Annotated in this window: 77 protein-coding genes (2 of these 77 running past the window's edge); 41 read left to right on the top strand and 36 right to left on the bottom strand. The window is 67.1% G+C overall.

Features of this window, described 5'->3' with window-relative positions:
• A protein-coding gene (locus tag ACIA8C_RS08060; RefSeq protein ID WP_397132188.1) for an MFS transporter crosses the window boundary here: on the bottom strand, window positions 1-1,201 show its 5' portion. The gene continues 38 nt to the left of window position 1, outside the view; only the first 1,201 of its 1,239 coding nucleotides appear in the window; it begins with the start codon at window positions 1,199-1,201; its stop codon lies beyond the left edge, outside the window.
• A 297-nt stretch (window positions 1,202-1,498) separates the two neighbouring features.
• Between ACIA8C_RS08060 and ACIA8C_RS08055 the strand changes: the two genes are divergently transcribed.
• Window positions 1,499-1,744 carry a CsbD family protein gene (locus ACIA8C_RS08055; protein ID WP_397132186.1) on the top strand — a complete coding sequence of 82 codons (246 nt, stop codon included), beginning with the start codon at window positions 1,499-1,501 and terminating at the stop codon, window positions 1,742-1,744.
• 132 nt (window positions 1,745-1,876) lie between these two features.
• Window positions 1,877-2,209 carry a plasmid stabilization protein gene (locus ACIA8C_RS08050; protein WP_397132184.1) on the top strand — a complete coding sequence of 111 codons (333 nt, stop codon included), beginning with the start codon at window positions 1,877-1,879 and terminating at the stop codon, window positions 2,207-2,209.
• Between the two features lie 69 nt (window positions 2,210-2,278).
• On the opposite strand, the gene ACIA8C_RS08045 is transcribed toward ACIA8C_RS08050, so the two are convergent.
• Entirely contained in the window at window positions 2,279-2,479 is a 201-nt protein-coding gene (locus ACIA8C_RS08045; protein ID WP_397132182.1) for a hypothetical protein, read from the bottom strand.
• 185 nt (window positions 2,480-2,664) lie between these two features.
• Here ACIA8C_RS08045 and ACIA8C_RS08040 point away from each other — a divergent pair, with 185 nt between their 5' ends.
• The 6 genes from ACIA8C_RS08040 to ACIA8C_RS08015 all read left to right on the top strand — a co-directional run bounded on the left by ACIA8C_RS08040 (window position 2,665) and on the right by ACIA8C_RS08015 (window position 8,433).
• On the top strand, window positions 2,665-3,126 hold the full coding sequence (locus ACIA8C_RS08040) for an SRPBCC family protein (RefSeq protein WP_397132180.1): 462 nt from the start codon (window positions 2,665-2,667) through the stop codon (window positions 3,124-3,126).
• Between the two features lie 46 nt (window positions 3,127-3,172).
• Window positions 3,173-4,510 (top strand): NAD(P)/FAD-dependent oxidoreductase, encoded by a 1,338-nt coding sequence (locus tag ACIA8C_RS08035; protein WP_397132178.1) that lies wholly within the window; start codon window positions 3,173-3,175, stop codon window positions 4,508-4,510.
• Between the two features lie 10 nt (window positions 4,511-4,520).
• Window positions 4,521-5,165, top strand: coding sequence for an endonuclease (locus ACIA8C_RS08030; protein WP_397132176.1), 645 nt, complete (start codon window positions 4,521-4,523; stop codon window positions 5,163-5,165).
• Window positions 5,166-5,217: 52 nt separating this feature from the next.
• Complete coding sequence (locus ACIA8C_RS08025) at window positions 5,218-6,654, top strand: CHAD domain-containing protein (protein WP_397132174.1); 1,437 nt, start codon at window positions 5,218-5,220, stop codon at window positions 6,652-6,654.
• 264 nt (window positions 6,655-6,918) lie between these two features.
• Entirely contained in the window at window positions 6,919-7,425 is a 507-nt protein-coding gene (locus ACIA8C_RS08020) for a hypothetical protein (RefSeq protein WP_397132172.1), read from the top strand.
• Between the two features lie 120 nt (window positions 7,426-7,545).
• On the top strand, window positions 7,546-8,433 hold the full coding sequence (locus tag ACIA8C_RS08015; RefSeq protein WP_397132170.1) for an aromatic prenyltransferase: 888 nt from the start codon (window positions 7,546-7,548) through the stop codon (window positions 8,431-8,433).
• 3 nt (window positions 8,434-8,436) lie between these two features.
• On the opposite strand, the gene ACIA8C_RS08010 is transcribed toward ACIA8C_RS08015, so the two are convergent.
• On the bottom strand, window positions 8,437-9,186 hold the full coding sequence (locus ACIA8C_RS08010; RefSeq protein WP_397132815.1) for a MerR family transcriptional regulator: 750 nt from the start codon (window positions 9,184-9,186) through the stop codon (window positions 8,437-8,439).
• A gap of 351 nt (window positions 9,187-9,537) precedes the next feature.
• Between ACIA8C_RS08010 and ACIA8C_RS08005 the strand changes: the two genes are divergently transcribed.
• Window positions 9,538-9,918: a PLDc N-terminal domain-containing protein gene (locus tag ACIA8C_RS08005; RefSeq protein ID WP_397132168.1), complete on the top strand. Its 381-nt coding sequence runs from the start codon at window positions 9,538-9,540 to the stop codon at window positions 9,916-9,918.
• A gap of 4 nt (window positions 9,919-9,922) precedes the next feature.
• On the opposite strand, the gene ACIA8C_RS08000 is transcribed toward ACIA8C_RS08005, so the two are convergent.
• From ACIA8C_RS08000 to ACIA8C_RS07990, 3 genes are all read right to left on the bottom strand, one after another.
• A complete protein-coding gene (locus ACIA8C_RS08000; protein ID WP_397132166.1) occupies window positions 9,923-10,933 on the bottom strand; it encodes a hypothetical protein in 1,011 nt (336 codons plus the stop codon).
• A gap of 72 nt (window positions 10,934-11,005) precedes the next feature.
• On the bottom strand, window positions 11,006-11,359 hold the full coding sequence (locus ACIA8C_RS07995) for a hypothetical protein (protein WP_397132164.1): 354 nt from the start codon (window positions 11,357-11,359) through the stop codon (window positions 11,006-11,008).
• Window positions 11,360-11,380: 21 nt separating this feature from the next.
• Window positions 11,381-11,827, bottom strand: coding sequence for an ester cyclase (locus ACIA8C_RS07990; protein ID WP_397132162.1), 447 nt, complete (start codon window positions 11,825-11,827; stop codon window positions 11,381-11,383).
• 286 nt (window positions 11,828-12,113) lie between these two features.
• Here ACIA8C_RS07990 and ACIA8C_RS07985 point away from each other — a divergent pair, with 286 nt between their 5' ends.
• A complete protein-coding gene (locus ACIA8C_RS07985; RefSeq protein ID WP_397132160.1) occupies window positions 12,114-14,729 on the top strand; it encodes an AAA family ATPase in 2,616 nt (871 codons plus the stop codon).
• 30 nt (window positions 14,730-14,759) lie between these two features.
• Window positions 14,760-15,554, top strand: coding sequence for an adenylate/guanylate cyclase domain-containing protein (locus ACIA8C_RS07980; RefSeq protein ID WP_397132158.1), 795 nt, complete (start codon window positions 14,760-14,762; stop codon window positions 15,552-15,554).
• Between the two features lie 51 nt (window positions 15,555-15,605).
• Here the strand turns inward: ACIA8C_RS07980 and ACIA8C_RS07975 are convergent, their stop codons facing one another.
• On the bottom strand, window positions 15,606-16,187 hold the full coding sequence (locus tag ACIA8C_RS07975) for a helix-turn-helix domain-containing protein (protein WP_397132156.1): 582 nt from the start codon (window positions 16,185-16,187) through the stop codon (window positions 15,606-15,608).
• An 86-nt stretch (window positions 16,188-16,273) separates the two neighbouring features.
• Between ACIA8C_RS07975 and ACIA8C_RS07970 the strand changes: the two genes are divergently transcribed.
• The 6 genes from ACIA8C_RS07970 to ACIA8C_RS07945 all read left to right on the top strand — a co-directional run bounded on the left by ACIA8C_RS07970 (window position 16,274) and on the right by ACIA8C_RS07945 (window position 21,638).
• Window positions 16,274-16,612 (top strand): class I SAM-dependent methyltransferase, encoded by a 339-nt coding sequence (locus tag ACIA8C_RS07970; protein WP_397132154.1) that lies wholly within the window; start codon window positions 16,274-16,276, stop codon window positions 16,610-16,612.
• Between the two features lie 124 nt (window positions 16,613-16,736).
• Window positions 16,737-17,231, top strand: a complete 495-nt coding sequence (locus ACIA8C_RS07965; protein ID WP_397132152.1) for a DinB family protein — start codon at window positions 16,737-16,739, stop codon at window positions 17,229-17,231.
• A gap of 30 nt (window positions 17,232-17,261) precedes the next feature.
• A complete protein-coding gene (locus ACIA8C_RS07960) occupies window positions 17,262-18,287 on the top strand; it encodes an alpha/beta fold hydrolase (protein ID WP_397132150.1) in 1,026 nt (341 codons plus the stop codon).
• A 170-nt stretch (window positions 18,288-18,457) separates the two neighbouring features.
• A complete protein-coding gene (locus ACIA8C_RS07955; protein WP_397132148.1) occupies window positions 18,458-19,831 on the top strand; it encodes a hypothetical protein in 1,374 nt (457 codons plus the stop codon).
• Window positions 19,831-21,219, top strand: coding sequence for a PQQ-binding-like beta-propeller repeat protein (locus ACIA8C_RS07950; protein WP_397132146.1), 1,389 nt, complete (start codon window positions 19,831-19,833; stop codon window positions 21,217-21,219). Before ACIA8C_RS07955 ends, ACIA8C_RS07950 begins: the two co-directional genes overlap by 1 nt.
• 20 nt (window positions 21,220-21,239) lie before the next feature.
• A complete protein-coding gene (locus ACIA8C_RS07945; protein WP_397132144.1) occupies window positions 21,240-21,638 on the top strand; it encodes a VanZ family protein in 399 nt (132 codons plus the stop codon).
• On the opposite strand, the gene ACIA8C_RS07940 is transcribed toward ACIA8C_RS07945, so the two are convergent.
• Window positions 21,531-24,845, bottom strand: a complete 3,315-nt coding sequence (locus ACIA8C_RS07940) for an AfsR/SARP family transcriptional regulator (protein ID WP_397132142.1) — start codon at window positions 24,843-24,845, stop codon at window positions 21,531-21,533. The two genes, ACIA8C_RS07945 and ACIA8C_RS07940, sit on opposite strands and share 108 nt — an antisense overlap.
• Before the next feature lie 479 nt (window positions 24,846-25,324).
• On the opposite strand from ACIA8C_RS07940, the gene ACIA8C_RS07935 reads away from it, so the two are divergent.
• Window positions 25,325-40,570 (top strand): amino acid adenylation domain-containing protein, encoded by a 15,246-nt coding sequence (locus ACIA8C_RS07935; protein ID WP_397132140.1) that lies wholly within the window; start codon window positions 25,325-25,327, stop codon window positions 40,568-40,570.
• Window positions 40,570-61,353 carry a non-ribosomal peptide synthase/polyketide synthase gene (locus ACIA8C_RS07930; protein ID WP_397132813.1) on the top strand — a complete coding sequence of 6,928 codons (20,784 nt, stop codon included), beginning with the start codon at window positions 40,570-40,572 and terminating at the stop codon, window positions 61,351-61,353. The genes ACIA8C_RS07935 and ACIA8C_RS07930 overlap by 1 nt, the downstream gene beginning before the upstream one ends.
• 76 nt (window positions 61,354-61,429) lie before the next feature.
• Here the strand turns inward: ACIA8C_RS07930 and ACIA8C_RS07925 are convergent, their stop codons facing one another.
• From ACIA8C_RS07925 to ACIA8C_RS07895, 7 genes are read right to left on the bottom strand one after another with little or no spacing between them, the layout of a single operon-like run.
• The gene (locus ACIA8C_RS07925; RefSeq protein WP_397132138.1) at window positions 61,430-62,149 is read right to left on the bottom strand and encodes an aspartate/glutamate racemase family protein; all 720 of its coding nucleotides are present in this window, start codon (window positions 62,147-62,149) and stop codon (window positions 61,430-61,432) included.
• 10 nt (window positions 62,150-62,159) lie between these two features.
• Window positions 62,160-63,443: an NAD(P)/FAD-dependent oxidoreductase gene (locus ACIA8C_RS07920; RefSeq protein WP_397132136.1), complete on the bottom strand. Its 1,284-nt coding sequence runs from the start codon at window positions 63,441-63,443 to the stop codon at window positions 62,160-62,162.
• Window positions 63,444-63,475: 32 nt separating this feature from the next.
• Window positions 63,476-64,351 (bottom strand): family 3 encapsulin nanocompartment shell protein, encoded by an 876-nt coding sequence (locus tag ACIA8C_RS07915; RefSeq protein ID WP_397132134.1) that lies wholly within the window; start codon window positions 64,349-64,351, stop codon window positions 63,476-63,478.
• 44 nt (window positions 64,352-64,395) lie between these two features.
• Window positions 64,396-65,235: an SDR family NAD(P)-dependent oxidoreductase gene (locus tag ACIA8C_RS07910; RefSeq protein ID WP_397132132.1), complete on the bottom strand. Its 840-nt coding sequence runs from the start codon at window positions 65,233-65,235 to the stop codon at window positions 64,396-64,398.
• 4 nt (window positions 65,236-65,239) lie between these two features.
• Window positions 65,240-66,184: a sulfotransferase gene (locus ACIA8C_RS07905; RefSeq protein ID WP_397132130.1), complete on the bottom strand. Its 945-nt coding sequence runs from the start codon at window positions 66,182-66,184 to the stop codon at window positions 65,240-65,242.
• Window positions 66,181-67,350, bottom strand: a complete 1,170-nt coding sequence (locus ACIA8C_RS07900; protein ID WP_397132128.1) for an MFS transporter — start codon at window positions 67,348-67,350, stop codon at window positions 66,181-66,183. The genes ACIA8C_RS07905 and ACIA8C_RS07900 overlap by 4 nt, the downstream gene beginning before the upstream one ends.
• The gene (locus ACIA8C_RS07895; protein WP_397132126.1) at window positions 67,347-68,690 is read right to left on the bottom strand and encodes a DegT/DnrJ/EryC1/StrS family aminotransferase; all 1,344 of its coding nucleotides are present in this window, start codon (window positions 68,688-68,690) and stop codon (window positions 67,347-67,349) included. Before ACIA8C_RS07895 ends, ACIA8C_RS07900 begins: the two co-directional genes overlap by 4 nt.
• Before the next feature lie 448 nt (window positions 68,691-69,138).
• On the opposite strand from ACIA8C_RS07895, the gene ACIA8C_RS07890 reads away from it, so the two are divergent.
• Window positions 69,139-70,278, top strand: a complete 1,140-nt coding sequence (locus ACIA8C_RS07890; protein ID WP_397132124.1) for a beta-mannosidase — start codon at window positions 69,139-69,141, stop codon at window positions 70,276-70,278.
• On the opposite strand, the gene ACIA8C_RS07885 is transcribed toward ACIA8C_RS07890, so the two are convergent.
• From ACIA8C_RS07885 to ACIA8C_RS07870, 4 genes are read right to left on the bottom strand one after another with little or no spacing between them, the layout of a single operon-like run.
• A complete protein-coding gene (locus ACIA8C_RS07885; RefSeq protein ID WP_397132122.1) occupies window positions 70,279-71,955 on the bottom strand; it encodes an ArnT family glycosyltransferase in 1,677 nt (558 codons plus the stop codon).
• Window positions 71,952-73,421: a glycosyltransferase gene (locus tag ACIA8C_RS07880; RefSeq protein ID WP_397132120.1), complete on the bottom strand. Its 1,470-nt coding sequence runs from the start codon at window positions 73,419-73,421 to the stop codon at window positions 71,952-71,954. The genes ACIA8C_RS07885 and ACIA8C_RS07880 overlap by 4 nt, the downstream gene beginning before the upstream one ends.
• Entirely contained in the window at window positions 73,418-74,917 is a 1,500-nt protein-coding gene (locus ACIA8C_RS07875) for a hypothetical protein (RefSeq protein WP_397132118.1), read from the bottom strand. Before ACIA8C_RS07875 ends, ACIA8C_RS07880 begins: the two co-directional genes overlap by 4 nt.
• Window positions 74,918-76,867: a hypothetical protein gene (locus ACIA8C_RS07870; RefSeq protein WP_397132116.1), complete on the bottom strand. Its 1,950-nt coding sequence runs from the start codon at window positions 76,865-76,867 to the stop codon at window positions 74,918-74,920.
• Between the two features lie 224 nt (window positions 76,868-77,091).
• Between ACIA8C_RS07870 and ACIA8C_RS07865 the strand changes: the two genes are divergently transcribed.
• Window positions 77,092-79,020 carry a M3 family metallopeptidase gene (locus ACIA8C_RS07865; RefSeq protein ID WP_397132114.1) on the top strand — a complete coding sequence of 643 codons (1,929 nt, stop codon included), beginning with the start codon at window positions 77,092-77,094 and terminating at the stop codon, window positions 79,018-79,020.
• A gap of 6 nt (window positions 79,021-79,026) precedes the next feature.
• On the opposite strand, the gene ACIA8C_RS07860 is transcribed toward ACIA8C_RS07865, so the two are convergent.
• A complete protein-coding gene (locus ACIA8C_RS07860) occupies window positions 79,027-79,482 on the bottom strand; it encodes a MarR family winged helix-turn-helix transcriptional regulator (RefSeq protein ID WP_397132112.1) in 456 nt (151 codons plus the stop codon).
• A gap of 133 nt (window positions 79,483-79,615) precedes the next feature.
• Here ACIA8C_RS07860 and ACIA8C_RS07855 point away from each other — a divergent pair, with 133 nt between their 5' ends.
• The 3 genes from ACIA8C_RS07855 (at window position 79,616) to ACIA8C_RS07845 (ending at window position 82,596) form a co-directional block, all read left to right on the top strand.
• On the top strand, window positions 79,616-80,176 hold the full coding sequence (locus ACIA8C_RS07855) for a DoxX family protein (RefSeq protein WP_397132110.1): 561 nt from the start codon (window positions 79,616-79,618) through the stop codon (window positions 80,174-80,176).
• 174 nt (window positions 80,177-80,350) lie between these two features.
• Window positions 80,351-81,670 (top strand): preprotein translocase subunit SecY, encoded by a 1,320-nt coding sequence (secY, locus tag ACIA8C_RS07850; protein ID WP_397132108.1) that lies wholly within the window; start codon window positions 80,351-80,353, stop codon window positions 81,668-81,670.
• Between the two features lie 41 nt (window positions 81,671-81,711).
• Window positions 81,712-82,596: a response regulator gene (locus ACIA8C_RS07845; RefSeq protein ID WP_397132106.1), complete on the top strand. Its 885-nt coding sequence runs from the start codon at window positions 81,712-81,714 to the stop codon at window positions 82,594-82,596.
• On the opposite strand, the gene ACIA8C_RS07840 is transcribed toward ACIA8C_RS07845, so the two are convergent.
• Entirely contained in the window at window positions 82,563-84,002 is a 1,440-nt protein-coding gene (locus ACIA8C_RS07840) for a short-chain fatty acid transporter (RefSeq protein ID WP_397132104.1), read from the bottom strand. The two genes, ACIA8C_RS07845 and ACIA8C_RS07840, sit on opposite strands and share 34 nt — an antisense overlap.
• Before the next feature lie 283 nt (window positions 84,003-84,285).
• Between ACIA8C_RS07840 and ACIA8C_RS07835 the strand changes: the two genes are divergently transcribed.
• From ACIA8C_RS07835 to ACIA8C_RS07825, 3 genes are all read left to right on the top strand, one after another.
• Window positions 84,286-85,470, top strand: a complete 1,185-nt coding sequence (locus tag ACIA8C_RS07835; protein ID WP_397132102.1) for a glycoside hydrolase family 76 protein — start codon at window positions 84,286-84,288, stop codon at window positions 85,468-85,470.
• A 29-nt stretch (window positions 85,471-85,499) separates the two neighbouring features.
• Window positions 85,500-86,372: a LysR family transcriptional regulator gene (locus tag ACIA8C_RS07830; protein ID WP_397132100.1), complete on the top strand. Its 873-nt coding sequence runs from the start codon at window positions 85,500-85,502 to the stop codon at window positions 86,370-86,372.
• 100 nt (window positions 86,373-86,472) lie between these two features.
• On the top strand, window positions 86,473-86,655 hold the full coding sequence (locus tag ACIA8C_RS07825; RefSeq protein WP_040738949.1) for a 2-hydroxymuconate tautomerase family protein: 183 nt from the start codon (window positions 86,473-86,475) through the stop codon (window positions 86,653-86,655).
• An 89-nt stretch (window positions 86,656-86,744) separates the two neighbouring features.
• Here ACIA8C_RS07825 and ACIA8C_RS07820 read toward each other — a convergent pair whose 3' ends face one another.
• Window positions 86,745-87,323 carry a hypothetical protein gene (locus ACIA8C_RS07820; protein WP_397132098.1) on the bottom strand — a complete coding sequence of 193 codons (579 nt, stop codon included), beginning with the start codon at window positions 87,321-87,323 and terminating at the stop codon, window positions 86,745-86,747.
• A 165-nt stretch (window positions 87,324-87,488) separates the two neighbouring features.
• Between ACIA8C_RS07820 and ACIA8C_RS07815 the strand changes: the two genes are divergently transcribed.
• Together ACIA8C_RS07815 and ACIA8C_RS07810 are read left to right on the top strand one after the other, a co-directional pair.
• Window positions 87,489-88,727, top strand: coding sequence for a sensor histidine kinase (locus ACIA8C_RS07815; RefSeq protein WP_397132096.1), 1,239 nt, complete (start codon window positions 87,489-87,491; stop codon window positions 88,725-88,727).
• The gene (locus ACIA8C_RS07810) at window positions 88,717-89,415 is read left to right on the top strand and encodes a response regulator (RefSeq protein ID WP_396996576.1); all 699 of its coding nucleotides are present in this window, start codon (window positions 88,717-88,719) and stop codon (window positions 89,413-89,415) included. The genes ACIA8C_RS07815 and ACIA8C_RS07810 overlap by 11 nt, the downstream gene beginning before the upstream one ends.
• Here the strand turns inward: ACIA8C_RS07810 and ACIA8C_RS07805 are convergent, their stop codons facing one another.
• Window positions 89,416-90,069: a hypothetical protein gene (locus tag ACIA8C_RS07805; protein ID WP_397132094.1), complete on the bottom strand. Its 654-nt coding sequence runs from the start codon at window positions 90,067-90,069 to the stop codon at window positions 89,416-89,418.
• Between the two features lie 19 nt (window positions 90,070-90,088).
• Between ACIA8C_RS07805 and ACIA8C_RS07800 the strand changes: the two genes are divergently transcribed.
• The 5 genes from ACIA8C_RS07800 to ACIA8C_RS07780 all read left to right on the top strand — a co-directional run bounded on the left by ACIA8C_RS07800 (window position 90,089) and on the right by ACIA8C_RS07780 (window position 93,766).
• Window positions 90,089-90,322, top strand: a complete 234-nt coding sequence (locus tag ACIA8C_RS07800) for a hypothetical protein (RefSeq protein ID WP_397132092.1) — start codon at window positions 90,089-90,091, stop codon at window positions 90,320-90,322.
• Between the two features lie 96 nt (window positions 90,323-90,418).
• On the top strand, window positions 90,419-91,432 hold the full coding sequence (locus ACIA8C_RS07795) for an NAD(P)-dependent alcohol dehydrogenase (protein ID WP_397132090.1): 1,014 nt from the start codon (window positions 90,419-90,421) through the stop codon (window positions 91,430-91,432).
• A 278-nt stretch (window positions 91,433-91,710) separates the two neighbouring features.
• The gene (locus ACIA8C_RS07790; RefSeq protein ID WP_397132088.1) at window positions 91,711-92,106 is read left to right on the top strand and encodes a hypothetical protein; all 396 of its coding nucleotides are present in this window, start codon (window positions 91,711-91,713) and stop codon (window positions 92,104-92,106) included.
• 127 nt (window positions 92,107-92,233) lie between these two features.
• Window positions 92,234-93,379: an alpha/beta hydrolase family protein gene (locus ACIA8C_RS07785; protein ID WP_397132086.1), complete on the top strand. Its 1,146-nt coding sequence runs from the start codon at window positions 92,234-92,236 to the stop codon at window positions 93,377-93,379.
• A gap of 60 nt (window positions 93,380-93,439) precedes the next feature.
• Complete coding sequence (locus ACIA8C_RS07780) at window positions 93,440-93,766, top strand: hypothetical protein (protein ID WP_396996583.1); 327 nt, start codon at window positions 93,440-93,442, stop codon at window positions 93,764-93,766.
• A 44-nt stretch (window positions 93,767-93,810) separates the two neighbouring features.
• Here ACIA8C_RS07780 and ACIA8C_RS07775 read toward each other — a convergent pair whose 3' ends face one another.
• On the bottom strand, window positions 93,811-94,404 hold the full coding sequence (locus ACIA8C_RS07775) for a GNAT family N-acetyltransferase (protein WP_397132084.1): 594 nt from the start codon (window positions 94,402-94,404) through the stop codon (window positions 93,811-93,813).
• 68 nt (window positions 94,405-94,472) lie between these two features.
• On the bottom strand, window positions 94,473-94,673 hold the full coding sequence (locus ACIA8C_RS07770; RefSeq protein WP_397132082.1) for a DUF5988 family protein: 201 nt from the start codon (window positions 94,671-94,673) through the stop codon (window positions 94,473-94,475).
• A 308-nt stretch (window positions 94,674-94,981) separates the two neighbouring features.
• Here ACIA8C_RS07770 and ACIA8C_RS07765 point away from each other — a divergent pair, with 308 nt between their 5' ends.
• The 3 genes from ACIA8C_RS07765 (at window position 94,982) to ACIA8C_RS07755 (ending at window position 98,329) form a co-directional block, all read left to right on the top strand.
• Entirely contained in the window at window positions 94,982-95,788 is an 807-nt protein-coding gene (locus tag ACIA8C_RS07765) for an IclR family transcriptional regulator (protein ID WP_397132080.1), read from the top strand.
• Between the two features lie 290 nt (window positions 95,789-96,078).
• A complete protein-coding gene (locus ACIA8C_RS07760) occupies window positions 96,079-97,167 on the top strand; it encodes a fatty acid desaturase family protein (RefSeq protein ID WP_397132078.1) in 1,089 nt (362 codons plus the stop codon).
• A gap of 256 nt (window positions 97,168-97,423) precedes the next feature.
• Window positions 97,424-98,329 carry a cutinase family protein gene (locus ACIA8C_RS07755; RefSeq protein ID WP_397132076.1) on the top strand — a complete coding sequence of 302 codons (906 nt, stop codon included), beginning with the start codon at window positions 97,424-97,426 and terminating at the stop codon, window positions 98,327-98,329.
• 45 nt (window positions 98,330-98,374) lie between these two features.
• Here ACIA8C_RS07755 and ACIA8C_RS07750 read toward each other — a convergent pair whose 3' ends face one another.
• Window positions 98,375-99,106, bottom strand: a complete 732-nt coding sequence (locus ACIA8C_RS07750; RefSeq protein WP_397132074.1) for a copper homeostasis protein CutC — start codon at window positions 99,104-99,106, stop codon at window positions 98,375-98,377.
• Window positions 99,107-99,321: 215 nt separating this feature from the next.
• On the opposite strand from ACIA8C_RS07750, the gene ACIA8C_RS07745 reads away from it, so the two are divergent.
• Window positions 99,322-99,984, top strand: a complete 663-nt coding sequence (locus ACIA8C_RS07745) for a hypothetical protein (protein ID WP_397132072.1) — start codon at window positions 99,322-99,324, stop codon at window positions 99,982-99,984.
• Here the strand turns inward: ACIA8C_RS07745 and ACIA8C_RS07740 are convergent.
• The 6 genes from ACIA8C_RS07740 to ACIA8C_RS07715 form a co-directional block, all read right to left on the bottom strand.
• Window positions 99,981-100,580, bottom strand: coding sequence for a class I SAM-dependent methyltransferase (locus ACIA8C_RS07740; protein ID WP_397132811.1), 600 nt, complete (start codon window positions 100,578-100,580; stop codon window positions 99,981-99,983). The genes ACIA8C_RS07745 and ACIA8C_RS07740 overlap by 4 nt on opposite strands.
• A 260-nt stretch (window positions 100,581-100,840) precedes the next feature.
• Window positions 100,841-102,580 (bottom strand): ABC transporter ATP-binding protein, encoded by a 1,740-nt coding sequence (locus ACIA8C_RS07735; protein ID WP_397132070.1) that lies wholly within the window; start codon window positions 102,578-102,580, stop codon window positions 100,841-100,843.
• Complete coding sequence (locus ACIA8C_RS07730) at window positions 102,577-104,286, bottom strand: ABC transporter ATP-binding protein (protein WP_397132067.1); 1,710 nt, start codon at window positions 104,284-104,286, stop codon at window positions 102,577-102,579. The genes ACIA8C_RS07735 and ACIA8C_RS07730 overlap by 4 nt, the downstream gene beginning before the upstream one ends.
• A 4-nt stretch (window positions 104,287-104,290) precedes the next feature.
• On the bottom strand, window positions 104,291-105,439 hold the full coding sequence (locus tag ACIA8C_RS07725) for a diguanylate cyclase domain-containing protein (RefSeq protein ID WP_397132065.1): 1,149 nt from the start codon (window positions 105,437-105,439) through the stop codon (window positions 104,291-104,293).
• Window positions 105,440-105,554: 115 nt separating this feature from the next.
• Window positions 105,555-107,036, bottom strand: coding sequence for an FAD-dependent oxidoreductase (locus ACIA8C_RS07720; protein WP_397132063.1), 1,482 nt, complete (start codon window positions 107,034-107,036; stop codon window positions 105,555-105,557).
• 140 nt (window positions 107,037-107,176) lie between these two features.
• On the bottom strand, window positions 107,177-108,349 hold the full coding sequence (locus ACIA8C_RS07715; RefSeq protein WP_397132061.1) for an aminotransferase class V-fold PLP-dependent enzyme: 1,173 nt from the start codon (window positions 108,347-108,349) through the stop codon (window positions 107,177-107,179).
• 229 nt (window positions 108,350-108,578) lie between these two features.
• Here ACIA8C_RS07715 and ACIA8C_RS07710 point away from each other — a divergent pair, with 229 nt between their 5' ends.
• Window positions 108,579-109,469 (top strand): hypothetical protein, encoded by an 891-nt coding sequence (locus tag ACIA8C_RS07710; RefSeq protein ID WP_397132059.1) that lies wholly within the window; start codon window positions 108,579-108,581, stop codon window positions 109,467-109,469.
• 39 nt (window positions 109,470-109,508) lie between these two features.
• Here the strand turns inward: ACIA8C_RS07710 and ACIA8C_RS07705 are convergent, their stop codons facing one another.
• Window positions 109,509-110,447: a LysR family transcriptional regulator gene (locus ACIA8C_RS07705; protein WP_397132057.1), complete on the bottom strand. Its 939-nt coding sequence runs from the start codon at window positions 110,445-110,447 to the stop codon at window positions 109,509-109,511.
• A gap of 74 nt (window positions 110,448-110,521) precedes the next feature.
• Between ACIA8C_RS07705 and ACIA8C_RS07700 the strand changes: the two genes are divergently transcribed.
• Together ACIA8C_RS07700 and ACIA8C_RS07695 are read left to right on the top strand one after the other, a co-directional pair.
• Window positions 110,522-112,033: an MFS transporter gene (locus tag ACIA8C_RS07700; RefSeq protein WP_397132055.1), complete on the top strand. Its 1,512-nt coding sequence runs from the start codon at window positions 110,522-110,524 to the stop codon at window positions 112,031-112,033.
• Window positions 112,034-112,229: 196 nt separating this feature from the next.
• Window positions 112,230-112,895 (top strand): TetR/AcrR family transcriptional regulator, encoded by a 666-nt coding sequence (locus ACIA8C_RS07695; RefSeq protein WP_397132053.1) that lies wholly within the window; start codon window positions 112,230-112,232, stop codon window positions 112,893-112,895.
• Window positions 112,896-112,899: 4 nt separating this feature from the next.
• Here ACIA8C_RS07695 and ACIA8C_RS07690 read toward each other — a convergent pair whose 3' ends face one another.
• From ACIA8C_RS07690 to ACIA8C_RS07680, 3 genes are all read right to left on the bottom strand, one after another.
• On the bottom strand, window positions 112,900-113,985 hold the full coding sequence (locus ACIA8C_RS07690; RefSeq protein WP_397132051.1) for an S-(hydroxymethyl)mycothiol dehydrogenase: 1,086 nt from the start codon (window positions 113,983-113,985) through the stop codon (window positions 112,900-112,902).
• Between the two features lie 8 nt (window positions 113,986-113,993).
• Window positions 113,994-115,154, bottom strand: a complete 1,161-nt coding sequence (locus ACIA8C_RS07685) for an NAD(P)/FAD-dependent oxidoreductase (protein WP_397132049.1) — start codon at window positions 115,152-115,154, stop codon at window positions 113,994-113,996.
• 138 nt (window positions 115,155-115,292) lie between these two features.
• Window positions 115,293-115,343, bottom strand: partial view of a bifunctional 3-phenylpropionate/cinnamic acid dioxygenase ferredoxin subunit gene (locus ACIA8C_RS07680; protein ID WP_397132047.1) — the 3' portion only. 297 nt of this gene lie beyond the right edge of the window; the window shows 51 of its 348 coding nt (coding positions 298-348); its start codon lies beyond the right edge, outside the window; the stop codon is at window positions 115,293-115,295.

Below are 115,343 nucleotides of genomic sequence, written 5' to 3'. Positions count from 1 at the left end.
CCCGTCGGCGCGGGCGGACCAATACTGTTGCCGCCACCACGATCGACAGTACGGCGAACATGAATTGGATATCGAACAAGTCGACGAGGACACCGAAGGCCGCTGGCCCCGAGGCCGAGCCCGCGGCGAGGGCGATGACCGCCACGCTGAATCCGGCGGTGGGCCGATCCGGAAAGAGCCGGGCACTCCACAACGGCACCACCGCGCCCGCCACCATGAAACCCGCGCCGTAGAGCGCACCGGCCGCGACGAACAGCACGACCGACGGTCGGCCCATGGCGAGGATGACGCAGGACAACAAGATGCAGACCTGGGCGGCACCGAAAACCGTTGGCATACCCCACTTGGCGACGAGCGCGCCGGTGCCGATTCCGGCCAGCCCGGTGACGCCGATCACCGTCCACAACAACGGTGCGCCGACGCCACCCCGCACCAGAATGCCCGCGTAGGACCAAAAGACCGCGCCGACAAGACCACCGGAGAATGCCACGGCGAGCAGTCGGCGGTGGCGTGCCTCGCGCAGCAGCGCGGACCATCGCGGGCCGCCCGCATGGTTGTCCGGGGGAGTCGGGTGCGCGGACTTGGGCAGCACATAAAAGTTCCACGCCGTGACCGCCAACGCGCAGCACGCCGCGGTGAACCAGATGGTCCGCCAGCCCGAGCCGCTGACCAGCAGCGCGGCCGGCCCGGCGACCAGGACACCGAAGGTCGTACCGGTGCTGATCATCGAGAGCGCGTTCCCGCGTGCGTCGGGTCGAGTCGACGCCGCCACGGCGTCGGAGTACGGCGCCCACACCCAGCCCGGCGCGGTTCCGGCAAGGGCGACGCCGATCGCCAGCGCGGCGGTGTTGTGCGCGGCGGCCATCAACCCCATTCCGGCGGCCGCGCACAAGCCGCCGATCACCACCGGTACGCGAGCACCACAACGGCCGGACAGTCGCGCGACGACGAGGAGAACAACAAGCTCGGCGAGATAGCCGACGCTGGTAACAGCCCCGAGAATGCCTGCGCTGCCGCCGAATTCGCGCCGCAGCTGCGGCAGGAAGAGTCCATAGCCGTAACGGCCGTAACCGTAGACGATGGCAAGGGTCAGCAGTCCAGGCACGCCGATGCGGAGCGCTCCGTGCCGCTGCGCGGTGTTCGGCGTTTCGCTCTCGCGCGGAGATGCTGCCACAGGCCCGCTGAGCTCGCAGTAAACCATGCCCCTCCTATAGCCTCGATCGGTTCATACCGGCTAAATACCTTTCAGCGGTATGAACGCCTAACGTCACCTCGCATACCCGTAGGTCTCCTGCGCGAAACTCGAATCTCTGTGTATACCGCTGAAAGCAGATAGACGGTGGCTCGGCCTGCGCATTCGATCACCTGTCGCAGGTGTGCCAGTTATGTTGCGCAGGAACGCTTTCAGCTCCGTGACCGGCAGCGGTCGGATTGGTGCCACGGATAGCGGGTAAGCGCCCCCATGTCAGTTGTTCGTCGGATATGTCGGAGGTTTTCAGTGTCGGAACATGAGAGTGGTCCCCGCGAGGGTGTCGAAGGCGTCGTCGAAGGCGTGAAGGGCAAGGTCAAGGAGGCCGCTGGCGTCGTCACCGGTGACGAGAACCTCAAAGGCGAGGGTCACGCTCAGCAGGACAAGGCCGAGTCCGAACGCGAAGCCGCGCAGAAGGAAGCGGCAGCGGAGAAGGCGCGCGCGGAGGCCAACGTGGACGAGGCGAAGCAGGCCGGCTATCAGCACGACCAATAGCCGGCAGGGTCACGTGCAGGGCTGATCGGGCGGTGCGTTCGGCCGCTCGTCAGCCCTGTTCGTTTGCCGCGAATGATCGTGCGTGGTTTGCCGTCGGCCGCGCGGGTTATTCGCCGCAAAGGAGGTGTGATCATGCCAAAGGAATGGACCGACAAACAGGAACGTCAGTACGAGCACGTCCGGGATTCGGAGAAGTCGCAAGGTGCGAGCACCCGCCGGGCCAAGGAGATCGCGGCGCGCGTGGTCAACAAGAATCGCGCGCAGGCCGGTCAGACCAAGACCGCCAGCCGCACGTCGCTGCAGGACAAGTCGCCGCAGCAACGGGGCGGCGAGCGATCCGGCCGTCGTGGCCCGAAGGGTCCGACCCGCGACCAGCTCTACAACGAGGCCCGCCAGCGTGGCATCAAGGGCCGCTCGAAGATGACCAAAGGTCAGCTGGCACAAGCGCTCGGCGGCAAGAAGTAGCCGAACACGGTGATGGTCCCGCTCGGGTGAGCGGGACCATCACGTGTCGCGCGGTCCTCGTCGTCGCTGTTACCCATCGACGGCTAGCACGCCCGGCTCCACCCGGAATTCCCGCTCCACCTCGGCCAACAGGACGGTGCTTCGCCGACCGCCACCGGCGGGCTCGACCTCGGCATAGGGGATCGGCGCGTATCGAACCGCCTTGACCCGCAACATCGCCGGATCCTTGTCATCGAGCCGAACCAGAAGAGCACCGCGCGTGACCTGCATGGGAGTCAACCTTTCGAGCCGGGGGATATGGTCGCCTGCGTTCTACCCGCGGCACCGCCCGGCAAACCCGGCCCGGCGGCGGCTGTTTCTGCACGGACTGCCCGGGTATGCGACCTCTGACCGAGTCGCCGGAAGCGACTGTCTCGACCCAGCGACTGCGGGGTCCAGCGAGGAAAGGGGTACATATGAGCACCTTGGCCGCCACCGTAGACGTTGAGGTACCGGTCCGCACCGCCTACAACCAGTGGACGCAGTTCGAGTCGTTCCCGCAGTTCATGGAGGGCGTCGAAGAGGTGCGGCAGCTCGATGACCGGCACACGCACTGGCGCATCCACGTCGGTCCGTCGACGCGCGAGTTCGACGCGACCATCACCGAGCAGCACCCCGACGAACGAGTCGCGTGGAAATCCGACTCGGGCCCGCAGCACGCGGGCGTGATCACCTTCCATCGCCTGAACGACACGCAAACCAGGATCACCGCCCAGATGGACGTCGACCCAGAGGGTTTCGTGGAAAACGCCGCTGACCTGCTCGGCGTATTGCAGCACCGGGTGCACGGCGATATGCAGCGCTTCAAGAAGTTCATCGAGAGCCAGGGCCAGGAAACGGGTGCGTGGCGCGGTGATATCGCGCGCCCCGACGCCTGACCAGCCGCGCGTCGCGTCCAGACGCCCCCGATGCAAGGAGGTGCCGGTGGTGCCGGCAGATAACACCGCAAGCCCGGAGCGCGTCGTGATCGTCGGCAGCGGATTCGCCGGGTTCACCTGCGCCAGGAAACTGTGCCGCACGTTCGCGAAAGCGGGCCGCGACGTCGAAGTCGTGCTCGTCACACCCAACGACTACATGCTGTACACGCCGCTATTGCCGGACGTGGCAGGCGGTTTGATCGATCCGAGGTTCGTGGTCATCTCCCTGGCCGACGCCTTGCCCCGAGTGCGTCTCGTGGTCGCGAAGGCGGAATCGGTTGACCTGCAACACAAGACGATCACGGTGGCCGGCGAGGATCGCCCACCGCGGGAACTGTCCTGGGATCGGCTCGTGCTCACGCCGGGTTCGGTGACCAGGCTGTTCGACGTGCCAGGCCTGGCCGAGCACGCGCGGGGCTTGAAGACTGTCGCCGAGGCGCTGTACCTGCGCGAGCAGCTGCTGCGCCAGCTCGAATTGGCCGACGGCGAAGACGATCCGGAGGTGCGATCCGCGCGCCGCACCGTCGTTGTCGTCGGAGCGTCTTACGCGGGTACCGAATTGGTCGCGCAGTTGCGCGCGCTGGCCGACGCGTACGCGCACCGCCGTGGCTTCGACCCCTCCGAGATCCGTTTCGTCCTCTTGGACACGGCGGATCGGGTGATGCCCGAGGTCGGCGAGCGGCTCGGCGACAAGGCCTTGAATGTGTTGCGGGACCGCGGCATTGATATCCGGTTGAAAACATCGTTGCGGGAGTTGACCGACCATCAGGTGGTGCTCACCGACGATACTGTGGTCCCGACCTACACCGTGGCCTGGGTGACCGGCGTGACCGGCGCTCCGCTACTGGAAACCCTCGACCTGCCAATGGAACGCGGGCGGTTGGTGGTCGACACGAGCCTCAGCGTGCCCGGCCATCCCGACGTCTTCGCGGGCGGCGACGCGGCTGCGGTGCCGGACCTCGCGGCACCGGGCAAGATCACCCCGCCGACCGCGCAGCACGCCACCCGTCAGGGCAAGGCGCTTGCCCGAAATGTGGCCGCCAGCTTGGGTATCGGCCGTGCCGTGCCGTACAAGCACCGCGACATGGGTCTCGTCGTCGACCTCGGCCCGGGTTTCGCGGTCGCGAACCCGCTGGGCGTGCACCTCTCCGGACGCCTGGCCAAACTGGTGACGCGCGCCTATCACACCTACGCTCTGCCCAGGGGAGTCAACCGCTGGGCCATCTCGCTGACCTACGCCACCAACGTGGTGACACCGCGTCCACTTACCCGGCTCGGTCTCGTCAGCCCGGAGGAATCCAGTTTCGTTGGCAGCGAAGGGATTCCGAACAAACGCGGAGCCTGAAGGAGGCCCGATGAGCAAACAAGATGTCGTGCGCGTTTTGCTCGAACGGGCAGGCACCAGCTACGCCGCGCAGGCGGGCATCACCCTGGCCGACGAACCCGCGCCGCTGTTCCAGCTGCTCATGCTTACCGAATTGCTGAGTACCCGCATCGCCGCCGATATCGCCGTCGCCGCCGCCGAAGAGCTGATCAGCAGCGGATACCGCACCCCGCAGCGCATCGCGGACGCGGAATGGCAAGAACTCGTCGACGCGCTCGGTCGCGCCCACTACAAACGCTATGACGAAAGTACCGCGACTCGCCTCGGCGCGAACGCCTGCGCGGTTATCGACAAATACGACGGTGACCTGCGCAACCTGGCTGAAGAAGCGGGAAAGGACCGCAAGCGGACGGCGTCGCTGCTCCAGGAATTCCAAGGCATCGGACCGACCGGTAGCGACATTTTCCTGCGTGAGGTCCAAGACGTATGGACCTGGGCCCAGCCTTATTTCGATGAGCGAGCCGTTCGAGGCGCCGAGCGTATCCACCTTCCCGCCGATGCTCGAGCTCTCGGCGAACTGGTGCCCGGCAATCGCGCTGCGGAGTTGGCCGCCGCGCTGGTCCGCGTGGCATTGGACGACGAGATCGCCGAGCAGGTCCTCGCCGAGGCTCGCTGAAGGCGGTGCCCGCGGGCTGTTTCGGGTATTGCGAGCCGGGAAGGCTATATAGATGAAGGACGTACTAGAACGCGAAACAAAATGGGAGGTCGACCGCGAATTCACCCTTCCGCCGATCGATGATCTCGTCCCCGGCGGCCACGTCGAAGCGACTTCGGTCGAACTCACCAGCACCTATTTCGACACGACGGCGCGCGACCTGCTCACCCACAATCTGACGTTGCGGCGCCGGGCCGGCGCGGACGAATCGGGGTGGCAGCTGAAGGTTCCGCAAGCCGACGGGCGCGTCGAGGTGACCGCCGCTTGGTCCGAGGAATTGCCGAGCGAACTCGCGGAGGTCGTCAGCGGCGCCGCGCTGGGTCGGCAGCTCCGGGCGATCACGACGATTCACACACTGCGGCACCGACACCGGGTACTCGGGCCTGATGGCGAACTGGTTATCGAGATCGATGACGACATCGTCCGCACGACACCCGAGGATGGTAGCGCGGACGCATTGGCCTGGCGCGAAATCGAGGTCGAGCTCGGCCCGCACACCGACGCCGTCCCGACCGCATTGGCGGATCGGCTCGCCGAGGCGGGTGCGCACCGGGCGAGCTATCCCTCCAAGCTCTCGCGCGCCTTGCCGCAGCGGAGCGAGCGAAAAGTCACCGGCTCCAAGGCAGAACGGGCAATTCACGCATACCTGACCGCACAAATCGACGCCATCTTCACCGGGGACGTCGCGCTGCGCCGCGGCGAAGACCCGATCCACGACACCCGCGTCGCTACCCGCCGACTCCGCAGCACGCTACGCGTCTTCGGCAAGCTGCTGGACCGCTCGGCGATCGATGGCATCGCGGACGAGCTGAAGTGGTACGCGGGCCTGCTCGGCGAGGTACGCGACTGCCAGGTGCAGCGCGCTCGCCTCGCGGGCAAGATCGATGAACTACCACCCGAACTCGTGCTCGGCCCGGTGGCGGCCCGCGTCGACGCGACACTGCTGAAACGGCAGCTGACGGCAAGGGCGGTGGTTGCCGAGGCGATGGACTCGCCCCGCTACCTGGCACTACTCGCCACACTGCAGGCATGGCAGACGCAGCCGCCGTTCCTGATCCGGATTCGCAAGGGCGAACTCGTGCGGCGGGCGGGTCGTGCCGCGCATAAAGCAGACAAGCGGCTCACGAAGGCGAGGCGGGACCGGCGCGACGAGTCGCTGCACCGCGCGCGCAAGGCCGCCAAGCGCGCTCGCTACGCGGCGGAACTGTACAAACCGGTCAAACATCGGACGCAGGCGAAGGCGAACATCAAGTACTACAAGCAACTACAGAGCGTGCTCGGCGACCACAATGATGGCGTCGTATCGGCCGAGTTCCTCTGGCGAACCGCGACCGCGGCGGGCACGGCCGGTGCCGAGAACGGGTTCACCTACGGGCTGCTCTATGCGAACGAAAAGCATGCGGCCGAACGGGCGCGAGACGCGATTGCCGCAATCGCCGGACATCGGTAGTTTCCGGCTCGGTGTCCGGAATAGTACTGACCAAACGGAAGTATGCGTAGTTCCGCATAGCAATTCTCCTGGGCGCACCGATGAATCGAGTTGCTGTTCAACCGGTTTCGTGGCAATTCGGCAGCACTGCGGGCGGACGGTTTAGTAATACCCACCTGCTATTGATGCGCCATTGACAACAGGCGAATGGTGCTGAATTCTTGCCGGGTGACGGGGAACGGGCCGAGTCGGCGAAAACCGCCATCGCATGTGTTAGGAGAATTGATGACGTTGCCGCAGTGGCCGGACCATGACATCACGCAGCTACGTGAGGTCGCGGACCGGATCGCGACCCTCATTCAGCGCAACACCGAAGGCAGCGGCGGACTGCCGCGCTTCGTCGACGCGCTGCGCCAGAGCGGGCCGATCGCGGAACTGCTGATCGAGTATTCGGTCCGCTGGTTCAACGACAGCAACGGCGAATCCGTCCTGCTCGGACCGGAACTGTATTGGTTGCTCACCGAGACCGTCCCGGTCGAGGACCGCGCACCGGCCGGCGAAGGCTTCGGCCAGTCGGGCATGAACTGCCACCCGGTCACCCGCACCAGGCAGATGCTGCTGATCTGCGTGCTGGAAAAGCTGTCGACCCGACCGTGGCGCCCGGAAACCCCGGAGCAGGCCGCGGCGATGGTCAAGCGTCGCTACAGCGACAACGCGACACCAGTGCTGCCCAATCGCGCGACCCAAACGGCGGGCGTCGAAGGTGTGATCACGACCGCGCAGTTCCCGTAGCGGGTTCGCGCGGTGCGTTTGCCGGATTGATTGCTGGTCCGTGTCCGCCCGGCCGCGGTGAGCGCTATCGTGGAGAGGTCCCACACCTGCACTGCCTGTTGCATTTTGAGGTGATGGTCTATGAGCGTGACAGCGGAGAACCTGCGGCAGGATTTGCGTGAGTTCGCGAGGCTGGCCGAAACCCGTTACGACCCCGTGGTTGTTGACGCGGTGCTGGACGCGCTGACCGGCGTGTGGGCCGACGGCTGGCTGGCCGTGCGCACAACCACGCATCCACTACCGGTTCGGCAGGTCAGTGCGCGGTTCATGAATCTACCCACGGCCGCCGATCCGGTCGGCAGGCTGCGCGAGGCCGGGCTGCTCAGCTTCGTCGGGCACCCGATGGAGGAACTGCTCGCGCGGGTGTCGGCCGCGGTGCCGGTGGGCGTTGGCGTCGACCTCGCCGTCGACACCGGAGTGCAGAAGATCTGGACCGCCTTCCCGGAATTGATCAGTGTGGACCGGATACTGGACTTTCCGGGCATCCCGGAATCGGCACGCGGCCACGCCGAACAGCTCAACCGATGGGGTGGCGGCGAAATAGCCTTGATGGCACTAGATTTCGTCAACCGGACACTGAACTTGTACACACAGATCCTGCGGCCGGGCCAGCTCACCGCCACAGATATCGCCGCCATTCTGCGTGAGCTCGATTTCGTCGCCGCCGACCCGGACGAATTGGCCGCTCTCGCTTGGCCTTACACGGTGTACGCGACCTTCAGCTGGAACTCGCCGAGCATCAAGCGGATCTGTTTCCCCGCCCGCTACTCCGCCGAGACGTTTCCCGCGATCGATCCGGTGTTGAGCCGCTTCGTCGATGGGGCGCCGTTCGCCGGACCCGGTCCGCGCGGATTCGCCTTCTATGCCGCCTACGGCCCCACCGAGCGTTACTACAAGGTGCAGGCCGACTACACCTCGGCGGCCATGCACACAATGCCGGGCGGCGTCGAAGTTCCCCAAAGTCGTTAGGGGTCAAGGCTGCTGCGTCTCCAGGAGTATGCCCATCCGGCGTAGGACGTCGAGCTGGGCGGGGTTGTAGAGGTCGTTGAGCGCCTCGGTGATCGTGCGGCTGGCGAAGTGCATGCCGCGGGGGGTGTCGACATCGGGCCGCTGGAGTTGCGGGTGCTCGGTGAGCAGCGTCCGTACCGGGCCCATCAGGCGTGCGGCCAGCTCGCCGCGGGTCCGCTCGTCGGCATCCGCGGGGAGCTTGTCGAACTCGACGACCCCGGGGTCCGCGTAATAGTCCCGCATCGCCTCGGCGTAGCCGCGCAATGTCGATGGCCCCAGCACGCGGCTCAACACGACAAGCAGCGCGCGATCGGAATCGGGGACGGCCGCGTCGGCCGCGGCCGCCGCCAACTCGTGCGGCAAATCGGTAGGGGTCTGTTTACCCATGATCAGCGCGAGCTCGGCCCGAACCCGTTGCAGCCGCGTGATTGTCGCATCGAGCTCGGCGTCAAGCACGCGCAATGCTTCCGCCGGATGCGCATCGGCTGTTCCCATCTCGCGGATCTGAGCCAGCGAGAACCCCAAATCACTCAGCCGCTTGATCCGCAACAACCGCACCAGATGCGCCACCCCATAACACTTGTACCCGTTGGCCTTCCGCTCCGGCTCATCGAGCAACCCCACCGCATGGTAATGCCGCACCGTCCGCAAGCTGGTCCCCGCGAGCTCGGCAACCTGCCGCGTACTCCACGCCACAACCACCCTCCTCGGCATCGATCCAGCCAGCCCAACTTCACCGGCATCTCCCTCAGTCAAAACCATGCCCCAACGGCACAGTCAACCGCGGCATCACTGAATGCAGGTAGCGATGCTGGGATGACCCGCGCCACGTGGGGCGGGTGTGGCGATGAGCACGTCGGGGGTGAGACGCGCGTCGCACTCGGTACGCGCGATGTTCGGCGGTCCGATAGGGTATGCGTGGCGCGGCCGCGGGGGTTGATCGGGGTCGCTGAATACTTAAGGTTTGCCAGTTTCGGGCAGGGAGTCCGGGCCCGGTTGGGGGAGATTCGCCGCGAATCGCCACACGGTCAGGTCGTTGGCTGGCACGTGTACTAGGAGATACCGATGCCATTCGCGATGGTGGGTCTGCTGACCCTTGCGCTGTGGGTTTACTGTTTGATCGACATCATCACCTGCCCTGACGTGGGCATTCGGCACCTGCCCAAGGGCGGCTGGCTGATCATCGTCATCTTGGTGCCCACGATCGGCGCGCTGCTCTGGCTCTTCATCGGCCGCCCGATCAACGAGACCGGCCCACGCTCGACCACCAGCTACGCCGAGTACGACCGGCCCGGTCGCTATGTCGCCCAGGATCCGGAGGCCGACGCGGCGTTCCTGCGCGGCCTGCGCGAACGGGCCGAACAGCAACGGGCCGAAGCTCGCCGCCAGGAAGCCGCTCGGCAGAGCGACCTGGACCGGCGGCGCGAGCAGGGCGAGCAGCTCTGACCGGTTAGGAAGACGGCGGGTTCCAGCGCCGCGCCAGCTCGTCGAGCCGATCGCGGATGCGCCGAATCCTTTTGTCGGGGGCGGTTTTCGGCGCGAACAGCGACACCGACAGCCGGTTCGGTGGCTGCGCGGGCCGCGGCACGTCGACCTGCTGTAGCACACCACCGAGTTCCGGCCCGTATCCCAGATCGACCACGATCCGGTCGCTGCGATACTCGCAGCGGTCGACGATCGGCCGCACCGCCAACGCCGCGATCTCGGGCGTCAGCCGCAGCAGCAGCGCGGGCGCGAGGCCGATGATCACCGTGGCCGCCGCGACCGCGGGACAGGCGACGAGGATCCTGCTGAGCCCGGTCCAGCCGATGACGAAAACCCGGGAGCTCCGCGCGGGCAGCCGCCGCGCGATCGCCTCGCCGACGGCGATCAGCCCCAACCCCGAGAGCAACGCCCGCTCGATCCAGACGACGGGCAAGTTGTAGTGACGAAACACTAACTGCCAGAACGTGGCTCGCCCCTGCACCCGTTGCGCGAGTTGGTGCGCGAGCACGGCCTGTAGCTCTGGTGGCGGCAGCCGGTGCAGCGACTCCGGTGTCGTGGTGATCATCCGGTCCGGCACCACGAATTGCCGGTCCGTCGCCTGCACCCACAGGGTGTATGACGCGGCGGGCACTCCTGCCTTGTGCGCAACCTTTTCCCACGCGGAGTTCAACACGGGCTGTTCCTCGGGCGTCGGCCGCCGCAGCCGGAACATCCGCAACAACAATCGGCGCTCGCGCGCCCGGAAACTCACCACACACCAGCAGATACACACCAGAAACCAGGCCACCGGCAGCGCGGCGGGAACGCCGACGCCGAGCGCGCGGCCGAGTCCATACAGCAACACCGTTATCGACGCCGCGGACGGTATCGCAGACAACAGCAGCACGATCCACGCCCGCACTCGGTCCGCGGTCGTCCGCCGGGCAACAGCAGTTCCGCCTGGGTAATTCGCCTTGGCGATCACTTCGGAGGTCATGCCCGACCGTACAGCGGATTCTGGCCACACCGTTAAACCACCGGTGATCATCCGGTGGCCAACGACTTGCCATCAGTGCTCAGCGCGCCGCAAGAGCTGGTGGACGACCGCGACGACGGCGGCCGCGACCACGATCACTCCGGCGAGTACGGGGTTCATGTCCTTCGACAGACTCTGCGCACGATCCGGCCGGAGTATCCAGATGCCAAGTGGCACAGCGTAAGCCGCGGCGAGTGCGGCGGAAAACCAGCGGAGCGGACGGAGCCGGGCATCGCGCAGCGTGCCGATCAGCACGAGTGTGACGGGAACGACAGCCACCATGGCGAACTGGCCGATGATCAAGACGGGCACCGCCAAGGCCGAGATGAGGACCGTCCGGGCGGCCGGATAATCGGTGCGATTACGGCGCCGAATTCCAATAGCCATGATCTTCTCCTCGCCGGGTGATCAGGCGTGCACGCCGAGCGTGGCCAGCAACACATGAATATCGGAATTGATCCAGTACTCGGCGATCTTGTCCTGCTCGATGCGCACGATGTCGGTGCCGGTGAATTGGATCGCGGTCCCCACGGGGGCGGTCGCGCCGGGGAATCCGCCGCCGTAGGTGCCGACGGCGATCCAGCGCAGCGCGAGATGGTCGCGATCGACGATCGGTCCGACCTGCACGGTGAATACCAGTGCGGTAAAGGCTGCCCGGGTCTGCGCGATCCACTCGACCAGGCCGTCCGGCCCTTCGATGGTCTGCTCGCCGCCACCCATCGGTGCCGCGTGCACATGGAAGTCGGCGGCGATGATGTCGTTGACGGGGGTGTAGTCGCCGTTCCAGAGCGTCAGCCAGCCGTCGAGCAGGGTCTTGACGTTCGGCGTGGCGGTGGTCGTGCTGTTCTGCTCCATGACGAGCCTTTCGTGTTGTGGTGGTGAGGTTTTCGAGGTATGGGCGGAAGGACCAGTCCTGGTCAGCTCGACTGCGGTGCGCTCGTCGGCACTCGGAGCGGATGGCCGGTAATGTACGGCTGCGATCGCGTACCCATGCCAGTAAGTTTCGCGGCAGACGACATTGGCTCGCGTCGGTAATACCTACCTATATGCGGATGGCGCTACGGTGCTGTTGGCGCAAGATCGAGAACGTGAGTGAGCGAGTGAACCAAGGACACAGGAAGACCGGCCGCGTGGTGGGCTCGTGAGTTATCTGGTCGGGCGATCCGAGGAGACCGCGCGACTGCTCGCGCTCCTGCACGAGGCGAGAGAATCCCGTGGCGGCGCGGTGATACTGCTCGGCGAGGCGGGCATCGGCAAAAGCGCACTCCTGGAGCACTTGGCCATGGCGTCCGCCGGCTTCGTGATCATGCGGGCCACCGGTGCCGAGTTCGAGATGGAGCTGCCGTATTCGGCCCTGCATCAACTGTGTGCTCCGGTGCTGGAACACCTCGATGCGCTGCCGCCCCCACACCGCACCGCGTTGCGGATCGCATTCGGCATGGAAACCGGCACTCCCGACGCGTTCCTGGCCGGCGCGGCCACGCTCGGCCTGCTGCTCGAACACGATCGGCCGCTGCTGTGCCTCATCGACGACGCGCAGTGGCTCGATCATGCCTCGGCACGGGCACTGGCGTTCGTGGCCCGCCGGATAGGTGCCGAGCGGGTGGCAATGGTCTTCGCCGCGCGCGAAAGTGCTAGCGGGCTGGACCAGCTTCCCCAGGTGCACGTCGAGCGGCTGAGCGAATCCGAGGCCCGCGCGGTGCTGGTCCGCGAGCTGCCCGCCTCGATGGACGCCCGCGTGCGCGACCGCATCCTTGCCGAATCGCGCGGCAACCCGCTGGCCCTGGTGGAACTGCCGCGGAGCGCGGGGCTGGCGGGCATGGCAGGCGGTTTCGACCTGCCCGCACCGCGCGCCGCCGAGCGCAGCTTCCGCGCCCGCCTCGCGGTGCTGCCACCCAAGACGCGGCTGCTGCTGACCGTTGCCGCCGCGGAGCCGGTCGGCGATCCGGCGCTGCTGTGGCCCGCGGCGAAGCTGTTGGGCATCGAGGACGCCGCCGAAGCGGAGGTGCCGATGGTCGAGTTCGGCATCCGGGTGCGTTTCATTCATCCGCTGGCGCGTTCGGCGGTCTATCAGGCCGCGACCGCCGCCGAGCGGCGCAGCGCGCACGGCGCTCTTGCCCAGGTGAGCGACGCTGTCGCCGACCCCGACCGAGTCGCCTGGCATCGAGCGCTTGCCAGCGTCGGCCCTGACGAGGAAGTAGCCGTCGCGCTGACGCGGTCGGCCACCCGCGCACGGGCGCGCGGTGGTGAGGCCGCGGCCGCCGCGTTCCTGGAACGCGCGGCCGCGCTGACCCTGGATCCCGGTAGGCGATCCGAGCGGGTACTCGCCGCCGTCGAAGCCAAGCTGTCGGTCGGTGACTTCGGTGTGGCCGCCGAATTGCTGTCCACCCTCGACTCCGACGATCCGCGCCTCGACCTGCTGCGCGGCCGGATCTCCTTCGCTCGCTTCCGCGGCGGCGACCAGCCGACCGATCATCTGCTCCGCGCCGCCGCGCGGCTGTCCGACCTCGAACCCGCCCGTGCGCGCGAGTGTTACGTGGACGCGCTCGAAATGGCCATGCTCACCGGCGGCCTCGACACGGTGATCGCCGCCGCGCGCACCGCGCCACCCAACCCCGAACCGCACACCAGCGCGGACATCATCCTGGACGGCGTGCTCGCGTTGGCGATCGAGGGTCATCAGGCGGCCGCGAAGCTGCTGCGCCCGGTCGTCGCCGCCGGGACCGACGAGGCGTGGACGCGCTGGCCTACGCTCGGATTCCTACTCGCCGTGGAACTGTGGGATATCGAGGCCATGGCGGGCATCGGCAGCAGGGTCACCGCGTCCGGCCGCGAGCTCGGCTCCTTTCACATGCTGCCGATCGGGCTGGCCATGCTCGCCACCGTCACCGCGCACCAGGGCGATTTCGGCGCCGCGACGGCGATGATCTCTGAGGAGGAGGCGATCGCGGCGGCCACCGGCGCCGCACCGCTGGTCTACCCGCGCATCCACCTGGCGGGACTGCGCGGCCGCCGGACCGAGGCCGAGGAACTGTTCGCCGGGGTCGCACCGCATATGACCCTCAGCGTGCACTATGCCACCGCCCTCCTCAACAATGGCTTGGCCGACTACCCCGCCGCGTTGCGGGCCGCCGCGCAAGCCGTCGCGACCGGCGATCTCGGCTTGGCAGGCCAGGCGCTGCCGGAACTGGTCGAGGCCGCGGTGCGCTGCCATGAGCCGGAAACCGCACGCGCCGCGCTCGCCACGTTGGCCGAGCGGGCCGGTGCGGGCGGACAACCGTGGGGGCTCGGAATCGCAATGTACGCAAGGGCTTTGGTGGATGACGACGAAGACACCTACCGTCAGGCCGTGGCCCTGCTGGAGACCAGCAGCCTGGCCATCGCCGCGGGCCGTGCGCACCTGGTGTACGGCGAATGGCTCCGCCGCCAGGGCCGCCGCCGCGACGCAAGGGCCGAACTACGGCTCGCCCATGAGCAGCTGTCGGCGCTCGGTGCTGAGGCGTTCGCGGCGCGCGCGGCCGCCGAATTGCGCGGCACGGGGGAGCAGACCCGCGGTCGATCCGCGGACGTCTCCGACGCTCTCACCGTGCAAGAAGTACACATCGCCCGCCTGGTCGCCGAGGGCGCCACCTCGAAAGAGGTTGCGGCTAAACTCTTTCTCAGCCCACGTACCGTAGATGCGCACCTGCGCAACATCTTCCGAAAACTCGGCATCACCTCCCGACGGCAACTACGCGACCTTCCCGCCCTCCGATAATCCGCTCGACCACTACCTGAGACGGATCCCATGATGATCGAGCTCGCACTCGCCGCGGTTGCCGCGTTGGAGGCCATCGGCCTGGTCGTGCTGGTCGTGCTGTTGCGGCGCAGCCGCCGCGAGTTCGACGAGCTGCAACACAAGCTCGACAGCAGGCAACTACTGATGATCAGTGGTCGCGAAGCGGTGAAGACCATGTGGGATACCGCGACCCTGTTGCGCAAGAAAGGGTTCCGAGGCGCCGTCCTCACCTCGATCGAGAACCTGGCGGGTTGGGCGCAGGTCGAACGACCGGACCTGGCCGGGCTGACCCCCGACGGCCACGTCGTGCTCATGTTCTCCGATATCGAGGGCTCCACCGCTCTCAATGAACGACTGGGCGACCAGTCCTGGGTCAAACTGCTCGAACGCCATGACCGCCTGATCCGCAACCGCGTCACCAAACACGACGGACACATCGTGAAAAGCCAGGGCGACGGCTTCATGATCGCGTTCGCCGAGCCCGAGCAGGCGGTGCACTGCGGCCTCGACATTCAGGGCGCACTCGGCAACGGCGCCAAACTCAGTGGCCGCGAACATGTTCGGGTGCGCATCGGCATTCACATGGGCAAGTCCGTCCGCCGCGGCGACGACCTGTTCGGCCGCAATGTCGCCATGGCGGCCCGGGTCGCCGGACAGGCCGACGGCGGCGAGATCCTCATCAGCGAGCCGGTACGCGAGGCGGTCGTCGACGAGCCGGATGTCGCCGTCGTCGCCGAACGCGAAGTCGAACTGAAGGGTCTGCACGGCACCCATATTCTCTACACGGTCGACCGCGCGGTCTGAGCGACCTACTTCGGTCGCGGCGCGAACCGACGAACTGCGCGTCCGGCGAGGTCAGGACTTAGCCGGGGGTCGGACGTGCGAGCGCACTCCTTGCAGGCCGAAGAGGATGAGCAGCTCCACTACGCCGCCGTCGGCGCTGCCGAGCCAGTGCGGTAGGGAGGTGTCGAACTCGGCTGCCTCGCCGGCGGGCAGGGTCAGATCGCGTTCACCGACGACCAGCCGCAACCGGCCGTTGAGCACGTACAGCCACTCGAAACCCTCGTGCGTCTGCAACGTCGGTTCCAGCGGTTTCGGTTGTGCGGGTATGAGCATTTTGAATGCCTGCGTACCGCCAGGCCGCTTGGACAGCGGGATGAAGGTCATCCCGAAACGGTGGATCGGCTTCAGGTGGATTCGGGGGTCGCCGGTGCGCGGAGCGCCGACGAGATCGTCCAGCGGGACGTTGTAGGTACGGGCGAGCGGCAGCAGTAACTCCAGGGTCGCCCTGCGCTGCCCGCTCTCCAGCCGGGACAGCGTGCTTTCCGACACCCCGGTCGTCGCGGCCAGGTCGGCGAGGGTGATGCCGCGGTCGCGGCGCAGCGCGCGCAGTCGCGGTCCCACCACATCGAGTACGTCTTCGGTTTCGCGGTCCACCAGTCCATCTTGCCGGAACCGCAAGTTTGCATGCCAAAACCAGGTGGTTCTGCGGAAACTGGGGTCATCCGACAAAAGGAGCCTCGATGAGCACCACCGACGCGGTCACGTTCTGGAACGAGGTCTACGCGGCCCGACCCGCGGCGACCGACCCGCGACCGAATGACCTTCTCGCCGAGACGGTTACGGGCCTGCCGTCCGGCGACGTGCTCGACCTCGGGTGCGGCGACGGCGGCGACGCGCTCTGGCTTGCCCGCCGAGGTTGGCAGGTCACCGCCGTCGACATCTCGTCCGTAGCGGTCGAACGGCTCACCCGCCTAGCCCGGTCCGCCGGGCTGGGTGGGCTGGCCCTGGTTCCCGACCCCGCGGCAGGTCGCCGCGGGCATCGATCTGGACCCCGCGACGTGGTCGGTCGAGCGAGCTGACGCGCCGCGCCGGATCGCCACCGGCCCGGATGGGCGCCGCGCCGAGGTCACCGATCACGTCCTGGTCATCCGCCGTACCGCCTGACGCGGCACCGAAAGCCGCTCCCCGACAAAGGAAATCATCATGCCAACCGCCTTTCGCCGCAAACGCCGCGGCGACGCCCCACCGCCCCGAACCGGCAGCAGTGAGACCGCTGTGCTGCGCGGATTCCTCGATTACCTCAGGACCTCGATCGCCGCGAAGGTCGACGGTGCCCCCGAACCGCAGGTCCGCACCGCCGCAGTGCCCTCCGGCACGAACCTGCTCGGCCTGCTCGAGCATCTGACATTCGTCGAGCGCGCGACGTTCCTCGGGGAGAAGGTCACCGACTGGCAGGCGACATTCCATGCCGCGCCGGAAGACAGCGTGGCCGACGTCGTCGCCCGCTACCGCGAGGCGGTCGAGCGTGCGAACAAAGTACTCGACGGCTGCACCGATCTCGGCACACCGGTGCCGCGGCCGGACGGTCCCGCTCCCAGCGCCCGTTGGGCGCTGGTCCACCTGATCGAAGAGACCGGCCGTCACGCAGGCCACGCCGACATTCTCCGCGAAATCATCGACGGCGCGACCGGCCGCTGAGTCCGAACACCTTCCGCAGAAAAGGATTTCATGATCACCGCAACACCGACGACCGCGCGCCGCTTTCGCCGATCCACCCAGGCGGTGGCGACCGTAGTGCTCGCCCTCCTGCTCACCATCGGCACCGCCGCTTGCGCCACCTCAGCCGCCGACGTTCCGCCCTATGCCGTCGCCACCCAGAGCGACCCCCGGTTCGAGAAGACCTTCCGGCACGAGTTCACCGACGTCGACGGCGTCCGAATGCACTACGTCACCGGCGGCAGCGGCTCACCGGTGGTGCTGATCCACGGCTGGCCGCAGACCTGGTTCGGCTGGTGGCCGATCATGCCCGCCCTCGCCGAACACCACACCGTCTACGCCATCGACCTTCCCGGTCTCGGCGACAGCACCGGTTCGCCGACCGGCTACGACAAAGCCACTCTGGCCCGATACATCCACACCTTGATCGCCGACAAGCTCGGCATCCGCGATGCGCGCGTCATCGGCCACGACTGGGGAGCCGCGGTCGCCTACCAATACGCCAGCCAGTTCCCGGCCGACACCAACCGGCTCGGCTACCTGGACCTCCCGTTACCCGGGCCCGCGATCGACGCCGCCACTTACCGCACCCTCAGCTGGCACATCGCCTTCCAATCCCAACGCCGCGTGCCCGAGGCCGTGGTCAGCGACGACGTCCGCGAATACCTGGCCCTGTTCTACCCCCAGGTCTCCTACGGCGGCAGCGCCTTCGGCGGCACCTCGGATCGATCCCCGTTCACCGACGCCGAAATCACCGAGTACGCAAGAACCTACAGCCGCCCCGAAACTCTCTCCGACGGATTCGAGCTCTACCGCGCTATCGACAAAGATGTCCGCGACACCGTCGCAGCAGCACCGACAAACGTCCCCACTCTGCTCATGACCGCCCAGGGGCAACTCGACCCGATCAAATCCACCGCGACAACCCGTATGACCAATATCGTTCGCGCCGTTGATGTTCCGAACGCGGGTCATTGGCTTGTGGAGGAGAACCCGCAGTTCGTCGCCGCGGAGTTGCTGCAGTTCCTGGACAGCTGAGTCCGCCGATCGCCCACGCGGGTGCCGCACGGCATCGCGCGTGGGCTATCTTGCACGTCGACCAGCGGACAGCCACGCGGATAAATGGGTTGCGGTGGCAAGAGTTCGCTGGTCGGATCGAACTTTGGGTGAATTGCGCGTTTGGTGGACATCGACGGTAGGGGCAGTACATGGAAAGCGGTGCGGATCGCGAAGCGGGCGAGCCGTCGCGGGCGGTCACCGGGTGGACTGTCGGGCTGGTCTGCGTGGCGATCGTTGCTTGCGGCGTGATCGTCAGCGGGTTGTTGCACAAGCCGGAGCCCGAGCTGACGACACAGCCGGTGCCCGCGTCGACCACGCCCGCGCCGCAGACGGAGCACAGCTCCTATGTCACGCCGCCCGTGGTGTTTCCGGTGAACATCCCGGGTTGCGATGTCGTCGAGCCGCCCGGCGACCGTAAGTGGCAGGGCTACATGACAACCGACAAGTTCGGCTACGACAACCCTACCTATCCGTGGTTCTCCGGTCCGAAGGCCGTCGCTATGTCGCAGGCACTGCGTGATGGACTGCCGGAAGGGGTCGATATCGCCTTCGCCTCCGTCGGCCAGTCGCTGCTGTTCCGGCCTATCTTCGATCCTTCCGGCGAGTCCGGCGAGCACCTCGACGCCGGCGGCTGGACCACAGCCACCGGCACAGTGGTGCGCGGCGGTAAAGCAGGTGAGCTCATGGTGTCGGTCAGGAAGTCCGACGCACCGATTCCGCCCTGTGTCGCAGGCGATCTCGACGAACGCAGGCACCTCACCGACGGCACGACCGTCGACGTGCACGACACCTGGTCCGAGGTCGACAAGGTGCGCACCCTGAGCCGCACCGCCAACGCGTACCTGACCGACGGCACCGTCGTCACCACCTCCGCCAGCGACGACGGCCAGGACCGAGACAGCCATTCCGGCACGGTGCCGCTGACCGTCGACGAACTCGCCGTCCTCGCCACCGCGCCCGGACTCCGCGTTACCGCGGCGGTGCCATCGGGTACGCCGGACGTGCCCGAATCCTGCGGCTTCGGCTTCGATTCGGACAACGGTGGCACGGTCGACGAGAGCGTTGCCCACCGGCTGGACGCCGTGCTGGCGCGGATCCCGCTCGACGGCCTCACCCTCGACCGACCGCTGGGGCAGCTGCGGCGGGCAGAATTCGGCAAGGGCAGGGTGTGTCAGGTGGTTCGGATAACCACGCCGGGGAAGCAGTCCCGGCTGAGCGTCACCATCATCGCGGGACAGCGTCCTGCGGCGGAATCGACCACGACGCGCGACCCCGATGGCAATGGCGCGTCATCCCGGCGGCTTTCGGATGGGTCGATAGTCGAGCGGCAGGAGTCGCGGTTCTCGGTGACAGCGAATCAGCCAGGGGCACAGCCTGTTCCGAATACCGACCGCACCGTGACGGTTACCCGCCCATCGGGCACCCAGGTCAAAGTGAACTCCACCGCCGAAAGCGCTATCGAGCCATTGCCCTTCGAACAGTTGGAGTCGATCGCCGTGACCCTCGGTCCCGAGGTGCCATGATGGCGCCGATCCCAGGTTTGCGCGGCCTGATTCTCGCCGCGACGGCCGCCGTAATAACCAGTGCCGGAGCCGTTTTCGTGCTGATGCAGCCCGCCGACGCGACGCGCAAGATCACCGGGACCGTCGAAGCGGCCCCTGGTCTCGCGTGGTCGGTGGACGCCGCGGCCACCCACGGGGGTGCGAACGCCAAGTTCCATGATCCCGTGGCGGGGACCGAATACGACATCGGCAGTCCAGGATTCATCGACGCGGGCGACACCCTTGTCACCGTGCTCGGTGCCTCGGATGGCGATAATTCCCTGCGGGATCCGACAATGGTCGGCATCGATGCCGCGACCGGCGCGGTGCGCTGGCGGACACCGGCCGCCCACCTCGATGCTTGCGCGCGTACCCCGGTCGACGGCCGCGTCGTCTGCTTTGTCGCCCCGTCCACCGAGCCACCTGCCCTCGTCGGCTACGACATCGCCAGTGGAAAGGTCACCCGCACACCGACGGATTGGAATATCTTCGCCCTCGCGACCGCCGACAATCGCGTGTACGTCGCCGAAGGCGATGCCGAGTCCGACGACGTGCGGGTGCACGCGGGTACGCTCACCGACCCCGCGGCCGACTGGACCCGCCCGTTCGCGATGGGCACCTCTTGGGAAGACGTCTCCACCGACGCATTGGACGTCTCCCACGGACAAGGCGTGCTCACCCTCGGTGCCCAACTCGCCGGGTTCGATCTCGGCACCGGCGCGCCGACTTGGACTTCGGACCTCGCCGGGTGCTCCCGCACCGCCGCGACCAGCGCGGCGTTGGTCGTTCGAATCAACGCCGACTGCACCGGCGGGACCAACGGCACCGACCTCCTCGACCGCACCGGGCATGTCCTCGCCACGAGCGATGGCAAAGTCGCCCAGAGCCTTTCGATCGACCAGCCCACCGACGACACCATCCCGGTGCTGCTCGCCGACGGAGCCCACGATCGCCGCACCGGAAAGCTGGTCTGGACCAGTCCGGACCTGCTCACCAAGCCGGACAACGGCAACGCCGTCAGCGGCACCGCGACCGCGATCCTCGGCGACCTCGCGCTACTCCGCGACGACGCCGCGCGGACCATAACCGGCCTGGACATGCGCACCGGTCACCGAGTGTGGCAGGTCAAGACCGAACGCTTCGGCACCGTGAACGCATGGGACAGGCGAGTAGTCGTCCAATCCGACTACACCGGACTGTGGGCCATCGACCCGAGAACCGGCACCACGGTGTGGGACATCCCCTTCCTCGCGGTGGACAAGATCCCCGACGCCCTCAACGGCAACGGTCAGCTGACCGCCCACGACAACGGCCGTTACGCCTACGCCTCCGCCCGCACCATGATCGGTCTACGCCCCCTCGATCATTAGGCTGGGTCGTTGGGTGGATTGTGTGCAGGGATTGTGGACTCAATCTCGTACCGTTACGTGATCTGGCCGAACAACTGACCGGCAACAGGGTGATCGAGCAGTTCGGCGGCAACCTGCTGGTCTTCGCCGCACTCGGCTTACTGCTGCCGGTCCGGCTGTCGTGGTTCACCCGCCCCTGCCGCATCCTGCTGGCGGCCGCGGGCGCGTCGATCGTGGTGGAGACCATGCAGTTCGTCCTCGCCATCGACCGCCACTCCTCGGTCGACGATGTGCTGCTGAACGCGATCGGCGCCTACCTGGCGGCCCAGCTCTCACGGCATTGGTGGATCCGCCATCGCGGCCATGGCGGACGCACGCTGCCCGGGCGAAATACCGCCCCGGATCAGGTCGGCGGCACGGCGGAACTCGGCCGAGCGTGACTCGGCGGCACGCGTCGCGGTTGCCGCGACGAACGACGAATCAATGCTGGCAACATGATTGGCGATGCGCTGGGTCTCCGGAATGCCGAGACCAGCGGCGATCTTGAGGGCCGCCTTCCAGCGTTGCCTGGCCACGGAAAAGTGCGCCGAGCAATAATTGACCGTCGCGATGGCATCGAAGGCGAGCACCTCTTCATACGGCGAACCGGACGCGTAGGCGATGTGCAGCGCGCGCTCGTAGTGACCGAGGGCTTCGCGATACTGACCCTGCCGACGATGGACGTCCCCGATCCCGAGATGCGTGCAGCATTTGAGGATCAGATCATTGTTCCGGTCGGCCCGCGCCAGCGCCGTCCGCAAGCTGTCGAGCGCCGCGTCGTACTGCTTCACCGCGCAGTAAACATTGCCGAGCCGAATCGAGAAGTAGTTGTGGAACAACGTATTCGACGGCATCGGCGTCAGTGACTTCCGGGCGTCCTCCAGGTGCACGAGCGCGTCGTCGTATCGGCCGATCCGCATAGCGGTGTCGCTCATCCGCATCAGGGCACACGAGCGAAGATAGGGATCGCTGGTCTCGTCGGCGAGGCTGACCGCCTGCCGCAGATATTCGAACGCGTCGTCGTAGCAACCCATCCGCTCATTGACCTGCCCCAGGCCCTGTAATGCGTAGCCCTCCATGAACTTATCGCCGCACGAACGCGCCAGCGACAGCGCTTGGTGGTAACCCATCAGCGCGTCCCGATACCGTGCCAGCCGGAAATAGACCAACCCGCTGTGATGCATAGCCCTTGCCGCGCTGCCGTAGTCGCCCATGCCGTGGGCCAGCCGCACCGCGTCGTCGAGCACCACCAGCGCCTGCCTGCAATGCCGCATCCGCCAGAGCGTGTAGCCCAGATTGACCAGCAACCGGCACTCTTCCGCCTGCTCACCGCTGGTGCGTGCGCTTTCGACAGCGTCGAAATGCAACGTGATGGCGTCGTCGGAGCAGCGCAGCCCGGTGACGTAGGGCCACCACAGGATCTCGGAGAACAACCCCGTGTAGTCCGACCAGCGCCCCCTGGTCGCCTCGCGCGCGATGGCCAGCAGGTTGAGCCGCTCATTGTGCAACCAGGCCACACAGTCCTGGTGGCTGGCCAGCGCGGGCATCGGGGTCACCGGCTTCGGCAGATCGACGACACGGCTGATCCGATCCGGCAGGATCTTGCTGCCGACCGCCCAGGCGGCATAGCGGTAATAGTCGAACAGCCTCGTCAGCGCCGCGCCGCCGTCCAGATCGGACGGCTGAACCAGGGTCGCGGCGTAATCGCGCACCAAATTGTGGAATCGATAGCGTTCGGAGACAACCTGCTCCAGCAGATGGACATCCACCAGAGCTTCCAGAATCTGCTCGGCCGCGTCGATCCCGATATCGGCCAAAGCGGCGGTGGCATAGGTGTCGAAGTCGCGACCGGGGTGCAATCCGAGCAGCCCGAACGCGCGTTGGTGATCGGCGGGCAGGTCTTGAAAGCTGGCGGTGAGGGCGGCGGCCACGCTACGCGACCCCGCCGACAGATGCTCTAGCCGATTGCTGGGATGCCGAAGCCGCTCCGCCAGCCGATCGATCGGCCACACCGGCCGCGCGCGCAGCCGCCCGGCCGCGATGCGGATCGCCAGCGGCAGGTAACCACACAGCCGAACGGTCTCCGCGACCGCATCGGGCTCCGCGATCACGCGGTCGTCGTTGACGATGGAGGTGAACAGCGCCGTCGCGTCCTCGCGCGAAAGCACGTCCAGCGAGAGGGATTTGGAGACTTCCAGGTCGACGAGCCGTCGCCGGCTGGTGATCAGCACCAGGCAGCTGGACGTACCGGGGAGTAGCGGTCGAATCTGATCGACGTCGGCGACATTGTCCAGCACGAGCAGCGCCGAGAGCGCCGCGATCTCGGTGCGCCACAACGCCGCTCGGGCATCCAGGTCCGGCGGTATCGACTCGCTCGGCACCCCTACCGCGCGCAACAGCCGATCGAGCGCAACCATCGGATCGAGTGGCGCGCTCTCGGCGGCATGTCCGTGCAAATCCAAATACAGCTGGGCGTCGGGAAACTGGCTGCTGAGTTGATGGGCGGCATGAATTGCCAGCGTCGTCTTGCCGACCCCGGCCATGCCGTCGATGGCTTCGATGAATACGGTCGGCCGGGCCGCTTCCGGGGGAATATCGGTGAGCAACCCACCTATTTCGGCGGAGCGTCCCGTGAAATCCGCGATATCACCGGGCAGCTGGTTTCGGCTCGGCAACGCCTCGGGTCGGGACTCGGCCCTGCTGACGCCGGGCACGGGCGCGGGAGCTGTTTCGGCGGCCACCGTGGCGGACGGCCACGGCGACTTCTGGTCGAGGTCAGTGAAATCGACTCCGCTGTAACCTGATTCATTCCGACCGGTCTGTGTTGGCGGGACCTCGACCGGCGGCTCGATCTCGTCGCGCAGGATCCGCCGGTGCAATTCGCGAAGCTCCCGCCCCGGCTCGATCCCTATCTCGTCGGCCAGGCGCCGCTGCGCGTCCTGGAAGACCATCAACGCCTCGGCTTGGCGGCCGCAGTGGTAAAGCCCGAGCATGAGCAGCGTCCGAAACCGTTCCTGCAGTGGATACGAGCTGACCAGCGGCGCGAGCTCGGCCACGGCCTCGGCATGCTGCCCGCGGGCCAGCTTGATTCCGGCGCGATGCTCGAGCGCGGCCAGGTATCGCTCCTGCAGTCGGCGGCGTTCGGCTTCGATGATGGGACCCGCCAAGCCGCTGAACGGTTCACCGCGCCATAGCGCCAGCGCCGCGTCGGTATGCCCGGCCGCCGCCGCGAGGTCGCTGTTGCGCCTGCATCGCTCGGCGGTAGCGATGAGCCGGTCGAACGCGACGTGGTCGGACAGCGACGGGTCGCCGTGCAGCACGTATCCCGTATCCGCCCGCACCAGAGCGGGTTCGGCGACGCGACGGCGCGGTGCCAGCGCCCGGCGCAGGCGGCTGACGTAAGTCTGTACTCCGTTGCGCGCGTCGCTCGGTGGGTGCTCGCCCCATACGCCATCGATGATCGCGTTCACCGAAACCGGGCGGTTCATTTCTAGCAGCAGTGCCGCGAGCACTGCCTGTTGCTTCGCAGGTCCCAGCTCGATTTCCCGGTCGTCCCACCACGCCGTGAACGAGCCGAGCACGCCGTATCTGATCTGTGTGTGCGCCATGGACAAGCCCTCCTGAACCATGTGCTGCCAGCGATGAGCATAGGTGGCGCCGGCCTTGTGTCATGCGGGATCGGGGGATAGTTACCACTTTGACCAGTCATTTACGCACTAGTACAGCGCCAATTATGCCGCCTGCTACATCCTGATCGAGTGTGCGACAGCATGTTTCGGGGGGCCCGACGTCTGCGGTCGTCGATCGGTGATGGGTTTCGCGACAGTGCATCCAGTTACGGACAAGCGCCCATTTCGGGGTGTTGCCGGACGGTGCACCGGTTGCGGAGCCGCCCGGTCGGGCTACCCCGGGCGGGCCGGGTTGTCGCCCACGGTGTTTCGGGGGGAACGGAGTCGGGGTCAGTAGGACGCGTCGCACAGCTAACCGGCGATGCACGCGCTGCGGGTCGGTATCGCCGAAAACGAACATTTTCGGCCAGCTGCAGATCGATACCGCCCGGCAAAGGTGATAAGCGAGGGAGTTTGCCATGCAATCGGGAAACAAATCACTGCTGCGCAGTCTGACTTCTATTCAGAAAGAATTGTGGATAGCGCACGAGCTGGCGGATATTCCTAATAATTGCATCATCTACGTCGACATTCACGCCGAGTTGGCACTGGACCATTTCTTTACCGCGCTGCGGCACGCGTTCGCCGAATCCGAGGCGCTGACGGTGAATTTCGTGCGCGGTGCCGACGGGCCGATGCAGGTCGAACGGGACACCACGGACTGGACACCGTCCTACCTGGATCTCACCGAGAAGCGGGATCCGGTCGCCGCCGCACTCGACTACATGGCTCGCGAACGCGAGGTCGGTTTCGATCTCGAGCAGGACGCCCTGCTGAGCGTCGCGGTGCTCGAGGTCGGCGACAACCACTACATCATGTCCATGTGCTTCGACCACATCATCATGGACGGCGTCGGCGTGGCCACCTGGGCGCAGCGAGTGCTCGACGTGTACGGCGCGCTGGCGGCCGGAAAGCCTATCGCGCCAGCGGGATTCGCGCGTATCGACGACATCATCGACAGCGATATCGAGTATCGCCGCACCCAGCAGGCGGCTGATCGGGCGTACTGGGGCAGCCAGATCCCTACCGGAATTGATCCGGTACGACTTCCCGGCAGCGCCGACGATGGCGCCGGGCCGGGCCGAGTCGGTGGCACCCACGGCTTTTCAGGCGTCGAGCTCGGCGAACTGATGAGTGTCGCGCAATCGATCGGTGTCAAGCTGCCCTACCTGTTGATGTCCGTCGCGGCGGCGGCCATCCAGCGCTACGCCTTGCGCGACGAATTCTGCGTGCAGATACCGGTTTCCAACCGAGTCGGCATCGCGGGCAGAACGCCGTGTCAACTCTCGGATACCGTGCCCATGCTGGTCGAGTCGAGCAGGGACCTCTCGCTCGGCGAGCTGGCCGTGCGGATCCATCACACCATCTCGAGCGCGCGCGACCACCTGCGATACGGCTTGTCCGACATCCGGCGCGACCTGAAAATGCCGAACACCCAAGGGAATCCGTTCGGCCCGGTGATCAACATCATGTCGTTCTTCGGTGCACTGGAGATGACCGGCGGAACGGCCGACCTCCAGGTCTATTCGGCGGGCAACAGCGGAGACCTGACGATCGTCTTCTACTACGAGCGGCAGTCGTCTCGCGGCGGCTACCTGCGGATCGAGGGGGACGCGAAGCTCTACACCGACGACGACCTGCAGGGCTACCTCGGATCGATCGCTCGCTATCTGCGGCAGGCGATAGCGGACCATCGCGCGCCGATCGGATCGGTCGATGTGCTCGGCGCCGATCGCGAGTTGGTGGTGCAGGGGTGGAACGACACCGCGGTGCCGGTCGATCCGGCGGCGACCTTGGTTGCGATGTTCGAGGACCGGGTGCGGCAAGCGCCGGACTCGGTGGCCGTGGTGTCCGGTGATGTCGAGGTCTCCTACCGCGAGCTGGATGCACGAGCGAACGGCGTTGCACGAACATTGATTTCGCGCGGCGTACGCCCGGACAGCGTGGTGGCGGTCGCCTTGCCTCGGTCGGTGGAGCTGATCGTCGCGATCCTGGCGGTATCGAAAGCCGGTGGCGCGTACCTGCCGATCGACCCGGCCTACCCGGCCGAGCGGCTTGCGTTCGTGCTCGGCGATGCCGCACCCATTGCCGTGCTCACCGACGTCGCCACCTCGAAAGTGCTGCCGCACACCAAAAGTCCGCAAGTCATCATGGAACAGATCGAGGTAGCACGGTCCGCGGTGGATCGGCCGGTGACGCCGCGGCCCGGCAATCTCGCGTACCTGATCTACACCTCCGGTTCCACCGGAACGCCGAAGGGCGTCGCCGTCACCCACCGCAACGCGGCCTCGCTCTTCCAGAGCACCGCGCCCTGGTGCGCATTCGGTGCCGACGATGTCTGGGCGTGGTGTCACTCCCAAGCCTTCGACTTCTCGGTCTGGGAGATCTGGGGCGCGCTGCTGCACGGCGGCCGGGTGATCGTCGTGCCGTGGGACGTGGTGCGCACCCCCGCGCAACTGTGGCACCTGGTGGTCGGCAAGGGCGTGACAATCCTCAATCAAACGCCGTCCGCGTTCTACGCGCTGGCCGAGGCCCGATCGGCTTGCGGCACTACCGAATCCGCGCTGCGGATGGTGATATTCGGCGGTGAGGCGCTGCACCAGGCCCACCTGCGGCCCTGGTATTCGTCCGGTCATCGCGACCTGCCCGAGCTGGTGAACATGTACGGGATCACCGAAACCACGGTGCACGTCACCAAGCTGGATCTGTCGGCGGCGCAGGTCACCCGTGGCGGCAGCCCGATCGGAGCCCCGCTCGGGAACCTGCGGACGTTCGTGCTCGATCCGTGGTTGGCGCCGGTCCCGGTCGGGGTGGCCGGTGAATTGTATGTCGCCGGTGCGCAATTGGCGCGTGGCTATCACGGTCGGGCGGGGCTGACCGCGGCCCGATTCGTGGCCGACCCGTTCGATCCGGACGGCGGCCGGTTGTATCGCACCGGTGATGTGGTCCGCTGGACCTGGGGCGGGGTGCTCGAGTTCGTCGGCCGCGCCGATGATCAGGTGCAGATCCGTGGCTTCCGGGTGGAGCCCGGCGAGGTCGAAACCGCGCTGGCGCAACACCCTTCGGTGGCACAGGCGGTGGTGGTCGCCCTCGACGCCGAGGACGGCAAGCAACTGGTCGGGTATGTGGTCGCCGAGCACGGTATCCCGGCGGCGGGTAACGGTCACGGGCCCGGCCTCGATGGCGCGGAGGTGCGCCGGTTCGCCGCCGAGCGACTGCCGGAGTTCTTGGTGCCGACCGTGGTGATGGTGATCGACTCGGTGCCGCTGACGCCGAACGGAAAGCTCGACCGCGCCGCGCTGCCCGCCCCGGAGTTCGCCTCCTCGATGGCGTACCGGGCGCCGAGCAAAGACGGCGAGCGGGCGCTGGCCGTGCTGTTCGCCGAGGTGCTCGGCCTCGACCGGGTCGGCGTCGACGACAGCTTCTTCGAGCTCGGCGGGCATTCCCTGTCCGCCACCCGGCTGATCAGCCGGATCAGGGCGGTACTCGGCGTCGAGGTGCCGATTCGGACGGTCTTCGACGCGCCGACGGTGGCGCAGTTGACGACTCGCCTCGATACCGATGTGCAGATCCGCCCGACACTGCGGGTCCGTCCGCGCCCGGACGTGATTCCCCTGTCGTTCGCGCAGCGGCGGTTGTGGTTCATCTACCGGCTGGAGGGGCCGTCGGCCACCTACAACATGCCGTTGGCCGCCAAGTTGACCGGCGCGTTCGACCCGGCGGCCTTCGCGGCGGCACTCGGCGATGTCGTCGCGCGGCACGAGAGCCTGCGCACGATCTTCGTCGAGGCCGATGGTGTACCCGCTCAGCAGGTGCTCGATGCGGGCAGCGTCGAGGTACCGATCACGGTGACCGACGTGGACCCGGCCGAAGTCGATGCGGCGGTTGCCAGGGCGGCCGCGCACCGATTCGACCTGTCGACCCAGATTCCGCTGCGGGCCAGTGTGTTTCGGTGCGGTACCGATGACTGGCTGCTAGTGCTGTTGATTCACCATATCGCCGGTGATGGCTGGTCGGCGACGGTGACGTTGCGGGATCTGTCCGCGGCGTATGCGGCGCGGGTGGCAGGCAGGGCCCCGGAGTGGGCGCCGATGCCGGTGCAGTACGTGGATTACGCACTGTGGCAACAGGAGTTGCTCGGTTCGCCGACGGATCCGGAGAGTGTGCTCGCGCGGCAGTTCGAGTACTGGCGTGCGGAGCTCGAGGGTGTGCCGGAGCAGTTGCTGTTGCCGACCGATCGGCCTCGCCCGCGGGTGGCCAGCTATCGCGGCGACGCGGTGCGTTTCAGCATAGCCGCGCAACTGCGCGCGGGCGTGGAGCGGGTGGCCGGTCGCGAAGGCGCGACGGTGTCGATGGTGTGGCAGTCGGCGTTGGCCGTGCTGTTGGGCAAACTCGGTGCGGGGCAGGACATTCCGATCGGTTCGCCGATCGCCGGTCGCACCGATGACGCCCTTTCCGATCTGGTCGGCTTCTTCGTCAACACGTGGGTGCTGCGTGCCGCCGTCGTCCCGGCCGCGTCGTTCACCGAGCTGCTCGGCCAGGTCCGCGCAAAAGCGTTGGCGGCCTATGAGAATCAGGACGCACCGTTCGACACGCTGGTCGAGTTGCTCAACCCGGCCCGCTCGGCGGCACACCATCCGCTGTTCCAGGTACTGCTCACCTTGCAGAACAACGCCGTGCCCAACCTGGCGCTGCCCGGGATCGTGGTCGAACCGTATACGGCGCCTGTCACCACGTCGCGCTTCGATCTGACGTTCAACATCGGTGACGCCGTGGCCGGTCGGCAAGACAACGGGAACAGTGCTGCCGCGCTCGGCTGGGACGGGTACATCGAATACGCCACCGACCTTTTCGATCGGCCAACGGTCGAGGCCATGGCGCGGCGCCTGGTGCGGATACTGCAACTGCTGGTGCGGAACCCGGACGCCCCGGTCGGATCCATCGACGTCCTCGATGCCGACGAACGCGACCTCGTGCTGAACCGGTCGAACGCCGGCACCGGTCAGGTCGATCGAGACGTGACGATGGTCGGGCTGTTCCGGGCGCAGGTCGTCGCGACCCCGGACGCGATCGCGGTCGTTTGCGCGGACACCGAGGTGTCGTATCGGGAGCTCGATACTCGCTCCGATCGGCTGGCACAGGCCATGATCGCGCGCGGGGTGCGCCCGGATTGTGTTGTCGCGGTGGCATTGCCGCGTTCGGTGGAGTTGATCGTCGCGCTGCTTGCGGTGCTGAAGGCTGGTGGCGGGTATCTGCCGATCGATCCGGCTTACCCCTCGGATCGGCTGGGGTTCATCCTCTCCGACGCGCGGCCGGTGGTCCTCGTGACCGACTCCGCGGTCGCGCCTACGCTGCCTCGGACGGCGGCACCGCACCTCCATCTCGACACCTTCGATACCTCCGAGACGCTCGACATCGATCTGGCACGCGTCGCGGTCCGGCCGGGCAATCTGGCCTACCTGATCTACACCTCCGGCTCCACCGGCGTGCCCAAAGGCGTTGGTGTCAGCCACGGCAACGTGGTGGCCTTCGCGACCGAACCGGGGTGGCGCGGGGGCGAGCACGGCACCGTGCTGATGCATTCCTCGGTCGCCTTCGATGCCTCCACCTATGAGGTGTGGGTGCCGCTGCTCGGTGGGGGCCGGGTCGTCGTCGCGCCGTCGGACCGCGCTGATGTCGCGGCGCTCGGCCGCCTGCTGGTGACGCGGGAGGTCACCGCGGCGTTCCTCACCACGCGGCTGTTCGAGTTGTTCGTCGACGAGTGCCCCGACGCGCTCGCCGGGCTTCGCACGGTGTGGACCGGCGGCGAGGAGATGCCGCCGGAGGTCTTCGCGCGGGCCTTGCGGACGTGCCCGAAGACGCGCGTCGTGCACGTCTACGGCCCCACTGAGACAACAACATTCGCGATCCGCCGCCCGTTCGAGGGCGGGGCGGCCTTCGACGGCGCGGCGGTGCCGATCGGGTCGGCGCTGGCGAATGTCCGAGCGCTCGTGCTCGACTCGTGGCTGATGCCCGTGCCGGTGGGGGTTTCCGGTGAGTTGTATGTGGCCGGTGCCCAACTGGCACGTGGGTATTACGGTCGAGCGGGGCTGACCGCGGCCCGATTCGTCGCCGATCCGTTCGACCCGGTCGGCGGCCGGTTGTATCGCACCGGGGATGTGGTGCGGTGGAACAGCTTCGGCGAGGTGGAGTTCGTCGGCCGGGTCGACGACCAGGTGAAGATCCGGGGCTTCCGGGTCGAACCCGGCGAGGTCGAAACCGTGCTGGCCCAGCATCCTTCGGTGACCCGTGCGGTGGTGCTGGCGCGCGCCATCGGCACCGAGGGCGGCAAACAGTTGATCGGGTACGTGGTCGCCGACCGAAGCGCGGGCGAACTCGACGGCGGCGAGGTGCGTCAGTTCGCCGCCGGGCGGTTGCCGGAATTCATGGTGCCCGCTGCGGTATTGGTGATCGACGCGGTGCCGCTGACCGCGAACGGCAAACTGGATCGCGCGGCATTGCCGGACCCGAAGTTGGTGTCCTCGGTGCGGTACCGGGCGCCGAGCACCGAGCGGGAGCGTGTGCTGGCCGAACTGTTCGGCGAGGTCCTCGGGCGCGATCAGGTCGGCGTCGACGACAGCTTCTTCGAGCTGGGTGGACATTCCCTGCTGGCCACCCGCCTGGCCAGCCGGATCCGCGTGGCCCTCGGCGTCGAGGTGCCGATTCGCACGGTCTTCGACGCGCCAACGGTGGCGCAGCTGGCGACCAGGCTCGATGCCGGCCTCCAGGTGCGGCCCACGCTGGCGGTCCGGCCGCGTCCGGATGTGGTGCCGTTGTCGTTCGCGCAGCGGCGGTTGTGGTTCATCCACCGGCTGGAAGGGCCGTCCGCCACGTACAACATGGCGTTGGCGGTGCGGTTGCACGGGGTGCACGTCTCGGCGTTGCGCGCGGCGATCGGTGATGTCGTCGCCAGGCACGAGAGTCTGCGCACCGTCTTCGTCGACGCCGACGGTGTGCCGTCACAGCGGGTGCTCGCGGCCGACGGCGTCGAGGTGCCGTTCGCGGTGAGCGAGGCGGATTCCGCCGAGCTGGCCGCGTCGGTCACCGCCGCGGTACGGTACGGATTCGACCTGTCGTCGGAGATCCCCGTGCGCGCCGACGTCTTCCGCCGCACCGCCGACGAATGCGTGCTCGTGCTGTTGATCCATCACATCGCCGGTGACGGTTGGTCGTTGACGCCGCTGTTCCGCGATCTGTCGGTGGCCTATGCCGCACGGCTCGACGATCGAGCGCCGGGGTGGGAACCGCTGCCGGTGCAGTACGCGGATTACACGCTGTGGCAGCGGGAACTGCTCGGCTCGGCGACCGATCCCGGCAGTGTGCTTTCGCGCCAGTTCGAGTATTGGCGCGCCGAGCTGGACGGGTTGCCGGAGCAGCTGCGGTTGCCGATGGACCGCCCGCGGCCCCGAGTCGCGAGCTATCGCGGGGACACGGTGCCGTTCGGCGTCGATCCCGAGATCCGTGCCGCGGTGGAGCGCCTCGCGGCGCGCGAGGGTGCGACGGTGTCGATGGTCTTGCAGTCGGCATTGGCGGTTCTGCTGTTCAAACTCGGTGCCGGAGAAGACATTCCGATCGGCGCGCCGATCGCGGGCCGCACCGATGACGCGCTGACCGACCTGGTCGGGTTCTTCGTCAACACCTGGGTGCTGCGCGCGAACGTATCTCCGGCGGTGTCGTTCACCGGGCTGCTGGGTCAGGTCAGGGCGAAAGCGCTGGCCGGGTACGAAAATCAGGACGTTCCGTTCGAGTTGCTCGTCGAGCTGCTCAACCCGGCCCGTTCGGCGGCGCATCATCCCTTGTTCCAGGTGACGATGGCATTCCAGAACAACACGCTGCCCGACCTGAGGCTGTCCGGGGTGCGGATCGAGCCGTACGCCTCGGCAACCGCGACCGCGCGCTTCGATCTGTTCTTCAATATCGCCGACGCGCCCGCCGGCGCCGGTTGGGACGGGTTCGTCGAGTACGCGACCGAGTTGTTCGACCGGCCGACGGTCGAGACGATGGCGCGGCGATTGGTTCGGCTGCTCGGGCAATTGGTTTCGGCTCCGATGGCTCCCGTCGGATCGTTCGATGTGCTCGGCGATGCCGAACGTGAGCTGGTGCTCGGTCAATGGAACGACACCACCGCCGTGGTCCCCGACACCACCCTGGTCGGCCTGTTCCAGGCCCAGGTCGCCCGCACACCGGATGCGGTCGCGCTGGTCTGTGCGGAAGCTGAGCTGACCTATCGGGAACTCGATAGCCGCGCGGACCGGCTGGCACGGGTGCTGGTCTCGCGTGGGGTCGGCCCGGATGGCGTTGTCGCGGTTGCCTTGCCGAGGTCCGTCGAGTTGATCGTGGCCATGGTGGCGGCGTTGAAGGCGGGCGGGGCGTACTTGCCGATCGATCCGGCCTATCCCTCGGATCGGCTGGGGTACATCCTCGTCGACGCGGAACCGACTGTCGTCGTCACCGACTCCGCTACGACAGGCCTGCTGCCGCCCGCGCTGACTCCGCGTCTCTGCCTCGACACACCGGAGGCGAGCGCGGCGGGGGACCGGGTGCGTCCGGATCTTGCCGCGGTGCGGCCGGAGAATTTGGCGTACGTGATCTACACGTCCGGGTCGACTGGCGTCCCCAAAGGTGTTGGTATCACGCATCGTAACGTAGTAAGCCTGGTTGCTCAGGCGTGGGCGGCGGGGTCCGAGGATCGGGTGCTGGTGCATTCGTCGGTGGCGTTCGACGCCTCGACCTATGAGATCTGGCCTGCCTTGTGTGGTGGTGCGACGTTGGTGGTGGCCACTGAGCAGCGGTCGGATCTGGTGGAAATCAGCCGGTTGGTCGAGACGCAGTCGGTGACAAAGATGTTCGCGACGCCGCCCCTGCTGTCGGCGCTGGTCGACCACGCGGAGTCGCTGCCCGACAACCCGTTCCAGAGTCTGCGGCACGTCAATACCGGTGCCGACACGCTCACCGCGGGACTGGTCGACGCCCTGAAGGCCAAGTGCGGCGTTACGCGGGTCGACAACCTGTACGGCCCGACCGAGGCCACCGTCGATGTGACCTCCTACCGCGTGCCCGACGCTCCGATGAGTACGGGTGCGGTGCCGATCGGTGCGCCGGTGGCCAATACCCGGGTGTTCGTGCTGGATTCGTGGTTGGTGCCGGTTCCAGTGGGGGTGGCCGGTGAGTTGTATGTCGCCAGCGCTCAGTTGGCGCGCGGCTATCACGGTCGGTCAGGTTTGACCGCGGCTCGATTCGTGGCCGATCCGTTCGATCCGTCCGGTGGTCGGCTGTATCGCACCGGCGATGTGGTGCGCTGGAACAGCTCGGGGCAGTTGGAGTTCGCGGGCCGCGCCGACGATCAGGTCAAGATCCGTGGCTTCCGGGTGGAGCCCGGTGAAGTCGAAACGGTGCTGGCGCAACATCCTTCGGTATCTCGAGCGGTGGTGGTCGCGCGCGAAACCGACACCGGCGGCAAGCAATTGGTCGGGTACGTCGTCGCGGACAGATCCGGGCCGATCGTCGGCGAGGACGAATTGGTCGGTCAGTGGCAACGGGTATACGACGACCTGTACTCCGCCGGTAAAGCCGCCTTCGGCGCGAACTTCGGCGGCTGGGACAGCAGCTACACCGGCGCCCCGATCCCGATGGAGCAGATGCGCGAATGGCGCTCGACCACCGTCGACCGGGTCCGCGGACTGAAACCGCGGCGGGTGCTCGAAATCGGGGTGGGATCGGGCTTGTTGATGTCGCAGCTGGCACCGGACTGCGCGGAATACTGGGCGACGGACTTCTCCGCCGCCACCATCGCCACCCTGCAACAGCAGCTGACCGAACTCGACGCGCGCTGGGCTGATCGGGTCGTGCTGCGGGCGCAGGCGGCCGACGACTGTGCCGGGCTGCCGGACCATCACTTCGACACAGTCGTGCTGAACTCCGTCATCCAGTACTTCCCCAGCCAGAACTACCTGCATACCGTCCTCGAACAGGTTCTGCGGCTGCTGGCGCCCGGCGGCGCGGTGTTCGTCGGCGACGTCCGCAATCTGGCGCTGCTGGAGCAGTTCACCACCGCGGTCCAGATCAGCCGCAACGGTGGCGACGACGCCGCCGCGGTCGCTGATCGGGTCCGGCGCGATATCGCCGCCGAGCAAGAGCTGCTGCTGGCACCGGAGTACTTCGTCGGGCTGTGCAACGACGCCACCGGCTTCGACGCCGTCGACATCCAACTCAAACGCGGACTCTCGGTCAACGAGCTGACCAGATACCGCTACGACGTGGTCCTGCACAAGGCGCCGACGAAACCGCGGTCGGTCGCCGATGCGCCGAAAGTCGGGTTCCGCGGCCACAATTGGCTGCGCATCCTGCTGCACACCCGACATACCGACGGCATTCGCGTCACCGGGATACCGCACGCCGGACTCGTCGGGCAGGTCGAAGCCACCCACCGCATCCGCTCTGGTCTGCCCGGCACCACCACCGACGCACTCGGCGTCGATTTCGAGGGCATCCTCGACACCACGACCGATCGGGCGAGCGCGGGTCTGCTGCCCGAGGACCTGCACGTGCTGGCCGGGGAATTCGGATACACCGCCGCGGTGACGTGGTCGGCGGAACCGGATCGGATGGACGCGGTCTTCCTCGACATCGAGTCGGCCGAGGGCCAGCCGCTGACCGACGTGTACGTCGCGTCGGCGCCGGTGGACGATCTGGCCGCCTACGCCAACACCCCGCAGGCCGGTCTGCTCGCCGCGGACGTGCGCCGGTGGGTCACCGACCGGCTGCCCGAGTTCATGGTGCCCGCGACGGTGATGGTGATCGACGCGGTGCCGTTGACCGCGAGCGGCAAGCTCGACCGGGCCGCGCTGCCGGATCCGGAGTTCGCCTCCACTCAGCAATATCGCGCCCCGCGCAGCGATCGAGAGCGGGTCCTCGCCGAACTGTTCGCCGAGATCCTCGGACTCGACCGGGTCGGCATCGATGACAGCTTCTTCGCGCTCGGCGGCCACTCTCTGCTGGCCACCCGCCTGGCCAGCCGGATTCGGGTGGTGCTCGGCGTCGAGGTGCCGATTCGGACGGTGTTCGACGCACCGACGGTCGCGGAGCTGGTGCCCCGGCTCGACGCGGAAGTGCGCGTGCGCCCGGCATTGTCGCCGCGGCCGCGGCCCGAGGTGGTGCCACTGTCGTTCGCGCAGCGACGATTGTGGTTCATCCACCGGCTCGAAGGGCCTTCTGCCACATACAACATGGCGTTGGCCGTGCGAATGCACGGGGTGGACGTGTCGGTGTTGCGCGCGGCGATCGGTGATGTCGTCGCGCGGCACGAGAGTTTGCGGACGGTCTTCGTCGATGTCGACGGCGTGCCGTCGCAGCGGGTACTCGACGCGGGCACCGTCGAGGTGCCGGTGTGTATCACCGATGTGGACGCTGCCGAGGTGCACGCGTCAGTGACCGCGGCGGTGCGGTACGGATTCGATCTGTCCGCCGAGATACCGTTGCGCGCCAGCGTGTTCCGGCACGGCGCCGACGAGTGTGTCGCCGTGGTGCTGATCCATCACATCGCCGGTGACGGCTGGTCGATGACGCCGCTGCTGCGCGATCTCTCGGAGGCGTATGCCGCGCGCCTCGCCTATCGGGCGCCGGAGTGGGAGCCGCTGCCGGTGCAGTACGTGGATTACACGCTGTGGCAGCGGGAAGTGCTCGGGTCGTCGGACGACCCGGACAGTCAGCTGTCGCGGCAGTTCACCTATTGGCGTACCGAACTCGACGGGTTGCCGGAACAGTTGCGGCTGCCCACCGATCGTCCGCGTCCACTGGTGGCCAGCTATCGCGGTGACATGGTGCTGTTCGACATCGACGCTGAGATGCGCGGCGCGGTCGAGCGTTTGGCGGCGCGCGAGGGTGCGACGGTGTCCATGGTGTTGCAGTCGGCCTTGGCCGTGCTGCTGTTCAAACTCGGTGCGGGGGACGATATTCCGCTCGGTTCGCCGATCGCCGGACGCACGGATGAGGCGCTGACCGATCTGGTCGGCTTCTTCGTCAACTCCTGGGTGCTGCGGGCGCGGGTGTCGCCGGCGGCGTCGTTCCGCGAGATCCTGGCTCGGGTCAGGGCGAAAGCGCTGGCCGCCTACGAGAATCAGGACGTCCCGTTCGAGCTGCTCGTCGAGTTGCTCAATCCGGCGCGCTCGGCGGCGCATCACCCGTTGTTCCAGGTGTCGCTGGCATTCCAGAACAACACCCTGCCCGACCTCGCGTTGCCCGGTGCGCGGATCGAGCCCTACCTCGCGAGCACCGCGACCGCGCGGTTCGATCTGTTCTTCAATATCGCCGACGCCGCGGCCGGTCAGCCGTGGAACGGGCTGGTCGAGTACGCGACCGAGCTGTTCGACCGGCCGACAATCGAGACCATGGTGGCGCGGTTCGTGCGCATACTGCGCCAGATCGTGTCGGACCCCGGCTGGCCGGTCGGCTCGATCGACGTTCTCGATACCGGCGAACGCGAACTGGTGTTGCGCCGGTGGAACGACACCACTGCCGCGGCAGCCGAGGACACCATGGTCGGCCTGCTCGGGGCGCAGGTCGGCCGGACTCCGGATGCGGTGGCGGTGGTCTGCGGCGAAACATGGCTCACCTATCGGGAATTCGACGCTCGCGCTGCGCAATTGGCGTGCGCCCTGGTCGAGCGCGGCGTCGGTCCGGACACCATTGTCGCGGTGGCGCTGCCCAGATCCGCGGACCTGATCGTGGCATTGCTGGCGGTATGGAAAGCGGGTGGCGGGTATCTGCCGATCGATCCGGCTTATCCGTCGGATCGGCTGGCGTTCATTCTCGACGATGCCGCACCGGTCGTCGTCGTGACCGACTCCGGCACCGCACATCTGCTGCCGGGCACCACCGCGCCGCACCTCTATCTCGACAGCGCCGAGGTGTGGAAACGGCCAGACACTGTGCCGATCGGCACGGTACGGCCGCAGAATTTGGCCTATGTGATCTACACGTCCGGTTCCACCGGAGTCCCCAAAGGTGTTGGGATTACCCACCGTAACGTGGCGAGCCTGGTCGGCTCGTCGTGGTCGACCGGTCCCGACGATCGGGTGCTGGTGCATACCTCGATCGCCTTCGACGCCTCCACCTATGAGGTCTGGCCCGCGCTGTGTGGCGGTGCCACCGTGGTGGTGACCGGTGAGCAGCGTTCGGATCTGGTGGAGATCACCCGGCTGATCGCGACGCACTCGGTGACGAAGATGTTCGCGACGCCACCGTTGCTGTCGGCGTTGGCCGACCACGTGGATTCCCTGCCCGACAGCCCCTTACGGTCACTGCGCCGGATCATCGTCGGTGGTGCGGAGCTGACCGCGACCGTGGTGCGGAAGCTGAAAGCGAAGTACGCCGAGGCTCAGATCATGAACGGTTACGGGCCCACCGAAACCACCGCGTGTGTCACCGATTTCGACGCGGTCGACGAGCTCGACGGGCCGGTCCCGATCGGTGTGCCGGTGGCGAATACCCGGGCGTTCGTGCTCGACGAGTGGCTGGTGCCGGTGCCGATCGGTGTCGCGGGCGAGTTGTATGTCGCCGGTGCGCAATTGGGACGTGGTTATCGCGGCCGCGCGGGGTTGACCGCGGCCAGATTCGTGGCCGACCCGTTCGATTCGAGCGGCGGTGGCCGACTGTATCGCACCGGTGACGTGGTGCGCTGGACCTCGGCCGGGGTACTGGAGTTCGCGGGCCGGGTGGACGACCAGGTCAAGATTCGTGGCTTCCGGGTCGAGCCCGGTGAAGTCGAAATGGTTGTGGCACAACACCCAGCGGTATCCCAAGCGGTGGTGGTGGCTCGTGACACCGAGATCGGTGGCACGCAGCTCGTCGGTTACGTCGTCGCCGATCGTTCCGGGCCGGTCGTCGCCGAAGACGAGCTGGTCGGCGTGTGGCGGCGGGTATACGACGACCTGTACGCCGGAGCGGGCAAGACCAACGGCAACGGCAAGACGAACGGCAACGGCAAGACGAACGGCAACGGGAACGGGAACGGTTCCGTGCGTGCGGCGGGGTTCGGCTCGGATTTCGGTGGCTGGAACAGCAGTTACACCGGTGCGGCGATTCCGGTCGAACAGATGCGCGAATGGCGTTCGGCGACGGTCGATCGGATCCGGGGTCTGCGACCGCGCCGGGTGCTCGAGATCGGTGTCGGCTCGGGATTGTTGTTGTCGCAGTTGGCACCTGACTGCGCGGAATACTGGGCGACGGACCTGTCCGCCGCGACCATCGCCACGGTGCGACAGCAGCTGGCCGAGCTGAACGCGGGCTGGGTCGACCGGGTCTCGCTGAGCGCTCAGGCGGCGGATGACATCACCGGATTGCCGACCGGCTACTTCGACACTGTCGTATTGAATTCCGTCGCACAGTATTTCCCTGGCGAACGGTATTTGCGTCGAGTCCTCGAACAGGCGCACGGGTTGTTGGCTCCCGGCGGTGCGATGTTCGTCGGCGATGTCCGTAATCTCGCGCTGCTGGAGGAATTCACCACCGCGGTCCATATCAGTCGCCACGACGGCGACGACCCCGCGGTGGTCGCCGATCGGGTGCGCCGGGAGATGTCCGCCGAGCGAGAGCTGCTGGTGGCGCCGGAGTACTTCCTGGCACTCCAGCACGGCGAGAACGGGTTCGACGCCATCGACATCCAGCTCAAACGCGGATTCTCGGTCAACGAGTTGACCAGGTATCGCTACGACGTGGTGCTGCACAAGTCCCCGGCGACACAGCGGTCCGTCGCCGATACACCGAAAGTGGAATTCCGCGATCATGATTGGCTGCGCACCCTGCTGCACACCGAACACCCCGACGGCATTCGCGTCACGGGCATCCCGCACGCCGGACTGACCGGACAGATCGACGCCGTCGACCGAATCCGCAGCGGCCATTCGGCGTCACCCGGCGACCGAACAGACCCGCTAGGAGCGAATTTCGAAGGAACGCTCGCGTCCATCGCCGACCGGGTGAGCGCGGGTTTGCTGCCCGAAGACCTGCACGTGCTCGGCGGGCAACTCGGCTACCGCACCGCGGTGACCTGGTCCACGAAGCCGGGCCAGATGGACGCGGTATTCCTCGATGCCGCGGCAGTAGCGGGACAACCCCTGACCGACATCTACGTGCCATCGGCCACGGTCGATGATCCGGCCCGCTACGCCAACAATCCCCAGGACACCCTGCTGCCCGCGGGCGTGCGCGCGTTCGTGGCGGAGCGATTGCCCGATTTCATGGTCCCTGCGGTGGTGATGGTCATCGACGCGGTGCCGCTGACGGCGAACGGCAAGCTCGATCGCGGCGCACTGCCGGATCCGGAGTTGGTGTCCGCCAAGGAATATCGCGCCCCGCGGACCGAGCGAGAAAGGACATTGACCGAGTTGTTCAGCGAAATACTCGGCGTCGGCCGGGTCGGCGTGGACGACAGCTTCTTCGCGCTCGGCGGGCACTCGCTGCTGGCGACCCGCCTGGCCAGCCGGATCCGCGCGGTGCTGGGCGTCGAAGTGCCGATCCGGGTGATGTTCGAGGCGGCGACGGTCGCCGAACTGGCGAGCCGGTGGCCCCAGTTGGCGCAGTCGCGCCGGCCGGCGCTGCGCAGGATGAATCGAGAGGTGGGTCTGTGATGATTCCATTGTCGTTTGCGCAGCGGCGGTTGTGGTTCATCCACCGGCTGGAGGGGCCGTCTGCCACCTACAACATGCCGCTGACGGTGCGGCTGACGGGTGTGTTCGATGCGGCGGCGTTCGCGGCCGCGGTCGGTGACGTGGTCGGCAGGCACGAGAGTCTGCGCACGGTCTTCGTGGAAGTCGACGGCGTGCCCGGCCAGGAAGTGCTCGACGCCGACCGGGTCGACGTGCCGGTCACCATCGTCGACGTCGATTCCGCCGAGCTTGCCGGGGCGGTGACCGCGGCGGCGCGCTACGCGTTCGATCTGTCGGCGGAAATCCCGATCCGCGCCAACGTCTTTCGGTATGCGTCCGAAGAGTGCGTGGTGATGTTGCTGATTCACCACATCGCCGGTGACGGGTGGTCGATGGGCCCGCTGCTGCGGGATCTCTCGGAGGCGTACGGCGCGCGGCGACTCGGTCGGGCACCGGAGTGGGAGCCGTTGCCGGTGCAATACGTGGATTACACGTTGTGGCAGCAGGAATTGCTCGGCTCGCACGCCGATCCGGACAGTGTGGTGTCGCAGCAGTTCGAGTACTGGCGAGCGGAACTCGACGGTCTGCCGGAGCAGTTGCGGTTGCCGACCGACCGGCCGCGGCCCCGGGTGGCCAGCTATCGCGGGGACATGGTGGTGTTCCGGATCGATCCCGCGATCCGCACCGCGGTGGAAGGCTTGGCCGCCCGCGAGGGCGCGACGGTGTCGATGGTGTTGCAGTCGGCCTTGGCCGTACTGCTGTTCAAACTCGGTGCGGGGGAGGATATTCCGATCGGGTCGCCGATCGCCGGACGCACCGACGACGCGCTGAACGACCTCGTGGGATTCTTCGTCAACACCTGGGTCCTGCGGACCGCGGTCGCGCCGGAGGCGTCGTTCGCCGAGATAGTCGGCCAGACGCGGGCGAAAGCTCTGGCCGCCTACGAGAATCAGGACATTCCGTTCGAACTGCTTGTCGAACTGCTCAACCCGGTTCGGTCGGCCTCGCATCACCCGTTGTTCCAGGTGCTGTTGAGCTTTCAGAACAACACCGCGCCCACCCTGGAGTTGGCGGGTGTCGAGTTCGAACCGTATGCCCTCGCGGCGATGACCGCGCAATTCGACCTGACCTTCAACATCGGCGATGCCGCCGCGGGGGAGCGACGCAACGGCGACGCCCCCGGCCCGGCCGGGTGGGACGTGTACGCCGAGTACGCCACCGACCTGTTCGACCGGTCCACCATCGAGGCGATGGTGGCGCGGCTGGATCGGATCCTGCGGTGCGTCGTGGCGAGTCCGGCGGCCCCGGTGGGGTCGATCGATGTTCTCGACACCGGCGAACGCGAGTTGCTGTTGCGTCGGTGGAACGACACCGCCGTGCCCGTCGACCCGGATGGCACCGCCATCGGCCTGTTTCAGGCGCAGGTCGCTCGGACGCCGGACGCGGTCGCGGTGATCTGCGCCGACACCGAGGTGACCTATCGGGAACTCGATGCCCGATCCAACGGCTTGGCGCGCGAACTGATCTCGCGTGGCGTCGGCCCGGATCGTGTTGTCGCGGTCGCGTTGCCACGGTCGGCGGAACTGATCGTGGCGTTGCTGGGTGTGCTGAAGGCCGGTGGGGCGTACTTGCCGATCGATCCGGGATATCCCTCGGATCGAGTGGCATTCGTCCTCGCCGATGCCGCGCCGGTTGTTGTCGTAACCGACTCCGCTACGGCAAAGGTGTTGCCGGATACCGTGATAGCGCATCTCCGCATCGATACGACCGACATCGGTGACGTGGCTGCGCTCGATCGAGTCAACGCGGTGCGTCCGCAGAATTTGGCGTACGTGATCTACACCTCCGGATCCACCGGTATTCCTAAAGGCGTTGGTATCACGCATCGTAACGTGGTGAATCTGGTTGCTCAGGCGTGGGCGGCGGGTTCCGAGGATCGGGTGCTGGTGCATTCGTCGGTGGCGTTCGACGCCTCGACCTATGAGATATGGCCCGCCTTGTGTGGTGGTGCCACATTGGTGGTTGCCGGTGAGCAGCGGTCGGATCTGGTGGAGATCACCCGGCTGGTCGAGACCCGGTCGGTGACAAAGATGTTCGCGACACCGCCGCTGTTGTCGGCGTTGGTCGATCACGCGGAGTCGTTGTCCGACAACCCGTTCCACAGCTTGCGGCAAATCGATACCGGCGCCGACACGCTCACCTCAGGGCTGGTCGACGCCCTGAAAGCCAAGTGCGGGGTCGACCGGGTGGACAACCTGTACGGCCCGACCGAGGCGACGGTCGACGTGACCGCCTTCGTTGTCCCCGACGACGTCGTGGGCGCCGTCGTGCCGATCGGTACCCCGGTGGCCAATACCCGGGTGTTCGTGCTGGATTCGTGGTTGGCCCCGGTTCCGGTCGGGGTCGCCGGTGAGCTGTATGTCGCCAGCGCTCAGTTGGCGCGCGGCTATCACGGCCGGTCGGGGTTGACCGCGGCTCGGTTCGTGGCCGATCCGTTCGACCCGTCCGGTGGACGGCTGTACCGCACCGGTGATGTGGTGCGCTGGACCTCGACCGGAGTGCTCGAGTTCGCTGGCCGAGTCGATGACCAGGTCAAGATCCGTGGCTTCCGGGTGGAGCCCGGTGAAGTCGAAACGGTGCTGGCGCAACATCCCTCGGTATCTCGAGCGGTGGTCGTCGCGCGCGACACCGGCGGTGGCAAGCAGCTGGTCGGTTACGTGGTCGCCGACCGCACGAAAGCGGTTGCGGACCAGGCGAATACACCGCGACTCGACGGCGGGCAGGTCCGCCGGTTCGCGGCCGAGCGGCTGCCCGATTTCATGGTGCCGTCCGTGGTGCTGGTGATCGACTCGGTGCCGCTGACCGCGAGCGGCAAACTGGACCGCGCCGCGTTGCCGGTGCCGGAGCTCCGATCGTCGGTGGCCTATCGCGCGCCCGGCACCATCCAGGAGCAAATGCTGGCCGCGTTGTTCGCCGAAATCCTCGGCCACGACCGAGTCGGCATCGACGACAGCTTCTTCGCGCTGGGCGGCCACTCGCTGCTGGCCACCCGCCTGGTGAGCCGGATCCGGGTGGTATTGGGCATGGAGGTGCCCATCCGGACCGTCTTCGACGCCCCGACCGTGGCGCAATTGGCCACCAGGCTCGAAGGTCATCATCGGGCCCGGCTGGCATTGCAGGCCCGGCAGCGCCCGGCGGCGGTTCCGCTGTCGTACGCGCAGCGGCGGTTGTGGTTCATCCATCGGCTGGAAGGTCCGTCGGCGACCTACAACATGCCGATAGTGGTGCGGTTGCACGGCGCGGACGAGTCCGCCTTGCGCTCCGCGATCGGTGATGTGGTTGCCAGGCACGAAAGCCTGCGCACGATCTTCGTCGAAGCCGACGGTGTCCCCGCCCAGCGCGTATTGGCGGCGGACAGCGCCGAGGTGCCGGTGACGATCACCGACGTCGAACCCGCCGCGCTGGCGGCCGCGGTGGACGGCGCGGTGCGCTACGGGTTCGATCTGTCCTCCGAGATACCGTTGCGCGCCAGCGTGTTCCGGTGCGGTGCCGAGGACTGTGTGCTGGTGCTGCTTATCCATCACATCGCGGGCGACGGCTGGTCGACCGGGCCGCTGTTGCGTGACCTCTCGGTGGCTTACACCGCGCGCCTGGAAGATCGAGCGCCCGGCTGGGGGCCATTGCCGGTGCAATATGTCGACTACACGCTGTGGCAGCAGGACGTGCTCGGTTCGCCGGACGATCCGGACAGCGTGCTGTCCAAGCAGTTCGACTACTGGCGTGCCGAACTCGACGAGTTGCCGGAACAGCTTCGGCTGCCGACGGACCGGCCGCGCCCACGTGTGGCCAGCTATCGCGGCGATGTGGTCGCCTTCGATATCGACCCGCTGCTGCGCGCCGACGTGGAACGGCTGGCCGGCCGGGCCGGCGCGACCGTTTCGATGGTGCTGCAGTCGGCGTTGGCCGTGCTGCTGTTCAAACTCGGTGCGGGAGAGGATATTCCGCTCGGCTCGCCGATCGCCGGACGCACCGACGACGCCCTGAACGACCTGGTGGGGTTCTTCGTCAACAGCTGGGTGCTGCGGACCAGGGTGTCGCCGGAGACGTCGTTCACCGAGCTCCTCGGTCAGGTCCGGTCGAAGGCGTTGGCGGGGTACGACAATCAGGATGTTCCGTTCGAGTTGCTGGTGGAGCTGCTGAACCCGGCCCGCTCGGCGGCGCATCATCCGCTGTTCCAGGTGTCGCTGGCCTTCCAGAACAACGCCCTGCCCACCCTGGAGCTGCCGGGCGTTCGATACGAGCCCTACGGTGCGTCGATCGCGACCGCGCGGTTCGACCTGTTCTTCAATATCGCCGATGCGCCCGCCGGTCAGCAATGGAACGGTCTCGTGGAGTACGCGACCGAGTTGTTCGACCGGTCCACGGTCGAGGCCATGGTGGCGCGGCTGGTGCGGACACTGCGGCAGCTGGTGTCGGAGCCGGGCGCTGCGGTGGGGTCGGTCGACGTTCTCGACGCCGACGAACGAGACCTGGTGTTGCGTCGGTGGAACGACACCGCCGTCGAGGTTCCCGACACCACGATTGTCGATTCGGTCGGGGGGTGGGTTGCCTCGACGCCGGACGCTATCGCGGTGTTCTCCGGTGACGAGACGCTGTCGTATGGGGATCTCGATGCCAGGGCTGGTCAGCTTGCCCAAGCCTTGATCTCGCGCGGGGTCAGCCCGGATAGCGTTGTCGCGGTAGCGTTGCCGAGGTCCGTCGACTTGATCGTGGCACTGCTCGGTGTGTTGCGGGCCGGTGGCGCGTATCTGCCAATCGATCCGGCGTATCCGTCCGACCGGCTGGCGTTCGTCCTCACCGACGCCGCGCCGGTCGTCATTGTCACCGATGCCGCTACCGGAAAGTTTTTGCCGCCGAACGCGGCACCGCATCTGTACCTCGATGCCGTCGAGCAGGTGGATCAGGCAAGTCCCTGGGGAACTGTCGCGGTGGGCCCGGACAATCTCGCTTATGTCATCTACACCTCCGGCTCGACGGGCGTGCCGAAAGGTGTTGGTATCACGCACCGTAACCTGTCGAATCTGATTTCCCAGGCGTGGCCGGTCGGTACCGACGATCGGGTACTCGTGCACTCCTCGATCGCGTTCGACGGATCCACCTATGAGATCTGGCCGACGCTGGCGTGCGGGGCATCGTTGGTGCTGGCCGGGGAAGCACGATCGGATCTGCTGGAGATCGCCGAGCTGGTAGCGACGCGGTCGGTGACGAAGATGTTCTCGACACCACCTTTGCTGGCCGCCCTGGTCGATCACGCGGATGCGTTGCCCGGCAACCCTTTGCGGAGTCTGCGGGAGGTCATCGTCGGCGGTTCGGAGCTGACCGAGGTCCTGGTGCGCAAGCTGAACGCGAAGTACGCCGATGTTCAGGTCGTGAACGGGTACGGACCTACCGAAACCACCGCCTGCGTCACCAACTATTACGTCAGCGTCGAGGCCGGTGCCGTGCCGGTCGGGCGTCCGCTGGGGAATGTGCGGTTGTTCGTGCTGGATTCGTGGCTGATGCCGGTTCCGGTCAGCGTCCCCGGTGAGCTGTATGTCGCCGGTGCCCAGCTGGGGCGCGGCTACCGCGGCCGGGCGGGTCTCACCGCGGCACGGTTCGTGGCGGATCCGTTCGATCCGTCGGGTGGTCGGCTGTATCGCACCGGTGATGTAGTGCGCTGGAACAGCGCGGGAGAGCTGGAGTTCGTCGGCCGGGTCGATGATCAGGTCAAGATTCGCGGCTTCCGGGTCGAGCCGGGCGAAATCGAAACCGTACTGGCGCAACACCCTTCGGTCGCGCGCGCGATGGTGATCGCACGCGACACCGGCCATGGCAAGCAGCTGATCGGCTACGTGGTCGCCGACGGTTCCGTGCTGGCTCAGCAGGAACTCGACGGCGCGCAGGTGCGTGCGTTCGCGGCCGAGCGGTTGCCGGATTTCATGGTGCCCGCGGCGGTCATGGTGCTCGACTCGGTGCCGCTGACCGCCAACGGAAAACTGGATCGGGCCGCGCTGCCGGAGCCGGAGATCACCTCCGCCGCGCGGTATCGGGCACCGCGCAGCACTGAGGAACAGATCTTGACCACGGTATTCGCCGAGCTGCTCGGGCTCGACCGAGTAGGCGTGGACGACGGCTTCTTCGAACTCGGCGGTGACAGCATCCGCTCGATCCAGGTGGTCTCGCGCGCGCGGGAACTCGGCGTCGAGATCAGTCCGCGGGAAGTGTTCGAATATCAGACCGCCGCGGCGTTGGCGACGGTGGCCGCCGGGCGGGCCGTCACGGTTCCGGTGCTGGCGGAGTTGCCCGGTGGCGGGGTCGGGTGGCTGCCGCTGCTGCCCGCGGCCCGGTTCGTGCGGGAGCTCGGCGCGGGATTCGACAGCTTCACGCAGTCGCTGCTGCTCGAGCTGCCGGTGGGGATGGATCGGGCGGGCTTGGTGGCGACGTTGACCGCGGTGGTCGATCGCCATGATGTGCTGCGGTCGCGGTTGATCGATGACGAACGCGGCGCGGGCCTCGAGGTGGCGCCAGCGGGTGCGGTCGACGCGGGTCGGTTGCTGCACCGTGTCGAAATGACCGGCGCCGAAAAGGATTCCGCCGAACGGGCGGAGTTGATCGGCACCCAGGTGCGTGCGGCGGTGGGACGACTGGCCCCCTCGGCGGGGGTGATGGTTCAGTTCGTGTGGTTCGACGCGGGACCCGAGCAGGCGGGCCGACTGTCGGTTGTCGCCCATCACTTGGTGATCGATGGCGTGTCGTGGCGGATTCTTTTGCCGGACTTGGCTGCCGCGTGGCGGGACGTGTCGGTCGGGGCGCCGCCGGTGCTGGTCGGAGCCGGAACCTCCCTGCGCCGGTGGGCGCACGGGTTGGTCGAGCAAGCTCGCTCACCGCAGCTGGTGGACCAGTTGTCTTGGTGGCGTTCGGTTTTGGACGCGCCTGATCCGATGCTCGGCGAGCGTGCGCTGGATCCGGTCGTCGACGTCATGGCGACCGTCGATCAGGTGAGTGTCCAGCTTCCAGCGGCGGCGACCGAAACATTGTTGACCGCTTTGCCTTCGGTGTTCCACGGCGGGGTCGAGGACGGTTTGCTGGCCGCATTGGCGGTGGCGGTCGCCCGCTGGCGGCACCAGCGCGGCGCGGGTGCGGAATCGGTGTTGATCCGACTGGAAGGCCATGGCCGCGAAGAGGACACCGTTCCCGGTGCCGACTTGTCCAGTACCGTCGGCTGGTTCACCAGCATGTACCCGGTGCGGCTGGCCGCGTCGGCCGCCGAATGGGATGAGCTCTGCGCCGGTGGCCCGGCCGCGGGCGCCCTGTTCAAGTCGGTTAAAGAGCAACTGCGTGCCGTGCCGGACAAGGGCATCGGCTACGGGCTGTTGCGCTACCTGAACTCCGATACCGCTGCGGTGCTGCAAGAGTTTTCGACGGGCCAGATCGGGTTCAACTACCTCGGCAGGCTCACCGCCACCGATCTGCTGCCGCAGCGGTGGCAAGGGGCGGGCTGGACGCCAACTGGAGATCAGGGATCCATCGCGGCCCCCGACCCGGCGATGCCTGCGCTGGCGGCGCTCGACGTCACCACGATGGTCGTCGACACCAGCGCGGGCCCGGTGCTGCAGGCGGTGTTCGCGGCACCCGCCGGTGTCCTGACGAAGGCCGAGACGGCGGACCTCGCCGAACTGTGGCGGCGGGCGATGTCCGGGCTGGCACAGCATGCCGGGACGCCCGGCGTAGGCGGTTTGACACCCTCGGACGTGTCGCTGGTGCGGTTGGCGCAACCCGAGATCGAGGCGCTGGAAGCGCGGTATCCGGGATTGACGGATGTGTGGCCGCTGACGCCGATGCAATCGGGGTTGCTGTTCCATCAGGCGCTTGCGGACCCAGGGTTGGATGCCTATCACATGCAGGTGGTGTTCGGGCTCGATGGGCAGGTGGAGCCGGAGCGGCTGCGCGCGGCGGGCCAGGGACTGCTGGATCGGTATCCGAATCTGCGGGTGGGATTCACGCCGGGCCCGGACGGTCGGCCGGTTCAGGTCGTCGTCTCCGGTGTCGAATTGCCTTGGCGTGTACTGGATGTGCGTCATCTCGGCCAGGCCGATCGGGAGCAGGCGGCGAACCGTCTGCTCATCGAGGATCAGCGGGCGCATTTCGATATGGCGATTCCGCCACTGCTGCGGTTGACGCTGCTGGTGCTGAGCGATCGGCGTTCGGAGTTGGTGCTGACCACCCATCACGTGCTGACAGATGGCTGGTCGCTGCCGCTGCTTATTCGAGAGTTGTTGCGCCTCTATTGTTCTGATGGAACGGCGACGGACCTGCCGCAGCCACCCGCCTACAAAGCGTTCTTGACCTGGTTGGGGGAGCAGGACACAGAAGCGGGCGTGCGAGCGTGGCGCCGCGAACTCGACGGCGTCTCCGAACCGACTTTGCTCGCGGACAGTATGCGCGACAGCGGTACCGTCGTCGCCGACGTCGTACGGGTCGAAGTACCCCTGGATGGCGAGACCGGATCGGCGGTGCAACGGCGGGCAGGCGAACTCGGCGTCACGGTGAACACCGTCGTCCAAGCCGCGTGGGGCATCCTGCTCGCCGCGGCGACCGGACGCCATGATGTGATCGCCGGGGCCACCGTGTCGGGCCGTCCGCCGGTGCTCGCCGGGGTGGACTCGATGGTCGGGTTGTTCATCAATGCGGTGCCCGTGCGGGTGCGGTTCGGTCCCACCGACACGCTGGCAAACCTGTTGACCGACTTGCAGTCTCGCCAGACCGCCCTGCTGGACTACCACCACGTCGGACTGAGCGACATCCACCACGCCGTCGGTGTGCCGGTCCTGTTCGACACCCTCATCGCGTTCGAGTCCTATCCGGTCGACCGAGCCGGGATCGCGGAGGTAACCGGCAGCAGCGGCATCACGATCACCGAACTGCGCCCGAATTCCGCGACGCACTATCCGTTGACGGTCATCGCCGGTGCCGCACCCACCCTGACGCTGTACCTCGAACATCGCACCGACGAGATCGATCGCGTCGACGTCGAGGCGATGGCGCAACGGCTGGTGCGGATTCTGCGGCAGGTGGTGGCGGATCCGGATGTCCCGGTAGCCTCGATCGACCTCCTCGGGCCCGCCGAACGTGAACTGGTGGTGCACCGTTGGAACGACACGGCGCTCGCGGTTGCCGACACCACCGTCGTCGGGTTGTTCGAGGCGCAGGTCGCTCGGACGCCGGACGCGGTCGCCGTCCTCTTCGGCGACGCCGAGGTGTCGTATCGCGAGCTCGACAGCCGCGCCGATGAGCTGGCGCGTGTCCTGACTGCGCGGGGCGTGGCCTCGGACAGCATTGTCGCGGTGGCGGTGCCCCGGTCGGTGGAGTTGATCGTGGCGTTGCTGGCCGTGTTGAAGGCGGGCGGTGCCTATCTGCCGATCGACCCCGCGTATCCGTCGGATCGGTTGGCGTTCATCCTTTCCGACGCCGCACCGGTTGTGGTGGTGACCGATCTCGCTACCGCGAGCGTGCTGCCTGATGTCACGGCACCGCTCTACCTGGACGCGCTCGATAATGCGGTCGTTGCCGCGAAGGATTCCGGCGATGCGCCGAAGCCGCAGAATTTGGCGTATGTGATCTACACATCCGGCTCCACAGGCGTCCCCAAAGGTGTTGGCATCACGCACCGTAACGTGGTGAATCACGTTTCTCAGGGATGGCTGACCGGCCCCGCCGAACGGGTGCTCGTGCATTCGTCGATGGCCTTCGACGCGTCGACCTACGAGATGTGGGCGGCGCTGTGTACCGGTGGCGGCTTGGTGCTGGCAGCTGAATTGCGTTCGGATCCAACGGAAATGCTGGAGCTGGTCGCAACGCGCGCGGTGACACGGCTTTTCGCGACACCGGCGCTGTTGACGGTGCTGCTGGATCACGCGGAAACTCTGCCCGGTAACCCTTTCGAAGGTGTAGCGCAGGTGATCGCCGGTGGTGCCGAGCTTTCCTCGGCATTGGCGCGCCGGGTGCAGGCCGTTGCGCCCGGCGTGGCGGTGCTCAATGGATACGGGCCGACCGAGACCACCGTGTTCGCGACGACTTTCGCCGCGGACCCCGACTCGCAAGGGTCGGTGCCGATCGGGCGACCGTTGGCCAATATGCGGGCGTACGTGCTGGATTCGTGGTTGCTGCCGGTCCCGGTGGGCATTGCGGGCGAGTTGTATGTGGCCGGTGCGCAGTTGGCCAGGGGGTATCAGGGTCGGGCCGGCTTGTCGGCGTCGCGGTTCGTCGCCGATCCGTTCGATCAGGCCGGTGGCCGGTTGTATCGCACCGGCGACGTCGTGCGCTGGACCTCGACGGGCGCACTGGAGTTCGTCGGCCGAGTCGATGATCAGGTCAAGATCCGCGGCTTCCGTGTCGAGCCCGGCGAGATCGAACCCGCGCTGGCGCAACATCCTTCGGTCGCGCAGGCAGTGGTCGTCACTCGCGACACCGAAACAGGCGGCAAGCAGCTGATCGGCTATGTAGTCGCCGACCGCACCGGTGCGACCGTGCTCGACGGTGCGGCGGTCCGGGAGTTCGTGGCCGGACGGCTGCCCGATTTCATGGTGCCGACGGTCGTGATGGTGATCGACGCGGTGCCGTTGACCGCGAACGGCAAGTTGGATCGCAAGGCATTGCCCGATCCGGAGGTGAGCTCGTCACGGGCATACCGCGCGCCGATGTCGATGGCGGAGGACGTGCTGGTTTCGGTCTTCGCCGAGGTACTCGGGGTGGACCGGGTCGGCGTGGACGACAGCTTCTTCGAGCTCGGTGGCGACAGCATCCGCTCGATTCAGGTGGTGTCGCGGGCACGCGAGCTCGGGGTGGAGATCAGCCCGCGGGAGGTGTTCGAGCAGCAGACGGCCGCGGCGTTGGCCGCGGTGGCGGCCGGGCGTGCGACGGCCGCGCCGGTGCTGGCGGAACTGGCCGGTGGGGGCACCGGGTGGATGCCGTTGTTGCCGGTGGCCCGGTTCGTGCGCGACCTGGGTGGCGGGTTCGACACCTTTACCCAGTCGATGGTGCTGGACTTGCCGGTAGGCATCGATCGAGCGGGGTTGGTGGCGACATTGTCGGCGGTGCTCGATCGGCACGATGTGCTGCGGTCGCGGCTCATCGACGACGCGCGCGGGGCGGGGCTCGACGTGGCGCCGGTGGGCTCGGTGGACGTGGACGGACTGCTGTCCCGGGTATCGGTGGCAGGGGTCGCGGACCTGTCCGCGGTGGTGATGTCGGAGATGGGGACCGCGGTGGGCCGGTTGGCTCCGACGGCCGGAGTCATGGTGCAGTTCGTCTGGCTCGATGCCGGTTCCGAGCAGGCGGGCCGGCTGGCCGTGGTGGCGCATCATCTGGCGGTGGACGGTGTTTCCTGGCGAATTCTGCTGCCGGACTTGGCAACCGCCTGGCACGACATCGCCATCGGCGAGACGCCCGCCCTGCCGAGGACCGGAACCTCGATGCGGCGGTGGGCGCACGGATTGGTCGAGCAAGCTGCCCTGCCGGAGCGCGTTGCGGAGTTGCCGTGGTGGCGCGCCGTCCTCGACGGTCCCGATCCGATGCTCGGCACCAGGCCGCTGGATCCAGCGATCGATGTGATGGCCGATGTCGGCCACGCGCTCGTCCGTATCCCGGCATCGACCACCGAGGCGCTACTCACGCTGGTGCCGACGGCATTCCACGGCGGCGTCGAGGACGGCCTGCTCGCCGCCTTGGCGACCGCGGTGCGCCGTTGGCGCGAGCGCAAGGGCGTCCGCGAGGAATCGGTGCTGATCAGGTTGGAGGGGCACGGTCGCGAGGAAGCCGTGGTACCCGGCGCCGATCTGTCCACCACCGTGGGTTGGTTCACCAGCATGTTCCCGGTGCGGGTGACCGCGCCCGTGGCGGAGTGGGCTGAACTGTGTGCCGGCGGCCCGGCCGCCGGCGCGGTGGTCAAGGCGGTGAAGGAACAGTTGCGGGCCGTGCCGGACAAGGGCATGGGCTACGGGCTGCTTCGGTACCTGAACCCCGCGACGGCCGAAGTGCTGCAACAGTATTCGGCCGGGCAGATCGGCTTCAACTACCTCGGCCGATTCACCTCGACGGATCTGCTGCCGCCCAGGCTGCGTGGCGCGGGCTGGACGCCGTCGGTCGATGCCGGACAACTGGTCACCCCGGTGGACCCGGCGTTGGCGTCGACACCGGCGATGGCCGTGCTCGACGTGAACACGCTGGTGCTCGACACCGAGGCGGGGCCGGTGCTGCAGGCCGTATTCGCCGCGCCCGCAGGAGTATTGGCCGAGACCGAGATCGAGGAGTTGGCCGGGCTGTGGCGTGACGCGGTCCAAGGCCTGGTCGAGCACGTGACGGCGGGCGGGGGTGGGTTGACGCCGTCGGATGTGGTGGCGACGGGCCTGGATCAAGGCGACATCGAGGTGCTGGAGGAGCAGTATCCGGGGTTGCTGGACGTGTGGCCACTGACGTCGATGCAGTCGGGGTTGCTGTTCCATCAGGTGCTGGCGGGTTCGGGCTTCGACGCCTATCACATGCAGCTCGTGCTCGGGTTGATCGGCCAGGTAGACGAGGGCCACATGCGGTCGGCCGGTCAGGAACTGTTGGCTCGATACGCGAATCTGCGCGTCGGGTTCGTCGCGGATCGTCGGGGTGACGCGGTTCAGGTCGTTTTGAACGAGGTGGAGTTGCCGTGGCGCGCGGTGGATTTGCGCGACGTGGCGGACGACGATCGGGATGCGGCGCTGCAGCGGCTGCTCGCCGACGATCGCGATGCGCACTTCGACGTCGCGGTTCCGCCGCTGGTGCGGTTGATGCTGGTGCGGACGGGCCCGGATCGCTCCGAATTGGTAGTGACCGCTCATCACGTATTGCTGGATGGGTGGTCACTGCCGCTGCTGATCGTGGATCTGTTCCGCCTGTACGGCGGATCCGAGGTGCTCGCGCCCCCGGCCGAGTACAAGCAGTTCCTGAAGTGGTTGGGGGAGCAGGACTCCGAAGCGTCGGTGCTGGCGTGGCGTCGGGAACTCGACGGCGTGCACGAGCCGACTTTGCTCGCCGACAGTGTGCGTGGCATCGAAAAGGCCGGTGGTGCCGATGATTCCGCGCTGCCCGAGGTGGACCGGATCGAGGTGCCACTGCCCTCGGCGACGGCCACGGAACTGACGCGGCGATCGACGGAACTCGGGGTCACCCTGAGTACCGTCGTGCAGGGCGGCTGGGGCGTGCTGCTCGCCGTGTCGACGGGCAGCCACGATGTGCTGGCCGGCGCCACCGTGTCGGGTCGTCCCCCGGAGCTCGCCGGGGTCAATTCTATGGTCGGGTTGTTCATCAATACCGTGCCCGTCCGGGTGCGATTCGGCCCCCGTGACACCCTCGCGAACCTGTTGCGCGACTTGCAGTCTCGCCAGACGGCGCTGCTCGACCACCACCATGTGGGACTGAGCGATATCCACCAGGCCGTCGGCGTCAACGTCCTCTTCGACACCCTCATCGCGTTCGAGTCCTATCCGGTCGATCACCACGGCATCGGGGAGGTCGCCAACACCGGCGGCATCGCCATCAGCGACTCGCACCCGAACGCACCGACGCACTACCCGCTGACGGTAATCGCGAACACCGCGCCCACCCTCACGCTGCAGTTGGAGTACCGGCCCGATTCGTTCGATCGGTCCGCGGTCGAAGCGATGGCGCAGCGGCTGGTGCGAATTCTGCAACAGGTAATCACGGATCCGGATGTCGCGGTGGCCTCGATCGATATCCTCGGCGCCGCCGAACGCGAACTGGTACTGCGTGAGTGGAACGACACCGCCGCCCCGATCGAGCCGGGCCGCACGCCGGTGGGATTGTTCGAGGCGCGGGTAGCCAAGGCGCCCGACGTGATCGCCCTCATCGGGCCGGGCGTCGAGGTGACCTACCGGGAACTCGATTGCCGAGCCGATCACCTTGCGCGGGTGCTGATTTCGCGCGGGGTGCGGCCGGACAGCATCGTCGCCGTCGCCGTTCCTCGATCGGTGGAGTTGATCGTGGCGTTGCTCGCGGTGCTGAAGGCCGGCGGTGCGTATCTGCCGATCGACCCGGCCTATCCGTCGGATCGGTTGGCGTTCATCCTCACCGACGCCGCACCGGTCGTCGTGCTGACCGATCACGCCACCGCACGCATCCTGCCCGACACGGAAGCGCCACACCTCTACCTCGATACCCTGGACGCGCTCGACGCGGTGGCATCGAACGGCCGGGCCGTCATCGGTCCACAGAATCTGGCGTACCTGATCTACACCTCCGGGTCGACGGGCGTGCCCAAAGGTGTTGCCATCACGCACCATAACGTGACAAATCTAGTGGGCCAGCGGTGGGCGAAGGGTCCGGGCGAACGCGTGCTGATGCACACGTCGGTCTCGTTCGACGTCTCGACCTACGAGATCTGGCCGACGCTGTGCGGCGGTCACACGCTGGTGCTGACCGGTGAATTGCGTTCGGATCCAGCGGAAATGGTCGAGGTGATCGCCAGGCACGAGGTGACCCGGGTCTTCTCAACACCCGCGCTCATGCCCGCGCTGCTCGATCGGGTCGAGACGTCCTCCGGCGACCCTTTCCGGACGCTGACGCAGGCGGTGGTCGGTGGTGCCGAGGTGTCCTCGGCGCTGGCTCGCCGGTTGTGGGCGGTGGCCCCCGAGGTCGAAGTCGTCAATGGCTACGGCCCGACCGAGGCAACGGTGTTCGCGACGGTGTGCGTCGCCGACCGCGGCTCGGCGAACGCGTCGGTGCCGATCGGCCGCCCGCTGACCAATGTGCGGGCGTTCGTGCTGAATTCGTGGTTGGCGCCGGTCCCGGTCGAGGTGGCCGGTGAGCTGTATGTGGCCGGAACCCAAACGGCGCGGGGCTATTACGGCCGCGCGGAACTGACCGCCGCCCGATTCGTGGCCGATCCCTTCGACCCGGTGGGCGGGGGCCGGTTGTACCGCACCGGTGACGTGGTGCGCTGGAACAGCTCCGGACAGTTGGAATTCCTCGGCCGGGTCGACGATCAGGTCAAGATCCGTGGCTTCCGGATCGAGCCCGGCGAGGTCGAAAGAGTACTGGCGCAACATCCTTCGGTATCGCAGGCGATCGTGATCGCGCGCGACGCCGAGACCGGTGGTAAGCAGTTGATCGGCTATGTGGTCGGCGACCGGCTCGACAGGGGAGAGGTGCGCCGCTACGCCGCCGAGCGGCTGCCCGACTACATGGTGCCGACTTCGGTGCTGGTGATCGACTCGGTGCCGTTGACCGTGAGCGGGAAGCTGGATGTGAAGGCGCTGCCGGTCCCGGAGTTCAGCTCGTCGGCGCCCTACCGTGCTCCGCGCAGCGCGGACGAACGGGTGCTCGCCGAGTTGTTCGGCGAGGTGCTCGGTCGCGATCGAGTCGGCATAGACGACCACTTCTTCGAGCTGGGCGGCCATTCGCTGCTGGCCACCCGCCTGGCCAGCCGGATCAGGGCGGTGCTCGGGATCGAGGTGCCTATTCGGGCGGTCTTCGACGCCCCGACGGTGGCGCGGTTGGCGACTCGACTCGACGCCGATGTGCGGTTGCGTCCCACGCTGGCGACTCGGTCGCGACCGGACGTGGTCCCGGCGTCGTACGCGCAGCGGCGGCTGTGGTTCATCCACCGGATGGAAGGACCGTCGGCGACCTACAACATCCCGCTGGCGGTGCGCATGCGTGGCCTGGATGTGCCGGTGCTGCGTGCGGCGATCGGTGATGTGATCGCACGGCACGAGAGCCTGCGCACGGTCTTCGTCGAGGCCGACGGTTTGCCCGCGCAGCAGGTGCTCGACGTCGGATCCGTCGAGGCGCCGATGGTCGTCATCGACACCGACCCAGCTGAATTGGACGCGGCGGTGGCCGCGGCCGTGCGCTACGGATTCGACCTGTCCAGCCAGATCCCCATCCGGGTCACGGTGCTGCGACCCGGCGCCGACGACTGCGTGGTGGTGCTGCTGGTGCACCACATCGCCGGTGACGGGTGGTCGATGGCGCCGCTGCTGCGGGATCTGTCGGTGGCGTACGCGGCTCGGCTCGGACATCGGGTGCCGGACTGGGAGCCGTTGCCGGTGCAGTACGTGGACTACACGCTCTGGCAGCAGGAACTGCTCGGCGCGGCCGACGATCCCGACAGCCTGCTTTCGCGCCAATTCGACTATTGGCGTGCCGAACTCGCCGATCTGCCCGAGCAACTGCGCTTGCCCACCGATCGGCCGCGGCCACGGGTGGCCAGCTATCGCGGCGACATGGTGCTGTTCGAAATCGAGGCGGCGCTGCGCGATGGTGTGCAGCGGTTGGCCGCTCGCGAGGGTGCGACGGTGTCGATGGTGTTGCAGTCGGCGCTGGCCGTGCTGCTGTTCAAACTCGGTGCCGGAGAAGACATTCCGCTCGGCTCGCCGATCGCGGGCCGCACCGATGAGGCGTTGTCCGAGCTGGTCGGCTTCTTCGTCAACACCTGGGTGCTGCGGACCAAGCTGGCACCGGCGGCGGAGTTCACCGAGATCCTCGGCCAGGTCAGGTCGAAAGCGCTGGCCGCGTACGAGAATCAGGACGCGCCATTCGAGCTGCTGGTGGAATTACTCAACCCGACTCGCTCGGCGGCGCACCACGCGCTGTTCCAGGTGACGCTGGCCTTCCAGAACAACAGCCTGGCCAATCTGGAGTTGCCTGGCGTCGGTTTCGAGCCGTATCACGCTTCCCTGGCCGCCTCGCGATTCGATCTGTTCTTCAACATCGCCGATGCCCCGGCAGGGATGGCGTGGACCGGGCTGATCGAGTACGCGACCGAGTTGTTCGATCGGTCCACCGTCGAGGCGCTGGCGGCGCGGTTCGTGCACGTATTGCGGGCGGTCGTTGCGGATCCGGCGGTACCGGTGGGGTCGATCGATGTCCTCCAGACCGCCGAGCGCGAGTTGGTGCTGCATCGTTGGAACGACAGCACGATCGAGCTCGATGCCGACCGTACCCTCGTTGGGTTGTTCGAGGCGCAGGCCGCCCGGACGCCGGACGCGGTCGCCGTGATCTGCGCGGAGGCCGAGGTGTCGTATGGGGATCTCGATGCGCGCGCCGACCGGTTGGCTCGGGCGCTGGTCGCTCGTGCGGTGCGGCCAGACAGCGTGGTCGCGGTCGCGGTGCCCCGGTCGGCGGAGTTGATCGTGGCACTGCTCGCGGTGTTGAAGGCGGGGGCCGGGTATTTGCCGATCGACCCGGCCTATCCGTCGGAGCGGTTGGCGTTCATCCTCGACGATGCCGATCCGGTCGTCGTCGTCGTGACCGATCATGACACCGCCGATGCCCTGCCTGACACGGCAACTCCGCGACTGTATTTGGATGGTCTCGAGACGACCGACGGGTCGGACAGCCTCGATCAGGTGGTGGTGCGGCCGCAGAATTTGGCGTACGTGATCTACACGTCCGGTTCTACCGGTGTCCCCAAAGGTGTTGGTATCACGCACCATAACGTGGTGAACCACGTTTCGCAGGGATGGCTGACCGAACCGGCCGAGCGGGTGCTGGTGCATTCGTCGATGGCCTTCGATGCGTCGACCTACGAGATGTGGGCGGCATTGTGTGCCGGTGGCGGTCTGGTAATGGCCAGTGAGCTGCGTTCCGATCCGGGTGAAATGCTCGACCTGGTCGCCAGGCGATCGGTGACGAGGATGTTCGCGACGCCGGCGCTGTTGTCGGTATTGCTCGAGCGGGTCGAAGCTATGCCCGGCAACGCATTCCAGGGTGTGCGCCAGGTGATCGCCGGTGGTGCCGAACTCTCCTCGGCCTTGGTGCGCCGGGTCAATGCCGTGGCCCCCGAGGTAGCGGTGGTCAATGGCTACGGGCCGACCGAGACCACCGTGTTCGCGACGACCTTCGCTGCCGACGCGGACACGGAAGGTCCCGTGCCGATCGGGCGGCCGTTGCTCAATATGCGGGCGTACGTGCTGGATTCGCGCTTGCTGCCGGTCCCGGTCGGGGTCACCGGTGAGTTGTATGTAGCCGGTGCCCAATTGGCGCGCGGATATCGGGGCCGGGCGGGACTGACCTCGACCCGCTTTGTCGCCGACCCATTCGACGCGGCAGGCGGTCGCTTGTATCGCACCGGCGACGTAGTGCGCTGGACCTCCACGGGCGCACTGGAGTTCGTCGGCCGCGTCGATGACCAGGTCAAGATCCGCGGCTTCCGAGTCGAACCCGGCGAGGTCGAAACCATACTGGCGCAGCATCCTTCGGTAGCCCAAGCCGTGGTGGTCGTGCGCGAGACCGATATCGGCGGCAAGCAGCTGATCGGCTATGTGGTGCCCGAGCGGTCCGGACCGGTGGTCGGTGAAGACGAACTGGTCGGGCAGTGGCAGCGGGTCTACGACGACTTGTATTCCGCCGCAGACGACACCGAGGGCGGCGCGGATATTGAAAGTGCCCCGTTCGGTGCGGATTTCGGTGGCTGGAACAGCAGCTACACCGGGGCCGCGATTCCGCTTGACCAGATGCGGGTCTGGCAGTCGGCCACGGTCGAGCGGATTCGCGCGCTCGCGCCACGGCGGGTACTCGAGATCGGTGTCGGATCGGGCCTGTTGCTGTCGCAGGTGGCTCCGGAATGCGACGAGTACTGGGCAACGGACTTCTCGGCCGCGACAATCGCCACGCTGCGGGCGCGATTGGCTGAGCTGAACGAGGATTGGGCCGACCGGGTCGAGCTGAGCGTGCGCGGCGCGGACGACACCGACGGATTGCCGGGACCCTATTTCGACACCGTGGTGTTGAACTCGGTGATCCAGTACTTCCCCGGTGAGCGGTATCTGCGTCGAGTACTCGAACAGGTACTGGGCCTGCTCGCCCCCGGCGGTGCCGTGTTCATCGGCGATATCCGCAATCTGGCGCTGCTGGCGGAGTTCACCACCGCGGTCCAGATCGCACGCAACGGCGGCGACGATCCAGCGGCCGTCAGCGATCGAGTGCGCCGGGACATCGCCGCAGAGCAGGAGCTGCTGCTCTCGCCCGAGTACTTCCTGGCCTTGGGTCGTGCCCTCGACTTCGATGGCATCGATATCGAGCTGAAGCGCGGATACGCCGTGAACGAGCTGACCAGATATCGATACGACGTGGTCCTGCGCAAGACTCCGGCGTCGTCACTGTCGGTCGCCGACGCACCGAAAGTCCAATTCTGTGACCATGTTTGGCTGCGCGCGCTGTTGCGCACCCGGCATCCCGACGGCGTCCGGGTCACCGGGATCCCACACGCCGGACTGACCGGGCAGATCGAAGCCGTGCGGCAGATCCGGGCCGGCAATCCGGTGTCGGCCGACGGGCAGCTCGTTCCGCTCGCGGTCGGTTTCGAAGGCGTGGTCGCCGACCACGCCGCGCGCCTCGACGCGGGTCTGCTGCCCGAAGACCTGCACGTCCTCGGACAGCAACTCGGATACACCACCTCGGTCACCTGGTCGGCGGTGGCGGGACACATGGACGCGGTCTTCGTCGACACCGAGACGGCCAAGGATCGCCCGCTGACCGGCGGGTACCTGGCCCCGGCAGCGGTGGCGGAACCGGCGAGGTACGCCAACAGCCCGCAGGCGAGCCTGCTGGCCGCCGACGTGCGCCGGTGGGCCGATGAGCGGTTGCCGGAGTTCATGGTGCCCGCGACCGTGCTTGTGCTCGACAGCGTGCCGTTGACGGCGAACGGAAAGATCGATCGCGGCGCACTGCCCGACCCGGAAGTGTTGTCCGCCAACGAGTATCGCGGCCCGCGCGACGAGCGTGAGCGGACGTTGACGGAGTTGTTCGCCGAGATCCTCGGCCTCGACCGCGTCGGCATCGACGACGACTTCTTCGCGCTCGGTGGGCATTCGCTGCTGGCCACCCGCCTCACCAGCCGGATCCGGGCGGTGGTCGGTGTCGATCTGCCGGTTCGGGTGATCTTCGACGCGCCCACCGTCGCCGAACTGGCGGCCAGACTCGACGAGGGTGGCGCCGTGGGAACGGATTTCGATCCGATCCTGATCCTGAAGAGTTCGGGCTCGCGGGAACCGCTGTGGTGTCTGCATCCCGGCGGCGGTCTCGGCTGGTTCTACCAGCAACTCGGCAGGCACCTGCCCGATCGGCCGGTATACGCCATTCAGTCTCGTGGCCTCGACGGTGGACCGACCGCAGCCTCCATGGCGGAGATGGTGGCGGACTACATCGATCGGATGCAGACCCTCCAGAGCGAGGGGCCCTACTATCTGCTCGGCTGGTCCTATGGCGGCGTGGTCGCGCACGCGATGGCCGCCGAATTGTCCAGGCGGGGAATGCGAGTCGGATTCCTCGGCGTCCTGGACAGTCAGCCGCCGCAAGGGGAGGCCGCGGATTCCGATGTCACCGACGAGCAGGCCATGGCCGGTGTCCGCGCCTGGGCCGACGACCGGTTCGGCGATCAGCTGGACGCGCCGGTCATTCAGGAGTTGGTGGAACGGCTGACGAAGGTCCTCATCAACAATTGCCGACTGTGGGAGGGCTACACCTCGCCGCATTACGACGGCGACATGACAGTCTTCGGCGCGACGCTTGATCAGGAGGGGAACCGAACGGTCGACGCCAAGAACGAGCTCGAACAAGCCTGGCGCGGGTACCTCGGCGGCCGTATCGAGGTCATCGAGGTGGACTGTGCGCACGGCGACTTCGATCGCCCCGACATGATGAGTCTGGTCGGCCGAATACTGAACACCCTGCTGTGACCGGTACGCCACCGCGCGCCTTCGGGCCGCGCGGTGGCAGGATGGCCGATCCCGAGTGAGAGTGCGGATTTCGGGGTTAGCGGGGGAAGGGGCGGTGGTTGAGGGTTTGGTGGACCATTTGGGTGAGGGTGACTATGTCGAGGACGGGGAGGCCGAGGTGGGATTGGATGGTGTGGGCATAGGGGACCAGGTCGGTGCATTCGATTACCAGGGCGCCCATGTCGGGGTTGGCGGCGGCCAGTTGGTCGATTTCGTGTAGGACTTCCTGGCCCAGGCGGTCGGCGTTCAGGTTGTTGCGGCGGCCTTCGAGGATTACCTCGCGGAATTCTGGTTGGTTGTCCATTCCGGCTATGCAGATGGGTACTGATTCGGCGCCGATCGCTTGGAGGTGGCCTTGGGTCAGGGCGGCTTTTTTGGCCACCAGTAGGCCTACTTTGCGGTCTGCGGCGAGCATGCGATGGACCATGGGGACTTGGATCAGGCTGGAGCTGTACAGGGGGATTTGGACGGCGTCGGCCAATTGTTGTTGGAAGATGACGAGGAAGCCGCAGCCGCTGGTAATTGCCGCTGCCCCTTGGGCTTCGAGTTCCTTGGCGGCGATGATGAAAGGTTCGAGCAGGGTGGGGTCGGCTTCGCTGACCATTCGTTGCGGGGTTGCGCCGTGCACCACCTGGTAGATGACGGGGAAGTCGAAGGTGGTGTGGTTACGGATGTGGCCGGGAATTTTGGTGAATGCGGTGTCGAGGCAGAGCACGCCGATGGTGGTGTCGCCCTTGACACCTGGGTTTTCGATCACTGGTAACGCCTTAAGAGATAATGCTGTCGAAACGGTCCGGCTGTAGCGGGGTGGGGTCGGTGGTCGGATCCTGGCCGGCCAGGATGTGGCTGATGAGTTCGCCACCGGCAGGTGCGAGTCCCATGCCGATGTGGCCGTAGCCGACTGCGACCACGAGGTTGCGCAGGCCGGTGCGGCCGATCAATGGCACCCCGTCCGGCGTGCAGGGACGCAAACCACTCCAGGTCTCGCGGGTTCGCGTTTCCGCCAAGTCGGGCAGGTATTCGCCGACAGTACGCAGCATTCCACGCACGCGCCGTTCGGAGATAGCGGTGCTCATTCCGGTCAGCTCGAGCCTGCCCCCGATGCGTAGCCGATCACCAAGGGGCACCATCGCCATGCGGCCCTCGCTCAGCAACACCGGCCGACTGGGGCCACCGGGCGGCATGTCCATGGTGACGCTGTAACCCTTGATCGGTTGCAGCGTCAGGCCGACGCCCGCCATGCGCGCGCACTCGGTCGACCACGCGCCCGCGGCGACGACCACATCGCCGGGACGATAATCCCCGCGATTCGTGTGCAGCCGTTCGATTGTGCCCGCGGTGACCTCGAAGCCGGTCAGGTCGGTGTGTTCGCAGATCTCGACACCCATCTCGCGCAGCACCCGGCCGAATTCGACAACGAACTCCGGCACATGGAGATACGCGCCGTCCGGGTTGTACAGGGCACCACGAATGTCGAAGCGAGTCTTCGGCTCGAGCTCCTCGAGTTCCCCCCGGCCGAGGACACGCAGCGGCACTCCGTTGGCGACGGTGCGCGAGACGGCTCGACTTGCGTCGGCGAAACCCTGGGCGGTCTTGTAGGCCAGCACAATTCCCGGCGACTCGAAAGTGGCCGCGATACTTGGTGATTCACACAGCTCGAGCAGTATTTCGAGACTGCGCTTCTTCATCCCGATCAGTGTCCGGAAACCCGCCGCCGCGGCCGCCGGGGTACAGGAACGCCCGAAAAGCCGCAGCCAGCGCAGCAATTCGCGGTCCGCACTCGGCTTGACGTAAAAGGGCGCGTCCGCACTGAGCATGCCGAGCGAGCGGAGCGACCGCATCCCCGGCTCGGCCAGGGGCGCGGCACCGTGGGTGCCGACGAAACCCGTATTCCCGTACGAACACGACTGCGGCCCACCGAGCGCCCCACGCTCCAGCACCGTGACCGAGGCGCCCGCGCGGCGCAGGTGATAGGCGCAGAACAATCCGGCGACCCCGCCGCCGACGACCACCACATCCGGGTCGCCGCGGTCACCCGTGCCCGTGGGCACGGGGGCCGCCTCCTCACTTGTCACGGACCGACCTACACGGTCACGACGAAGAAGTTGGTCGGAAGGTTGACCACGACCCGCTCGTAGATCTCGGCCTTGACCGCCGCGCCCGGCTCGGCGAAGGTCCCCGGCGGCGGCTCGGCGAAACGGATCACCGACCGTCCCGCGTCGAAAAGCTGTGCGCCGTGGCCGAAGTCGCCGACGATGGCGCTGCCCGGTTCGACCAGGCGGGTGCGGCAGATGAACACGCCGTTCTCTTCGAGGTCCGCCATCAGGCGGCTGGTGCCAAGGGCGCGGTAGTAGTCGACCGGGTTGATGATCAGCCCATCGGCGGTGCCGCCCATCTGCTCGACCTCGTTGCAGGCCCACAGGATCGTCGAGGCGAAGGGGCCGGGGTTGGTTATCCGTGCGATGCCGGGGATGTTCAGCAGGCCGCCCTCGCCGCTGATGATGGTGTGGTTCTCCGCTGTGCAGAGCCGGACGATCAGCCGGTAATTGATGAACGACTCGAAAGTCTCCGGGTCCTCCCACATTTCGGGCGGCACCTGCACCCAGGCCGTGGTGGTGAGCAGCTCAGGGATCGGCGACTTGTGGAACCGGCTGGCCAGTTCGCGGCGGACTTCGGCACCCTCGATCGGTGCGTCCTCGGTGCCCGGCGCGCTCTCGTGCCAATAGAACTTGCGCGGGTCACGAGATAGGTCAATGGCTTTGAGCACATTGCGCGCGGGGTAACGCGGCTTGCGCCGCGAGCTGGTGAGGGTATCGGTAATGGTCACGTCGTACTCGACCGACGCGTCGAGCCCCTTCTCCGCGCAGGCCTCGACGAACATCCGGCCCGGCGAAAGCTCCTTCTTCCGATCCGAGACGACCTGCGCGAGCGTCTCTTTGATGCCTTCGGTCTTCAGCATGTAGTGATTCCTTCCATGTCATCGGCCAATACGCCGAGAGCTGTTCACTCCGGTTTCGCGGAACCGGTCACTTCGGCTTCCCAGGGCAGGTGCGCCGAGGTCGGGCCGAGCACGCTCGCGCCGCCGTCGACCAGCTGGACCGTGCCCGTGATGTAGGAGGCCCGCGCGCTCGCCAGGAAGGCGGCCGCGGCGGCCATCTCCGCCGGATGGGCGATCCGGCCGACCGCCGTATGCGTGCCCATCGCGTCGAACTGTGCTTCGACCGTGCCGTCGGTGGATCGTTGTGCCGCAACGCGTTCCAGCAGGGGCGTGCGGGTCGCGCTCGGTGCGAGCACGTTGACGGTCACGCCGTCGCGGCCCACCTCGGCGGCGAGGGACTGGGCGAACCGCACGATGGCCGCGCGGGTCACGCCGGACATGGCCAGGCCGCTGATGGGGACACTCGCCGTCTCCGAGGCGACGAACAGCAGTCGGCCCCAGGCCGCCCTCCGGAGATGCGGTAACGCGGTGAGCGCCACATCGACGGCGGGCATCAGCACTGTGTCGACCGCTGCCCGGTAGTCCGGCATCGCGAACGTCGCCGCGTTACCGGTCGGCGGGCTGCCGCCACTGATGACGGCGATGTGCAGCCCGCCGAACTCCGCGACGACCTCGTCGATCCAGCGGCGGGCCGCCGCGCTGTCGGTGATATCCACGCTGGTGGCGTAAACCCGGCCGCGGGCAACCTCTTTGATAGCCCGCTCGGCCGCCACCAGCCGCTCGGGGTCACGCGCGCCGATGGCGACGTGCGCACCCTCGGCGGCAAGCTCCTTGGCGATGGCCAGGCCGATGCCGCTCGATCCGCCCGCTACCAGCGCGACCTTGTTCTCCAGACCCAGATCCACTCGGTCAGCCCTTTCCGTTCGAGTCCGCAGCGCCATATCCATACCGGCGGGAGAGCGGCCACGACAGTGCCGCGACCGTTCGCCTGGCCGACTTCGACAGTCCGGTCCGCCAGGAGTCGTCGGACGGGCGGATGACGGTGGCGCCGGTGTGGAACCGGTCCGGGTTTCCGGTGACCGTGTGATTGGTGTGCAACTCGACCGTTCGATCGGTGACCGGGTTGGCCGCGGGATCGCTGTCGATCAGTCGCAGCAGTCGCTCGATCGTGCCCGCCGGATCGGCGATGAAGTCCTCGTACCGCAGGAACATGGACCGTTGCGGATAGCGTTTGGTGATCGCGTGCGAGGCGAGATTGAAACCGGTCCAGTAGCCGGTGCTCTTCCCCGGCCCCATGGCGTACACGTATTCCTTTGGTTTACTCCATGATTGGGCCACCGCCCGGGGATCGCGCACCAGATGGACGTAGTACGGGGTGATGCCGTCGAGGTGCGCGAGCAGCGCCGCTTCGCCGGGGACCTTCGAGGTATCGACGATCACGCGTGACTCGCTGCGCTTGGCGATGGCTTGATAAACCTGGGTCATCAGCGCGGCGTGCGCGCGGATCTGCTCGGTGCGCAAGCCACGGAGCACCCGCCAGGTGTGTCTGGTCCGGACGCTACCGAGCTGACGCTGGATCACCGCGTCGGCGTGCTCGACGAAGGTGATGCCCGCGGGCTGCCCGACCGGCAGGACGGTGGACCAGACGGGGCAGTCGACCAGCTTTCGCCCGCACCCGCAGTCCTCGTTCACGCCGCGGCCCGCCGCGTTCTTCCACAGGAAATGCAGCTCGCCGACGTGAAAGAAGCCGGGGATCTCGTTGAGAATATTGCCGATGATGGTGCTGCCATTGCGGCACCACCCGGTGATGCACAGGATCTTCAACGGCGCGTTGTCCGCTGGTGTGTTCGTCATCTGTCGACCGTCTTTTCCGTGATTACCGATTGCCGGATCGTCATGGCCAGCACCGAGGCCGCGAGCGCGCAGGCCGCGCCGACCACGAAGACGGCCGGGTAGCCGAAGCCGGTCGCGATCGCACCGGTGGCCGGGCCCCACACGAAGAGGCCCAGATCCCAGAACGAGGTGTACGCACCGAGTGCGGCGCCCTGCTTGGAGCTTTCGGTGTTGTTCATGACCATCAAGGCCAGCGAGGGATGTAGTAGCGAGAACCCGACCCCCATCACCACGGCTCCGAGCACCGCCACCGGCAGGTTCGGTGCCCAGGCGATGATCAGCAGTCCCGCGGCTTCGCCTGCGCCACACCAGGATGCGACGCGGCGCGGTCCGAGCTTGTCCGGCAGATGGCCGATGACCAGCCGGGTGCCCGCGTACACGGCGCTGAAGGTGCTCAAAACAATGACGCCCGAGTCGATTCCGCGTTCCTGCAGGCCGGTGATGACAAACGCGGCCAGGCCGACGTAGCCCGCGGCGCCGAGCGCGAGGCCGAGACCCGGTAGCACGGCGGGCCGCAACATCAGTCCGCGCCCGCCGCCCGAGGGCTCGACGTGCGGTTGCGGTGGCACGATGCTGATCAGGACCAGACCGACGAGCGGTGCGGCCACGCAGAACGCCCACACCGCGTCGATACCGAAGTGCCGCAACACCGCACCGAGCGCGGTGCCCAGCGAGATGCCGCCCCACATGGCGACGCCGTAGAGCCCGATCACCTGACCGCGCCTGCTGTGCGGCGCCAGCGAGACGGTCCAGACCGCGCCCGCCACGAACAGCGCCGCCTCGCCGACACCGGCCAGCAGACGCGCCACCATCAGGCCCGCGAAACCGATCGGCAGGAAGTACAGCAGCCCGCCCGCCGCGATGGCGAGCGCGCCGAACCGCATGACGGAACGATGCCCGTGCTTGTCCGCCAGCCCGCCGAAGATCGGGCGGGTGAGCAGCGCGGTCAGCGCGGTGGCGGTGACCGCGAGCCCGACCGCGAGATCGCCTGCGCCGAACTGATCCCGCACGTGCGCGGGCAGCACCGGGATCGCCGCGGACAAGCCGAGGTATCCGCAGAACAGCCCGCCGAACACGCCGGCGAGGGCCAGGCGTGGGAATGCTCCCGTGTCGGAGGGCGCCGTCATCGCAGTCCGGCCCACGCGGAACTGGAGCCTTTGTCGGAGGTCGCGGTGAGCGCGCCGATAACCTTGCGCACCGCGGCGACGAGTTGGTCGCAGTCCGCCTGCGTCAGTGTCGAGGACAGCGGAATGTCCACTGCCCGTTGCAGATAGCGCGTCGCGTTGGGCAGCAGCTCCTGGATGGCCGCGGTCTCCATGCCGCGGAACATGAACCGCCAGTTCCAGAACGCTCGGATATTGTGATCGTCGTCCGAGCCCAGGTTGCGCGCCTCGATGCCCTCGTGGCACAGCGCCCGTGCGAACCACTGCGCGGCCCCGGCGGGCACCAGGAAGATGAACGCCTCGCCCAGGTAGGCGCCGGGTGCTACCGGTCGCCGGATGTGAATACCGGCGATATCGGCCAGTGCCGTCGCGACGTAGTCGTAGTTGCGCCGGAACGCGGCCAGTCGGTCCGGCAATTTGGCGAGCTCGGCGCGCAGTAACGCGGCCCGGATCTCATCCATCCGGAAACTGAGCAGCGGCAGATCGAGATCGGTGTCGATCGGCGGCGCGCCGTCCGGGAAGTGCCGCCGCAGCCGCCCCTCGTAGGCGCCGGAAAGCACGGTGGCGCGGGCGAACAGGGTGCTGTCGTCGGTGAGCAGGAAGCCGCCCTCGCCGCTGTTGAGCGCCTTGTCCGATTGGGTGCTGAAGGCGCCGGCCAGGCCGAAGGTGCCGAGTTTGCGGCCGTCGAGTTCCGCGCCGAGCGCCGGGACCGCGTCCTCGAAGATCGGCACACCCATTTCCTCGGCGAAACCGATCAGCGCGGCCATATCTCCGGCAAAGCCGCGCATATGCACCACCATGATGGCCTTGACCTGCGGGGTCCACCGGCTCCGCAAATCGGCCACGTCCAAGTGGAGGTTTTCGTCCACGTCGACCAGAAATGGCGTGCAGCCCGCGAGGATGATGGCACTCGGCGTGGCGGCGAAAGTAAAACCGGGACAGGCGATCAGACTGCCGGGTTCGATACCGGCGGCCATAATGGCCAGCGCCAAGGCCGTGGTGCCGCTCGACGTAGCCAGCGCGTGTTCGCACTCGAAATAGCGGCACAGTTCGGCCTCGAACTGCCCGCACTCGGTCTCCTGCGCGGACCGATAGTCGTATCGGAAGTAGAGGTGGCTGCGGATCGCGCGCAGTGCCGCTTCTTCGTCATCCGGATGGACGCACACCGCACCGCGGTCGTAAGTCGGCCATGGTTCTTGTCGAACGGGATTTCCACCGTCGAGAGCCAGTTGTACATCGGCGGCAATCCGTGCACCGGACAACTGCCTATTTTCCGCTGAATGGTCGACTTCGTTGTCCGCCATCGTAATTCCCTGCCCAACTACCAGAAAAGCTCGGCGAGCTATCGCTCGCATCGCCCGTCGAGTTCCGTCGGGAAACTCGACAGGACGTTTCCGGCAAACGGTACACCGATATTTCATATCGGATACCCGAAATCGATTGCTCGCCAATGACATCGGATCTTGGGGCTTGCCTGAGATCAACTTGTACGGTTGGCCAAGATTGCGGTCCGTTGGCATGACGCCGATGCGCCATGGCACGAAAAGAGTCTAAAGAATCTGGTGTGATTCGCCGACGAGCGGAGCGGGGTCGGTCTCAGCCAAGCAACGCGGTGGTGTGCGGTAGGCCAGTACCGTCGTGTCGAGCGCGAATGCCGCGGCGGTGCGCGTAGCGTAAGGCTGTGACCACGTGTAATGCGCAGGATTGCCCGGGTTTCCCAGCCGAGTCCGCGCGCGAGCGCTAGGCAGGGCGATGGCTGCCACCGTGGCCCGTCTGGCCGGTCTGCTGGCTGTTGCGGTGCTTGGGGTGTGTGGTTGTTCGGATCATCCGTTCACACCGAAGGACGGACGACCGCCGCGGGCAACGCGCCCGGCGGCCGAGGCGGTCGTCACGGCCTCGCCGCAGGGGCTGCGGCTGCGTGGCGCGCCATGGTGGCCCGCCGGGTTCAACGCGCCACAATTGGCCACGAACTGGTCGGTGAACTTCGGGTGCGGCGCGCAGACCGACCTGAACAGTTACTTCGGTGCGCTGCCTGCCAACTCGTTGACCCGCTTCAACCTCTTCCAAGCCCTGGCGATCAACAAGCGAACCGGCGCGCTGGATTTCAGCGCCGCGGACGCGGTATTCAACGCCGCCGAGAAGTACGGGCAGATCGTGCTGCCGGTGCTCTCGCCGCAGGACGGCGGCTGCGCGGATGAGCAGTTCAAACAGCGACAGTGGTACGTCAACGGCTGGACCACCGTCCGGCCGGTCGATGGCCGGTCCGTGATGAGCTTCCGTGACTGGACGACGACCGCCGTCGACCGGTGGAAGAGCGTTCCGGTCCTCGCCGGGTGGGAACTCGTCGGCGAACCGGAGCCGAGCAATTGCACGGGAAGTCACTGCGATCTGCCGGCCCGCACCTGCCCGCCCGACGCGGCGGCGGTGCTGCGCACGTTCATGGACGACGCCGGAAGCATTGTGCGGGAACTGGATCCGCATCGGTTGATCTTCGCCGGGTACGCGGGCGGCGGCCAGTGCGGCACCCAGGGTGCCGAGTTCGGCACGGTCAGCGCGTCCCCGAACGTCGACGTGGTCGAGTACCACGACTACACCCGTGACTCGCTGCCGGGAGACCGGTGGAACGGCTTGGGGGTTCGGCTGCGTCAGGCCGCGGAACTGGGAAAACCATTGCTGGTGGCCGAGATCGGCGAAGAGGCCGGATCCTGCGGCAGCATCGAGGACCGCCGCGCGCACCTGGACGCGAAGTTCGTCGCGCAGCGGGCCGCCGGGTCAGCCGGCGCGCTGATCTGGGCGTTCGTCCCCGATCCGCGCCCCGATCAGTGCACCTTCGACGTCGGCCCCGAGGATCCGCTCTGGTCGTTGGTCGCCCAACGGACCACCGCGGGTTGATCAATCTGCCCCGAGCACCCGGTACACCCGCCACTGCGGCTGACCCGCACCATCATTGGGCACCTCCAGCACCAATGTCGCGATGCCGCTGCCATTCTCGTAGATGGTGGGATAACGCCGGTTCACCGCGTCCGAGGTGCCGCGTCCGGTATTCGGCACCGCCAGAATGTATTTCACGCCGCGCTCGGCGGGCCGGTTGAGTACCTTGACGAAGTCGCGATCCGACGGGACCACGAACTGGTCGGGCCGGTCCGACGCGACGACAACGGCGAAGCCGTACACGGTATCCATCAGCACCGCACCGCGCGGCAGCCCCATCCCGTCCAGATAGTTCGCCAGCCGCCGCTCGGTGGCGAACGTGGCGGCGATCCGGCGCTCGTCGGCCCGGCGCTCGGAGGCGTTGTCCGGATCCGGGAACAGCACCGCGCCGAGCGAGTACTCCTGCACGGAGATGGCATGACTCGACATTCCCCACGCCGTCAACGGAATCGCACCGGCCAGCAGCGCCAGGGTCAACGCCATGCCGACGGCCGGTGCGCCGAGGCCCGCGCGGGCGCGGTGCCGCCCAGCGGTCGGTTCCGGTTCCGGTGCTGCCGTTTTCGCGTGCCTGCCCGGCCTGCGGCTCGGCGGAAATCCGCGCACGGGCGCCACCTGCAGCGCCAAGACGGCGGCCAGCGGTATCGCCGCCACATAGAACCGCAGGAACGCGAACGTCGACCCGCTCGCGTAGCTGAACGCTTGAAAGGCCAGCACCGCACCGCACAGCAGGATCGGCACCACCACCTGCGGGTCGCGCCTGCGCACCGCGAGCGCGCCGACGATCGGCACGAGCAGCGGCAGCAGCGGTCCGAGAATGAGCGTCGCGGCGGTCGAATACTCCAGCGCCGCAGTGGTTTCGGTCGCCGAAGCGCTCGACTGCCGCAGGATCGACGAATTGCCGTACTGCGAACTGAACTGCTGGAACGCCTGCCCGGTGATCAACCAGCTGGTGGCCGCCCACACCACGAACGCGGCCGCCACCGGCAGCACGACGAGGATGAAATCCATGACGGCGCAATGCCATCGGTGGCTTTCGCCGCGACTGCGCCGGTAGGTCACCGCGAAAACCAGCGCCGCCGCGGCGGCCGCGGGCGCCAGCGCGTCGTACCGGGTGAGGTAGGCGAGCCCGAGCGCGACGCCGCACGCCGTCAGGTCGTTCGCGTCATCGGTGCGCATCCAGCGCAGCAGCCTACGCATCGCCAAGCACAGGCAGAACAGGAACGGCGCCTCGCTCATTCCGTTCGCACCGTAGAACACCACCATCGGATTGAGCGCGAACACCAGCGCCACGCCCCCGCTCAGCCAGAGCGGCGCGCCGCGATCGGTGCCGATGCCGAATACCAGCACCACCGCACCGGCCATGAACAACGCCGACATCAGCACACCGGACAGCCCCCAGGTGGTGATGCCAGGAAACCACTGTGCGAGTGCGACCATCGGCAACTGGGCCAGCGAGGTCAAGGGCGTGAAGACGAATCCGATCGCCGACAGGTGCGGGTCCCGGCTGAACAGCGTCGCCTGGGTGGCGGAGACCCGGCTGAGCGCGTCGCCCATCAGGAAGCCGTGGCCCGCGCTCAACCAGGCACCCGCGGCCAGGTACAGCAGCGTCGACGGGACGAAGATCCAGCGCGCTCTCACTCGGTGGCCTCCTTGGTGCCGAGGCCGTGAAAGGTCTTCTCCCAGTAGGACGGATTGCGCACCAGCTGATAACAACCCTTGGCCGCGGCGATGCTCATCAGCAGCCAGTACAGCGGCACCGTCAGGCAGGCGAGCAGCAGATCCGACCGGTTGTTCTCCCGGCAGGCAAGCAGATTCATGTAGATCGTCGCCCCGTTGCCGATGATCATCGCGATCAGCGAGGGAAAGTAGACGGCGGCGGGAAAGAGCTCGCCGATCACCGAGGGCTGCCCGAGAATCCAGGACAGCGTGATGAACCAGAACACCAGATTCAGGCAGGCGATGATCGGGGTGCCCGCGAGGATCAGCGTGAACCGGATGAAACTGACCGTGCCGATGCTGCGCCACAACCGGATCGGCCGCCGGGTGTGCACAAGCCAGGTCTGCAGATAGCCCTTGTACCAGCGGGACCGCTGCCGCACCCAGTTGATCGGGTCCGGGTTGGCCTCTTCGAGGGTGGTCGAATCGATCACGGCGGTGCGATAACCCGACACCGCGATGCGCACGCCGAGATCGGCGTCCTCGGTCACGTTGTACGGATCCCACGCGCCGATATCGGTCACCACGTCGCGCTTGAAATGATTCGACGTGCCGCCCAACGGAATCGGCGCCTTACTGCGCATGAGCCCCGGCAGCAGGAATCCGAACCACAGTCCGTAGTCCGCGGTGAACCAGGCGGTGAGCAGATTCTGCCGTCCGTTGTGGAAGGCGAGCTTGGCCTGGATGCAGACCACGTCGTCGGGTAGTTCCGCGAAAGCCGCTACCACGCGCCGTAATTGGAGCGGATCGGGGATGTCCTCGGCGTCGTAGATGGTGACGATGTCGCCGGTGGCCTGATGCAAACCGTAGTTGCAGGCCTTGGGCTTGGTGCGCGGTTGCGCCTCCGGCACAAGCACAATGGTGACGTGGTCGACGCTGGCCAGCGTGCCGATGCCCGCGCGCCGGGCCGCCTCGATGGTGGGGGAGTCGTCCTCCTCCAGCAACAGCAGCACCTGCAGGCGGTCCTTGGGATAATCGAGCGCCGTCATCGCGCCGATCAGATCGCCGACCACCTCCGGTTCGCCGTATGCGGGAACGAGAATCGTGTAGGGCGGCAATTCCGCGTCGGTCAGCGCCAGCGCTCGCTCGTCGCTGACGGTCATGATCGCGTCCCTGGCCATCCCGCGTTGGAAGATCAGCAGCCGGTCGCCCATGGCGGTGAGATAGCCGAGGGTGCACAGCGCGACGAGCACGGTGCAGGTGCCCATCGGGAAGAACACCGCGCACACCGCGATCAGCAACACCATGGCCAGCGCGGTATTGCGTTGCCACGGCAGGAAAGCCACCGAGGCCGACGCCATCGGGTCGGATTCGCGCAGGCCGTGCACCGCCGAATGCAGCGCGCGGGCGCTGGCCGAGCCCGGTTCCGGGCCACGCGTGGCCGTCATGTGTGCTCGGTTCCGGCGACGATCGCCCTGGCGACGGACAGCAGCATGTCTCGGTCCTTGTGCTCGGCGTCGGCGTCGACGTCCTCGGATTCCGAGTCCAGTACAACGGCTTTCCCGCGCAGGAACTGATGCAGGAAGTTCTCGAAGATGCCGAGCATCGAGGGCTGCGGCGGCGGGAACGCGGCATCGGACTCGTGGTTGTCCGCCGCGATCAGGCTGATCCGCTCCGAACCGTCGGTGCCGCTCCAATTCCAGGTGAGCCAGGTCCAGCTGAGCAGCCGTCGATCGTCGAGCACGGTATTCAAGCGGGCGGTGATGCCGTGGCCGAGATCGATCCGGGTCGGCGGGCTGATCCTCGGCTGGGGCAGGTTGTAGAGCACGAATTCCGGGTATCGATCGATCGCGTACTGATCCTTGGCGCGCACGGTGTCGATGACTAGACGTCGACGCCGAGACTGGTTGTCCCACAGTGGGTTGTGTTCCTCGGCCCGCAGCAGCTGCCGGGTCATCGAGGTGCCCTGACCGAAGTAGTGCTGCGCCCACGGATATTGCCGTTCGCTGAGCTGGTCCCAGCCCGGCGGCACGGTATGCGGCTGTGCGACAACGAGTCCGGGCCGCACCGGAAAGCTGCGGTCATAGTCCGGTGGGATCGGAATGATCATGATCAGGATCGCGGCGAGGGCCACCGTCGCCGCCGCGGCCCACGCCTGCGGTGCGGTGAGCGGGTCCAGCTCGCGCTCCAGCGGGTGCAGCGATACTCCGCGGCGGCGCCGCCAGTCCACATACATCACCGCCGCGACGACCAGCACCGCGACTACCGACGGAATTGCCTGATAGACGAGTATGCGCGCGGTGGGGAACCAGATCCGCAGCACCACGAGCACCGCGCAGCCTACGGCGAACGCCAGCCCCGCGCCGATCCAGGCGCGGATTCTGGTGCGGCCCACCGCGATTGCGGCGGCGAACGCGGCGAAAAGCAGCATGGTCGCGCCCGCCGAGACGCTGCCCCCGCCGATGATGACGCGCATGGCTCGGTAGGGCGGCGGGAACGCGGCGAGCAGCAGCAGCCAGCATGGCCAATACCGGGTGGTCGGGCGCAGACCGAACAGCAGAACGCACGCGGAGATGACGAACAGCCAGGCCGCCAGCAGGTCAAGGTGCAGCATCTCGTACAGATAGCGATAGCGCGGTGTCAGCAAACCCAGTGTGCAGGCGGACAATCCGAGTCCGATCACGCCGACGATCAGATCGGTCTGGCGGTCGTGAATCGGTAGCTCCGGCCCGCGGCGCAGGGTGATCCCGATCGCCGAGAATATCGCGAGCACCGGCAGCACGAAGACGAACCCGATGCTCGATCCGGTCCACGTATCGTGCAGCAGGCGAACCCAGGTGGTCCAGAACGCGGCGGCGGTGGCGAGCAGAATCAGCACCAGCCGCGCCGCGATTCTGGTGACGGTCCCGCGGGTGTGGCCGCGCGATACCGTGCCGGTGGCCATCTACCGCCTGCCGCGCCGCAGCAGTACGGCCACCGCGGCCAGCACCCCGATCAGCACCACGGCGGCCCCGGCTCCGGTGAGAATCTTTGCCAGCGAGGTCATTTCGGAACTATCGGTGGTCTTGGGGGCGGCGGTGGCCGGATCGAGGAACTCCGGCTGCCGATCCCCGGCCTGGAACAGCACCGCGCCGTGCAGTCGGGACCAGCGGTTCAGGTCGGCGTTGAGCCAGCCGAGTACCCGGTCCAGATGTTCGGGGGTGTCACTCGACGAGCCGACGACGATCGTTCGCCCGCCGGACCAGGTGCTTTGTAGCGACGCGAAGGGAGTCTTCGGGTCGGTGGTGATCCTGCTGATCGTCTTGCCGTCCTCGCCGGTCAAGGCCAGGCCCGCGTCGGTCTGCCGCAGTGGCAGCTGAATCGACTCCGGCACCCCGCCGTTGGCCGCGATCAGGACCGCCGGTGACTTGCTCGAGACCGCCTGGTCAAAGGTCACCAGTTCGGGGCGCAACGGGATAGTGGTGAGCCGCTGTAGGCCGGTCAGCACCGTCACCGCGCGCACGGTGTCCGCGAAACCCGGTGTCCGCAAACCGATCTGCACATCGGGCAGGAGCGCCTGTGGCAGTGCGCCGAAGCCGCCGGGGATCGGCGGTGTCGCGACGGCGCTGGTGACCTCGCTGCTCGGATCGATCGTCAGCGTCAGCGGTGCTTCCAGGCCGCAGCCGTGGGTGAGTCCCGCCTGCTGGTAGGTCACCGACAAGGTGGTGAACCGACCAAGGGTCGAGTTCGGAATGGAGATCCACCGGTCGATCCGGCCGGAACCGTCCACCGGCCAGCTGTCGATATAGGTTTCGCCCGCGCGCACCGTGAGCTGACCGTTCAAGGTATCCGGCAGCGGGGTGTAGCTGCCGCGCAACCGAACTCGCACATCCTTGCTCGGCCTGCCGAGACGCGACTGGTCGATTCCCACGTCGACGCGCACCGAGCCGATCGCGGTCGAGCTGAGCTGGGTCTGCCCGAGTGCGCCGAGAGTCGTGCTGTCCGGCGCGAGTTGGGGTGCTGGCGGCAGCGCCACCGCCGTCGCGGCCGAGGAGATCGCCACCTTGGCCAGATCGCTGACCAGTAACCGCATCTGGTCGGGCAGCGTCTTCTCGTTGCCGTTGATCGTGAGCACCGGCGTCGGTCCGCCCGCCAAACGCAGTCCGGGATCGGCGGTTTCGCCGATCACCACTTGGCGCTCGAGCAAACCCGGCGGATGATCGGGCACCGCCGCGCCCGGCTGCGTCGGCCGGACATCCACCGCCACTTGCTGATTGCCGTAGCGGGCGGTGATCGCGGTGGTCAGCGACATCGCCGCGGCGCTCTCGACCTGCTTCGGATCGGCGGGCAGATACACCGTCAGCTTCTGCAGCACGGGTGGCAGGAAGTCCGCGACCGTCGCGGGCTGCTGCTCCGTGCCGTTATAGCTGACGCCGGCCTCGATCATTGTCAGCGGCCGCCCCATCCAGTCGGTCACGCACGCACCGGCTTCGGAGATCAGCGAGGAGGTCACCGTGACCGAGATCGCGTTGTCGACCACCTCGGCACCGCCCAGCGACAACCGGATCGGCGCGCGCGGCACCAGCGGCAGCTCGACCCGGTCGATCAGCCGCTCACCCGAATGCACCTCCAGCGATCCGCGCGCCACATGCGGCGGAAGTTGAATCGTGCCGACCAATGCGGTCGGCACCAGCCCCGGCAACAGCGGAATGTTCACCGAAACCTGATGCTCGGCCCCAGGGAATGTCAACGACGTACCAAGCCCGAGCGCTGGCAACCCGAGCGGCACATCACCCGGCTCGGCCGTCGCGATCGGCACCCCCGACAGCGCCAAAACCGCCGCGACCAGCGCAACGGATCGACGCCACCCCGGTAGTCGCCGCGCTGTCGCGCCGGAATATGCACGCAAGGTCATGAGCGGTCTCCCTGGTGTCAACCGCGGCAGCAAACCTGGCCGAGTCCGGCCAGCACCGCGCGAGCGAATCCTGGACCTACCGGTCGGATTCTAGGGTGGACCTGCGCCGATGGTCTTACGACATGCCAGGGCGCGGCACTAATTCGCCAACCAGCAATCATCGGGCCAAACTGCATCCGCGTCGACTCCGCGGCTGAATTCCGTTCCCGAGTTACTGTCGGGGAATGAGTTCGCAGCCGCTTGCCTTGCCCTCAGCCGACTGGTCCGACTGGCTTGCCGAGTATGTGTTCAGCAGGCTGGCGGCTGTTTCGGCGACGTTGGACCGGCTCAAAGACGGCGGCCGCCGCGGCAGCGCTGAAGTGCTCGGGTTGTGGAACGACGCGGATATCGCGCTGCGTGGTGCCGCCTCGGCGGCCTCACTATTCGTCGAAGTCCACCCTGATGCCGATGTGCGTGGGCGCGGTGAGGAATTGGTTCAGCAGGTGGATCGGGTCAGGACCGAGCGCGACCTCGATCGCGCGCTCTACGACGTGGTCGCGGCCACCGACTCGGCCGGTATGGACGAGCTGGCGCTGCGGATGCGCGACCACGTGCTGCGCGACTTCCGGCGCAGCGGTGTGGACCGCGACGATCAGACGCGGGCTCGGCTGCGCGAGATCTCCGAGCGACTCACCGTGCTCGAACAGGATTTCGCCCGGGCCATCCGGGATGACGTACGCGCGATTCGGGTCGCCGCCGAACAGCTCGATGGTCTGCCCGCCGACTTCGTCGCGGCACATCCGCCCGGCGAGGACGGGTTGATCGCGGTTACCACCGACTATCCGGACTTCCGCCCGTTCCGGGCCTACGCCCGCGACGCCGCGGCGCGGCGCGAGCTCACGGTCGAGTTCGAGAGCCGCGGTTGGCCCGCCAATGACGCTGTCCTGCATGAGATGTTCGACCTTCCGGACGAGAAGGCCAGGCTCGTCGGCTACGACAGCTGGCCCGATTACGACGCGGCGGTGAAGATGGTCGGTACCGGTGACGCCATCGCCGAGTTCATCGAGCGAATCGCGGCCGCCGCGGCCGACGCGGGTCGGCGCGACCTGGACGTGGTCCTCGCGCGGCGACGCGAGGACGAGCCCGCAGGCACTGTGGACCGCTCCGACATCAGTTACTACACCGAGTTGATTCGGCGCGAACAGTTCGATGTCGATTCCAGGGAAGTCCGTCGGTACTTCGATTTCACGCGGGTGCGGGCCGGTCTGCTCGAGGTCACCGGGCGGCTGTTCGGCCTGGAGTATCGACAGGTCGACGTGCCGCGCTGGCATGAGGATGTCGCGGTCTACGACGTGTATGCCGAAGATGAACGGCGCGGCCGTATCTATCTCGACCTGCATCCGCGCGAGGGTAAATACAAGCATGCGGCGCAATTCGATCTCGTCTGCGGGGTCACCGATCGGCTACTGCCCGAGGGCGTGCTGGTGTGCAACTTCTCGCGCGGGCTGATGGAACACCAAGATGTCGTCACGCTGTTCCACGAATTCGGGCACCTGATCCATCACGTGCTCGGCGGGCGGCAGCAATGGGCCCGGTTCTCCGGCGTGGCCACCGAGTGGGACTTCGTCGAGGCGCCGTCGCAAATGCTCGAAGAATGGGCATGGGACGCAACGATTCTCGGCACCTTCGCCATCGACGAGACCGGCACGGCCATCCCGGCTGAGCTGGTGGCACGGATGCGGGCGGCGAAAGACTTCGGCAAGGGAATGGGGGTGCAGACCCAGGTCGGCTACGCAGCGGTGTCGTATCTGCTGCACCGCGACCGGCCGGCCGACCACACCGCCGCGGTCTCGGAAGTCGTGGAACGCTATGGCGTGCTCCCCGCGTTGCCAGGCACCCATTTCCAGGCGTCGTTCGGACATCTCGCGGGCTACACCTCCGCGTACTACACCTATCTATGGAGTCTGGTCATCGCGAAGGATCTGTTCTCGGCTTTCAATGCCGATGACCTGTTCGATCCGTCGGTCGCGCGCCGGTACCGCGACCTGATCCTCGCCCCCGGCGGCGCACGCGACGCAGCCGATTTGGTCGCCGACTTCCTCGGCCGTCCCTTTACCTTCGACGCCTTCGCGGCGTGGCTGGATCGCGCGCCGGTGCCGCAGTCGGCTCCATAAGTCCGGTCAGCCGAGGAGTCGGGTCGCTACTTCGCCGAGGCCGTCGGCGATCGCCTTGCGCTGGGCGGGGGTTAGTACGTCGATCAGGAGGTCGCGTACCAGGGCGACGTGGCCGGGGGCCGCGGCTTCGAGTTTGCGGAGTCCGGCGGGGGTGAGGGTGGCGACGATGCCGCGGGGGTCGTCGGGGGCAGGACTGCGGCGGACGAAGCCGGCCTTGGCGAGCTGGTCGATCTGGTAGGTGAGGCCGCTCTTCGAGGTGAAGAGCGCGGCGGAGAGTTCGGTCATCCGGAGTTCGGTGCCGGGGGCCCTGGCCAGTCGCACGAGCACCTCGTACTGGGTGTGGGACAGGTGCGCGTCGTCCTTGAGTTGCTGTTCGATGCGACGGTTCAGTAGCGCGGTCGCGGCAAGGAACGCTTCCCAGGCGCGCATCTCTTCGTCGTCAAGCCAGCGCCGCTCGGCCATCCGCCCACCCTCTCGAGGTTGTTCAAATTCAAACAATAACCTACCATCGTCGTAGATGTTCAAATTTGAACTACTTGGCAGGGGTTGAGCGCGATGCGGATGCCCGTTGTCTTCCCACCGAAAGGAACACCAGATGAGTTACACCGCAACAACTTCGCGCACCGAATCCACCTCTGCTCCGATCGAGACGACAGGACATGCGGCCACCCCGCATGCCTATGACGCCGGACTGCTCCTGCTGCGCATCGCGGTCGGGCTGACCATGGCCGCGCACGGTGCGCAGAAGCTGTTCGGCGCGTTCGGTGGTGGCGGCCTGGACGGGACCGGGAAGTTCTTCACCAGCAAGGGATATCCGGCCGGTGAGGCGATGGCGCTGGTCGCCGGGTTGACCGAAACCTTCGGCGGACTCGCGCTCGTGATCGGACTGCTGACGCCGCTTGCGGGTGCTGCGGTGGTCGGCACCATGCTCAACGCGCTCGCGGTGAAGGGCACCGGAGCCTTCTTCGCGCCCAAGGGCATCGAGTACGAACTGATCCTCACCGCGGCCGCCGCGACCATCGCCCTGACCGGGCCCGGCCGCTATGCCGTCGACCGCTTCGTGCCCGTACTGCGCGCACACCGTCTGGTGTACGGCCTCGCCGCCCTCGTGCTCGCACTGCTCGCTGCCGGTGCGGTTTTGGTGGTGCGCAACTGAGCCACCTGGGCAAACAGGTGAATTTCCCCCAGTCGGGGGAGGCATAAGTCCAACTCCCGGGCGACGTGGACGGCTACGGAAACTCCGTAGCGTCGAAGGCCCTTGGCAGGTTCGATTCCCCGCGTTTTAAGCGGTATCGCCCTGTCCATCAGCGTCGTTCGCCAGGAGGATTGTGTGTTTTCCGCCGTCGTGTCGGCTTTTCGGGCCCCGGATCTACGGCGGAAGATTCTCTGCACCTTGGGCTTGCTGGCGCTGTATCGGCTTGGCGCGACCCTGCCGTCGCCCGGCGTCGATTTCCGAGCGGTGCGCGCCTGTATCGCGATCGTCTCCGGCGGTGAATCCGCGGGGATCTACAAGCTGATCAACCTGTTCTCCGGCGGTGCGATGCTGCACCTTTCGGTATTCGCCATCGGGATCACGCCCTACATCACGGCGGGCATCATCATTCAACTGCTGACTGTGGTGATCCCTCGGTTCGAGGAACTGCGCAAGGAGGGCCAGACCGGCCAGACGAAGATCACCCAATACACCCGCTATCTGACGCTGGCACTTGCGGTGCTGCAGGCATCGACATTGGTCGCACTCGCCGCGCGGGGACAGTTGTTGCGCGGGTGTCCCGAGAGCATCCTGTCCGACACCTCGCTGTTCGGGATGATCATCATCGTGCTGGTGCTGACGGCGGGCGCGGCGCTGGTCATGTGGTTCGGTGAGTTGATTACCGAGCGCGGCATCGGCAACGGTATGTCGCTGCTGATCTTCACCGGTATCGCGGCGCAGATTCCGAGTCAGGGCAAGTCGATTCTGGACAGCAAGGGCGGGTTGCTGTTCGCTGCCGTGTGCGTCGCGGTGTTCTTGCTGATCATCGGCGTGATCTTCGTCGAGCAAGGCCAGCGCCGGATTCCGGTGCAGTACGCCAAGCGGGTGGTCGGCCGGAAGATGTATGGGGGTTCATCGACGTATCTGCCGCTCAAGGTTAATCAGGCCGGTGTCATCCCGGTGATCTTCGCGTCGTCGCTGCTGTACCTGCCGCAGTTGCTCGCGCAGCTGACGCAGCACGGCTCGGGCCCGCAGTCCAAGTGGCAGGAGCTGATTCAGAAGTACCTGGTCGATCCGGGCAGCCCGGTATACGTCGCGATCTATTTCACGATGATCGTGTTCTTCACCTACTTCTATGTCGCGGTCACCTTCAACCCGCAGGAACGCGCGGACGAGATGCGCAAGTTCGGCGGTTTTCTGCCGGGCTACCGGCCCGGTAAGCCGACCGCGGACTATCTGAATTTCGTGCTCAGCCGAATAACCCTGCCCGGCGCCGTCTACCTTGGTGCGGTGGCCGTGCTGCCGAACCTGTTGCTCGGCATCGGTGGCTCGGGTTCGGTGCCGAGTCTTGCGTTCGGTGGCACCTCCGCGCTTATCGTGGTGAGCGTCGGGCTGGATACGATCAAACAGCTCGAGAGTCAACTGATGACCAAGAACTACGAAGGGTTCCTGCGCTGAACATCCGGCCGGAAGGTGCGTCGACCCACCCACTGCGCCGGGTGGCGTCCTCATTTGTCCTAGCCATCACCGCGGCGACGCTGTCGGTGACCGGCGTGCCCACCGCCTCGGCGGCCGCAGGCGGCGCGGTCGACACGCATCAGCCGGTCGATCGCGACCGGCACATCGATATAGTGCGGGTCGAGACCGAGTCCACTTCGCGCGCAACGATTTCGGTCTTGCTCGCCGACAATCACGCGGTATTCCGGACGGGTCTGTGGGCGGCGATCAGCGCTGAGCCGGACATCGAATGCGTCGCGGAAGTCGACCACGGCCTCGCCGCCATCCGGGAGATCGAGCGGTTGCGGCCCGATGTCGCGCTCCTCGATCTCGATATGCCGGGTCTGGACGGACCGGCGGCCATCGACGCGGTGTCGGCGCTCGGTGGGGCCACTCGTATTCTTACGCTCACCACCTCCGACTCCGATGAAAACCTCTACCGCGCACTGTGTCTCGGCGCCTCCGGATTCCTCGTCAAAACGCTGCCGTCCACCGGCCTGGTCTCGGCCATCCGGATGGCGGCCCGCGGCGACGCGCTGATCGATCCGAACCTGACCCGTCGCCTGGTCACCCGGCTGACCACCGGGATCGAACCATTCCCCAGCGCGCCGGAGGTCGAGACCCTCACCGCGCGTGAGCATCAGGTGCTGCTGCTCATCGCGAAGGCGTATACGAACCCGGAGATCGCCGACGCGCTCGGCGTCGGCGAACAGACCGTGAAGACGCATGTCTCGAATGTGCTGGCCAAGTTGGGTGTTCGCGATCGGGTGCACGCGGCCGTCTACGCGCACACCCGTCGCATCGTCGCGCGGGAGGCGCTTTCCGCACCGGATGCGTTCCCGCAGTGCACCATTTACGGTGCGCCGGGAATGATCGGCGGGACGTAGTCGAACGTCAACCCGAGCAACCACACCAGCAGCAGCACCACCGGTAGGTGGAAGATGAACTGCAGGAACGTGAATCCGACGAGATCGCGCGCCCGTAGTTTGAGTACGGCCAGCAGCGGCAGCATGAAGAACGGATTGATGAGGGTGGGCAGCGCCTCGGCGACGTTGTAGATCTGCACCGTCCAGCCGAGGTTCATGTGCACGTCGGTCGCCGACTGCATCACGTAAGGCGCTTCGACCAGCCACTTTCCGCCGCCGGACGGGACGAAGATGCCGAGCACCACGGTGTAGATGGCGATCACGACGGCGAAGCTGCCGCCGCCACCGATGCTGGTGAAGAACTCCGCGAGGTGCTGCGAAACGGTAAATCCGCCACGGCCTTTCGCCTTGGTGAGGATCGCGGCCATGGCGGCGTACAGCGGGAACTGGACGAGAATGCCTGCCGTGGCGGGCACGGCGAGGGTGACCGCTTGCAGGAACCGGCGCGGCGTGCCCTGCAGTACCAGGCCGAGGACCAGGAAGACGAGCAGGTAGCTGTTCAGGCTGCTGACCACGGTGAGTACGGACTTGTCGAGCAGCTGGAAGAGCAACCAGGCCAACGTCAGCAGCCCGGCCAGGATCGGCAGGATGTGGCTGTATTCGAGCCATTCACCGGGCCGGGAGCGCGGCGTCACCTCCTCGGGCTGGTCGTCCAGGTCGACTTCCAGCAGCTCGGCGGTCTTGATGGCCTCGCCCTTCGGTGCCGAGAGATGCGCGATAAGCACGGTCAGCGCCATCAGGATGATGCACATGAGCAGCGACTGCCAGGTGAAGATGGTGCTCCCGAAGTCGAGCACGCCGGTGATCTTCAGCAGGGCGGGCGGCAGCGAACTGGCGGTGGCCTGTAGCTGCGCGGCCGAGGACGAAAGGCCAAGTGCCCATACGCCACCCAATCCCATGAAGGCCGCCGCGCCGAGTGCGCGATAGTCCACCCGCAGGTCGGTGCGCCGCGCGATCGCCCGGCAGAGCAGTCCGCCGAAGACCAAGCTCAGGCCCCAATTCAGGAACGAAATCGACATGGAAAGCAGCGCAACGAAACTCACCGCGCCCGCCGCGGATCGCGGCATGACGGCGAGCCGGTCGATCAGCCGGGCGACCGGTGGCGAGGTGGCGACGACATAGCCGGTGAGCACCACCATCGTCATCTGCAGGGTGAACGCGGTCAGATCCCAGAAGCCGTCACCGAACGCGGTGGCCACCGCCTTCGGTGACGAACCGTTGACGAACGCGGCAAGGGCGACAATGAATACGCCCGCCAAGGCGAAGACATACGCGTCCGGGAACCATTTCTCCGTCCACCGTGCGAGCGACTGCGCGATCCGCGCTAGTCCCGTTTCGGAGCCGGCTTCTTCAATCGTGGACGTCATGGAGTTGTTCCTCTACTTTCCCAACGCTGCCCGCACGCGTGTGACGCACCGCACACGGGTTCGGTTGGTCAGTATTGGTGTCCACCTGTGCGCAGACAAGGGGGAATTGCGCAGGTGTCATCTGCGAAAGTGCAGAAAGCGCCGATGGTCTGGGCGATCGATGAGCATCGATGCCCAAATTTCCGATCACCAAGCGTCAGCGAGGCCGGTTGCCTCGTGCGGTCGAGTTGCCGGATTGCCCGGGGGAGTACGGGATAGAGTCGCTCGCGAAGGAGGTCGGTCGATGCGGCGCGGTCGAAGCGGGGTCAGTAGGCGGGCGGTGCTGTGGGCGGCGGCCGGGGTGGGAGTGGGTGTGGCCGCGACTCCGATGGTGGCGTCCGCGCAGGCGCAGGCGGAGAGTGCGCGGCGGGCTGGGCTTGCGGAGCAGGCGATTTCGGTGCGGCATCTGCGGCCGGTGTGGGGCTTGCCGGGGACGTTGCTCGGTGTCACGGCTTGGCCGCCGTCGCCCTTGGAAGAGGTCTTCGAAGAGTGGAACTATTGGTTTCAGGCGCATCTGGTGGACTGCGCGGTCGACGCCGCGCTGCGCGCTCCCGCGGCTGAGCGCAGGGATCGAGTTGCCGCGATCGTGCGCGGTATTCGTGCGCGCAACCTCACCGGCTGGACGAATCAGTACTACGACGACATGGCCTGGCTGCTGTTGGCTCTCGAACGGGCCGATCGGACGCTCGGTGTCGAATTCGCCGACGGCATCCATGATCTGCGGGCGGCGCTGGACGAGGGCTGGGATCCGGCGGTCGGTGCGATGCGGTGGCGGGTCGGCTCGGAGTACTACAACTCGTGCACCAATGCGTCGACCGGCATCGCATTGGCCAGGCTCGGTGACCTCTCGCGTGCCACTCAGCTCGCCGATTTCCTCGATACCCGGTTGCGCGCGAACAACTCTGGCCTGATCGTCGACGGTGTCCATGAGCCTGGCTCCCAAGTCGAGCCTGCCGTTTATACCTATAACCAGGGCGCGACCATCGGGCTGGAAACCGAATTGGCAACGCGCACAGGGGCATCCGAGCAGCGCCGTAGGGCGACCGCGCTGATCGCCGCGACCGGTACCGGGATGACCAAGAACGGCGTGATAGTCGGCGCCGGTGGCGGCGACGGCGGGCTCTTCATGGGCGTCCTTGCCCGTTACCTGGCGCTGGCCGCGATCACGTTGGGCGACACCACCGCCGCGCGCATCGTGCACGCCTCCGCTCAGTCGGCCTGGGCGCACCGCGCCGACATGAACGGCCTCCCACTGTTCGGCGCGGACTGGTCCGAGCAGGCCAGCGTGCCCGATCAGCCGGAAAATCCGCTGCACCTGTCGAACGGCAGAACGGCCGCCTCGGCGAACCCGGCGCGCGATCTGTCCGTCCAACTGAGCGGCTGGATGCTGCTCGAAGCCGACCACCAGCTCACCGCCGCCGGACTGTAGCGACACCACCTGCCCGTAGGGTCGGGCCGGTGGAATTGCGTCAACTCCGGTACTTCGTCACCGTCGCCGAGGAACTGCACTTCGGGCGGGCCGCCGAGCGGCTGCACATCGTGCAATCGGCGGTCAGCCAGCAGGTTCGTCAGCTGGAACGGGAACTCGGCGTCGAACTGTTCGATCGTTCGCCGCGGCGGGTCGTGCTGACCGAGGCGGGCGCGCAATTCCTGCCCAGTGCGCGCGACGCGTTGGCCGCGGCCGCGCGCGCGAAGGCCTCGATCACCGGGTTCGTCGCCGGCGCGACGCTGCGGCTTGGCACCAGCACCGGTCTGGGCGATCATCTGGACCGCATCATGGAGCGGCTGGCGCCGCAGGTGCGGGTCGAGACCGTGTCCGCGTCCACCCGCGCGCGCGTCGAACAGGTCCTAGAGGGGCGACTCGACGCCGCGTTCGTCCGCGGTACGGTCGACCATCCGGGACTGCGCCGCATCCCGGTGTGGGAGGACCCGCTGCTCGTCGCGATCTCGGCGCGGCACCCGCTGGCCGACGCACCGGAACTCGCGTTGGCCGAGCTGGCGCCCTACCCGCTGCGACTCACCGAACGTCGCGTCAACGCGCCGCTGGTCGACCTCGTCGTCGACGCCTGTCACGAGGCCGGATTCGAGCCGGTGCCGGGACCGGTCAGTTCCGCGCTCGCCGACACCCTGGCGATGATCGGCTCGGACACCAGCTGGACCGTCGTCTACGCCGCGCACGCACGACAGCTGCGCAGCACCAGGGTGGTGTTCAGTTCGCTTGCCGCGCCGGGACTTTCGCTGGACACCGCGCTCATCGTGCGCAACGCCGCGCCGCCACCCGCACTGGAGATCCTGCTCGCCGCCTGCCAATTCGACGATCACGATCGGTGATCGCTGCGTGCGCGAACCGGCTCTTGGTCAAGCAGGCGATATGCAGCAGATTTGTCGGTAGGCCCGCTCGATCCGAGCGGACACGGAGAAAGGAAAACCGATGCCGAACGTCATCGTCCAGCAGCTGCCCAAGACCGACGAAGCCAAGCGCGAGCTGGTCCGCCGGATCACCGACGCGTTCGTCGACGCCTACAAGTCGCCCGCCGAGTCGGTGCACGTCTGGATCGAGGAATACCCGGCCGATGGTTACGCGGTCGGCGGAAAGTTCATTGCCGACAAGTAGTCGGCCGGCGCGACTGGACCCCGCCGGAACTCGGCGGGGTCGGTCGCCACGAACTGCGTAGGGCGGCACCGTGATCGGCAGCCCGCGGGTTACCGGCTCGCCTGCTTACCCGGCAACAGCAGCACATTCAGTAAGGTGGCCGCCGCGGCCATCAGCAGTGCCGCGTCGAAGTAATGAAACGCCATCGCGCCGAGATAGCTCGGCCCGCCCCAGGCGTTCACGGTGAAATTCGGGTCGAGGCCGCCGAGGACCTGCATGCCGATACGGAACGGGCTGTACACGAGCAGGGCGATCGGCAGGATGCTGAGCAGCAGCCGCAAGAGAGCGGTCGGGTGGGTCAGGATCGACCGCAGCGTGCGCATCAGCCGATGCGCCGCGGTGGTGCTGACGGGAGCGAGTAGCAGCAGGAGGAACGAGTCGATGCCGCGCCGACGCAGTACGACGGTGATGAGGGCGGCCGCCAGCACGAACAGCAGGATGTGTGGCAGCAGAGCGGCTGTCCCTTCGACGTGCGTCTCGTGTTCCGGGGACCGGTTCAGGTAGCTCACGCCACCGGACACGATGCCCAGCGTGAGGGACACGGTGGCGATGGCGAGCAGCGGGCGCGACAGCCACGACCGGATGTCCTCGGAGCGAGCGCTGACTGATCTGGTGCCGTATGTGTTCATGCCGCAACTGTCGTCCGCTGACCTGGGCGTTGTCGTCATCCCGTGGCCACGAGATCGCCACCCGCTCTGGACGGATACCGCACGACCTGTCCGCCTTGCGGATGATTCGCGCGCTCGACCTCGGGGCGATGTGCCGGTAGTCCATGGCCGATTACCGTCTGCGCTATGGCAATCACCTCCTTGCCGCCGGACCAGACCGCGCGGCCGTGGCATCAGCGGCTGACGCCGTTCCGGCACCGGCCGGGCAATGCCGGTCCGGACGCGATCGACATCGCGATCGTGGTCGGCAGTTTCGCCGCGTTCACCCTGCCCCTGCTGGTTGGCACCGTCAGTGGGATCGGTTCGACGCCCGCCATCGCGATACTCGGCGCCGCCGCGGTCGCGCCACTGCTGGTCCGGCGTCGCTGGCCGCTCGCCGTGCTCATCGCGGTGGCCGCGGTGCTGTGCCTCGCCTCGCTACTCGGCGTTCGATTCACGCCGTGGGTGAGCAATACCGGTCCGGCCTTCGGCGTCGCCGTGCTCACGCTGGCCGACCGGCGCTCGCGTCGCGATTCCTTGCTCGCTACCGGTGCCGCGCTCGTCGCCATCTGCGTCGCCGCGTTGGCCGGTACGCACCTGTATCCCGATCAGGACCAAGACTCCGTGCAGCTACTGATCGCCATCCCCGCTTGGCTGGCAGGCGACATGTTCCGCACCCGACGCGACTACCGGAGCAGTATGGCCGCGCAGCAACGGCATTGGGCCGCCGAGGAGGAACGCCGGATCCGAGCTGAGGAACGGTTGCGAGTGTCGCGCGACGTGCACGATTTGATCTCGCACACTTTGAGCATGGTCGCCGTCCGTTCCGGAGTCGCCCGCCTACTGCTCGACGAGCAGCCGGGCGAGGCACGTCAGGCGCTCGGCGCGATCGAGACGGCCAGCCGGTCCGCGCTGAACGAACTGCGGCGGGTGCTTGCGCAGATCCGCGAACCAGGGTGCGAGCCTGCATCGGACGAACCCGGGCTCGCCGAGATCACCGACCTCGTCGACGGCTTGCACCACGACGGCCTGGTCGTGGAGTACCACGTCACCGGCGAACCGGTCGCGTACCCCGCGCTGCTGCAGACCACGGTCTATCGCATCGTGCAGGAAGCACTCACCAACGTCGTGAAGCACGCGCACACCGCCCGCGCCAGGATCGAGATTCGGCACGCGCCACACGAGCTGGCCGTTTCGGTCACCGACGACGGGCCGGTCGCCGGCTCGCCCGAGCCGCTCGACGCGAGCGGCTCGGGTCTGGGCCTGGTCGGGATGCGTGAACGAGTGTCGTTGTTCGGCGGCCGTTTCGAGGCAGGGCCGCGACCTGAGGGCGGGTTCGCCGTCGACGCGTACTTCCCGATCGATGAGGATGACGATGTCCACTGAGACCGCCGAACCGACCGGCAGCGACCCGATCCGGGTACTGATCGCCGACGACGAAGCACTGGTAAGAGCTGGGTTCCGCGTTCTCGTCGATTCCGCGGCGGACCTCACCGTCCTCGGCGAGGCGAGCAACGGCGGCGAAGCGGTCCGGCTCACCCGCCAGCTGCGACCCGATGTCGTGCTGATGGACATCCGGATGCCGATCATGGACGGCCTGGAGGCGATGCGGCACATCGCGGCGGGCGGCACCGACGGCCCACACGTGCTGATAGTGACGACCTTCGATCAAGACGAGCACGTCTTCCAGGCATTGCGCAGCGGCGCAAGCGGTTTCATCCTCAAAGACTCACCGCCGGAGGAGTTGCTTCGCGCGATCCGGGTGGTCGCCAACGGTGACGCCCTGCTGACGCCGAGCATCACCCGTCGGATGATCAGCGCGTTCGCCCGCCAGCCTTCGGCGCCCTCGTCGCTGCCCGGCGCGGTGGCCGCGCTCACCGACCGCGAGCGAGAAGTCTTGGAGCACATCGCCGCCGGCCGCTCCAACGCTGAAATCGCCGACACGCTCTACGTGAGTGTCGCGACCGTCAAGACCCACGTCGGACGCCTGCTCACCAAACTCGACGTCCGCGACCGCGCCCAATTGGTCGTTCTCGCTTACGAAACCGGCATCGTGGTGCCGGGCAACAACTGATCAGTCCGGCTTAGCGGGTGTTTGGACCGCGATTTCGTCACCCAGTTCGTAGCCGCCGGTCAGCCGCAGTCCGTCGCCGCTCCAAAAGCGGCCCGGGTCATACCAATTGGGGCTGCGGTGCTGGGGCAGCAGCCCCATCGCCTGATAGGTCGCGGCCACGATCTCCGCGCAGTACGCCTGCTCCAGCTCACGGGCGGCCGCCTGGCGTCGCTTGGGCAGGGGCAGGCTTACCCGCCCGCGCAGCCAGCGTCCGGCGAGACCGGCGGTGGAGGGGAAGGGCGTGCCGTCGAGGCGGGCGATGGTGCGCAGCAGGCTGTCTTCCATCTCGCGGGTGGCAGGCAGGTTCAGCTGACGCAACCACGCCTGCTGACCGTAGCGGTGCGCCCACACCAGCACGGCATCGCGCAAATTATGTAGTTGTACGCCGCGGTGCGTGGCGCCGGACCACATGTCGGGCAGCGATCGGCCGAGCTCCGCGTGCCAGATCAGCGCGGGCATGTCGTCGAGCACGACCGACATGCCGACATGGTTCACCGGACTGTTCGTTGTCATCCTGATCGCCCGGTCAGCCGCCGAATGGCCACGGAACAGCCAGATATCGCCCGTTCTCGTGAGCTCGAGCGCTCGGTCGAGATTGATGCTCGTCCCCGTCATAGGCCGTAGCCTATGCGGAATGAGGTGGTGGAAGGCAGTGGGATTGGCGGGGGCGGCCGGGGTGGTGGCTACCGGTGTGGTGGTTGTGCGCGCCGAGCGGCGGCGCCGGGCGTACACCCCGGACCAGGTCCGTGAACAGTTGCACGTCCGATTCGCCCAGGCGACGTCCGCCGGGTCCGTCGAAACCATGGCTCCGGCAGGGCCGGATGGCCGCGGGATCGTTGCCCGCCTTCGCCGGTTGTTCCGGCGCTGACCGTCAGGGCGCTGAACCGGCGCATTCCGCTGCGCGCGGACGATATTCGGTGTTCTGATCGATGCGGGACGCTGAACTCCGGAAGGCAGTGAGGACATGCGCGCAGCGGTGTTGGCGACGGTCGGCGAGATCGCGATAGTGGAACGCGCTGTGCCCGAACCTGGTCCGGCCGAGGTACTGGTCGAGGTCGGGGCGGTCGGGGTATGCGGCTCCGACGTGCACTACTTCGAGCACGGCCGGATCGGCGGGCACGTCGTCGAGCAGCCGCTGGTACTCGGTCACGAAGCGTCCGGTGTGGTGATCGGGCTCGGTGCCAACGCTCGGCGTCATGCTGTCGGGCAACGGGTTTCGCTCGAGCCGGGCGTACCGGACTTCACCTGCGGTCAATGCCGGGCGGGCCGCTACAACCTGTGCCCGAATATGCGATTCTTCGGCACCCCGCCGATCGATGGCGCGTTCTGCGAATACGTGGTGCTGCACGAGGAATTCGCGCATCCGGTGCCGGATTCGCTGACCGACGAGGCGGCCGCGCTGCTCGAGCCGCTGTCGGTGGGTGTCTGGGCGTGCCGGAAGGGACGCGTGCGCCCGGGCGATCGGGTGCTGGTGAACGGCGCGGGACCGATCGGGCTCGTCTCCGCGCAGACCGCGCTGGCATTCGGCGCGGCGGAGGTGGTGATCACCGATGTGAACCCGCGGCGGCTGGCCGTGGCGACCGAATTGGGGTGCACGCGAGCGGTGGACGTCGGCGTCACCGAGCTCGGCGCGCTGGGGTTCGAGCCGAATGTCCTGTTGGAATGTTCCGGGCAGCCTGCCGCGATCGGCGCCGCGATCCGCACCGTGGCCAGGGCAGGACGGGTGGTGCTCATCGGCATGGGCGGCGACGATGTGCCGTTGCCGCTGCCTTATCTACAGGAACATGAGCTGGAGCTGACCGGCACATTCCGCTACGCCAACACCTGGCCGACCGCGATCGAGCTGGCGGCCAGCGGCCGGGTCGACCTCGACCGCCTGGTGACCGGCCGGTTCGGTCTGGATCAGGTGACCGCGGCGTTGACGAGCGTCCGCGTCGACCCGAGCTCGATCAAGCCGATCGTGCGGCCCGGCAGCTGACTATCCATCCGGATCCGTTGCTGCGCTGTCCCCACCGCAGCCGCACACCATCTGATATCCGCACGCGTGTCAGCGCGGCAAGTCGTAGTGCGGGAAATCAGAAGTTGTGCGGCTGTTATTGCAGCGACCGGGGCACCAGACCGACCTCGAACATCATGACCCGCAACATTTCACCGCATGCCACATTTCAGGGCATGCCAATCAACAGTGCGCGTCGGCGAACACCTCTAGAGTCGAGACCGGCCGGGGTGCCTCCGGCGACTACCGAAGGGGTACGTATGTCTATGACTGTCAACTCCGAACGTCTTGCGCGCTGTGCCGCGCTCGCCTCGGTGGTCGGCGCGGCATTACTCATCGGTGCGGGGACGGCCGCCGCCGACGAGTGGCCCTCGGACAACGGCGGCGCCCTGTCGGTGTACGAGACGAAGGACTTCGCCGTCCCGAGCGATCCCGACTACTGGAATCCGTTCTCCGACCGGCACCGGCTGAGCTCACCGTTCGGCACCAGCACCCGCATCGTCTGCACCAGCTTCCACGGTGTTCAGCAGGACTGCTGGCAAGCCGACCTGGACGGTAACCCGCACAAGCTGAACAAGGCCCCGCTAGACGTGCCGTGGGCCGGTTCCGCTCAGACGGGACGTTTCGGCCCGAACCATGACGTCTACCCGGGCTGAGTCCGCCCCGCTTTCTTACTTCGTTTTGTCATCGGTCTGGCGTTGATTTGCCGACGGCTGCGCAAGATCGACGGCGAACACTCGGTGATTGCCGCCGGGTGTGCCGACGACAAGAGGAGTTCGGAAGATGCGCGCTGTAGCCGCGATCGTGCTCGCCCTGATAGTGCCCGCGGCCGGGCTAGTGTGGGCGCTCGACAGGGAAACGACGGCGCCGCCCAGTTCGGTGGTATCGACTCCGGCGACCCAATTGCCCGCGCCCACTGGTTCTTTCACGGTCGGCCGCAATGTGCTGCACCTCGTCGACGCGGCGCGGCAGGATCCGTGGACACCGACGCAACCCCGCGAGCTGCTGGTCAGCATGTACTACCCGGCGCAGCAGGGCGAGGGAGTCCGCGCGCCGTACGCGACCGACGAGGAGAGCCGGTTGCTGATCGAGGGCGCGGGATTGACAGGCGTTCCAGTGCAGGCGCTCAGTAAGGCCGGTACGCATGCCGTGGTGGATGCCGCGCCGGTCGACGGCTCTTATCCGCTGGTGGTGCTGTCACCCGGCTTCACCGCGGCCCGCTTCACCCTCACCGCGGTGAGCGAGGAACTCGCCAGCCGAGGCTATGTGGTGGCCGCGGTCGATCACGCCGGTGAGTCGTTCGGGACCGAGTTTCCCGGCGGTCGGATGTCCACGTGCGTGGCGTGCGAGCGCATCGGCGAGGATGGCGCGCTCACGCTGATGGCCGAGACCAGGGCACGCGATACGTCCTTCCTACTCGACCGTCTCACCGGCCCCGCCCCGATCTGGCCGCACGCCCGCCTCATCGATGCCACGCGGATCGGCATGGCGGGCCACTCGATCGGCGGGGCGAGCGCGGCCGCGGCGATGGCGATCGACGCGCGAGTGCGCGCGGGCGTGAACATGGATGGATCGTTCCAAGTGTCGGCCGACGGGCTCGGCGAGCGGCCGTTCCTGCTGCTCGGCGTCGATGGCCAGACCAGTCCCGGCGGCGGGGATCCGTCCTGGGATGCGGCGTGGACTCGACTGCACGGATGGAAGCGGTGGATGACTGTCGTTGGCGCGGAGCACGATTCGTTCGCCGACACCGGCACGCTCGCCGAACAGGCCGGTGCGCCGGGCAAGACCGCACTGCCTGGCGATCGAGCGGCTGATATCACGCGCACCTATGTCGCGGCGTTCTTCGATCAGCACCTGCGCGACATCGCGCGCCCGTCGCTGGACGATCTGGCCCACGCCTTCCCCGAGGTACGGTCCAACAATCAGTGAATAGGGGTGGGCGGTACCGGGCAGTTGTAATAGGCCGCCGGTATCACCGATAGTCAGGGCATGAAACGAATACTCGCATGCGTAGGTATCGGTGCCGCCGCTCTGATGTTCGCTGCTCCGATCGCCGCTGCCGACCCCGACGCCGACGCGGTGCTCGCCAACCGGCACGACTGGTCCGGTGAGTTCATGTCTCAGAACAATCTGCGGCTGTCGTCGCGGATCGTGATCAGCCCGTACGGCACCAGCCGTCCGATCATGTGCAGCGGCGGTGACGGGCACTACTCGCTGTTCCCGTACGACTGCACCCAGAACGACGACAACGGCGTGCCGCACCAGCTGGACCGCGTCATCGCGCTAGGTGGCGGTGGGGTCTGGCTCTATCGCTGATTAATCGCACAGAAAAGGTTCCGCCTGCCCCGCAGGCGGAACCTTCATTCTGTCGGCTGTCGATCGGGTCGGTCCGCATCGCGAAGATCGCCCGGCAGCAGGCTGAACAGCATCGTGTCGCGCCGTCCACCTTGAAAGCGCATGTACGAGCGCATGATTCCCTCGAGGAAGAAGCCGGAGCGCGCCGCCACCCGCTGTGACGCGAAGTTGTCGGGGGCGCAGGTCAGTTCCAGGCGGGCGATGCCGAGCACGTCGAATGCCCACTGCGAAAGCAGGCGAACGGTTCTCGTTGCCGCGCCGCGGCCACGGGCCTGCGGGGCGAGCCAGTAGCCGACGCCCGCACGCCGCTGGTCGAGATTGATGTCGTACACCGAACATCCGCCCCACACCTGGTCCAGCGCGGCGGCATCGACGATGGCGAGGCTGAGTTTCTCGCCGCGGGCCCGCTCGCGCTCCTCCTGTTCGACGTGCTCGCGAAGGCGCGCCTCGGTGACCGGCTCGCCGGTCGACCACGTAAAGCGCTCGAACTCCGGGTCGGCGTAGCCCGCGAGCCGTTGATCGAGGTCGGCGGTCTGCCAAAGGCGTAGCGCGACAACATCATCGGTTAGCGGCGGATCGGGCACCGGTAGTACTGGCATGTTAGCCACGCTAACCGACGCACGCAGGGAATCGCGTGCCCCTTGCACACAATGTGCTCGGAGCCGATTCACTCGGCGGCTCGGGTGCGGAACGACCACAGGTAGACCGGAAGGTGGCGACCGTCGAGTTCGACGTCGAAGCCGGTCGGATCGAAGTGTTCGTAGCCACTCAGCCGGGGCACCTTCACCGAGTCGGCGGCGGTGGCCGCATCGATGTGCCAGAGCTGGGGTTCCGCGGATGGTCCACCGACCAGGACGATATCGATCATCTGTGACACCGTGCTCACCTGTCTTGCTGTCTGCCGAGAACGTCGGGGGATCCCAACTACTCCGGGACACTAGGCGCGCGCCCAGTGGCAATGAAGGCGGTGTTCCGCGCCATGGAACGTCACTCGAATGGTCGTGCCCGGCCTCGTGCCGGACCGGGTTTTCGATCATGGAACCGGGCCTCAGCTGCGGCGAAGGCCTTTGCACGGTGTACGTGCAAAGGCCGCTGCGGCAGTGCCGCCGCGCGTCGCCGCTGACGTAGGGTGCGTATTCGCGGGCTCGGGGAAGAGGGCTTCGTAAGGGAGTTGAAATGATGCTTGAGTCATCCGACGCCGACGATCTGGTGAGTCGAGCGGCTCGCGTGCTGGATCTGCTGGGGGACCAGCCGACTCCGGTCGCGCTGTCGAACATCGCCCGCGGGGCAGGCATCCCGAAGACCACGGTGTGGCGGCTGCTCAAGATCCTCAGCGCCAACGGCCTGGTCGAGCGGCAAGAGGTCGGCTACATCGTCGGACCACGGCTGGTGCACATCGCGGCGCTGCCCGAGGACCACGAGCTGCTGCGCGCGTCGGCGATACCGTTCCTCGTAGATCTGCACGTGCGCACCGGGGCGATGGTTTCGCTCGGCGTGCTTTCTGGTTCGGAGGTGCGCTACCTGGAACGGATTTACGGCCACCTGGCGGCGCGAACGCCGTCTTACGGCCGTACCTTCGCACCGGCGCACTGCACCGCGATCGGCAAGATCCTGTTGGCTTACGCGCACGATCGCCCGTTCGAGCTGGCCCCGCCGGGCGCGCTTGCCGCGGTCACCCCGCGGTCGATCACCGACATCGATGAACTGAGCGCGCAGCTCGACGCGGCGCGCAGCATCGGAATCGCCGTCAATGACGGGGAATTCGTGCGCGGTGTCCGCTGTGTCGCGAGCCCGGTGCTGGACCGGCAGCGGCATCAGCCGATCGCGGCGGTGGCCATCGGCGACGCGACGTCGAGTCTGGACGTGGAACGCGCGAGCATGCAGATCCGGCAGACCGCCTTCGCCGTATCGGTCGCGGTCCGGGCCGCGGCGCACGCCAGGCACGCGTCGTCCCGGCAAGAGGACATGAGCCGCACGTGCTGAGGGATGGGATGAACCGCCTACGCCGCCAGCGAGTTGTCACGCAGATGTGCCACCGATCCGGACACATGTTCACCTGATCGTGGCCTCGTCGCTCCATCCTGGATGGAGACAGGCAAGCCGCGGCGTGCCGACTTCGATACCCGCTGTAGTCGGCGGCGGACCGGCAGGCGAAAGTTACAGCCAAGAGAACACCCACTGCTAGCAGGATGCGTAGGCGCCCCGTGGTAACAGGAAGATCTACCGGCTCGGCGGCACCGAGATCCGCCGCCGCGACGAGTACGGTCGCGGACGTGTTGGACTACATGGATCCAGGCGGGCCGGACGCCGCGCAATCGACATCGACGGCGCAGACCCGCACGCCGAAGCGCGGCAGCGAGTACGCGGTGCTGTTGCGGCGGGTGCGGGACGCGGGACTGCTCGACCGGCAGCTGCGGTACTACCTCGGCAAGAGTGTTCTCATCGGTGGCGCGTTCGTGGCAGGCTGGGCCGCGTTCTGCTGGCTCGGTGACTCGTGGTGGACGCTGGTCCCCGCGGTGTTCCTGGCGGCGGTGTTCGCTCAGATCGCTTTCCTCGGCCACGACGCCGGGCATCGGCAGATCTTCGGCACCCGGCGAGCCAACTACCTGTACGGGGTGATCGCGGGCAACCTCGGGATCGGGCTGAGCATCGGCTGGTGGACCAGCAATCACAACCGGCATCACGCACACCCGAACACCGAGGGCGCCGACCCCGACATCATGGGCATCCTCGCGCACTCCGGCGATCGGGCAAAGACCGGTAAAGGCTTCCGGCGCTTCATCTTCCGCCACCAGGGCTGGCTGTTCTTTCCGATGCTGCTGCTCGAGGCGGGCAGTTTGCACTTCTCCAGTGTGCGGGCGGTGCTGCGCTGGTCGATTCCGAATCGGGTCTGGGAGGGTGTGCTGCTCGCCGCGCACGCCGCAGGCTATCTCGCCGCGGTGTTCCTGATTCTCTCGCCGGCCAAAGCGGTGGCGTTCATCGTGGTGCAGCAGGGCCTGTTCGGGTTCTACATGGGTTGCACCTTCGCGCCGAACCACAAGGGAATGGCGGTGCTTGCCGAGGACGACGCCACCGATTTCCTGCGCCGCCAGGTGCTCACCTCCCGCAACGTCCGGGGCAGTTTGCTGGTCGATACCGCGATGGGCGGCCTCAACTACCAGATCGAACATCACCTCTTCCCGTCCATGCCGCGGGTCAACCTGCGCCGAGCGCAGCCGATGGTGGCGCAGTTCTGCGGCGAGATCGGGGTGCCCTATTGCGAGACAGGACTTTTCGACTCCTACGCGCAGGCGCTTGGGCACCTGCACACCGTCGGCCAAGCGACCCGGACCGCAGGCTCGGTGAATCAGACTGAGGCATAACCACCTACCGACCTGACCGGGACTTCGCCGACCCGTCACCGATTCGAAATCCGCACGTCAACGCGAATACTCCGCACGTACTTTCGAACAGGCTGGCGCTGGACGGACTTTCTGGGGACACTGATCCCATCTGCGGGGAAGTTCCCGACGACGACTTGAAGTATCCACCTGAAGAAAAGACAGTCATCGGCGCTCAAACGGACACCGAGCGCCTTCGCCGACCGGGCAATGCCCGGCAGTGAACACGGAGTACACGATGTTATCGCGATGGAAGAACACCGCCGCTTGCGCGGCAGCGATGGTCACGGCCGCGCTACCGGTCGGCGTCGCGTCGACCGCACAGGCCGCCCCGCAGGATTGCCCCGGAATGTATGTCGTAGCGGTGCCCGGTACCTGGGAGACCTCGAATACCGATCCAGGCAAGGGCATGCTCGCCGCGGTCGCCGACAACTTGCCGGGCAACGTCCGGACCGACTACGTCGTGTACGCGGCGACCGCGTTCCCATGGGAAGGCGACGTCTACGGCCGTTCCAAGGGGGAGGCGATCGAACACGCGCGCGGCTTGGTCGCCACGATGGCGCAGCATTGTGACAACACCCGATTCGCGCTGCTCGGTTACAGCCAGGGCGCGGACGCTGCCGGTGATCTTGCCGCGGAGATCGGCACCGGGCTCGGCGTTGTCTCGCCCAATCGCGTTGCGCTGGTCGGTCTCATCTCCGATCCGCGTCGCTCGCCCACCGACACCCTGATCGGCCCGCCCGTCGCCGGTGCGGGCGCGGGTGGCCCGCGGATCGGCGGCTTCGGCTGGCTCAGCCCGGAGACCTACACCTTCTGTGCCGCGGGCGACCTGTACTGCGCGACCCCGGACGGTGACTTCGCCGCCCGCTTCGCCGGGCTGTTCGCCCAGATTTCCAACCCGAATCCCGCCCTGTTCGGTAATTACCAGCAGCAGGCGAACGCTCTCATCGCTGACGCTCTCGCCGCGGGCGGTCTCGGCCTGCTGGCCGACCAACTGAACAACTCGGCGTACGAAGAGCGCAAGCGCCAGGTCGACGACTTCTTGAAGTCCGGGATTCACCAGAGCTACCCCGGCTATGCCATCGGCGGCGGTGCCACCCCGCTCACCTGGCTGCGCCAGCGCCTGATCGACGCGAGTCGCTGAGCGAAGCGCGGTCCGGCGGCGAACAGCGGCCGGACCGCGGCGTACTCAGTGGCTACGAACGATCTCGCAGAGCGCGGCCACCTCAGCGGGATCGGAGTCGAAGTGATCGAAGCCTTGGGGGACACCAACTCCCGCGAACAACGCCGCGCTGTTCGCGGCACCGGACACCGGCGTGCGGACCGCCGCGTGCAGATCCGAGACCCCGGTCGCTTCGATCGCCTGAACGGCATTCGATGGCCGGACTCCACCGCACGCCATCACCTCGATCGCACCGCCGGCGTGCAGCACCAAATCTTTGATCACCGGCGCCCCATCCAGCACGGACCGTTGCCGCCCTGACGTGAGCACGCGAGTGAAGCCGAACGAAATCGCCTGATCCAGGGCATGCCGCGAAGACGCACTGACGTCGATCGCCCGATGAAACGTGATGTCCATGTGCTCCGCCGCGTCCACAAACGCCGCACACACCGGATCGAGCGCACCGGCCGCATCGAGCGCACCAACCACCACCCCGTCCGCCCCCGCAGCCCGAGCCGCCTGAATATCGCGGACCATCACGGATACCTCATCGGCCGAGTACTGAAAGTCCCCCGACCGCGGCCGAACCAACACGTGCACTTGGGTATTCAAGGTCAGCGCCACCGCACGCTCGATCAGCGCCGCGCTAGGCGTCACCCCGCCATCCGACAACCCACTACACAACTCGACCCGATCCGCCCCCGCCCCCTCCGCAACCCGCACCCCACCAACCGACTCAACACAGATCTCTACGCGCACACCAGCGAGTATCCCCCAAACGCACCGGCCGATCTCACAGCCCCCGCACACCTCTCACCAGGGCCCAGGTGCCTGTGGGAGGTGTGCAGGATCTGTGAATCCTCAGGTATACCAAGAGGATTCACTACTCGGCACGGCGTGGGCGCTGACGTTCGGGGGAGTTGATAGGTTGAGGGGGCGCGGGGATGCGCGTATGTCGAGGGGTTGGGGAGCGAATGCGTGGGCTGGTAGTCGAGCAGATCGTGGATCGCCTGGTGGCGAGCCGGTTACCGCATCCGGTGCGGGTGGCGGTGGACGGGATCACCGCTGCCGGAAAGACCACGTGGGCGCGCGAAATCATTGACGGCGTCGGCCGCCGCGGACGGCAGGGGATCCATATCAGTATGGATGGGTTTCACCATCTCCGAGAGCACCGGTACCGGCAGGGGCGTGGGTCCGCGGTGGGCTACTACGAGGACGCGTACGACTTCGATTCTTTCGCCCGCGAGGTGCTGATTCCCCTTGGGCCGGAGGGTGATCGCCGATATCGGACGCGAATTATGGATCTCGCCACCAACTTGCCTGTACAAGACACTTTGATGACAGCGCAACCCGACGCGGTGTTGGTCGTCGACGGTAGCTTTCTGCAGCGCGACCTGCGTGGCCTATGGGATGTCGTAGTATTCGTCGACACCAGCTTCGAGATGGCCCGAGACCGTGGAACACAGAGGGACGCAACGCTGTTCGGCGGTGTCGACAAAGCGGCCGCGGCATTCGACGAGCGCTATCACGTCGCGAGCCGAATGTACCTCGAGCAAGTCCAACCGGCGCGGCAGGCGGACATAGTGATCGACAACAACGATCTGTCCCGGCCGCGGTTGACCGCGTTCGGCGCCTAACCTTCGACAAGTTTCGGGTTGCGGGTGAAGCGCACGGTGTCGTGCCATCGGTTGCCGATCACGTCGAGCAGCGTAAAGCCTTCCGGCTCAACGAGTTCGCGCAGCTCGGCCACGCTCAGGCGGTCTGGGTCGGGGAAGTGCTCGAAGAACGCGAGTTGGCCGCCGGGCTTGAGTGTGCGGCCAAGCGAGCGGATGCAGGCGGATTTGTCCGGGACCTCGCCGATCACGGCGGCCAGGAACGCGACGTCGAAGGTGTTGTCCGGGAACGGCAGGCCCGAGCTGGCGTCACCGCTGTGGAATCCGACGTTATCGCAGCCGGCGGCCGCGAGTTTGCGGCGGGCCTTGTCGAGCATTTGCGGCTGGAGGTCGAACAGTTCGAGTCTGCCGTCGGTGAGTTCGTGGGCGATTTCGAGACTGTAGAAACCGGGACCGGGCCCGAGCTCGAGGACCTGGTCTGTAGGAGTCAGTTCGAGATGGTCGACGGTGTCGCGCGGATTCGTGAAGAGTCGTCGAACCGGGTTGTCGAGTAGGAACGCGGCCTGGTGCGGATAGGGAAAATCGCCCGCCCGCCGCGTTTGCCGGAGCAGAGTGTCCAGCCAGGTAGTCGTCACGTGCACCTCCAAGGATGTAGTAAGGGTTACCTTACTTCGCGGAAGCTCGTTCCGCTACAGCGTCGATGGGCACTCGGTCGCCCGCCCTTGACCGCCCGATACCGCTACGGCCGCAAGGCTTTAGGCTGGGCTCCACCGATGGCGACCGCCGAACTCAACCCGTTCACCACCCGGTCAAGATCGACCGCTGAGCTGATTCGGTGCGACTAACGCGGGATGACTGGTCTTGGTCAGCCGAACTCCTCCTATCCATGCCATGAGTGCCACAGTGCGGCATAGGTGCCGTCGCGCGCGACAAGGTCGGCGTGGGTGCCGAGTTCGATGATGCGGCCCGCGTCCATCACCGCGACTCGATCCGCATCGTGTGCCGTCTGTAGTCGGTGTGCGATCGCGATCACTGTGCGGCCTTCGAGGACAACGGCCAGTGCTCGCTCGGTGTTTCGTGCCGACGTCGGGTTCATTTGCGCGGTGGCTTCGTCGAGAACGATGGTGTGCGGGTCGGCGAGAACGACGCGGGCCAGCGAAAGGTGTTGTGCCTGGGCGCCATCGAGGCGGTACTCGGTGCCTTCCAGCGTGGTGTCGAGTCCTTTCGGCAGTTCGTCGGCCCAATCGGCACCTACCGCGGTGAGCGCGGCGCGTAACTGAACATCGGTGGCCGCGGGCCTGGCGATGAGCAGGTTGGCGCGAACGGTGTCGTGGAATACGTGCTGTTCCTGCGTGACCAGGACAACGTGGTGGCGCAGGCTATCCGGGTCGATTCCCGAAATCGGCACGCCACCAAGGTGTATCGATCCGGTTCGCGGCGCATCGACTCCCGCGAGCAGCCGAGCCAGTGTGGACTTGCCCGCGCCCGAAGTGCCGACGATGGCGAGTCGCTCGCCCGGTCGGATCTCGAGGTCGACGCCGTGCAACACGTCGCCGCGGTCGTAGGCGTACCGCACCCCGGCGAGATGGAGCCGGTTGTCCGCGGGCTCCGCCGAGCTGGCCGGTTTCGCGGTCGGCGCCGACGCGAGACCTTCCAATCTCGCGTACGACGCGATCGCGGTCTGCACGCCGTCCACCCACAACATGACCGTGTTCAACGGGTCGACCAGTTGCCGCAAGTACAGGGCGGCCGCGACGATGGTGCCGAGGCCGACAGCTCCTCGACTGTGCAGCGCACCGCCGATCAGCAGCACCGCGACCAGCGGTAGGACATACGAGACCTCCAGGGACGGAAACAACACCGTCCGCAGCCGCAGGGTCGCCAGTCGCGCGGCGCGGGCCGTGGTTATCGCGGAAGCGGTTGTCGCACTGTGCCGTTCGGCGAGGCCGAGCGCCTCGATCGTCCGCGCCCCGGCCGCGCTGGTCGCGATGAGTTCGGCGAGCTGGGAGTCGCTCGCGGCCGCGGCGAGATAGGCGGGCCGGGATCTGCGCAAATACCAGCGCAATACCACGGTGGCCACGAGCAGGCAGCTGAGACTCGACAGACCGAGAAGCGGGTCGAGCGCCAGCACCGCGCCGATAATGAACACGGCCTGGATGGCGGCGACCACAACGTCCGGCACGGCCGTCCGGAGCATGGTCGCGATGGTCGGCGCGTCGGTCGTGCCCCGCGCGATCAGGTCGCCGCCCGAGACGCGTTCGACGAGCGCGGCGGGAAGGGCGAGGACGCGACCAAGGAACCGTTCGCGAATACGTGCGGCGGCACGCGCACCGAACCGGTAGCCGACGTATCGGGCGTAGCGAGTGAGCACGATCTGCGCGATCGTGCAGGCGAGGATCGCGAGAGCCAGTCGGTCCACCGTGCTGGTCACCGTGTGCGTCGGCGACTTGCTGACCGCGTCCACGATCTTGCCGAGCAACCAGGGACTGGCCAGACCGGCTGCCACCGCGAGCGCATTGAGCAGCAGGACCGCGGTGAATGCCGCTCTGTCCCTACCGATGTCGTGCACCGCGGCCCGGCGGATCTGTGCGGCGCCCGCGACGGGGAGTGGGGTCGTCATCGGGGTACGCCCTCGTCGGCGTCGCGCGATACGAGGGCGCGGTAGCCGGGCTCGGTACGCAGCAGCTCGTGGTGGGCACCTGTCGCCGCGACGACGCCGTCGACCAGGTAGACCACGGTGTCCGCATGGTCGAGGACGAGCGGGGAGGTGGTGCTGACAGCCGTTGTTCGACCACGTCGGGCGTCGCGCAGCCGGGTCGCGATGGTGGCCTCGGTGTGCGCGTCCACGGCCGAGGTCGGTTCCACTGCCAGCAGTATCTCGGGGTCCGCGTAGACGGCACGAGCGAGCCGAAGCCGTTGGCGTTGCCCACCGGACAGATTGTGCCCTCGCGCAGTGATCGTCGCGGCGAGACCGCCGGGCATGGCATCGACCACGTCCGCTGCCACCGCGGTGTGCAGTGCGTCGAGTATCCGAGCGTCGTCGGGCTCGTGGCGGCCGGCGATGACGTCCCGGACACTTCCGGTGAACAGGTGGGCGTCGTTGTCCGCCACCAGGATTCGACTTCTGAGCTGCTCGGCGGAAACGGCGTCGAGTCGAATGCCACCCCACGTGACGTCCGATTTGGTGAATCCGCCGAGCCGATCGATCACCGCCGCGCTGTCGGCGGGACGTTCGCTGACCAGCGCGGTCGACAGGCCGGGCCGCACTTCGACGCCGGAGACGGGATCCCGCAGCATCGACGCCGCAGCCGGGGCATCGACGGCGTCGGTGGGGCTTTCCGGAGAGATCGACAGCAATTGCGTTACTCGCCGGGCGGCAACCCGGGCACGGGCGATATCACCCGCGCCCTCGATGAAGAACGACACGGGAACGACCAATATGGCGGTGTACCCGTACACGGCGACCAGCCCGCCGACGCTGATCGACCCCTCGGCCGCCATCCGTGCGCCCAGCCAGGTGACGACCGCGAGAAAGGCCGCGGGCAGCCCGATGGCGAGCGCGTCGACCCAGCTGGTGACGACGCCGACCCGGTATCCCTGGGTGACGAGAGTCTGCGAATCACGGTGGTATCGAGCGGCATACACGGATTTGCCGCCGAGGCCGTTCAGCACCTGCAGACCGTTGAGCACATCGACAAGCCGGGTGGTCAGCGTGCCCTGCTGCGCGCGGTGACCGGCACCGGCCCGCTCGATCCGGTGCAGCAACGGTCCGACGGTGAGCGCCAGGGTCGGTACGCCGGCCAGCACCACCACCGCGAGAAGCGGTGAGATGGAGAACATCACGACGGCGATGACGACGTATCCGACCGCCGCGCCGATACCGGGGCCGGTCACGGTCAGCGACTGCGCGATCACCTGCACGTCACCGCTACCGATCGCCACGATTTCGCCGGTGCTGATGCGGCGCGACAGGTCGGCGCCGAGCCGTACACAATGCTCGACGGTGGTCGACACCGTCCGGAAAGACGCCTCCATGCGTATCTTCGACATGGTTCTATGGCGGGCAATGCTCAGCGCCGCGTTGACGACGCCGATACCGAACAACGCCGCTACCCAGCCGGTGAGCGCCGCGAGGTCGTTCTCGGCCAGACCGTCGTCGATGGCGCGTGAGAGTAGATAGGGCGGAATGGTGAGCGCCACCATCCACAGGGTGCCCAGGGTTGCCCCGAGCAGCACCCGGCGGGGTTGGCTGATCACCAGCCAGAGCAGGAATCGGTTGGGGCTGGACCTTTCTCGTGGTCCGGGCGGATCAGCGATCAGGGGCACTCGTTCACGATAGGTGGCGATTGTCGTGCAAGGGTGGGATCGCGTCCCGGGGGTCGGCGATCACAACGGTGTTGCCGCCCAATTGCTTTGCCCGGTACATGGCCGAGTCGGAGCTGCGGAACACCTGTCGCGGTGTGGTCACGGAGTGCTGTTCGCCATCGCGGTCGGGCTCGAATTCCGCCGCCCCGACGCTGGCGGTGATCGTGCTCGGCAGGCCGGGGATCGTTTCGACCGCGTGCCGCAGGCGCTCCGCGACGGCACCGATGTCCGCGCCGTGCAGATGTCCGACAACCATGAACTCCTCGCCGCCGGTGCGCACCACGATGGCGCCGGGTAGTGCCGCGGCCCGCAGCCGGTCGGCCGTGCGCACCAGCACCTCGTCGCCGAACGAATGCCCGAAGGTGTCGTTGACCGTTTTGAACCGATCGAGATCGAGCGTCACCACGTAGACGCCTTCGCGGCGGCGGCGTCCGAAGAAGCGCGGCAGGTGCGAGTCGAGGCCGCGGCGGTTCAGCAGCTTGGTCAGCGGATCCGACAGCGCGTCCACCCGCAGCAGCCAGCTACAGAACTGCGTGACGGGCAGCACCACGCCGGCCACCGCGACGATCACCAGGACGACCACGACGCCAAGCGCGACGTCGCCTTTCCCGTGCCCATTGCTGCTCGGCACGCCGAGCACCATCATTGCCGCAAGCGCGAGAATCGACAGCGCCGACCAGCCGAGATGCAGCGCGAGGATCTGCGGGCCGTGGAAGATCGTGACGTATCCACCGGTGGTCACCAGCAGCACGCAGCCCATCGCGCCGAGGAGGCGATCCTGGATCATCACATTGTTGACGGTGATGGCGATATCGACGCCCGCCACCCAGAGCAGCGACTCGAGTTCGCTCGGCCACGGCAACGACCACCAGCGCAAGGTCCACACGCTCGCCATCGCGACTACAAGGATGGCCTGCGCGTGTCCGATGGTGTTGCTCTGACCCGCCTGCGAGATCAGCGCCAGCACGGTGATCAACCCCATGACGATGCCGCCCGCACCGACCATCAGCTTCAATGGTCCGAGCGCGGAGTGGGATTCGAGCGTTTCGATCAGCCATCGGTAATCGACTCGGTATCGCCACCAGGCGCGCACCATCGATCGACTGCTTGTCACCGATCCACCGCCTCCGGCTGGCAATCTCCGGTCTGTTGAGTACCGCCTGGCAAAACCTGGTTCTCCGCGAAGTTTAGCGGCAACTGTCAGTAGCCGGGAGTTTGCCTGCGAGGTATCAATGTGACGAGGGCCACGCCGTATCGCTCGGTTCGAACCACTGCGGGATCACGTCACGGACGAAGGAGCTGATGCATTCGGCGGTCGGACCGGACAGAATCTCGCCGACGAAGTAGATGCCGTGCTGGCCCTGGATGCCCGATACCCGATCGAACCAGCCGTCGCGAACCGCGGCCGCGCTCGGGTAGGCGGGCCATTCGGCGATCGTCTCGGCGACCAGTTCGGGGTCGGCGAACAGGAACAGGCTTTCCTTGGCGAGCGACCAGGCCTGTGCGTCCGATATCGAAGTGTCGGAGTTGCTGAAGCAGACCCAGTACGGCCCCGGATGTTGTTTATTGGCCGCGGTGATGCGGTGCATCGCCTGCTCGGGATCGGAGTCGGTGTAGCTGCCGTAAGGATCGATTACCCAGAAGCCAAGGGGTTCAACGGCATTAGGCCGACGCGGGTAGGCGAGGAGTTCTTCACGCACCCGAACGAGATAGCTACGTGTCCACGCGCGCGGGCAGTGCTGTTCGGCGAACAGGTCGTGAATGTCCCCCTCGGGGAACATCTCTCGGATCTGCGCGGGCCGCGCGGTCACGATCACACGCGAATAGATCGCGCTGCGCTGCTCGCCGTGCACGGTGTAGGCGACTCGAACCCCTTCCGGCCCAATGGGTTCGATGCCGGTCACCTGGCTGTCGACGGCAACTGTGAGCCGGTGGTCATCGGCAATCCGGCGCAGGAAACTGATGAACCCCGCCTGGAAGCTCAAGCTGACCGGTTGACGGGAACCCAGCTGCGCGAGCAGCGACTGCGGCATCCTGGCGAGCAACGACTGCTTCTCGGCCGGATACAGCGACAGGAACAGCTTGGCCAGCTGCGAAACGTGCCCGTTGATGTGCGCGTTGATATTGATGATGGTTTCGGCGGGCTGGCGCGGACGGCGCATATTGGCGTAGATCGTCAGCCCCTGCAGCACCTCGCCGACCAGGGGTGCGTGGCGCGCGCGATATGTCTCCCAGGTCTCGCCGGGGACGCGATCGAACGCTAATCCACTCTGTCCAGGCGCGTGCCTGTTCCTGGCCGCCTGTTCGATGAGGTTCCAGGCCTCGACCAGCTGATCGATCAGCTGCTCGGCGGTCATGCTCTGCAACAGCGGCACGAAATGCGGTGGCACGCCGAGCTGCGGTTTGCCGGAGTCGGATCGGCCGACGAAGTACAGCGCCTCGGTCTTCGTCGGCACCGGATGATTGCGCAGCAGTTCGTCGATGGCGGTGCCGGCCATATCCGCGCCGAACGACTGCTGGATCACCAGATGCGACTGGAAATCGTAGACGTCACCGTCGACGTCGACGTCGACGGTCTGGCAGTAGCCGCCGAACCGCGGGGCCGCCTCGAGAATGTCGATGTTCGCGAAGCCGAGCTCGCGCAGCTTCGCGGCGGTCAGGATGCCGCTCTGGCCGGCGCCGACGACGCAGATGGGTGCCGAGAGATCCATAGGGACTCCTACGGGGTGGGCAAAGACAAGGCCCGTAGGCGGTGAAATGCGGGGGATCAGCACTCAACTCGCTCATGACGGGTCCTCGGCGGGGGGATAGTCATGAGTATGCGGCACCGGCGGTGCCCGGTTCAGCGGTTTCAGCTGCTGATCAGCCGGGCTGTCGTGTCGACCAGTCGATCGATATCTTCGTCGTTGTTGTAGCCGTGCGGGGAGATGCGCAGCCCGCCCGCACGTGCGGACACCGCGATACCTTCGGCCTGTAATTGCTTGGCGAGCAAGGGGATCGGCGGACCATCGAGGTGCACCGCGACGATACCGGAACGTCCCTCGGCCGAGCGGTCCGACAGTACAGTCGCGCCGATCGAGGTGAGGCCCGCGCACGCCAGATCGCACAGGCGATCGACATGGGACCAGATCGCCGGGATGCCCGCCTCGTGCAGCAGCTCGATCGAGGCGCCGAGCGCTGCTATCCCGGTCACGTTCGGCATGCCACCCTCCAAACGCCTTGCGGTGTCGTCGAATACCAGCTCGAGGTTGTCCCAGTCCTCGCGATGCGCCACCGAATTCCAGCCGGGTTCCAGCGGCCGCAGCAACTCCAGCCGCGAACCCCGCACGTACAACACGCCGCAGCCTTCCGGGCCGAGCAGCCACTTGTGCCCGTCGGCCATCGCGAAATCGACGCCCCAGCGCGCCAATTCGGCCGGAAGCACGCCGAGTCCCTGAATCACGTCCGCGCACAACAGGGTGCCGACCTCCCGGCACGCCCGCCCCAGCTCCGCCAGGTCGACCCGCCAGCCGCGGCCGAACTGCACCCAGCTGGTGACGACCAGCTTCGGCGGTGGCCCATCCTGCATCCGGTCGATGAACGCGTCGACGCTGAGCCGCCCGCCCGGTCCCGCCGGCCGCACCCGATCGACCAGCACGCCCCGATCTGCCAACGCCAGCCACGGATACAGCGTGGACGGGAATTCCAGATCCGGCACGATCACCCGGTCGCCGGAAGCCCAGTCGAGACCGTTGGCGATCATCCCGAGCCCGGTCGTGGTGTTCTTGACGAACGCGACATCGGCCGACGGCACCCCCATCAGCCGTGCGGCCGACGAACGCACCCGCTCGACCTCGGCACTGTGCGTCGCGTAGGTGAACTCGCCATCCAGCGAAACTTCGGTCGCCCGCCGGACCATCGCATCGACCGACGGCTGCGGCAGCGGGCTGATTCCGGCGTGGTTGAGGTATGCCCACCGGCGTGCGGCCGGAAAGTGTTCACGGGCAAGGGGAGTGGTGTCCACGGGCCCGATCGTTACGGTCATCTCATCGTCTCCAATCAAGCGGACAGCATGTCCATTTCCAACTTCCTGAAGGCTACGGCCTAACCGGTCGCCATGTCCACTTAGATTCCGGGATGGGCTCATGTTCTACGTTGAGCTCGGGTGATCTTCGCCTCGGTCGACGGCGTCGTCGCGGTGCCGGTGGCCCGCGCCCGGGTCGGCGGACGTTATCGTCGGTTGTGGCTGAAATGGTGGGTTCGGGGTTGGTCGGGTGCTGATCGGTCTGGTAGCCGCGCTGCTCGCGTGCGTGGGATATGGGGTGGCGTCGGTGCTGCAGGCGTATGCCGCGCGCCGGTCGGCCGCGGTGGCGGAGGCGCGCGGCGCCGGTGGGCAGTTGACCGAAACCGGGGCGCCGACGGTAGCTTCCACGGTCGCGGCGGTGTTGACGGTGTGGTTCATCGTCGGCAGCGTGCTCGATGTGGTGGGGTTCGTCGGGAACGCGGTGTCAGCGCGACTGATTCCACTGTTCCTGTCCCAGACCATCATGAGTGCCAACCTGATCATCACCGCGGTGCTCGGCATCTTCGTGCTCGGCATCAGGCTGCACCTGCGGGACTGGGTGGCGATCTGTGCGGTGATCCTCGCGCTGGCCGCGCTGGGTGCGGCCGCGGGGCATGAGGGTGGCGGTAGCGACAACCCGGTCATGCACTGGGGTGTACTGATCGCGTCGGTGGTGTTGTTCGGTGTCAGTCAGCTCGTTGTGCGGAGACTAGGGTCGAGGGGCGCGGTCGCGGCGGGTTTGGCCGCCGGAATGTTGTTCGGGGCCTTGGCTATCGCGGTGCGCATAGTGCAGGGGATCGATCCGTTGGACGTGCCGACACTGCTCGCCGACCCGGCCGCCTGGACGATCGCGATCGCCGGTATCGGCGGCTTCTACTTGCATACCGTTGCGCTGCAACTCGGTTCGGTGAACGGGGCGACCGCGGCGCTGGTGGTCGGTGAGACGGTCATTCCGGGAATCGTCGGCGTGCTGGTGCTCGGCGACACGTCGCGACCGGGACTCGGCTGGCTGGCCGGGCTCGGCTTCGTCCTCGCCATCGGCGGTGCGGTAGCGGTCGCGGTGTTCGGCAACCTATCGCAACTCGAGCACGCTGATGCGTAGGGCTCCGCAGCCGCACTACTTTTGATAAACGCACGCGTGTCAGCGCGGCGAGTCTGGGTGCGGGAAGCCAGAACTGGTGCGGCTGCCGTTGACCGTGTCGCGAATCGTCGCACGCAACCAGCGCTGGGCCGGTTCGGCGTCGAGCCGGGCGTGCCAGAGCAACCGGACGTCGATGTCGGGCAGGCCGGCGATGGGGAACCAGCGAATGCCGAGCGTTTCGCCGTACTGCTCGGCCAGGCGCCGCGGGACCAGTCCGACGTAGTTGCTGGTGGCGACCAGTAGCGCCGCCACGGCGGCGGTCGGCACCACGGCGGCGACCCGTCGTTGCAGGCCCGCGGCGTCGAGTACGTCGTCGAGCGGTCCGCGCGCGCGGCCTCGGCGGGAAGCCGAGACGTGGGGGTACTCGCACAACTGAGACAACGTCGGGCGGCGGTTTTTGCCAAGCGGGCTGTCGGCGCGGACGATGCCGACTACGCGTTCGCGGTAGAGCAGGACCTCGCGGATGTCGGGCGCGGTGACGTCACTGGCGCCGATGTCGAGATCGACCGAACCGTCGCGCAGGGCTTCGACGCTCTCGCTGCCCTCCGCGACGAAACGCAGCGTCACACCGGGCGCGGCCGCGGCGGTGGCTTCGGCGACCGCGGCCGAAAGTGTCACGGCCACACCGTCGTTGATCCGAATCGTGAAGGTGCGCTCGAGCTCGGCGATGCTGACTTCTCGATCGGCGCTGATCAGGACCGACGCTTCGTCGAGCAGGGAACGCACGCGCGGGGCAATGCGCAGCGCGAACGGCGTCGGTGCCATCCCGCGACCCGCCCGCACCAGGATCGGATCGTGCATGGCGCGGCGAAGCCTGCCCAACGCCCGGCTGGTTGCCGGGATGGACAGGTGCAGGCGTTCGGCCGCCGCGGTGACGCTGCTGTCCTGGAGTAGCGCGTCGAACACGCGAAGGAGGTTCAGATCGAGCTGCTCGGACATAGTTGCATGATACGCAAATCAACTTTGTCAAAGTTGCGTGGCACGGAATCCGCCCGTTTCATACCGTCGTGACCATGCCATTCAACGTTTTGACCCGTGATCGCCCGCCGACGTCGCGCGAGCCAGCCAGTCCCGTCGCACACCGCGGCCTGCTCGCCGTCATGTGCGCGTGCGTCGTGCTCGTTGTCGGGATGGTCGCCGCGATCAACCTCGCCGTCCCGATGCTCGCCGCGAGCGCACTGCATCCGTCCGCGTCGACGCTCGTGTGGATCGTCGATACCTACGTCATCTTCTTCGCCTGCCTGGTGATTCCCGGTGGCGCCGCGGGGGATCGCTTCGGGCGCAAGGGCGTGCTGCTTGCCGGTCTCGGACTGTTCGCCGTGGGCGTGCTGCTGTCGGCGCTCGCGCCGAATGTCGCTGTGCTGCTGGTCAGTCGCGCGATCACCGGTGTCGGCGCGGCCGCGGTGCTGCCCAACACGCTTGCGGTGCTGCTGCACGCTGTTCCGGTCGAACGCAAGGACCCGACGATCGCGGTCTGGGCGTCGATGACCGGTATCGGTGGCGTGGTCGGCAATGTCGGTGGCGGGGCGGTGCTTTCGGGCGGTTCGTGGCGCTGGTTGTTCGTTGCCGCCTTGCCTATCGCGCTGGTGCTGGTGGCCTTGGTGGGACGGATCGCGCCGGTGTCGCCGCGTCATGATCGTGCCCTCGACCTGCCCGGCGCGGTGTTGTTCGTGGTGGCGTCGGTGGCGTTGCTGCTCGGCATCGTTCAGGGGCCGGAGTCCGGCTGGGGGAGTCCGGTCGTCATCGGCGGGTTCGTCTGTGCCGCGGTGCTGTTCGCGGTGTGGACGGTGGTCGAATTGAAAGTCGAACACCCACTGCTCGATCCGCGCCTGTTCCGCGTCCCCGGCCTGCGCAGCGCGTGCCTCGGCATGACGACGGTCTTCTTCGGCATGTTCGCGCTGTTCTACGTCAACGCGTCGTTCCTGCAGTACGGCATGGGATTCAGTGTGCTGCGCACCGGTCTCGGCATCATCCCGCTGACCATCCCGATCATCCTCGGCGCACGGCACGTCGGCCGCCTGTCCCAGCGCATCGGCATCGATGCGACGATCGCACTCGCCTTTGTGTTCGTCGGCGGCGGCCTGCTCGGCCTGTCCATGAGCGACGCTCACACGTCTTACCTCGTCTATGCCGCGTGGCTCGTTGTCACCGGAATCGGTGTGACGCTGGCACTTCCGACGCTGTCCGGCGCCATCGCGGGTTCGCTACCGCACGCGCAGGCCGGAGTCGGCGCCGGATTGCAGGCCACCACCCGCGAATTCGGCAGCGCCCTTGGTGTCGCCGTCATCAGCACGGTCCTCACCGCACGATTCGTCGCCGCGCTTCCGTTGGACATCCGCACCGCCCACGATCCGCACACCGTGGCCCAAGCCCTCGCCACCACTAGCGGCCGCACCAACGACGTTGTCACCGCGTTCATCTCGGGCGCGGAGACAGGATTACGGACGGTCGGCGTGACCGTGCTCGTCCTGGGCGCCCTCGTCGTGTTGCAGTCGCTCCTTTCTCGGCGTGGGCGCGCCCACTAGGTGCTGATCAGGGACGCCGTCCCGATCACGAGCGAGATCGGGACGTTCCCGGCGGCCAGCGGCGACGACCTGCGAGAGACCACGCTGCGGATCTCGGCGAGTAGTGGGAGCCCCGACCGCCCGCGATCACCACAAAGCCGTCGCTGCTCGGCACACGCATGGTCGGCCGCTGCACCGGATGGGGGAGGATGGCTCGATGCCCAGACAAACGGATCGCCCAGGAAAGGTCGGCCGACCACCGCGTCTCTCACGGGAGGCCATCGTCGCGGCCGCGGATCAGGTGTTGCGGACCGATGGTGCGGACAGCCTGTCGATGCGGCGGCTGGCGAAGGAACTGGACAGCACGCCGATGGCGCTGTATCACCATGTGCGCGACAAGGACGACCTGCTGTTGCTCCTGCTGGAGTCGCACGCACAGCAGATCCCGCAGTGGGAATTCTCCGACGATCCGCGCGAGCGGCTGCTCGAGGCCGCGTTCGCCCTCTACGAGGGCCTCGCCGAGCGGCCGTGGATCATCGAGGTGCTGACCTCCGATCCGCTGATCGTTCCGTCGGCCATGGGGATCGTCGAGACGCTGGTGGCCGCCGCCGTCACCTACGGTTGCAGCACCGAAGAGGCCGTCGACCTGTATCGCACCATCTGGTACTACATCATGGGCGATCTGATCATCCGGGTGAACCGGGATCGTCGGCGGGCGCGACTCGAGGCGTCGTCGTCCTCCGAGCCAGGCGTTGATCAGCTGGACCCGGCCGACCTTCCTACGCTTGCGGCCATCGGCGACCGGTGGGGCGGCCTGACCTCCCGCGATATTCATCGAAAGGGTTTGGAGGCCATCGTTAACGGCCTGCTCCCGCAACGGTGAACGTTCACCACACCACGACGGAGCGCAGCACGTCACCGTGCTGCATGGCGGTAAAGGCCTTTTCGACCTGGTCGAGCGAGATGCGTTCGGTGACAAAGCGTTCCAGGGGGAGTCGGCCTTGCCGGTACAGGTCGATCAGCACCGGAAAGTCACGTTCGGGTAGGCAGTCGCCGTACCAGGAGGACTTCAGGGCCCCGCCGCGCGAAAACAGATCTATCAGCGGCATTTCGAGGGTCATGTCGGGAGTGGGGACGCCGACCAAGACGACGGTGCCCGCTAGATCGCGACCATAGAAGGCCTGCTTCCAGGTTTCCGGGCGGCCCACCGCGTCGATCACCACGTCGGCACCGAACCCGTCGGTGAGTTCCTGAATTCGCTCGACCACATCCTCGGTACCGGCGTCGATGCGGTGAGTGGCACCGAATTCCCCGGCCCAGGCCAACTTTCGGGCGTCGCGGTCGATGGCGATGATGGACTTCGCGCCCGCCAGGCGAGCGCCGGCGATGGCGGCATCGCCGACGCCGCCGCAGCCGATCACGGCCACGCTGTCGCCGCGGGAGACGTTGCCGGTGTTCATCGCCGCCCCGATGCCCGCCATGATGCCGCAGCCGAGCAGACCCGCGATGGCGGGATCGGCCTCGGGATCGACCTTGGTGCACTGCTTTTCGTGGACGAGGGTCTTGTCGGCGAAGGCGCCGATACCCAAGGCGGGCGTCAGCTCGGTGCCGTCGGACAGGGTCATGCGCCGGCTGGCATTGCTGGTATCGAAGCAGTACCAGGGGCGGCCGCGGCGGCACGCTCGGCATTCCCCGCAGACGGCACGCCAGTTGAGTACGACGAAATCGCCTACGGTCACATGGGTTACGGCCGCGCCGACCGTTTCCACGATTCCGGTGGCCTCGTGGCCGAGCAGGAACGGGAATTCGTCGTTGATGCCGCCCTCGCGGTAGTGCAGGTCGGTGTGGCACACCCCGCACGCCTGCACGCGCACCACCACATCGTGCGGCCCTGGGTCGGGGATGACCACCTCGACCAGCTCGACCGGCGCTGCTTTGCGGCGCGCGATGACGCCGCGCACGGTTTCGGACACGAATCCTCCTACGGGGTTGCGATGGCCGCTGGCCGTCGCTCGATCTGCTTGCGGTAGCGGGTGAACAGGCGGGCGTTGTCGATGGCGAAGACGGCCACCGGCTCGCCGTCGCGTTCGTACAGTGCGGTGCACGAGGGTGTCGACGGGTCGCCGTCGATGAAGCGAACCTCGTCGTCCGGTCGGCGGTTGCCCGCGAACTGGATCATCCGGCCGTACTGCCGTGACCAGAAATAGGTGGTCGGGATGTTCGCGGCCGGTGCGCCGACGATGGCCGCAGCCGCGATCCGGGCCTGGGCGGTGGCGTTCGACCAATGCTCGCTGCGCTGGTGGGTACCTGAGGTGTGCTGATAGGCGCGGGCGCAGTCGCCGATGGCGTAGATATCGGGAATTGTTGTGCGGCACCGGGAGTCGGTGACGAAGCCGTTGTCGATGTGCAGCGGAGAATCCTGGGCCCATTCGGTGTTGGGGACCGCGCCGACGCCGATGATCACGGCGTCGGCGGCGAGCACGGTGCCATCGGTGAGGCGCACCGCGCTGACCCGTTCGCCGCCGAGGAATTCGGCCACCGCCACTCCGGTGCGCAACCGGACACCGTTGGCCGCGTGCAGATCCGCGCACAATCCGCCGATGCGTGGGCCGAAGACGCCGGACAGTGGATCGGCCGCGAGTTCGACGATAGTAACCCGCACGCCGAGAGTAGCTGCGGTCGACGCGATCTCGGAACCGATGAGTCCCGCGCCGACGATGACAACGGTGCGCGCGGTGTGCAATGCGGCGCGGATCGCGCGGGCGTCATCGACGGTGCGCAAAGTATGGATGCCGTCCAGTGCTTGCGCGCCCGGTAGCGTGCGGGCGCGGGCACCGGTGGCGAGGACCAGCGATTGCCCGGCGATCACTGCTCCGTCGTCCAGGGTGACGCCGGGACCGGTTGCGGTGGAGGTGATTCCGGTCGCACGGCGGCCGAGCAGCCAGTGGGTGCCAGGATTGTCGGTGTCGCCCAGCGCGAGATCGACGTCGCCGTGCAGGTATTCCTTCGACAGTGGCGGCCGGTCGTAAGGCGGATGGATTTCGTCGCCGACCACGGTGATGCTGTCGCTATAGCCTCGTTCCCGAAGATCGTTTACCAGCGAGAACCCGGCCAGTGACGCACCGACGACCACCACGCTCACGACTCCACCTCGCTGACGCTCGGTTCCGTCGTGCGCGAGGGCGCACTGCAGCTTCGGTTCGCTCGCTGACGCTCGCTCACGACGCGCGCCTCGCCGTCTCGTGGAAGCCGCTCTCTCACCATGCCCCCATTTGCCGACTCATGACGGCACGCTGCTGACCACGACATCGCCGTCGAGTATCCGCACCGC

It is taken from the genome of Nocardia sp. NPDC051321, assembly GCF_044455225.1.
Taxonomy (GTDB): Bacteria; Actinomycetota; Actinomycetes; order Mycobacteriales; family Mycobacteriaceae; genus Nocardia.
Note: the sequence above shows the minus strand (reverse complement) of the source record. Positions and strands in the feature narration are given on the sequence as shown.

Bases quoted from the DNA above. Each gene is read 5' to 3' on its own strand.
- ACIA8C_RS08050 (WP_397132184.1), top strand. From the start codon at position 1,877: ATGCCAAAGGAATGGACCGACAAACAGGAACGTCAGTACGAGCACGTC.
- ACIA8C_RS08045 (WP_397132182.1), bottom strand. From the start codon at position 2,479: ATGCAGGTCACGCGCGGTGCTCTTCTGGTTCGGCTCGATGACAAGGAT.
- ACIA8C_RS08040 (WP_397132180.1), top strand. From the start codon at position 2,665: ATGAGCACCTTGGCCGCCACCGTAGACGTTGAGGTACCGGTCCGCACC.
- ACIA8C_RS08030 (WP_397132176.1), top strand. From the start codon at position 4,521: ATGAGCAAACAAGATGTCGTGCGCGTTTTGCTCGAACGGGCAGGCACC.
- ACIA8C_RS08025 (WP_397132174.1), top strand. From the start codon at position 5,218: ATGAAGGACGTACTAGAACGCGAAACAAAATGGGAGGTCGACCGCGAA.
- ACIA8C_RS08020 (WP_397132172.1), top strand. From the start codon at position 6,919: ATGACGTTGCCGCAGTGGCCGGACCATGACATCACGCAGCTACGTGAG.
- ACIA8C_RS08015 (WP_397132170.1), top strand. From the start codon at position 7,546: ATGAGCGTGACAGCGGAGAACCTGCGGCAGGATTTGCGTGAGTTCGCG.
- ACIA8C_RS08010 (WP_397132815.1), bottom strand. From the start codon at position 9,186: ATGCCGAGGAGGGTGGTTGTGGCGTGGAGTACGCGGCAGGTTGCCGAG.
- ACIA8C_RS08005 (WP_397132168.1), top strand. From the start codon at position 9,538: ATGCCATTCGCGATGGTGGGTCTGCTGACCCTTGCGCTGTGGGTTTAC.
- ACIA8C_RS08000 (WP_397132166.1), bottom strand. From the start codon at position 10,933: ATGACCTCCGAAGTGATCGCCAAGGCGAATTACCCAGGCGGAACTGCT.
- ACIA8C_RS07995 (WP_397132164.1), bottom strand. From the start codon at position 11,359: ATGGCTATTGGAATTCGGCGCCGTAATCGCACCGATTATCCGGCCGCC.
- ACIA8C_RS07990 (WP_397132162.1), bottom strand. From the start codon at position 11,827: ATGGAGCAGAACAGCACGACCACCGCCACGCCGAACGTCAAGACCCTG.
- ACIA8C_RS07980 (WP_397132158.1), top strand. From the start codon at position 14,760: ATGATGATCGAGCTCGCACTCGCCGCGGTTGCCGCGTTGGAGGCCATC.
- ACIA8C_RS07970 (WP_397132154.1), top strand. From the start codon at position 16,274: ATGAGCACCACCGACGCGGTCACGTTCTGGAACGAGGTCTACGCGGCC.
- ACIA8C_RS07965 (WP_397132152.1), top strand. From the start codon at position 16,737: ATGCCAACCGCCTTTCGCCGCAAACGCCGCGGCGACGCCCCACCGCCC.
- ACIA8C_RS07960 (WP_397132150.1), top strand. From the start codon at position 17,262: ATGATCACCGCAACACCGACGACCGCGCGCCGCTTTCGCCGATCCACC.
- ACIA8C_RS07955 (WP_397132148.1), top strand. From the start codon at position 18,458: ATGGAAAGCGGTGCGGATCGCGAAGCGGGCGAGCCGTCGCGGGCGGTC.
- ACIA8C_RS07950 (WP_397132146.1), top strand. From the start codon at position 19,831: ATGGCGCCGATCCCAGGTTTGCGCGGCCTGATTCTCGCCGCGACGGCC.
- ACIA8C_RS07940 (WP_397132142.1), bottom strand. From the start codon at position 24,845: ATGGCGCACACACAGATCAGATACGGCGTGCTCGGCTCGTTCACGGCG.
- ACIA8C_RS07935 (WP_397132140.1), top strand. From the start codon at position 25,325: ATGCAATCGGGAAACAAATCACTGCTGCGCAGTCTGACTTCTATTCAG.
- ACIA8C_RS07930 (WP_397132813.1), top strand. From the start codon at position 40,570: ATGATTCCATTGTCGTTTGCGCAGCGGCGGTTGTGGTTCATCCACCGG.
- ACIA8C_RS07915 (WP_397132134.1), bottom strand. From the start codon at position 64,351: ATGCTGAAGACCGAAGGCATCAAAGAGACGCTCGCGCAGGTCGTCTCG.
- ACIA8C_RS07905 (WP_397132130.1), bottom strand. From the start codon at position 66,184: ATGACGAACACACCAGCGGACAACGCGCCGTTGAAGATCCTGTGCATC.
- ACIA8C_RS07900 (WP_397132128.1), bottom strand. From the start codon at position 67,350: ATGACGGCGCCCTCCGACACGGGAGCATTCCCACGCCTGGCCCTCGCC.
- ACIA8C_RS07895 (WP_397132126.1), bottom strand. From the start codon at position 68,690: ATGGCGGACAACGAAGTCGACCATTCAGCGGAAAATAGGCAGTTGTCC.
- ACIA8C_RS07890 (WP_397132124.1), top strand. From the start codon at position 69,139: ATGGCTGCCACCGTGGCCCGTCTGGCCGGTCTGCTGGCTGTTGCGGTG.
- ACIA8C_RS07880 (WP_397132120.1), bottom strand. From the start codon at position 73,421: ATGACGGCCACGCGTGGCCCGGAACCGGGCTCGGCCAGCGCCCGCGCG.
- ACIA8C_RS07875 (WP_397132118.1), bottom strand. From the start codon at position 74,917: ATGGCCACCGGCACGGTATCGCGCGGCCACACCCGCGGGACCGTCACC.
- ACIA8C_RS07870 (WP_397132116.1), bottom strand. From the start codon at position 76,867: ATGACCTTGCGTGCATATTCCGGCGCGACAGCGCGGCGACTACCGGGG.
- ACIA8C_RS07865 (WP_397132114.1), top strand. From the start codon at position 77,092: ATGAGTTCGCAGCCGCTTGCCTTGCCCTCAGCCGACTGGTCCGACTGG.
- ACIA8C_RS07860 (WP_397132112.1), bottom strand. From the start codon at position 79,482: ATGGCCGAGCGGCGCTGGCTTGACGACGAAGAGATGCGCGCCTGGGAA.
- ACIA8C_RS07855 (WP_397132110.1), top strand. From the start codon at position 79,616: ATGAGTTACACCGCAACAACTTCGCGCACCGAATCCACCTCTGCTCCG.
- ACIA8C_RS07840 (WP_397132104.1), bottom strand. From the start codon at position 84,002: ATGACGTCCACGATTGAAGAAGCCGGCTCCGAAACGGGACTAGCGCGG.
- ACIA8C_RS07835 (WP_397132102.1), top strand. From the start codon at position 84,286: ATGCGGCGCGGTCGAAGCGGGGTCAGTAGGCGGGCGGTGCTGTGGGCG.
- ACIA8C_RS07825 (WP_040738949.1), top strand. From the start codon at position 86,473: ATGCCGAACGTCATCGTCCAGCAGCTGCCCAAGACCGACGAAGCCAAG.
- ACIA8C_RS07820 (WP_397132098.1), bottom strand. From the start codon at position 87,323: ATGAACACATACGGCACCAGATCAGTCAGCGCTCGCTCCGAGGACATC.
- ACIA8C_RS07815 (WP_397132096.1), top strand. From the start codon at position 87,489: ATGGCAATCACCTCCTTGCCGCCGGACCAGACCGCGCGGCCGTGGCAT.
- ACIA8C_RS07810 (WP_396996576.1), top strand. From the start codon at position 88,717: ATGTCCACTGAGACCGCCGAACCGACCGGCAGCGACCCGATCCGGGTA.
- ACIA8C_RS07805 (WP_397132094.1), bottom strand. From the start codon at position 90,069: ATGACGGGGACGAGCATCAATCTCGACCGAGCGCTCGAGCTCACGAGA.
- ACIA8C_RS07800 (WP_397132092.1), top strand. From the start codon at position 90,089: ATGAGGTGGTGGAAGGCAGTGGGATTGGCGGGGGCGGCCGGGGTGGTG.
- ACIA8C_RS07795 (WP_397132090.1), top strand. From the start codon at position 90,419: ATGCGCGCAGCGGTGTTGGCGACGGTCGGCGAGATCGCGATAGTGGAA.
- ACIA8C_RS07790 (WP_397132088.1), top strand. From the start codon at position 91,711: ATGTCTATGACTGTCAACTCCGAACGTCTTGCGCGCTGTGCCGCGCTC.
- ACIA8C_RS07785 (WP_397132086.1), top strand. From the start codon at position 92,234: ATGCGCGCTGTAGCCGCGATCGTGCTCGCCCTGATAGTGCCCGCGGCC.
- ACIA8C_RS07780 (WP_396996583.1), top strand. From the start codon at position 93,440: ATGAAACGAATACTCGCATGCGTAGGTATCGGTGCCGCCGCTCTGATG.
- ACIA8C_RS07775 (WP_397132084.1), bottom strand. From the start codon at position 94,404: ATGCCAGTACTACCGGTGCCCGATCCGCCGCTAACCGATGATGTTGTC.
- ACIA8C_RS07770 (WP_397132082.1), bottom strand. From the start codon at position 94,673: ATGATCGATATCGTCCTGGTCGGTGGACCATCCGCGGAACCCCAGCTC.
- ACIA8C_RS07765 (WP_397132080.1), top strand. From the start codon at position 94,982: ATGATGCTTGAGTCATCCGACGCCGACGATCTGGTGAGTCGAGCGGCT.
- ACIA8C_RS07755 (WP_397132076.1), top strand. From the start codon at position 97,424: ATGTTATCGCGATGGAAGAACACCGCCGCTTGCGCGGCAGCGATGGTC.
- ACIA8C_RS07745 (WP_397132072.1), top strand. From the start codon at position 99,322: ATGCGTGGGCTGGTAGTCGAGCAGATCGTGGATCGCCTGGTGGCGAGC.
- ACIA8C_RS07735 (WP_397132070.1), bottom strand. From the start codon at position 102,580: ATGACGACCCCACTCCCCGTCGCGGGCGCCGCACAGATCCGCCGGGCC.
- ACIA8C_RS07720 (WP_397132063.1), bottom strand. From the start codon at position 107,036: ATGGATCTCTCGGCACCCATCTGCGTCGTCGGCGCCGGCCAGAGCGGC.
- ACIA8C_RS07715 (WP_397132061.1), bottom strand. From the start codon at position 108,349: ATGACCGTAACGATCGGGCCCGTGGACACCACTCCCCTTGCCCGTGAA.
- ACIA8C_RS07705 (WP_397132057.1), bottom strand. From the start codon at position 110,447: ATGTCCGAGCAGCTCGATCTGAACCTCCTTCGCGTGTTCGACGCGCTA.
- ACIA8C_RS07700 (WP_397132055.1), top strand. From the start codon at position 110,522: ATGCCATTCAACGTTTTGACCCGTGATCGCCCGCCGACGTCGCGCGAG.
- ACIA8C_RS07695 (WP_397132053.1), top strand. From the start codon at position 112,230: ATGCCCAGACAAACGGATCGCCCAGGAAAGGTCGGCCGACCACCGCGT.